Origin of the sequence: Xanthomonas cucurbitae, from assembly GCF_002939885.1 — a bacterium.
Lineage (GTDB): Bacteria > Pseudomonadota > Gammaproteobacteria > Xanthomonadales > Xanthomonadaceae > Xanthomonas > Xanthomonas cucurbitae.
Window position 1 is genome coordinate 1 of record NZ_MDED01000007.1, and the last position, 111,255, is coordinate 111,255.

Genomic DNA, 111,255 nt, shown 5'->3' on the forward strand with positions numbered 1-111,255 from the left:
CGGCGGTCAACGTGGTCTTGCCATGGTCAACGTGACCGATGGTGCCGACGTTCACATGTGGCTTGGTACGCGCAAATTTTACTTTTGCCATGGGTGCAAGTTCTCGGTAATCGTTTGGAGTTAAGACGATTGAGCAATGGTGCTCACGAAAGGAATCGAACCTTCGACCTCCTCCTTACCAAGGAGGTGCTCTACCGACTGAGCTACGTGAGCGAGTTTTGCATTATGCCATGCATTTGCGTTCAATGGAGCGGGAGACGGGAATCGAACCCGCACCATCAGCTTGGAAGGCTGAGGTTCTACCGTTGAACTACTCCCGCGCCGGGAACTGCATACCACAACGTGAAACTGGTGGAGGGAGGTGGATTCGAACCACCGAAGGCGTAAGCCAGCAGATTTACAGTCTGCCCCCGTTGGCCGCTTGGGTATCCCTCCAGCTTTCCCACCGGGCCGGACCGCCGCGTGGCGATTCGGTTCGGTGTGAAGCAGCCCGTTATTTTGTTGTGGACCGCCTGCGATGTCAACAACAATTTTGAACTTCGTGCAGACACTGAATACGCGCAGCGACTGCCGCCGCGCGCACCCTCTCAGACGTTGAAACGGAAGTGCAGCACGTCGCCTTCCTGCACGCGGTATTCCTTGCCTTCCAGGCGCAGACGGCCGGCGTCGCGCGCACCGGCTTCGCCGCGGTACTTGATGAAGTCATCGAAGCCGATGGTTTCGGCGCGGATGAAGCCCTTCTCGAAATCGGTATGGATCACCGCGGCGGCCTGCGGTGCGGTGGAGCCCGCCCTGACGGTCCACGCGCGCACTTCCTTGACGCCCGCCGTGAAGTAGGTCTGCAGACCCAGCAGCGTATAGGCCGCACGAATGACGCGATTCAGGCCCGGCTCGTCCAGACCCAGGTCGGCCAGGAAGGTGTCGCGGTCTTCGTCGTCCAACTGGGACAGCTCTTCTTCGATGGCCGCCGAGACCGGCACCACCTCGGCGCCTTCGGCGGCCGCGTGCGCGCGCACCGCATCCAGGTGCGGATTGTTCTCGAAACCATCTTCCAGCACGTTGGCGATGTACAGCACCGGCTTGAGCGTCAGCAGGAACAGGTCACGCACCAGCGCTTTTTCTTCCTCGTCCAGGCCGGCGGCGCGGCCGGATTTGCCCTCGGCCAGCGCCGCCTGCAACTTGGCCAGCACCGGCTTGCGCGCCGCCGCATCCTTGTCGCCGCCCTTGGCGCTGCGCTCGGCACGGTTGAGCGCCTTTTCCACGCTGTCCAGGTCGGCCAGCGCCAGCTCGGTATCGATGGTCTCGATATCGGCGATCGGGTCGACCTTGTTGTTGACGTGGATGACGTCGTCGTTCTCGAAGCAACGCACGACGTGGGTGATCGCATCCACTTCACGGATGTGCGCCAGGAACTTGTTGCCCAGACCCTCGCCACTGGCGGCACCGGCCACCAGGCCGGCGATATCGACGAACTCCACCGCGGTGGGGATCAGCTTCTGTGGCTTGACGATCTCGGCCAGCTGGTTGAGGCGCGGATCCGGCACCGGCACGATGCCGACATTCGGCTCGATGGTGCAGAACGGAAAGTTGGCCGCCGCGATGCCCGCCTTGGTCAGCGCATTGAACAGGGTCGACTTGCCGACATTAGGCAGGCCGACGATGCCGCATTTGATACCCATGGGTTTTCCAGTGAATGGAGAATCGGGAATCGAGAATGGACAAGCGCAACCGCTCCTCCCATTCCCGATTCCCCATTCTCTATTTTTCCGTATGCAGGCGCTTCATCGCCTCGCTGAAATTGCCGGCCATTGCCAGCGGCAGCACGTCGATGGCGGCATCCACTGCCGTGCCGATCGCTGCATCGTCCTCGCGCCCTGCCCGCCCCAGCACCCATGGCACCACGCGGTCCTTGTGACCGGGATGGCCGATGCCGATGCGCAAACGGTGGAACTTGCCGTGTCCGAGCAGGTGAATGGTGTCGCGCAAGCCGTTCTGGCCGCCGTGACCGCCATCGAATTTGAGCCGTGCGGTGCCTGGCGCCAGATCCAGTTCGTCGTGCGCAACGAGCAGTTGCTCCGGTTCGATCTTCCAGAACCGCAATGCGGCGGTGATCGACTTGCCGCTGAGATTCATGAAGGTGGCCGGCTTGAGCAGCCAGACCGCCTGCCCCGCCAGCTCGACCTTGGCCGTCTCGCCGAACAGCTTGCTGTCCAGGCTCCAGCGGGCGCCGCTGCGCTCGATGAGCGCATCGACGAAACGAAACCCGGCGTTATGCCGGGTTTGCGCGTGTTCCGGACCCGGATTCCCGAGCCCGACGATCAGCCGAAGTGCAGACATGCCGGTCACCGCCGCCGATTCCCCGCATGTGCGAGGAATCGGCCAACGGATTACTTGGTCTCGGCGCCTTCGCTGCCTTCTTCACCGGCCGCATCGTCTTCCTCGATGCGCACGTGCTTGGCGGCAACCACGGCGACGTCGTGTTCCTTGCCCAGCTTCAGCTCGGGAATTTCGACGCCGGCCGGCAGCTTGATCTCGGACAAGTGGATCACATTGCCCACTTCCAGGGCACCGAGGTCGATCTCGATGAACTCCGGCAGGTCCTTCGGCAGGCAGACCACCTGGACTTCGTTGAGCTCGTGGGTGACGACCACTTCGCTGGACTTGCCGGCCGGCGAGGTCGCTTCGTTGATGAAGTGCAGCGGCACGGCGGCGCTGAGCTTCTCGTTGGCGCTGACGCGCTGGAAGTCGATGTGCATGATGAGCTGCTTGAACGGATGGCGCTGCATGTCACGCAGCAGCACCTGCTGCACGTCGCCATTGAGGCTCAGGTCCAGGATCGACGAGTAGAACCACTCGTTCTGCTGGGCGAGCCAGATCTGCTCGTGGTCGAGCTGGATGCTGACCGGCTGCAGATCGCCACCGTAGACGATGGCCGGAATGACGCCAGCGTGACGCAGGCGGCGGCTCGCACCCTTCCCCTCGTCTGCGCGGCGCTCGACCTTGATTTCGTGAGTCTTTGCCATGTTGTTTCACTACCTAGATTGGAATACCGCCTCGCGGCGATGAAGCGTCTCACCCGCGACCAGGAGAGACGTGGTACCGGCACCCGCGTGATGCGGGCACCGAATGGGGTGTTAGTCGACGTAGAGCGAGCTGACCGACTCGCCGAAGGCGATGCGGCGGATGGTCTCGGCCAGCAGTTCGGCCACGCTCAGCTGACGGATCTTGGGGCACATGCGCGCCGCTTCGTTCAACGGGATCGTGTCGGTCACCACCAGCTCGTCGAGCTGCGAATTATTGATGTTGTCCACCGCCGGGCCGGACAGCACCGGGTGGGTGATGTAGGCCACTACTTTAAGCGCGCCGCGCTGCTTGAGTGCGGCGGCAGCGGCACACAGGGTGCCGGCGGTATCGACCAGGTCGTCCACCAGCACGCAGGTCTTGCCCTGTACGTCGCCGATGATGTTCATCACGGTGGCGACGTTGGCACGCGGACGGCGCTTGTCGATGATGGCCAGGTCGGCATCGTCCAGGCGCTTGGCGACGGCGCGCGCGCGCACCACGCCGCCCACGTCCGGCGACACCACGATCAGGTTGTCGGTGCCGTAGGCGCGCCAGATGTCGGCCAGCAGCAGCGGCGAGGCGTAGACGTTGTCCACCGGCACATCGAAGAAACCCTGGATCTGGTCGGCGTGCAGGTCGACCGTCAGCACACGGTCGGCCTCCATCGCGCAGATCATCTTGGCGGCGACCTTGGCGGTGATCGGCACGCGTGAAGAGCGCATGCGGCGATCCTGGCGCGAGTAGCCGAAATACGGAATCACCGCAGTGACCGAGGCGGCGCTGGCGCGCTTGAGCGCGTCGATCAGCACCAGCAGCTCCATCAGGTTCTCGGCGCTGGGCGCGCAGGTCGGCTGGATGACGAACACTTCCTGCCGGCGCACGCTCTCTTCGATTTCGACCTGCACTTCGCCATCGGAGAAGCGCGTCACCAGCGCCTTGCCCATGCGCAGCCCCAGTTCCTTGCAGATGCTCTGGGCAAGCGGCTTGTTGGCGTTGCCGGAGAACACCAGCAGGTTACGTTGATCTTGCATGGGATCTCTCGGGCGGCGGCGAAGAGCGTGCGGGCGATGGCTGAGCTGGACAAAGCCGACCTGACGCCGGGCTTTTCTTTAAAAACTGGCAGGGGCGGTAGGATTCGAACCTACGAATGCCAGGATCAAAACCTGGTGCCTTGGGCCTCTTGGCGACGCCCCTGCATCAAACCTGTCACGCGTCCAGTGCGTCGAGCAATGGCGAGTGCGCTGCACCCTCCACCACCCACGCCCGCAGGCTGCCCGGCAACCGCGCCAGCGCCTGCTCTGCAGCAGCGCGCGTGGCGAATTCGACGAAACAGCCGCTTCCCGACCCGGTCAAGCGTGGCGTTCCGATCCTGGACAGTGCCTGGAACACCGCCTCGACGGCGGGTTCGCGGCGCCGCAGGACCGGCTCGAACGCATTGTCGAGCAGAGAACCGGAAGCGAAGTCCGCTATTTTCGCGGGCGCGGCATCCCGCGTCAATTCCTGTGATTGAAATAAGGCGGGCGTGGGCACGTGAACGCCCGGATCCACCAGCACGTAGGCCGCGTCCGCCAGCGTGATCGGGGTCAGTTGCTCCCCCACGCCCTCGGCCCAGGCATTGTGCCCGCGCACGAACACCGGCACGTCCGCACCCAGCTGCAGGCCCAGCCCGGCCAGCACATCCACCGGCAAACCCAGCCCCCACAAGGCGTTGAGCGCCACCAATATGGTGGCCGCATCCGATGAGCCGCCGCCAAACCCGCCGCCGGCGGGGATGCGTTTGTCGATGCGGATCTCGGCACCAGCCTGCGTGGCGGTGGCCGACTGCAGCAGACGCGCCGCGCGGATCACCAGATCGTCGTCTTCGGCGACGCCGGGCAAACCGTCGCCGATGCGCCGGATCAGGCCATCGTTGCGCAAACGAAGATGAATGGTATCCCCCCAGGCCAGCAGCCGAAACACGGTCTGCAGCAGGTGGTAGCCATCGGCGCGGCGCCCGGTGATTTGCAGAAACAGGTTCAGCTTGGCCGGCGCAGGCCAGGCCGACCACGCTCCCTGCGCCGACATCAGGGCGAGACCGTCCATTGATCCACCAGCAGGCGGACCTTGGCACTGCCGTTGTAGGCTTCGATGCGCTGCGGCAGCTCGGGCTGGCCGTCGCCGGCCGGTGCCCAGGCCAGGAAATCGATGGTCCAGCCGTCCTGCTGCACGGTGCGCGGGCGTCCGGCGGCGTCCAGGTCCACGCGCTGGGCGCTGGCGTCGGCGATCCGCAGCGCACGCACCCAGTCCGGCATCTGGTTGACCGGAATGGTCCAGCCCGTGGCCTCCAGCAAGACCTGCTCGGCATCCGGCCCGCTGCGCGGACCGCCATCCAGCCCTTCGATGCGACCGGCACCGGTGGCGCTGTCGCCGGTGAGCACCCAGCTCTGTCGGGTCACCGGCGCGCTGAGCTGCACGCGATAGCGTGGGCCATCCTGTTGCCAGTCGATGCGGCCACTGCCGCCGTCGCGGCCCTTGCTGATCGCCACCCGCCCCTGGAAGGACCACTGCGGATGCGCCTGCAACCAGGCCTGGCGCGCCGCTTCCGCGGTGCGCGCGGTATCGGAGACGCGTTCGACCACGGCCGCGCCGCCGCCCTGCCCGCGCGGCACGCTGACGCAGCCGGACAGACCCGCCAGCACCAGCCCGCTCAGGGCCAGCGTGCGCAGCACAACACTCACAGGCCGAATTTCTCGGTTGCGCGCTGCAGAGCGCGGTTGTCCGGATCCAGCCGGCGGGCCTCGTCGAAGTAGCGTCGCGCCTCGTCCTGCTTGCCGCTGACCCACAGCACTTCGCCCACATGGGAGGCGATCTCCGGATCCCTGGCCAGCGCCCAGGCGCGGCGCAGCTGCACCAGCGCTTCCTTGATACGGCCCATGCGGTACAGCACCCAGCCATAGCTGTCGACGATGGCCGGGTTGTCCGGATCGGCGGTCCGGGCGCGGTCGATCAGCGCCAGCGCTTCCTTGTAGCGGGTGGTGCGGTCGGCCAGGGTGTAGCCCAGCGCGTTGAGCGCGGCGACGTTCTCGGGTTCGGCCACCAGGATCTTGCGCAGGTCGGCCTCGGCACGCGGCACCTCGTCGCGCCGCTCCCAGGCCAGCCCGCGGGCGTACAGCAGCTCGCCGTCGTCCGGGTAGGCGGCCAGGCCACGCTCGAAGGCATCCAATTCGCCAGCGGCATCGTTGGCACGCTGGTGCAACTCGGCTTCCAGCACATAGGCATCGCGGCGGGCGTCGTCGTCGGCGCTGGCATCGCCCTGCAGCGCGCGCACCTCGGCCAGCGCCTCGGGTTTGCGGCCGAGTTCGTACAGTGCGCTGGCGGCGCGCAGGCGCGCTTCGCTCAATTGCGGGCCGCCGGGCACGCCGCGGTACCATTCCACCGCTTCGTCGTAGCGCTTGAGGAATTCGGCGATCTTGCCCAGCAGCAGGCGGCGGTCCGGATCCGGCTTGGTCGCATTGCTCTTGAGTTCCCCGTACAGCGCATCCAGCGCGCTGCGGTCTTTTTCCTTGGCCAGCATGGAGGCGCGCAGGCCGTAGGTCTGGGTATCCTGCGGCCCGGTGGACAGCACCCGTGCAGCGGCTTCGGTCTGGCCCATGGCGTCATAGGCGAAGGCCAGTGCGCCGCGCAGTTCGGAATCCTTCACCGCCTGCGGCTCGACATTTTTCAGCAGCGCCAGGGCCTGGTCGTTCTTGCCCTCCTGCTGCAGCTGGGTGGCGTGCAGCAAGGCCACGCGCGGCTCTTCGGGGAAGCGGCGCACCACTTCATCGACGATGCGCTTGGCCAGCGCCGGGCGCTCCATGCGCAGCGCCAGCCGGCCGAATTCCTGCCAGGCTTCGATCTGGTTGGGGATGGCGCCGGCCTTGACCAGATCTTCGAGCACGTCGGCCGAGGCCTCCGGCTCGCGACCACCATTGGCCAGTGCGATCAGCGCAAAACGCCAGCCGCGGGGGTCGGGTTCCTTGAGCAGGCCGAGCAAGTCACGGCGTGCGGTGCGCAGATCGTTGCGGCGCAGGGCCAGCGAGGCCTCGGTGCTGCGCATGGACATCGAAGAAGGTGCGCGGTCGCGCCACAGCGCCAGCGCTTCGATGGCGCGCGGGTCGTCATTGGCCAGCATGGCGATGCGGGCAGCGCGTTCGGCCAGCCCGGCATCGCCGGCTTCGGCCCTGGCGGCGTCCAGATAGGCGCGGGCGGCCTCGTCCAGCTGACCGGACTGCAAGGCGAATTCACCGGCCAGCACCGGCTCCAGCGAAGCGCTGGCGGCGTTGCCGGCCGGGGGCTTGGGCGGTGCTTTCTTCGGCGCTGCGGCGGCACTGGCGGAGATTGCGGCCAGCAAAAGAACACACAGGATGCGAATCGGTACAGGCATCGGGGGCAACCGGGCCGTAAAATGGGGCCCTGAATGGCCGCCAGCTTATCGCAAGCAACTGAACAATGACGTTGTGGGTGCTCGGACTGAATCACCAGACCGCACCTGTGGACCTGCGCGAACGCGCAGCGTTCGCAGGTGACGCGTTGCCGCGCGCGCTCGAATCCCTGCGCGCGTTGCCGCAGGTGCGCGAGGCCGCGTTGCTGTCCACCTGCAACCGCACCGAGCTGTATGCGATGTCCGACGACCCGCACAGCCTGGTGAGCTGGCTGGAGACCCATGCGCCGGGCTTGAGCGGCTACCTGTATCAGCACCAGGAGGAAGCGGCGGTGCGCCACCTGTTCCGCGTTGCCACCGGGCTGGACTCGATGGTGCTGGGCGAGCCGCAGATCCTGGGCCAGGTGAAGGACGCCTGGGCAGTGGCGCGTGCACACGGCGCACTGGGCAGCGGGCTGGACCGCCTGTTCCAGCAGACCTTCTCGGTCGCCAAGCGGGCGCGCACCGATACCCGCGTCGGTGCCAATCCGGTGTCGGTGGCCTCCACCGCCGTGCGCCTGGCGCAGGAGTCGTTCGCCCGGCTCAACGAATCGACCGTGCTGCTGGTCGGCGCCGGCGAGACCATCGAACTGGCCGCCAGGCATCTGAGCGAAGGCCGCGTGCAGCGCCTGCTGATCGCCAATCGCACCCTCGCCCATGCGCAGACCCTGGCCAGCCAGCATGGCGGCTACGCCTTGCCGCTCACCGATCTGGAACGCCACCTGGCCGAAGCCGACGTGGTGTTTTCGGCCACTGCCGCGCGCGAGCCGCTGGTGACCCGGGTGCAGGTGGAACAGGCGCTGCGCGCGCGCAAACGCAAGCCGATGCTGCTGTTCGACCTGGCAGTCCCGCGCGATATCGAAGCCTCGGTGGCAGAACTGAGCGACGCCTACCTGTACACGGTGGACGACCTGGAGCGCGCGGTGGAAGACAACCGCCGCAGCCGCCGCGAGGCCGCCGACCAGGCCGAGGCCATCATCGACCTGCAGGTGGCGCGCTACGTCGAGACCGTGCAAGCCAATGCGCGCCAGGCCCCGCTGAAGCGCTTGCGCGCCTTCGGCGACAGCACCCGCGACGAACTGCTGGCCAAGGCGCGCCAGCAATTGCACAACGGCAAGCCGGCCGACGAGGTGCTGGAACAATTGGCGCATGCGCTGACCAACCGTCTGCTGCATCCACCCACCGCCGCGTTGCGCGACGCCGCGCTCAACAACGACCTGGAACTGACCAGCGCAGCCGACCGGCTGTTTCCGGAAAAGCCCGGTTACCCACATCCCCCTGTAGCTACCCCGATCGTGAGGACTGATGACGCCGACCCTGCGCCGTAAGCTCGAAGCGCTGGCCGAGCGCCGCGAAGAACTGCAGCACCTGTTGTCCGATCCGGACGTGGTGGGCAACAACGACAGGTTCCGCAGCCTGTCACGCGAGCTGTCGCAGCTGGAGCCGGTGGCAATCGCGCTGGAAGACGAAGCGCGCGCCAAGGCCGACCTGAGCGCGGCCGAGGCCATGCGCAACGATCCGGAAATGCGCGAACTGGCCGAAGAAGAAATCGCCGCCGCACAGGCGCGCCTGGAAGCACTGGACGCGCAACTGGCGCTGCTGCTGGTGCCGCGCGACCCGCGCGACGACGGCAACCTGTTCCTGGAAGTCCGCGCCGGCACCGGCGGCGACGAAGCGGCGATCTTCGCCGGCGACCTGTTTCGCATGTACGCCCGCTATGCCGAGCGTCAGGGCTGGAAGGTGGAGATCGAATCGGACAGCCCCGGCGAACACGGCGGCTACAAGGAAGTGGTGGCGCGCGTGGTCGGGCGCGGCGCGTATTCGCGGCTGAAGTTCGAGTCCGGCACCCATCGCGTGCAACGCGTCCCCGCGACCGAGTCGCAGGGCCGCATCCATACCTCGGCGGCGACGGTGGCGATCATTCCCGAGGCCGACGACGTGGAAGAGATCGTGATCAATCCGGCCGATCTTAAAGTGGACACCTTTCGCTCCTCCGGCGCCGGCGGCCAGCACGTCAACAAGACCGAATCGGCGATCCGCATCACCCACGTCCCAAGTGGCGTGGTGGTGGAATGCCAGACCGAGCGCAGCCAGCACGCCAACCGCGACAAGGCGATGAAACGACTCAAGGCGCAGCTGCTGGAAGCCGAACGCAGCAAGGCCGCCGCCGCCGAAGCGCAGACACGCAAATTGCAGGTGGGCAGCGGTGATCGCAGCCAGCGCATCCGCACCTACAGCTTTCCACAGGGACGCATCACCGACCACCGCGTGGAAGGGCTGACCCTGTACGACCTGCCCAACATCATCGAAGGCGATCTGGAAGCATTGATCGGCCGGCTGATCCACGAGCATCAGGCTGACGAACTGGCGCGGTTGAGCGACAGCCCGTGACTGCGCAGGTCCCGCGCGCGCTGCTGCAGCTGCGCGAGGCGGTGCGACGCCAGCCCGGCGATTTCGTCGCCTGGCTGATGCTGGCCGATGCCGAGCTGGGCATGGGCGCCACCGCGGCCGGTGAGCAGGCGGTGCAACGCGCGCTGGCACTGCAGCCAGGCCACCCGGAAGCGATCGCACGGCTGGGGCGGGTGCGCTGGGCGCAGGCGCGGCATGCCGAGGCCGCCAACCTGCTCCAGCAGGCGTCCGAGCTGGTGCCGCAACATCCGGGAATTGCATTGTGGCTTGGCCATGCGCTGGAAGACGCCGGCCAGCCGGAGCAAGCCGCAGCGGCCTACACGCGTGCGTATCAGCTGCTTCCTGACCAGCCCTATATCGCCGCGCAGTTGCTCAACTGGCGGCGGCGCCTATGCGATTGGCGCGAGGTGGAAGCGCTGTCCACGCAGGTGCGCGCAGCGGTGGCACAAGGCGCCGCGGCGGTGGAGCCGTTCGCGTTCCTGAGCGAAGACGCCAGCGCGGCCGAACAGCTGGCCTGCGCACGGACGCGCGCGCAGGCCATCGCGGCGATGTTGCAGCCGCTGCCGCCGGTGGCACTACGCCGCCAGGGCGCGTTGCGGATCGGTTTCGTCTCCAACGGCTTCGGGGCGCATCCCACCGGGTTGCTGACCGTGGCGCTGTTCGAAGCCTTGCAGCAGCGTCAGACGGGGCTGCAGGTGCATCTGTTCGCCACCAGCCACGACGACGGAAGCCAGATCCGTGCGCGTCTTGCGCGTGCCACCACGCTGCACGACGTGACCACGCTGGGCCACGTGGAGACAGCCCGGCACATCCGCGCGCAGGGGATCGATGTGGTGTTCGACCTGCGCGGCTGGGGCGGTGGCGGACGGCCGGAAGTATTCGCCCTGCGCCCGGCGCCGGTGCAGATCAACTGGCTGGCCTACCCCGGCACCTCCGGTGCGCCGTGGATGGACTACGTGCTGGGCGATGCGTTTGCGTTGCCGCCAGCACTGGCGCCGTTCTACAGCGAGCAGGTACTGCGCCTGCCGCGCGCGTTTCAACCCTCGGACACCTCGCGCACGGTGGCCGCCCCGCCCTCGCGTACGGACTGCGGATTGCCCGAGCATGGCGTGGTGCTGTGCTGCTTCAACAACAGCTACAAGCTCAACCCGCGCAGCATGGCGCGCATGCTGGCAGTGCTGGGTGCGGCACCCGGCAGCGTGCTGTGGCTGCTCTCCGGGCCAGGCCAGGCCGATGCGCGGTTGCGCGCGGCAGCGAAGGCGCAAGGCGTGGACCCGCAGCGCCTGGTGTTCATGCCGAAACTGCCGCACCCGCAGTATCTGGCACGCTACCGGCATGCAGATCTATTCCTGGACACGCACCCGTACAACGCCCATACCACCGCATCGGACGCGCTCTGGGCGGGTTGCCCGGTGCTGACCACCCCAGGCGAGACCTTTGCCGCGCGCGTGGCCGGCAGCCTCAATCATCACCTGGGGCTGGAGGAGATGAACGTGGCCGATGACGCGGCGTTCGTGGCCAAGGCGGTGGCGCTGGCGAACGATACCGATGCACTGGCCGCGCTGCGTGCGCGCCTGGCACTGCAGCGGCAGCAAAGTGGCGTCTTCGATATGGACGGGTTGGCCGATGCGCTGGCCGCCGTGCTGCACGCGCTTGCGCAGGAGCGCGGCTGGCTGGGTGTCTAGCGCGCCAGTGCCAGCACCCCATTGGCGCTGTACCCGGCCGTCCAGGCTCGCTAGGCTTGGCGCATGCCATCCACTCCCGACTTCATTCCCCTGCGCCTGTGCGTGCTGACCGTGTCCGACAGCCGCCGCCTGGCCGACGACCGTTCCGGCGACTATCTGGCCGATGCCCTCACCCAGGAAGGCCACGTGCTACACGAACGTGCGCTATGCCCGGACGACCGTTACCGCATGCGGGCGATCGTGTCGGCCTGGATCGCCGATACGCAGATCAACGGCATCCTGATCACCGGCGGCACCGGCTTCACCGGCCGTGACAGCACGCCCGAGGCGATCACCCCGCTGCTGGACAAGCTGATGCCCGGCTTCGGCGAACTGTTCCGCGCGGTCAGCGTGGATGAAATCGGCACTTCCTCGCTGCAATCGCGCGCGTTCGCAGGGTTGGCCAATCACAGCTTCATCTTCTGCCTGCCCGGCTCCACCTCGGCCTGCCGCACCGCCTGGGAAAAGATCGTGCGCGCGCAGCTGGATGCCCGCACCAAGCCCTGCAATCTGGCGACACTGCGTCCACGCCTGGGGGCATAGCCTGCGCGCTCTGCACTCTTGCCGGAACGCGCATGTCGCACCTCAAACGCAAGGCCTACAAGCAACTGCTGGCACCGCTGCAAATGGAACTGGTCGGCATGGCGCGCTGGCTGCGCCACACCAATCAGCGTGCGCTGGTGTTGGTGGAAGGCCGCGACACCGCCGGCAAGGGCGGCGTGATCCAGACCATCGCCAGCCACCTCAATCCACGCCAATGCCGGGTGGTGGCGCTGCCCAAACCCAGCGACCGCGAAAGCACGCAGTGGTACTTCCAGCGCTATCTGACGCATCTGCCGGCTGCTGGCGAATTGGTGTTGATGGATCGCAGCTGGTACAACCGCGCCGGCGTGGAACGGGTGATGGGCTATTGCACCGATGCGCAGTACGAAACGTTCCTGCAGCAGGCGCCGTGCTTCGAACAACTGCTGGTCGATGACGGCATCCTGCTATTCAAGTACTGGCTGTGCGTGGACCAGGCCGAGCAGGAAGAACGCTTTGCCGAGCGGCACGAAGACCCGCTCAAGGGCTGGAAACTGTCGCCGGTGGACCTGCAGTCGCGCGATAAATACGACGCCTACACCGAGGCGCGCGAGCGCATGCTGGAAGCAACCCACACCCCGGCGGCGCCGTGGACGCTGGTGGACTTCAACGACCAGAAACGCGGCCGGCTGAGCCTGATCCGCAACCTGCTGGACCGGCTCCCGGACACCGCGGTGCCCGAGGAACCGCTACCGCTGCCGCCCTTGCACGGCAAGCCGCACAAGGAACGCTACGGCATGCTGGAACCGATCGACGATTACGCCGGCCAGTCCTGAGAGACCTCGTCGCTGGCCGCAGTGGCGCGCGGCAGCGGATGCAGCCCGGCCTGACGTTCGGCCTGCTCGGCCTGCAGCACCAGCTGGCTCAGGCGCTGATTGAACAACTGCATGAAGCCGCGATGCAGCGGACGCATCGCTTCCATGTAGTCCACATCGTCGGCCTGCGCGCCGAGCGGGCTGCACGAAGCCAGCAACATTTCGTCCAGGCGCAGCGCGCTGTCGGGCAGGCGCACCAGCGCGGCGCGGCGCAGCCAGTCACGCAGGCCGCTGCGGTATTCGGCCGCCAGGATGTAGGCCACCTCCACCTGGTCCAGATCCACGTCCGGGTTCCAGGCCAGTACCTGGATCACCTGGGAACGCTCGTCCAGCATGCGGCTTTCGGTCACCAGCGCATGCAATTGCTGCAGCAGACGCCACTGCGCGTGCGCGCTTTCGCACTGTGCGAGGGGCATGGCATCGATGGCCAGCGCCAGGCGGCGCGCGAACAGGGCCGGCACTTCGGCCAGCACGGCCGGGCCGGCGTCGGCGCCGAGCAGGAAACGTTCGGTGCGCAGCGCGGCGGTGTCGGGCAGATAGCCGTCCTGCAACGGGCGCATCACGCCGTGATCGAGCAGCGACAGCACGATGTCCAGCCAGTAGCGACGCTCCTGGTGCAGCGCGCGGTTGGCGCTGGCGTTCTGCCAGGCGCTGCGCACTTCATCCAGCCGCGCAATGCAGGCCTGGGCATCCAGGTTGTCCCATGGGGCGCGGGTGGCGTCATTGGGGTCGAAGCTTTCCGCACTGAGCATGCCGCCGCCGAAACGGTGCCAGGCCGCGCCGCGCTGGCTGGCGGCCGGATCGAGCCTGGAGGAACTCACCGGGGTCACAGCCGCCGGACGCAGCAGTGCCGCATAGGCATCAGCCCAGGACTCGGGCAGGCGCGCCGAGAGCGGATAGCTGGCGCTGGGCGCACCCAGGCCACGCCGCGCAAGCCGCAGACTCCACATCACCGCACCGATCACGATGCCGGCAAAAGTCCAGGCCAGCAGCCAACCCGCAGCCGTCTGACCGGGCTGCAACACCCGCGTCTGCGGCTGCTGGAACAACAGCCAGCCGCTGCCCACCAACGCGCCGAGATAGAGCCACGGCCCGCCCTGTGCCAACGCGCGCGTGCGGCCATGGGTAGGCAGGTGGTGCCCGTGAGTGTGATCCTGAGATGGAGCGGCCATTACATTCCCCTGAACGCCTGATCGCGTTGACAGGGTTATCGGCGAGGCGATCCAACTCTGTTGCCCGCGTGCGCTGGCGTGCGCTCAGCCAGTCACGAAGTCTTCAGTGGAAGGAATCGGACAGGGTGTGCGCACCACCGTCACCACGCTGGCCGTCGGTGGACCTTGCCACAGCCAGCGTTCCAACGTGTCCAGCGCCGCCGGGTTGCCGGCGGCGATCACCTCCACGCTGCCGTCGGCCCGGTTGCGTGCATGTCCACGCAGGCCGAGCGCCAGCGCCTGTTCGCGGGTGGAGGCGCGATACCACACGCCCTGCACCACGCCGCTGACCACGAAACGCGCGGACTGCATCAACCGGTCTTGCCGGTGATGCCCACCGCCGTTTCGATATCGCGCGCCGTGACCGGGCCCAGGAACTGCTTGGCCACCTTGCCGTCCGGTCCGATCAGGTAGGTCATCGGCAGGCCGCGTGGCGTGGCGAAATCCTGAGGCGGCTGGTACGGGTCGAGGATGGCCACCGGGTAGGACACCGGATGGTCTTTCAGGAACGCCTGCATGTCGGCGGTGGTGATGTCTTCGTAGGCCAGGCCCACCACTTCGACGGTGTCGCGCATGGTGTGCAGGGCCGACAGCTCCGGCATCTCTTTCAGGCAGGGCGCGCACCAGGTCGCCCAGAAGTTCACCACCACCCACTTGCCGCGATGCGCGGCCAGGTCGTAGGTCTCGCCCGAGACGGTGGGCAGCGACAGCTTGGGCATCACGGCGGTCTGCTGCACCACCGAGGTGTTGGCCGCAGCGGCAGGCGCCGTGGGGGCCGCTGTCCCGGCTGGCGAAGCAGGCGCAGTGGGTGCAGGGTTGGCCGCAGGTGTGCCCTCGCCGGTGGGCTTGCAGGCGGTCAGCAACAACAGCGGCAACAGCAGCGCGCAGGCGCCGCGCACAAGGCGCACGGTCATGGAGGATCTCCGGGGAGGTGGGTGTAGAGGTCGCCAACCGGTTGCGCGAGTACGCTGCGCAGCGGTTGGCGCAGGTGTTCCAGCGCGGCGGCGGCGGCCTGGCCGTAGGCATCGTCGCGACAGGGCAGCGGGCGGTCTTCGATGGGGACGCGCAACTGGCAGCTTTCGTAGAGTTCGGCCAGCGGCACCGCGTCCATGTCGCGTGCCAGCAGCCACTGGCCGCGCTCGTCGCGGCGCAGCAGGCGAATGCGTTTGAGCTCGCACAGCAGCTGCTGCATCAAGCTGTCGGTAAGCATCGGCTCCAGCGCCAGGATGCGGTCTTCGTCCAGGCCGTTGCCATGCAGGCGTGCCTGGCGAAACCGCCCGAGCAGGCGCAGCAGGCCGTAGATCTCGAAGCCCGGCGGCAGGCGCATGGCCTCGGGCTGGTAGCGGAAGGCGGACATCGACGAGGCCAGCGATGCACCCAGCAACACCGACACCCAGCTCAGGTAAATCCACAACAGCAGGATCGGCAGCGCCGACAGCGCGCCGTAGATACGCTGGTAGGTCTGGAAATTGCCCAGGTAGAAGCCGAAGCCCCACTTCACGATCTCCATCAGGATCACCGCCAGCAACGCGCCCGGCAGCGCATGCCGCAGCCGCACCGCATGCTGCGGCACCACCCGGTAGATCAGCACGATGCAGACGAACTCCACCGCCATTGGCGCCAGCCGCCAGGCAAATTCGGCCAGCCATTGGCCTTCGGTGGTGCGGAACAGCGGCAGCGCGAACACGTAGGCGGCCATCGCCATCGCCGCGGCGGCCAGCATCGTGCCCAGCGTCAGCACCGTCCAATAGATCAGGAACCGGGTCACCTTCGGCCGCGCGGCGGCCACCCGCCAGATGCTGTTGAAGGTCTGCTCGATGCTGTGCAGGGTAATCAGCAGCGAGGCCACCAACGCCACCATGCCGGCCACGGTGAACTTGCCCAGGTCTTCCAGCGAACGGTTGAGATAGTTCTGCACCGAACGCGCTGCACCGGGCACGAAATTGTTGAAGATGAAGTCGGTCAGTGCGTCCTTCCACTCGTTGAACGCGGGGAAGGCAGACAGCACGCCGAACACCACGATCGCCAGCGGCACCAGCGCAAACACCGTGGTATAGGCCAGCGACGCGGCGGCCTGGAACAGACGGTCATCCAGGAAGCGGCGCCACAGGAAGCGCCCGAAACTCATCGTCCGCGCGCGGTCGTGCAAACGTTCTTTCCAGTGGTGGAGTTTGTTCACGCGCGCCATCGCGCAAGGGTACCCGATGCGCCGTCATCGCGGCCTTGTCGCAGCGGCAGCGTGCAGTGGGGCAGCGGCTTGGCCGATACTGCGGCAACTCAGACAGGCGGCAGGAACACGATGGCGGAGATTCTGGTGCTGTATTACAGCCGTGGCGGTTCGGTGGCGCGGCTGGCGCGGCAGATCGCGCGCGGCATCGGCGAAGTGCCCGGCATGCGCGCGCGCTTGCGCACCGTGCCGCCAGTGGCCGCAGTGACCCAGACCAGCGCCCCGCCGGTGCCGGACGAAGGCGCACCCTACGTGGACCGCGCCGACCTGGCCGACTGCAGCGGCCTGTTGCTGGGCAGCCCGACCCGCTTCGGCAACATGGCCGCGCCGATGAAGCACTTCCTCGACAGCCTGGGCGCCGAATGGGCCAATGGCACGTTGGCGGGCAAGCCGGCAGCGGTGTTCACCTCCACCGCCTCGCTGCATGGCGGGCAGGAATCCACCCTGTTGTCGATGCATCTGCCGCTGCTGCACCACGGCTGCCTGATCGTGGGCATCCCGTTCACCGAAGCCGCGCTCAGCCATACCACCAGCGGCGGCACGCCGTACGGCGCCAGCCATGTGTCAGGCGCCGGCGGCGACCCGCAACCCAGCGAGGATGAAGCCCTGCTGGCGCGCGCGCTGGGCCGCCGGGTGGCCGATATCGCGCAGCGGCTGGCCGCCGCATGAGCCTGCGCGCGGTGCACTGGTTGCTGACGGCCGCCCTGCTGGCGCTGGCGGTGCTGTTCGTGATCTGGTTTCACGACGATGCGCGGCGCACCGCATCGCTGCTGGTCTTCGCGCTGCCGCCGGCATGGATGGGCGTGCTGGCGGTGCGCAGCGCGCGTGCGCGGTTCTGGGCGGGCGTGTTCGCGCTGGGCTGGTTCAGCCATGGCGTGATGGCTGCCTGGAGCCAGCCCGAGGCACGCGGCCTGGCCTGGCTGGAATTGCTGCTGGCGCTGCTGGTGATCGGGCTGGTCAGTGGGCCTGGCGTAGCCGCGCGCATGGGTGGCAAGCGCAAGGCGCGCTGAGCCGCGCACCGTACGGGCGGCCGCCTTTGCCCGCGACCGGTGCCCGCCAGCACACCGCCAACCGCCGCGCATAAGCGCAAGTCGGGGATCTCCCTGCCCTGCTTGCCGCAGGGTGCGCTGGCAGCATCTCGGACGGGCGGTATCATGACGGCCCTCGCGCGGCCTGCACCGCGTCGGCCCTACAGGATTGGCAGCATGCAAGACCTTCTGATCGTCACCACCGGCGGCACGATCGACAAGATCTACTTCGACGACAAATCGGACTACCAGATCGGCGACCCGCAGATCGGCCAGATCCTCAAGGAACTGGGCGTGACCTTTCGCTTCACGGTGATTCCGATCATCCGCAAGGATTCGCTGCACATCACCGACGCCGACCGCGAATTGATCCGCGCCACCATCGCCGCCCAGCCCACCCGCCACGTACTGATTACCCACGGTACCGATTCGATGGTGGCCACCGGCAAGGTGCTGCAGTCGATTCCCGACAAGACCATCGTGATGACCGGCGCGCTCAACCCGGCACGCTTCCGCGGCTCGGATGCGGAATTCAACATCGGCTGCGCGGTGGGTGCGGTGCAATCCTTGCCCGCCGGCGTCTATATCGCCATGAACGGGCGCGTCTGGAACCCGGACCAGGTGCGCAAGAACGTCGCCGCCAACCGCTTCGAGTCGATCTGACGCCGTGAGCAAGGCCACCCGCGCCACCCGCGCCCTGGACGCGGCGGGCGTAGCGTACGTGCTGCATCCGTACCACTATCAGGCCGATGCCGATGCCAAGGGCCTGCAGGCGGCCACGACGCTCGGCCTGGCACCGCAGACGGTGTTGAAGACTTTGATGACCTGGGTCGACGACCAGGCGGTGTGCGTGGTGATTCCCTGCGACCGGCGCCTGTCGCTGAAAAAACTCGCCAGCGCGCAAGGTGGCAAGTCTGCCCGCATGATGGACGTGGCCGATGCCGAGCGCCGTACCGGCTACAAGGTGGGCGGCATCAGCCCGCTTGGCCAGCAGCGGCAGGCGCCGGTGCTGGTGGAAGCCACCGCGCTGGATGCGCCCGCGCTATGGATCAACGCGGGCCAGCGCGGCTTGCTGCTGGAATTGCCGGCTGCCCGGTTATTGCAGGCGCTGGAAGCGCGGGGCTGCGTGCTCTGCGAATGCGCTTGATCGACAACTCCCGTCCACGCAGGCAGTGGCGCTGTGCCTGCGTGCATTTGCAACATTCAGTACGCCGCAGTGACAGCAACTCCCGAGAACGCCAGCGTCGCCTTCAGCCGCACATAGTAGGTCCCTGCTGCCGGCATGTTCAGCGTGCAGCTGTCGGCATTGCCGGGCAGCGTGCTGCGACAGCTGTACGCACTGTCGCTGGGCAACGCGCCTGCGCGCAGCGACAGATCGGCATTGCCGCTGCCGCCGCCCAGCGTCACTTTCAGCGCGCGCGTGCCGGCCGGTACGTTGACCTGGTAATACACCACGTCCGACTGCGCCGCGCTCACCCCCGTGCGCGCCACATTGCGGGCCAGCGTAGTCGATTCGATCACCGCTGCCAGTGCTGCGTCGGCGTTCACCAGCCCTGCGCCGCAGCCCTGGGTGCAGGCCACCGGTAATGGACGTGCGCTGCTCTTGAGCAAGGCCTTGACCGTTGCCGGCGTGAGCGGGTTCAAGGCCACCGACTGCATCAACGCCACCACCCCGGCCACATGCGGTGCGGCCATCGAGGTTCCGCTGTACGTCGCATACGCCGCATTGCCCGGTACCGTGGTGCCGCTGTTGAGCGTGGAAACGATGGCCTGGCCCGGCGCCGCGATATCCACGCCCTTGCCGAAGTTGGAAAAACTGGCCTTTGCACCGGCCGAGGTGGTGGCCGCCACCGCGATCACGTTCGGGCAGTTGGCCGGCACGCTGGTGGAGACATCCATGTTGCTGTTGCCCGCGGCCACCACCACCGAACTGCCACGGCTCACCGCGGCGGCAATGGCGTTACTCATCGTCGCCGAGCAACTGCCGTAGCCGCCCAGCGACAGATTGATCACCGTGGCAGGATTCGGATTGGCAGGCAGCCCGGTCACCTTGCCGCCCGCTGCCCAGACGATGGCATCGGCGATATCGGACAGGTAGCCGCCACACCGGCCCAGCACCCGCAGCGGCAGCAGCCTGGCGTTGAACGCGGTACCGACCACGCCGGCGCTGTTGTTGCCGACGGCGGCGACGATGCCGGCCACATGGGTGCCGTGCCAGCTGGAGCTGGACGCGGACGCACCGGACCCGCATTCGTTCGCGGCTGTCCAGTCGCCCTGGTCGGCGGCGTTCGCATCGCGCGCATTGCCGTCGCGGGCAATGCCCGGATCGGTGATGAAGTCGTAGCCAGGCAGGATGTTCGCGGCCAGGTCAGGATGTGCGGTGATGCCGGTATCGATCACCGCCACCACGATGCCCTTGCCGGTGGAACGGTCCCAGGCCGGGCGGATGTTGAGGCCGGCGTTGCTGGTGCCCATCGCCCATTGCTGCGGAAGGCCGGGGTCGTTGGGCACCAGCAACGGGCGCATCAGGACATCCACTTCCACCCGTTTGACCGCCGGGTCGGCAGCAAGCCGCCGCATCAGGCTTTCGGCATCCACCCGATCAAGCGTGCGGTCGGCCACCAACAGCATCGGCCCGGTACTCAGGCGGCGCGTGGCCGACAGACCCAGTGCGCGCCCCTGCCGTGCAGGTACGGCACGGGCAATCTCGCTCCACGGCGCAGACAGCCCGGTGTCACGGCTGCTGCCGACGCGATTGGTATAGCTGACGATGAAGCGCTGGTGCGTGGTATTGGACCCCAGCCCTTGCAGACTGACCTCGCCCGCAGCGGCGTGAAACGTACAAGACAGTGCACAGAAGACGACGGCGCGGCGCAGCACGCCAACCGATGGATGCGACATGGATCAATCCCTCCCCAAGGACCTGGAATCCGCAAGGCAAGGCGCCCTGCCCGATCGTGTGGCGGCTGGATACGGCCACGCCTCACATGCGATGGCTATCGGCGTGTGGCACCCGGCGCTGAAGCGCGCCCAGGCAATCCACCGACGTTTTGTTCAGCCATCACCAAGACCGGCAGCCTGTTGCCCAACAATCACCGATACCCGAAACGCACACTGCCCCGCCGAAGCGGGGCAGTGTGGACTTCAAGACACCGACAGACCGGTCGGGACCGGCCCGACGACGATGCCGGCAACCGTGCCGGCATCGCGCCGTCCGTGTGGCGTTACGGGGTCTGGCTGACCGCGCCGGCCGCGTTGACGATGCCGGCACCGCAGCCGCCCGAGCAGGCGCCCGGCAGCGGACGGGCGGTGTTCTTCAGCAGGGTCTCCACCGCCGCCGGAGTCAGCGGACGGCTGGCCGCCGACTGCACCAGCGCCACCACGCCGGCCACATGAGGCGCCGCCATCGAGGTGCCGTTGTAGCTGGCGTAGCTGGCCGAGCCTGGGGTGGTGGTGCCAGTGTTCAAGGTCGACAGGATGGCCGAACCCGGAGCGGCGATATCGATGCCCGCGCCGAAGTTGGAGAAGTTCGAACGCGCGCCGCTGGAGGTGATCGATGCTACCGCGATCACGTTGGCGCAGTTGGCCGGGTTGGCGGTGGACACGTTGGCATTGCTATTGCCGGCAGCCACCACCAACGTGGTGCCACGCGACACGGCTGAATTGATGGCGCTCTGGGTGGTGCCGGAACAGGCGCCGCTGCCGCCCAGCGACATATTGATGACCTCGGCCGGGTTGGCATTGGCGGGCACGCCGGAAACCGAACCACCAGACGCCCACACGATCGCATCGGCGATATCGGAGGTGGAGCCACCACACCGGCCCAGCACACGGATCGGCAGGATCCGCGCATTGAACGCGGTACCGGCAACACCGGTGCTGTTGTTGGTCAGCGCGGCAACCGTGCCGGCGACATGAGTGCCGTGCCAGCTCGAGTTGGAGGCCGGTGAGCCGGAGAAGCACTCATTGGCCACGGTCCAGTCGCCCTGGTCGGCCGGGTTGTTGTCGCGGCCATTGTTGTCACGGGCACGCGTGGCATCACTGATGAAGTCATAGCCCGGCAGGACGTTGGAGTTGAGGTCCGGGTGGCTGGTGATGCCGGTGTCGATGACGGCAACGACCACACCGGTGCCGGTGGCGGTGTCCCAGGCCGGGCGCACGTTGATGCCCGCCGCGGTGGTGCCAAAGCCCCATTGCTCGGACAGGCGCGGGTCGTTCGGGGTCAGCGTGGGGTACAGGATCTGGTCGACTTCGACGTAGTCGACACTCGGGTCGGCGGCGATGCGGCGCATCAGCGTCTCGGCCTCGGCACGGTCCAGCCCACGGGTGGTCTTGAGCACTTCCGAACCCAGCGCGGTACGGCGCACATGGTTCAGGCCCTGCGCGCGACCGGCCCGTGCAGGAACTGCGCTGGCCACCGAGGTCAACGACGCACGCATCGAAGCAGGACTCACCGCCGGGCTGCTGCCGTCCTTGTACTTGACGATGAAGCGATCCAGCGTGGGCTGCGAATCAAGCCCCGACAGATTGTGACCTGGCCGGCGAACGCCGGCACGGCCAGCAGGGACGTCAGCGCGGAAACACCCAGCACGACCAGGCCGCGCGCAGATGCGCGACGTTGCGACACATTGGACATTGAAACGTTCCTCTCTCTAGCAAGTGGTGCCGCAGCTGCGGCAAGTAGCCGATCCCGTGCCGCAGCGGCGGATCGGGCCGGAAAAACGGGTTGGGCGGCGACGCCCCTTCGACCACTGGCCAATGGCATCCGGCCAGCGGGCAATGCCCTGCCTGCACCTGTCGAGGTGACAGGCGTGGGCAGCACATCGCGAAGTCATCAGTGACGGCGCGCTGCACCTGCCGGCCAGGCCGGTGGGCAGCGCCCGTGTGCGGCGGCGAGCCTTAGTAGCTGGCCCTGAGGGTTACACCGGAGAACGTGCTGAAGGCCTTGACGCGCACGAAATAGGTTCCCGAGGGTGCACTGATGTTGCAGGTTTCAGTATTGCCGTCGAGAAACGGCCGGCAGGCGTAGGCGGTGTCGGTCGGCGCACTGCCGGCACGGACATACAGATCCGCATCGCCGCTACCGCCACTGATGGCTACCGTCAGCGTGCCGCTGCCGGCGGGCACGGTGATGGTGTAGTTCAGCTCTGCGCCCGTCGCTGCGGTCAGCCCCGTGACCGGGGTGCCATTGCTGAGGGTGTTGCCACCACCACCGCCACCACCATTCTCGCCGTCGCGCGCCGCTGTCACCGCGGCATCGGCATTGACGATGCCAGCACCGCAACCGCCCGAACACGCACCCGGCAGTGCCCGCGCCGTGTTCTTCAGCAGGGTTTCCACCGCCGCGGGCGTCAATGGCGCCGGAGCGACCGACTGCACCAGAGCAACCACGCCGGCCACATGCGGCGCCGCCATCGAGGTGCCATCGTAGGACGCATAGCTGGCGTTGCCTGGCGTGGTGGTGCCGCTATTGAGCGTGGACAGGATCCCCGAGCCTGGTGCGGACACATCGATCCCGGCACCGAAGTTGGAATAACTGGCCCGGGCGCCGGCCGTGGTGGTGGCCGCCACCGCGATCACGTTGTTGCAATTGGCCGGCAACGCGGTGGAGACATTGACCGAACTGTTGCCGGCTGCCGCTACCACGGTGGTACCACGCGAAACCGCGCCATTGCCAGCACGCGCACCGGTACCACCTTGGCATTGAAGGCAGTACCCGCTACGCCGGTGGTGTTGTTGGTCACTGCCGCCACCGTGCCGGCGACATGGGTGCCGTGCCAGCTGGAATTGGAAATGGCACAGCCCGACGTCGAGTTCCAGTCGCCTTCGTCGGCAGCGTTGCTGTCACGCCCGTCACCGTCGCGCGCGGTGCTGGCATCGGTGATGAAGTCATAGCCCGGCAGCATGTTCGCGTTCAGGTCCGGATGGTTGGTAATGCCGGTATCGATCACCGCCACCACCACATTGGCACCGGAGGACTTGTCCCAGGCCGAGCGGATGTTGAGGCCGGCATTGGTGGTGCCAAATGCCCACTGCTCGGACAGGCGGGCGTCGTTGGGGGTCAGCGTGGCGTGCAGCAGCTGGTCCACTTCCACGGCCTGCACGCTCGGATCTGCGGCCAGCTGGCGCATCAGCGCCTCGGCTTCGACACGATCCAGCGCGCGATCGGTCTTGACCAGCTCCGGTCCCAGCGCCAGGCGGCGGACCGGGTTCAGGCCCAGCGCCTTGCCGGCCCTGGCCGGCATCGCCCGCGCGGCGGCACGCAGCGAGGTGCCCAGGGCGGTGGGGTTGGCCAGCGCGGTGGCGCCGTCCTTGTAGGTCACGATGAATTTCTGGTGGGTCGGGGCACTGGCCAGGCCATCCAGGTAGACCTCGCCGGCAAAGGCCGGGGTGGCCAGCACCAGGGAGGTCAGCGCGGTGGCGCTGGCGATGGTGAGCACGCGACGGCGCGTGTGCAGAGCTGCGTTCGACATCGAATTCCCTTCCAGATCAAAAAGATAGCCGCCGTGGCGGTGTAATCGGCAACATCTGTACTGTTTGGTGCCGAGCCCCGGATCGCCCCTTTTGTTATCGATCCGTTCAGCGAACCTAACCCACTTGAAGCGAACCGAACAATACATAATTGGCATTTCCAGAAACTAATTTGCCAATCTGTGACACACGGCAGTCATGTTCAGCCCGCTTCGCCCATTCAGGCGACTTGGTTAGGCTGTCTTTGCTGCATAGCGATCGAATTGAGCACAAAAAAGCCCCCGCGCTGACACGCGGAGGCCTGTTTTGTGCCGTCGAGCGCTGGTTTAGGACAAACGTACCAACCAGCCGTGGCGGTCCGGGAGGCGCCCGTACTGGATGTCGGTCAGCTCCTGGCGTAACGACATGGTGACTTCGCCCGCCGGCGCGGCGAGATTGCCGACCGCAAATCCCTCGCCCTTGAGCTCGCCGATCGGGGTGACCACCGCCGCCGTGCCACAGGCGAACACCTCGGCGATCTCGCCGGAGGCCACGCCCTGCTTCCACTCGTCGATGGCGACCTTGCGCTCGACCACGCGCATACCACGGTCGCGGGCCAGCTGCAGGATGCTGTCGCGGGTGATGCCTTCCAGGATGCTGCCGGACAATTCCGGCGTCACCAGCGTGCCGTCCTTGTAGACCAGGAACACGTTCATGCCGCCCAGCTCTTCGATGTACTTGCCTTCCACCGGGTCCAGGAACAGCACCTGCGAGCAGCCCTGGGCCTGGGCCTTTTGCTGCGGCAGCAGGGAAGCGGCGTAGTTGCCACCACACTTGGCCGCGCCGGTGCCGCCCTTGGCAGCACGCGCGTACTCGGTGGACAACCAGATCGATACCGGCGCCACGCCCTTGGCGAAATACGGGCCGGCCGGGCTGGCGATCACGTAGTACGAGGCCTTGTGCGCGGCGCGCACGCCCAGGAAGGCCTCATCGGCAATCATGAAGGGGCGGAAATACAGGCTGGTTTCCGGTGCCGACGGCACCCAGCCGCCATCCACGGCCACCAGCTGGCGCAGCGATTCGACAAACAGGTCCACCGGCAGTTCCGGCAGCGCCAGACGCCGCGCGGAGCGCTGCAGGCGCGCGCCATTGGCGTCAGGGCGGAAGGTCCAGATCGACCCATCGGCATGCCGGTAGGCCTTGATGCCTTCGAAGATCTCCTGGCCGTAATGCAGCACCGAGGCAGCCGGATCCAGCTGCAGCGGGCCGTAGGCGCGCACCTGCGCGTCATGCCAGCCCTGCTCGCTGCTCCAGGAGATGGCGACCATGTGGTCGGTGAAATGCAGCCCGAAGCCGGGCGCGGCGAGGATCACGGACAGTTCGTCGGCCGTGCGCGGCGATGGGGAACGGGTGGAAGCGAAGGACACGGACACCGGAAGATTCCTGTATGGCGGGCGAGAGGACGCGGCGCCACATCGGTGGACATGGCGCCTGGCGATCAGAGCATGCCGGTCTCGAGACGGGCCGCTTCGGACATCATATGCCGGCCCCATGGCGGGTCGAACACCAGCTCGACATCGGCCTCGGCAATGGTCGGAATCATTTCCAGCTTGCTGCGCACGTCGTCGACCAGAATCTCGCCCATGCCGCAGCCGGGCGCGGTGAGCGTCATCTTGACGTCCACCCGCCGCTGGCGATCTTCCTCGCGATGGCCCAGCACCGCTTCGTACACCAGGCCCAGATCGACGATATTGAACGGAATCTCCGGGTCGAAGCAGGTGCGCAGCTGCTGCCACACCAGCGCTTCGACCTCCTCGTCACTGGCGTTGTCGGGCAGCTCCAGCCCCGGCGGGGCTTGCTTGCCGATCGCATCGCCGTCCTTGCCGGCAATGCGGAACAGATTGCCTTCGACAAATACGGTATAGCTGCCACCAAGCGCCTGGGTGATATAGCCGTAACTGCCGGCGGGCAGGGTCACCGAATCGCCCTGCGGCACCATGACGGCATCGCAATCGCGTTCGAACTGGACGGGTTCGCTGCTACGGGAATACATGGGCTGGATATGGGGCCGCGCCGGACGCGCGCAAGTCGGCCATTCTAGCCGAGCGCGGCGACGCCGGCCCTGGCGACCGCAGCAACTGGCAGCGACGCTGCATTCCATCCGGGCATGCAGGGCGGCGCAACGTATGCGATGCGCTCTATCATGTCGGCACTGCCAGGAGCTCCAATGCCGCCCACTTCCGCGTCCGCCAGAACCGTCCACTGGCTCTGGCCCCCGCTCCTGCTGCTGGGATGCGCCACCGCGCTCATCGCCTGGCTGCTCATCGCCCTGACGCTCGGCAACCAGGCCGGCTGGATGGCGGTGCTGGTCGCGCTGGAGGCGGCCTGGATGCTGCGCCTGGGCACCCTGCGTCGCGGCCCGTTGCGGATCGGCATGGCGGTGGCGGCAACCGCGCTGGTCATCGTCGGTGCCAATTGGGGCATCGCCTCGGCGCAGTTCGGCGGGCCGCTGGGCCTGGACCCATGGGATTCGGCGCAGAAAATGGGCCCCCACCTGGCCTGGACCCTGCTGCAACTGGCCACCAACGGCTTCGACCTGCTGTGCTACGCCGCCGCGCTGGTGCTGGCATGGTGGGCCGCGCGCTGACTCGGGTGCGGCCGTTGCAGTCGCCAACCCAGGAGTTGATTGACGCTGATGCGTCACCCGTGCCGTTTCGCGTGACGTGGCTCCTCAAACGCCATCGTTGCTGGTTTGCGACCACTCAGCGATATCTGGGAAAGCGCTGCGTGCTTGCTGCGGGGCCCTTGCCCGCCCACCATCGCAGGACACGCCGCAAGTACGTCCCTGTAGGCTCTTACGCGGCATCCATGCCGCGTAAGGTCCCGCGACGGTGGGCGGGCAAGGACCAAGTCACGTTGGTCGGTGTGCAGCGTTTCAACCGAGCGACCGTCCACGTGCGGTCTCCTCGCCGCTTGCGGGACCGTTGGCGGCAGGGATGCCGCCATCGAGCCTGCATGGATGGATTCACGGCGTGTCCCGCAGGCGGTGAGGGCACCGCGCACTCGACGCACAGGACGTGTGATCCGGGCATCTGAGCGCACCTGGCAACACCACGGCGCACACCCGACCGACCGTTGGCTTGTCACCTGCGCAGTCGAGCGCGACCGCAATACACCAAACGCTCAATGCCCGCCCCCATCCAGCGCCTTCAACTCGCTGACCAGCGCGCCTGCCGCCTCGGCCCCGTCGCCATAGAGCATGCGGGTATTGTCGGCGTAGAACAGCGCGTTCTCGATGCCGGCAAATCCGGTCCCCTTGCCGCGCTTGATGACCACGGTGTTGCGTGAATTGACCACGTCCAGGATCGGCATGCCGTAGATCGGGCTGGCCGGGTCGGTCCTGGCCACCGGGTTGACCACGTCGTTGGCGCCGATCACCAGCGAGACGTCGGTGCTGGCGAATTCCGGATTGATGTCGTCCATGTCGGCGATCAGGTCGTAGGGCACGCCGGCTTCGGCCAGCAGCACGTTCATATGCCCGGGCATGCGCCCGGCCACCGGATGGATCGCGAACGTCACCTTGACCCCGCGTGCGATCAGCCGCTGCGCCAGCTCCCAGATCTTGTGCTGCGCCTGCGCCACCGCCATGCCGTAGCCGGGCACGATCACCACCCGCTCGGCGAAGGCCATCATCGCGGCCACGTCGCCGGCCTCGATGGGTTTTTGCGCGCCGCTGATGTCCTGCGCCTGCCCGCCCCCGCCGAAGTTGGAAAACAGCACGCCGCTGATCGGCCGGTTCATCGCCTTGGCCATCAGCCGCGTCAGCAGGATGCCGGCCGCGCCCACCATCATGCCGGCGATGATGAGCGCTTCGTTGCCCAGCACATAACCTTCGAACGCCACTGCCAGCCCGGTGAAGGCGTTGTACAGCGAGATCACCACCGGCATGTCGGCGCCACCGATCGGCAGCGTCATCAGCACGCCCAGCGCCAGCGCCACTACGAAGAAGCCGATGATCGCCGCCGGCTGCAGGCTGCTCGCCGCCCAGATGCCGAGCACCACTCCCGCCAGTGCCACCACCAGATTGAAGACCTGCTGGCCGGGGAAGGTCACCCGCCGGTCGAGCCGTCCGTCGAGCTTGGCCCAGGCGATGATCGAACCGGACAAGGACACCGCACCGATTGCCGAGCCGATCACCGCCAGCACCACGGTGGTGGTGTCCGGCCGCCGTGCGGCCAGTTCGGCGATGGCCTGCGCGCTCCAGTGCGCGGTGTCGCGGTTGGCAAGGAACGAAAACCGCAGCAGTTCCACCGCCCCGATCGCCGCCGCCGAGCCGCCGCCCATGCCGTTGTACAGCGCCACCATCTGCGGCATGTCGGTGATGGCCACCTTCCTGGCCGACCACCACGCCACCCCGGTACCGATCGCCAGCGCCGCCAGGATCAGCGGCACGTTGTGCAATTCGGGCAGGAAGAACGTGGCGACCGTGGCGATCAGCATGCCCAGCCCGGCCCAGCGGATGCCGCTGCGCGCGGTCAGTGGCGAGGCCATGCGTTGCAGGCCCAGCAGGAACAAGGTGGCGGCCACCAGGTAGCTGGATTTGACCAGCCACGACAACAACTCGGGAGTGGACACGTTCACGACGCCTCCCCGCCCGGCGGCTTGCGACGGCTGGGCTTGAACATGTCCAGCATGCGCTCGGTCACCACGTAGCCGCCGGCGGCATTGCCCGCGCCCAGCGCCACGGCCACGAAGCCCAGCGCCTTCTCCAGCGTGGTATCGGCATGTCCCAGCACCACCATCGCCCCGATCAGCACGATGCCATGGATGAAGTTGGACCCGGACATCAGCGGCGTATGCAGGATCACCGGCACCCGCGAGATGATGACGTGGCCAGCGATGGCCGCCAGCATGAAGATGTACAGCGCTACGAAACCGTCACTCATGGTCGATCGCTCCACTGGCCGGTGCGGCCCTGCCGATCATACCCATCCAGCGGGCGTGTCAACCGAACCGTCACTCAGCCGTTGACGTCGTATCGTCCTCGCGGAAGCTACGCTGTGCTGGTGGGAACCCCTTTCGATCCGCAGCCTGCGGCCCCGGCCGCCGCCCCCGTGTCGCTGGATGCCTTCCTGGCCGGCATCGGCCCGCGTGCGTTCCGCTTTGCCGAGGCCGGCCTGCGTCATCGCGAAGACGCGCTGGATGCCGTGCAGGACGCCATGGTGAAGCTGCTCGGTTACCGCGAGCGCCCGGCCGAAGAATGGACGCCGCTGTTCTGGAGCATCCTGCGCAGCCGCATCATCGACCTGCAGCGCCGGCGCAGCTTTCGTTTGAAGTTCTGGGCGCCAGCCGAGCGCAGCGATGACGAAGGTCACATCGACTGGGCCGACCCCGGCGTCGGCCCGGCCGGGCAACAGCAACACCAGCAGGCTTATCAGCGGCTGGTCCACGCGCTGCGCGGCCTGCCGGCACGCCAGCGCGAAGCCTTCACCCTGCGCGTGCTGGAGGATCTGGACGTGGCCACCACCGCCAAGGCGATGGGCTGCTCCGAAGGCTCGGTCAAGACGCACCTGTCGCGCGCCCGCGATGCGCTGCAAAAACAGTTTGAGGATTTCCTGTGAACCGCTCCCACGATCCGGCCCAGTTCGATGCGCAGCTGCGCCAGCTGCACGCCAACGCCCTCGACAGCCTGCCGCCGCAGACACTGGCGCGCCTGCGCCAGGCCCGCCAGGCGCCCGCCGCGCGCTTGCGCCGCGGCCATTGGCTGCTGGCCACCGCCTGCTCGGCGTTGCTGGCGGTCGGGATCGGCCTGCAACTGCGGCCCGGCGACCACACCACGCCGCAGCCGCCGCCCACCCAGGCGCTCGCCGACACTACCGCGAGCACCGAAACCGACGACCTTCTCACCCAGGACCCGGACCTGTACGTCTGGCTCGGGTCCAACACCGCCCTGGCCATGGAATGAGCACGATGACCCGCATCACCCGCCTGCTGTTGACCCTGTTGCTCTGCGCCGGGCCATGTGCGCCGTTGCTGGCACAGGACCAGCCACCGGGTCCGAAGCCGCTGGATGGTCCCGGACCGCACGGCCCCGGCGCGCGCAACCAGACCTCGATGCCCGATTGGGACCAGCTCAGCCCGCCACAGCGTCAGGTGCTGATCGACGCCTTGCGCGAGCGCTGGAACGACGTGCCCGAAGAGCGCCCGCGGATGTATCGCCACGCCCGCCGCTGGCTGGACATGACGCCCGAGCAGCGCAAGCAGGCCAAGGCCGGCATGGACCGCTTCCGCAACATGAGCCCGGAGCAACGCCGCGAAGCCAGGACCTTGTTCGACCGCATGCGCACGCTCACTCCCCAACAGCGCAATGCACTACAGCAACGCTGGCAGACGATGAGCCCGGCCGAACGCAGCACCTGGCTGCGCGCGCATCCGCCCACGGAGGATTGACCCGCCCCCCCGTCGTAGGAGCGCGCCCGAGCGCGGCGGGCATTCCCGGTAACGCGCCGTCGCGCGCAGGCACGCTCCTACAAACAGACGGCAGGTTCGACGTTGCGGGCAACCGATTGGCCGGACTACCCCGTCGGCGCCGACCACCGCGTCTTGGCGAGCAACTCATCGCCCCAATCAAATGCCAGGGCGCCGTCCTTGAGCAACAAGGCCACGAACGCATGGACGTTGCGCGCGAACATCTCACTGGCGTGCACCGCGCCCTGGCTGGCCAGATTCAGCGGGCCGGCAATCGTCACGCCGTCCAGCTCATAGGTTTCGCCCGCGCGCGTGGCGGCGCAATTGCCGCCGGTTTCCGCGGCCAGATCCACGATCACGCTGCCAGCGCGCATGCCACGCACCATGTCGATGGTCACGATCTTCGGCGCGGGCCGCCCGGGCACCGCCGCAGTGCACACCACCACGTCCACGCCCTTGAGGTGGTCGGCCAGGCGGCGCTGCTGTTCGGCGCGTTCATCGTCGGTCAGCTGGCGCGCATAGCCGCCTTCGCCGGCGGCGCTGACGCCCAGATCCAGAAAGCGTGCGCCCAACGAGGCGATCTGTTCGCGCGTTTCCGGCCGCACGTCAAAGCCTTCCACCTGCGCGCCCAGCCGCTTGGCGGTGGCAATCGCCTGCAGGCCCGCCACACCGGCACCGATCACCAGCACCTTGCACGGGCGCAGGGTGCCTGCCGCGGTGGTCAGCATTGGAAAGAAGCGCGGCGCCAGTTGCGCGGCGATCAGCACCGCCTTGTAGCCGGCCATGCCCGCCTGCGAACTCAGCACGTCCATCGCCTGCGCGCGGGTGGTACGCGGCAGCCGCTCCAATGCAAACGCGATCAGCTCGCGCCCGGCAATCGCCTGCGCGCGGGCAGGGTCGGCATCGGGTGCAAGCATGCCGATCACCACCGCCTGCACCTTGCATTGCAACAGCAACTCGGTGGGCGGTGCCTGCACGCAAAGCAGGACGTCGGCCTGCGCCAGCGTCTGCGCGTCGGCAGGCTGCGCACCGGCGGCCACATACGCGGCATCGTCCATGGCGCTGGCGCGACCGGCGTCCGGCTCGATCCAGACGTGGGCGCCGAGCGCGACCATCTTCTTGACCGTTTCCGGCGTCGCGGCCACCCGGCGTTCGCCTGCCGCCCGTTCTTTCAGCACCAGCACCTGCACAGCCATGGTTGCTCCGGTCTCGCGCTCCAGTAGCGGCGATGCTAGCAGAGCGCGCGGTGCGCGCTGGCGTCGCTGCGCCCCCGGCCCATCCACGCAACAGCCATAGCGGTCAACGCCACAGCGACAGACGGTAGCGCGCTCAGTGCACCGTGCTGTTGGTGTGCAGCGGATCCAGCCGGTCGATCACGCCCTGCATCGCGCTGTCGAACGCGCCGTCGTTGATGTGCTCGCGCAGGCGCCCCAGCCGCACCATCACCGCCAGTTCTTCCGGCGAGGCCACACAGAAGCGCACGCCGCGCCGGTTGACGAACAACAATCGCTGCGAGATCGGGCTCACCCACGACAGCTTGCCCGCCTGCACCTTGCCGTCCTTGTCGACGAAATCCAGCCAGGTACCGATATCCATCGCGCGGAAGCGCTCGGCGTCGGCGCTGTCGATGCCCTGTGCCGCCGCGTCGGCCCCCAGCACCACGCTGACGCTTTCGGTCGCCGGCGGCGGCAGGTTGACCTGCGGCAGTTCCGGCAGCGCCTTTTCCAGATCCGGGCGGGCCTCGGCGATCGCCTGCAAGGTGTCGTGCAGCGCGGTGATGGCCACCACCGTCGCATCGCCATGCAGGCCCACGCTGGCAAACACACGGTGCAGGGCCGGCTGCCAGACCTGCAACCACGGCTTGCCGATGATATAGCGGCGTGCCTGGCCCAGTTCTTCCAGCATCCCGTCGGCCAGCGCCAGCGCTTCCAGCGTGCCCGGGCCATCCTCGCCGTCGCGCAGGATCGCCATGGTCAGATGATGCAGCCACGGCTGGCGCAGGAACTCCTCCACCGCCCGCGGCAGGTCCGCGCCCTCGGGCACCCGTTGCACCAATTCCGCCAGTGCGCGGCCACGCGCCAGTTCAAGCTTTTCCTGGCCACGCTGGGTTTCAGTGGCACGACGTTCGGCGATCTCCACCCGCCGGCGGTGCTGCGACAGAAAATCGCGGAATTCCTCTTCCAGGGTCAGGAAGATCGCCAGGTTCTCGTTGAATTCGGCCACCAACCGGTCGACGATTTCCTCCACCTTGCCCATCAACACGCGCTCTGCAGCGCTGTCGCCGGTATTGCCCTCGCACGCCTCGGCCAGCGAATTGAGCAGGCGCCGTGCCGGGTGGGTCTTCTGCACGAACATCTTGCGATCCAGCAGCGCGACCTTGATGAAGGGCACCACCAACCGGCCGATCATCTCGCGCGAGCGGTTCTCCAGGTCACGTTCGTCCAGCATCACGTCGAACAGCATGCCGACCAGATCGATGGCATCTTCGTCCATCGGATCGAGTTTGGCGGTGGCCGGGTCCACGCCCAGCCGCGTGGCGCTGTTGAGGACTTCGTTCTTCAACCGCTGCGCGAGCGATTCGTTGTCGTCGCCGATCGCTGCCTGCAGGGTCGTGCTGGGTGTGGCCTGCAGCAGCGACAGCACCGACATCATCTCGCGCTGGCTCAACGGGCGCTGCTGCCCCACTGCCACCGAGGCAGCGGAAGCGGCGCTGTCGCGCGCGGTGCGGGTCTGCCGCAACAGTTCGTGCAATGCATCCAGCAACATGCCCTGGCTACCGCCGGGATGATCGGCGTCACCGCCGTCCATGCCGCCGCCAACGCCCTCTGCATGGCCGCGCTGCGCGGCCGCCTGCATGCGTCCACGGCTGTGCGCCCAGCGATCCAGAAAGCGATTGGCCCAAGCCGGCGCGTACTGATCGTTCGGATCCTCGCCCTCGCCTGCGCCGGCGTGCGTGGTTTCCGACTGCGGCTCCGCCATGGCGTCAGGTGCCGGCATGCGTGGCGAAGGGACGCGCCTGGGCTGGGAAATTTCTGGCATCACCCCCGCCTTGACCAAGGTTTCGTCCAGGCGCGCGTAGAGCTTGCCGATCGGCTCGGCCAGATCGCGCTCGCACAGCTTGATGAGTACCAGGCGCACTTCCGGCGCCAGGTCGCAGGTGGCGAAGGCTTCGTGGATCGCCACGCCCAGATGCTCCGGCCCGAACGGATTGGTATCGGCCACCAACTCCAGGCCACCGGCGATCCAGCCCAGACGGCGATTCACGCGCGCCAGCACCTGCTTGAAATCGCGCAGCAGCACGGTCGCCAGGTTGCGCACCGCCAGCCGCGATTCGAGTACGTGTTCGGGCACCAGGCTCAACGGACCGGCACCCAGCTCACCCGCCAGCACCACCTCGGCCGACAACGGCGTTCCCAGCAGCAGCGCCTGCCAGCCGTCCTCCAGTTGTTGCCGGAATTGCCGCGCCACGTCCTCGCGCTTGCGCCGCAATTCGCGCATGCCATCCAGAAACAGCAATTGCGAGCTGCCGGCCGATTCGGCACGATCGAACAGCACATCGTCGAAATGTGCAACGGCAGCTGCAAATACCTGCACGAGCGGCGGCACGAACACGTCGTGCGCCTGCACGAGCAAGCGTTGGTCACGGCCCGGGTGTCCCGACGGACTGGGCTGGAAGGTCATGCGCAAAGGCTCCCCGCCTCTGCAGGCGTGAAAATTTCAGAACGAAAAGAAACAGACGCGGCCCCAACTTCCGCTACAGCATGGTAGGCGTTTCGCTCGCTCGCTAAGTGTGACGAATATCTCACTTTACTCGTGACCGTCCAGGGATAGCGTTTTCTCTTTCCATCCTAGCTCGCAACGCCATGGTGGAGCCTGCCACGCACGGTTATACCCGGGTCGGGGTTAAGCGTTCGACACGCCCTGTCCAGCTCGTTTCCTGCAGTGTGCATAAGCTCTTGGAAAGCAGCGTCCCGCGGTTGTCGATGCGATCGAAGCGCTGCGTTGGAACACAACGCCATCGCCTCGCGTGGCGGCCGCCATCAACACGCAGATGCCGCTGTCACCTCGGCGTGCGGTGTCCCCGTCTGCCGGGCGGCGGCAGGCCTCGGGTAGCGCCCGTCTATAATTGCCGCACTCCCCCAGAACACTGATCCATGCACGCACCGTATTCGCTTCAGGCGCTGGATGCGCGTCGCTCGGTCCCCTCCAAGCAGTTGGGCGAACCCGGCCCGGATGAAGACACCCTGCTGCGCATGCTGACCTCGGCCGTGCGCGTGCCCGACCACGGCAAGCTGGTGCCGTTCCGGTTCCTGCGTATCCAAGGCGATGCACGCCACGCATTGGGCGATTTCCTCGCCGAGCGCACCCAGGCCGCCGATCCGTTGACACCGCCGGCGGCGGTGGAAAAAGACCGCAACCGCTTCAACGATGCGCCGCTGGTGATCGTGGTGATCGCCACGCTGCGGCCGGACCACAAGGTGCCCGAGCAGGAGCAACTGCTCACTGCCGGCTGCGTGTGTTTTGCGCTGCTGCAGGCCGCGCAGGCGCATGGCTTCGGCGCGCAATGGCTGACCGCGTGGATGGCCTACGACCCGGCCGTGGGCGGCTACCTGGGCCTGCAGGAACACGAACGCATCGCCGGCTTCATCCATATCGGGACGCCGCGCCTGCAGGTGCCCGAACGCGAGCGCCCGGACCCGCGTACCCTGCTGCGCGACTGGACCCCATGAGCACGCTGCCCGGCGCCATTGCAGCGGCGCTGCCGGGCGGCCCGCGACCGGAGCCGCTGTACCTGGTGGATGCCAGCCTGTACGTGTTTCGCGCCTGGCATTCGATTCCGGATGAATTCCAGGACGCGCAGGGCTGGCCGACCAACGCCGTGCACGGGTTTGCGCGCTTTTTGCTGGACCTGCTCGAACGCGAGCAACCGCAATACATCACCATCGCCTTCGACGAGGCGCTGGACAGCTGCTTCCGGCATGCGATCTACCCCGCCTACAAGGCCAACCGCGAACTGGCGCCGGACGCGTTGCGGCGCCAGTTCGCCCATTGCAAGGCGCTGTGTGCGGCGCTGGGGCTGAGCGTGCTGGCCCACCGCGAGTACGAGGCCGACGATCTGATCGGCAGCGCCCTGCACAGCGCGCGCGGGCACGGCCTGCGCGGGGTCATCGTCTCGGCCGACAAGGACCTGTCGCAGCTGTTGTTCGAACACGACGAGCAATGGGACTACGCGCGCAATCTGCGCTGGGGCATGGACGGAGTGAAGGCACGCCATGGCGTGCATGCCCACCAGATCGCCGACTACCTGGCGCTGTGCGGCGATGCGATCGACAACATTCCTGGCATCACCGGTATTGGCGCCAAATCGGCGGCGGTGCTGCTGGCGCATTTTGGCAGCCTGGATGCACTGCTGGAGCGCATCGACGAGATCCCGTTCCTGCGCCTGCGCGGCGCCGCGCAGATGGCGGCGCGGCTGCGCGAACAACGCGAACATGCGCTGCTGTGGCGCCAGCTCACCACCATTGCGCTGGATGCACCACTGGACCTGGCCGCGACTGGTTTCACGCGTGCGCCGGCCGATCCCGACATGGTGACCGGGCTCTGCGAGAGCCTGCGCTTTGGCCCGCTCACGCGCCGGCGGCTGCTGGCCGCCTGCACCGCCCCCACGCCACCACTTCCTCCCACCTCCCTGTCCGAAGGCCCGACTGCATGAACCGACACGACACGCCGCCCACCGTGGTCTACGAAGGCAAGTACCAGCGCATGGTGGTGCGCGGCACCTGGGAGTACTCCGAGCGCGTGCATGCCGGCGGCCTGGCCGCGATCATCGTGGCGGTGACCCCGGACGATGCGATGCTGTTCGTCGAGCAGTTCCGCGTGCCGCTGCAGGCCCGCACCATCGAAATGCCGGCCGGGCTGGTGGGCGACGTGCATGCCGGCGAATCGATCGAACTGTCGGCCATCCGCGAGCTGGAAGAAGAAACCGGCTGGACCGCGGACCACGCGGAAGTGCTGATGATCGGCCCCAGCTCGGCCGGCGCCAGCAGCGAGAGGATCGCCTTCGTGCGCGCCACCGGGCTGCGCAAGGTCGGCGCCGGCGGCGGCGATGCCAGCGAAGACATCACCGTGCATGAAATCCCGCGCACGCAGGTCGGCGTCTGGCTGGTGCAGAAGATGGCCGAGGGCTACCAGATGGACCCCAAGCTATGGGCCGGCCTGTACCTGGCCGACCACGCGCTGGACGGCACCCCGCATGGCTGATGCCGTGGTCGATCCCTTGCTGGGTGCCGAGGATCCGGCGCCGTTCACCGTCTACAACGCGCAGGCCGCATCGCCCTGGCTATTGATCGCCGACCATGCCGGCCAACGCGTGCCGGCACGGCTGGCCAACCTGGGCCTGCCGCAGTTTGAGCTGAACCGCCATATCGGCTGGGATATCGGCATTGCGCAGGTCACCCGCCTGCTGGCCGAGGCGCTGGATGCGGTTGCCATCACCCAGACCTATTCGCGGCTGGTAATCGACTGCAACCGGCCCGATGGCGCCGCCAGCCGGATACCGGACATCAGCGACGGCACCACGGTGCCCGGCAATCTGCAGCTGACGCTGGCTGAGCGCCAGCAGCGCATCGATGCCATCTTCGCGCCGTACCACGACCGCATTGCCGCCGAGCTGGACGCGCGCACTGCACGCCGGCAACCGACGCTGCTGGTCTCCATGCACAGCTTCACCCCCGTGATGGCCGGCCAGGCGCGTCCTTGGCATGCCGGCGTGCTGTACCACCGCGACACCCGGCTGGCGCATCGCCTGCTGGACGCCTTGCGCGCGGAACCGGACTTGGTGGTTGGCGACAACCAGCCGTATGCGGTGAGCGATGCCACCGACTACGCCATTCCGGTCTACGGCGAAGGCCGCGGCCTGCCGCATGTGGAACTGGAGATCCGCCAGGACCTGATTGCCGATGCCGCCGGGCAAATGGCATGGGCGCAGCGATTGGCGCGCATCCTGCCGCCGCTGGCCGAGGCTCTGCTGCCACGGTGACCGTCTTGCAGCACACGGGGACAAACAACAGGTCCCCACGTAGGAGCGCACCTGGGCGCGAATGCCTTACCGATAAAGCCCCTCGCGCCCAGGTGCGCTCCTACAGAGGACCTGCCCTTCGCGCGCGCGCCAGCGCATCGACACTTTCCGGCTCGACCTGCAGCCGGGCTGAGCCGCCGCTGGCCGAGGGCCTGCTGCCACGGTGACCGTCTTGCTACACACAGGGACAAACAACAGGTACACACGTAGGAGCGCACCTGGGCGCGAATGCCTTACCGATAAAGCCCCTCGCGCCCAGGTGCGCTCCTACAGAGGACGTGCCCTTCGCGCGGGGGACGGGCGACCCACGCCGTTATGACGGGTTCCCCGCGTCGCGGCACACGTCACGGCACTCAGGCAAACCGATCCGTCGCACGCACCAGCGCATCGACATTTTCCGGCTCGAACGCCGAATGCCCTGCAGCCGGGCTGATCTCCAGCTGCGCCTTCGGCCACACCTTGTGCAGATCCCAGGCGCTTTGCAGCGGGCAGACCACGTCGTAACGGCCGTGCACGATCACGCCGGGAATGTCGGCGATGCGGTGCGCGTCGCGCAGCAACTGGCCTTCCACCTCGAAGAAGCCCTGGTTGACGAAGTAGTGGTTCTCGATGCGGGCGAAGGCCAACGCAAAGTGCGCGTCCTCGTGCCCGGTAACGAAGTCCTCGTCCACATGCAGGAAGCTGGTGGCGCCTTCCCACACGCTCCAGGCCTTGGCGGCGGCCAGCCGCGTGGCCTCGTCGTCGCTGGTCAGGCGGCGATGGAAGGCAGCGATCAGGTCGCCACGTTCCTCGGTCGGAATCGCGTTGATGTAGTGCTCCCAGGCATCCGGGAACAGCCGGCTGGCACCTTCCTGGTAGAACCATTCCAGCTCGAAGCGGCGCAGCAGGAAGATGCCGCGCAGCACCAGCTCGGTGACCTGCTGCGGGTGGGTCTGTGCATAGGCCAGCGCCAGCGTCGAGCCCCAGCTGCCACCGAACACCTGCCAACGCTCGATGCCCAGGTGCGTGCGCAGGCGTTCGATGTCGGCCACCAGATCCCAGGTGGTGTTGTCGGTGAGATCGGCATGCGGGGTGGAACGGCCCGAACCGCGCTGGTCGAACAGCACGATGCGGTACTTGGCCGGGTCGTGGAAGCGCCGCATCTTGGCGTTGCAACCGCCACCCGGGCCGCCGTGCAGCAGGACCACCGGTTTGCCTTGCGGGTTGCCGCACTGTTCGAAATACAGCGTGTGGCGGTCGTCGACCTGCAGGCTGCCCTGCTCGTAGGGGGCGATCTCGGGATAGAGCGTGCGCATGCGTCGGTCCTGGGCGAAAGCGCTGATTGTATCGGCCCGCCGTGAGGGGCACCGCCCCTGGATCTGGCACGGTGCGCGATCGTGCACGCCACTGCGCGTGACGCTGCCTGGCCCAACGCACGGCAGCGGCCGGGCGCCTCACACTGCCACGCCCGGCTCCCAGCAGCCCAGGCTCACCCGATCGCGCTGTTCCAGATCCCGATGCGTGGCCACCCGAGCGAATCCATGCGTGCGCAGCAAGGCCGCCACCGCCTCACCCTGGTCCCAGCCATGCTCGAGCAGCAACCACCCGCCGCTGCGCAGGTGCGCCGGTGCATCGGCCACGATCTGGCGGATATCGTCCAGCCCATCGCTGCCGGAAGCCAGTGCGCTGGCCGGTTCGTGGCGCAGATCGCCCTGCGCCAGATGCGGGTCGCCGGCGGCGATATACGGAGGGTTGCTCGCGATCAGGTCGAAGCGCTCGCCCGCCAGCGGCACGAACCAGCTGCCGTGGCGGAACTGCACGTTCGATAGGCGATGACGATCGGCGTTGCGTCGGGCGACGGCCAGCGCGGCCGCACTGGCGTCGGTGGCGACCACCTGGGCCTGCGGGCGTTCGCTGGCAAGGGCCAGGGCGATCGCGCCACTGCCGGTGCCCAGGTCGGCCACCCGGCGGCCTGGGGCGTGGTCCAGCCGCTCCAGGGCCAGCTCCACCAGCGTTTCGGTATCGGCGCGCGGGATCAGCGTGGCCGGGGACACCTCCAGATCCAGCGTCCAGAAGCCACGCGAGCCGGTCAGGTAGGCCACCGGCTCGCCGGCCACACGCCGCTGCACCAGGGCTTCGAACGCGGTGGCGAGGGGCGCCGGCACCGGATCGCGGCCGTGCGCGAACAACCAGGCGCGGTCGCGGCCCAGGGCATGCAGCAGCAGCGGCTCGGCATCGCGGCGATCGATGCGTTGCGCTGCCCGGTGCAGCAATTGATCGGCAGCAAGACCGCCGGACACATCGCTCATACGATTCAGCCACTCGTGGGAAACCTCGGCGGACCATTATCCGGGACCGCTGCCCGCAGCGTTTCGGCAGATGCCGCCTACAAGGTCGATAGCCGAAGACTATCTATGCAATCCCATTAATCGATTTGAGGAATCTATCGATCCTGCCTACCATGGCGCCTGTTCCATCCCCCTCCCCCTTCATCGCACGAGGAAACTGAATGTCTCTCATCAACACCCAGGTCCAGCCGTTCAAGGCCAATGCGTACCACAATGGCAACTTCATCGAAGTCACCGAGGCCAGCCTGAAGGGCAAGTGGTCGGTGCTGATCTTCATGCCTGCCGCATTCACCTTCAACTGCCCGACCGAAGTGGAAGACGCCGCCGACAACTATGCCGCGTTCCAGAAGGCAGGCGCCGAGGTCTACATCGTCACCACCGATACGCATTTCTCGCACAAGGTATGGCACGAAACCTCCCCGGCCGTGGGCAAGGCACAGTTCCCGCTGATCGGCGACCCGACCCACAAGCTGACCCGCGCCTTCGGCGTGCACATTGAAGAAGAAGGCCTGGCGCTGCGCGGCACCTTCATCATCAATCCGGAAGGCGTCATCAAGACCCTGGAAATCCACGACAACTCCATCGCTCGCGACGTCACCGAGACGCTGCGCAAGCTGACCGCGGCGCAGTTCGTGGCCAACAATCCTGGCCAGGTCTGCCCGGCCAAGTGGAAGGAAGGCGCCAAGACCCTGGCTCCGTCGCTGGACCTGGTCGGCAAGATCTAAGCCGCCGCGCATCCCTGGCCCGGTATTCCGGGCCGGGGGTGAACCGGAGCCGGTGCCGGGCTGCCCGCCAGCCATCGCCAGCACGCCTCCCCACCGCGCGCCTGCTGCGGTTCACCCCTTCCTCCCCAGGCGAGCTGCGCAGGCGCAGCGGCGCCACGCCCTCCCCTTGCCCATTTCCAGGAGTTTTCCATGTTGGATGCCAATCTCAAGACCCAGCTGACCGCCTACCTGGAACGGGTGACCCGCCCGATCCAGATCCACGCCTCCATCGACGACAGCCCCGGCTCGCGCGACATGCTCGACCTGCTGGAAGACCTGGTGCTGCTGTCGGACAAGATCAGCCTGGAAGCGCACCGCGACGACAATCAACGCAAGCCGTCCTTCGCGCTGACCACGCCGGGCCAGGACATTTCGCTGCGCTTTGCCGGCCTGCCGATGGGCCACGAGTTCACCTCGCTGGTACTGGCGCTGCTGCAGGTGGGCGGCCACCCGTCCAAGGCCACCGCCGAGCTGATCGAACAGGTGCAGCAACTGGATGGCGACTACCGGTTCGAAACCTATTTTTCGCTGTCGTGCCAGAACTGCCCGGACGTGGTGCAGGCGCTGAACCTGGCCGCCGTGCTCAACCCGCGCATCCAGCACGTCGCCATCGATGGCGCGCTGTTCCAGGATGAAGTGGAAACTCGCCAGATCATGTCGGTGCCAACCGTGTACTTGAACGGCGAACTGTTCGACCAGGGCCGCATGACGCTGGAGCAGATCGTCGCCAAGCTCGATACCAACGCCGCCAAGCGCGATGCCACCAGAATCGCCGCCAAGCAGGCCTTCGACGTGCTGGTGATTGGCGGTGGCCCGGCCGGTGCTGCCGCAGCGGTGTATGCCGCACGCAAGGGCATCCGCACCGGCGTGGCGGCCGAACGTTTCGGTGGCCAGGTGCTGGACACCATGTCGATCGAGAACTTCATCTCGGTGCCGGAAACCGAAGGCCCGAAGATGGCCGCCGCGCTGGAACAGCATGTGCGCCAGTACGAGGTGGACATCATGAACCTGCAGCGTGCCGAGCAACTGGTGCCGGCCGGTGCCGATGGCCTGGTCGAGATCAAGCTGGCCAATGGCGCCTTGCTCAAGAGCAAGACGGTGATCCTGTCCACCGGTGCGCGCTGGAGGCAGATGAACGTGCCGGGCGAAGACCAGTACAGGAACAAGGGCGTGGCCTATTGCCCGCACTGCGATGGTCCGTTGTTCAAGGGCAAGCGCGTGGCGGTGATCGGCGGTGGCAATTCGGGCGTGGAAGCGGCGATCGACCTGGCCGGCATCGTGGCGCATGTCACGCTGGTGGAGTTCGACGACACGCTGCGCGCCGACGAAGTGCTGCAACGCAAGCTGCGCAGCCTGCACAACGTGCACATCATCACCAGCGCGCAGACCACCGAAGTGTTGGGCGACGGGCAGAAGGTCACCGGCCTGGTCTACACCGACCGGCTCGCTGGCAGTATCCAGCGCATCGCGTTGGAGGGCGTATTCGTGCAAATCGGCCTGCTGCCCAACACCGAGTTCCTGCGCGGCACGGTGGCCCTGTCGCCGCGTGGGGAGATCATCGTCGATGAGCGTGGTCAGACCAATGTACCGGGCGTGTTCGCCGCCGGCGATGCCACCACCGTGCCGTACAAGCAAATCGTGATCGCCATGGGCGAAGGCTCCAAGGCCGCCCTGAGTGCGTTCGATTACCTGATCCGCTCCAGCGTGCCGGTCAGCGCCCAAAACGTCGCGCAAGCCGCGTAAACGCAGCCACATCTGCCGCCCGGACACGAGCGGCGCTAAGCTGTCACCCGAGGTCAGTCCCCCCATCAACGCTACGAGGACGGCTGCATATGAATCTGCGCGACCTGAAGTATCTGGTTGCCCTGGCCGACCACAAACATTTCGGTCGTGCGGCCACGGCATGTTTCGTCAGCCAGCCCACCCTCTCCACCCAGATCAAGAAGCTCGAAGAGGAGCTCGGCATACCGTTGGTGGAGCGCGCCCCACGCAAGGTGATGCTCACCCCGGCCGGCCGCGAGGCCGCCATGCGCGCGCGCAGCATCGTCGCGGAAGTGGAACAGCTGAAGGAAGCGGCCCGGCGCAGCCAGGATCCGGAGGCGGGCACTGTGCGGCTGGGCATTTTCCCCACCCTGGCGCCGTATCTGTTGCCGCATGTGGTGCCACGCATCCGCGAGCGCTTCCCGCGCCTGGAGCTGTTGCTGATCGAAGAAAAGAGCGACCAGCTGGCGTATCAGCTACGCGAAGGCCGCCTGGATGCCGCACTGCTGGCACTGCCGCTGCAGGACGACCAACTGCATGCCGAATTCCTGTTCGAAGAGCCCTTCGTCCTGGCCGTGCCCGAAGGCCATCCGCTGGCGCGCCACGACAGCATGACGCTGGACGATCTGTCCGAACAACGCCTGTTGCTGCTGGAAGACGGCCACTGCCTGCGCGAGCAGGCACTGGATGTCTGCCACCTGGCCGGCGCGTTGGAAAAATCCGAATTCCAGGCCACCAGCCTGGAAACCCTGCGCCAGATGGTGGCCGCCAATGTCGGTGTGACCCTGCTGCCGCTGCTGGCGGTCAAGCCGCCGGTGGCACGCTCGGACAGCATCCGGCTGATCCGTTTCCGCGAGGACAAACAGCCCAGTCGCCGTATTGCCATGGCCTGGCGCCGCAGTTCGGCGATGACGACCTTCCTCGAGCAGCTGTCGCAACTGTTCAAGGAATTGCCGCAGACGCTGTTCACGCTGGACCAAGCCGCCACCGGACCCAAGGCGGTTGCGGCCTGAGGATTCGGGATTCGGGATTCGGGATAGCGCAGCACGGGTGCGGTTGTCTTGCGCCGTATTGATTGATGTCACAAACAAGGCGACGCGCACGCGTCGCCTTGCTGCATCTGTAGCGGACGCCGACGCTGCAGCAGCCTCACCGGCACGGTTCCTGCTGCGGGCAAAATGCCCTGCATTGCGATCGATGCAGCGCGCCCTCATCTTGCCGATGCCGCCTGCCATTCCGGCAAGCAGCATTCAACCCACCACTGCGGGCGACTTCCAGCGCGCGGCGCGTTAACGTAGCGCGCTGCGCCATCCCCGACCCGTTCCACGATTCGAGAGAACCCGCATGACTGCATCCCCCTCCAAGCTGGCCCAACTGCGCGACCTGTCCGTGGTGGTCGCCGACACCGGCGATTACGACGCCATCAAACGCCTGAAGCCGGTTGATTGCACCACCAATCCCACTCTGGTCAAGAAGGCGCTGGACCTGCCGGTCTACGCCGACCTGATCGAACGCGAACTGGCCTGGGGCCGCGAGCACGGCGGCGGCGACCGCGCCACCACCGTCCACGAGGTCGCCGACCGCTTGACCATCGGCGTGGGCGTCAAACTGGCCGAACTGGTCCCGGGGCGCGTGTCCACCGAGGTGGATGCCGATCTTGCCCACGACACCCAGGCCACCATCGCCAAGGCCCGCAGGTTCATTGCGATGTACGCCGAGCGTGGCGTGCCCAAGGACAAGATCCTCATCAAGATCGCCGCCACCTGGGAAGGCATCGAAGCCGCGCGCCAGCTGCAGATCGAAGGCATCGACTGCAATCTCACGCTGATCTTCAATCACTCGCAGGCGCTGGCCTGCGCCGAAGCCGGCGTCTTCCTGATCTCCCCGTTCGTGGGCCGCATCCTGGATTACTCCCTCGCCCAGGGCCAGACCCCGGCCAGCATCGACGAAGATCCGGGCGTGGTATTCGTGCGCACCGTGTACGACGCATTCAAGCGCCGTGGTTCGCCCACCGTGGTGATGGGCGCCTCGTTCCGCTCCACCGCGCAGATCGAAGCGCTGGCCGGTTGCGACCGCCTGACCATTTCTCCCGACCTACTGGAAAAGCTCGACGCCGAACACGGCGAGCTGCCGCGCAAGCTCTCGCCCGCACAAGCCGACAACGCGCAGATCACCCCGATCAACGCCGACAGCTTCGCCACCGACCTGGCCGCCGATGCGATGGCCACCGAAAAGTTGGCCGGCGGCATCGAGACCTTCGCCAAGGACCTGCAGGCCTTGCGCAAGACCATTGCCGACAAACTGGCCGGCTGACCGCCGCACGCAAGGCACAAGACCGACGCCCGCTGCCACTGGCCGCGGGCGTTTTTGTTGGTGAGCATGGCCTTGCTCAGCACGCGTGCGCGCAACAACCGCAGGCCGGTTCTGACCGGCTAGTTCTGACCGGCCAGGCACGCACACCGCGCGTTTATGCAATGCCGGGCTGCATCCTTGAACGCGCGCACACAGCGCCAGTTCTCCGTTGATCGACCGATCGGTCAAGCGCTCGGCCCACCGCCCAACGCAGACAAGACGGTCCACGCCATCCTGCCGTCGCACCCGGCGCTGCGTCTGCACACCGCGCTTACACCGCTGCCAAGCGCACTGCCTAGAATCCGGTTTCCTCAACTGGCTGGCAGACGATGGCAAACATTGCAGTGGTGATGGTCGATGGCGTGGCCGATTGGGAGATCGGCGTGGTACTGCCAGCGGCGCGCGAATGGTTCGGGGACCAGGTGGCCATCGCCAGTATCGACGGCCAACCGGTGCAGTCCATCGGCGGCCTGCGCATCGTCCCGGAATTCGCCCTCTCGGACCTGGCGCCGCTGGCAGCGGACCTGTGGATCCTGCCTGGCAGCGAGCGTTGGCAGGCCGGCGAGATCCCGGGTCTGAGCGGCTTGTTGGTCGAACGCGTGCAGCAGCAGCGACCGGTTGCTGCGATCTGCGGGGCGACCCTTGCGCTGGCCTACGCCGGCCTGCTCGACGACCGTGCGCATACCAGCAACTCGCTGGCGTTCCTGCAGGATCATGTGGTGCCGTACGCTGGCGCCAAGCAATTTCGTCATGAAAAAGTCGTCACTGCCGACGGTATCATCACCGCGCCGGGTACCAGCCCGGTCGGTTTTGCAGTGGCCTGCATGCGCCTGCTGCATCCCGAGCGCAGCGACACACTTGCACAGCTCCGTGGCATGTTTTGCGGCGAATTTGTCTGATCGCTTCCGCACCGGGCCGGCATCCGCGGCGCCTGGTGCACTGCGGATGCCAAAAAAATGGCCACGCCGTCTCCGGCGCAGCCATCCAAGTTGCCTGGCATGCACTCCCATGCGCTGCCTGTCGTGATGACGCTGCCGGTCGCTGACGGCCATCCGCACGCCGCCACGCGAACGTGGACAGCGTCTGGATCCGGCCTCGCCTTTCCGTCAGGCATCCAGCCCGATCGGGCAGCTCACTCCCGTTCCGCCAAGCCCGCAATAACCATTGGGGTGCTTGGCGAGGTATTGCTGGTGACCGTCTTCGGCGTAGTAGAACGTTGGCGCCGGGAAACGGATCTCCGTGGTGATCGCGCCATGGCCCGCCGCGTCCAGCTGCTGCTGGTACGCGTCGCGGCTGGCAAGCGCGGCGTCGTACTGGTCCTGCGTGGTGCAATAGATCGACGAGCGGTACTGCGTTCCGACATCGTTCCCCTGACGCATGCCCTGGGTGGGGTCATGGCTTTCCCAAAACGTGCGCAACAGCTGTGCGAACGACACCGACTGCGCGTCGTAGACTACCAGCACCGCCTCGGTGTGCCCCGTCTGTCCGGAACAGACTTCGTCATAGGTGGCATTCGGCGTTTCGCCGCCGGCATAACCCACTGCCGTGGTGTACACCCCTGGCACGTTCCAGAACTTGCGTTCTGCACCCCAGAAGCAACCCAGCCCGAATTGCACCTGTGCCAGCCCGGCGAATTCGCCGCGCAACGGATGTCCGTTGACCAGATGCGTGTTGTACAGCGGTAGCGCCTGATCGCGTCCTGGCAGTGCCTCGCCCGGACGGGGCATGCGTTGTTTGAAAGCGCCGATTCCCAGCATGGTGCAACTCCGCAATCGTGAGGATTGCCTGCTGGATGGCGCCGACCGGAGCGGCTTTCAAGCCTGCCCGGCCGGCGCGTACGGCCGCACCGCGTTACTTGGCCTTGACCGCTGCAGAGCGCGTATCGACTTCCGGCATCGCCGAGCTGTGGTGATTGATAATCAGCCACTTGCCGTCGCGCTTTTCGTAGACGAAGGTGTAGCGCGCCTGCACGTCGCTCTTCTTGCCGTCCTTGTCGGTCAGCGTGAAGGTGTATACGCCGGCGTCCACTGCACTGTCGTCATCGAGCAGGCGCACGGTGCGGTAGTTGACCACGCCCTTCGGCTTCTTGGTCAGAAACAGCTCGAAGTACTTCTCGATCTGCTCGCGCGAGGCGCGCACTTCGTTGGACACGGTCGGCAACAGCACGCCATCGGGCGCATACAGGTCGGCCACCTTGTGCGGGTTGCCGGTCGCCAGGGCGGCGTTCCAGGTATCGAACAGCGCGGCCACTTCGCGCTCCTCGCCGGCGGCCGGCAACTTGGCCTTGTCGCTGTAGTGCATCACACCGCCAGCCAGCGCCGGGGTGGCGGCCAGAGCCAGGACCAGGGAAGACAGAATGCGACGCATGGGGAAATCTCCAGGTGGTTGTTGTGAGGTGCCTCAGCAGGCGAGCCCAGTATCGAAATCAAGCGACCCCAACAATTCTGCCGATAGGCATATACTCAAATATGCTGATCGGCGTAGAGCGAACACATGGAAACCATGACCAATGCAGGCGATTGGCGCCTGGCCTTGCGCCGCGAGGCCTCCGACAGCGCGCGCTGGCAGGCGCTGTGGGAGGTGGCTGTGGCGCTGCGTCAGGCGCACACACCCGAACAGGCCTGCGACACGGTGCTTGCCCGTGTGCTGCTGCTGCTGGGCCTGGAGCACGGCGCGGTCCTGGCGCAGCGCGGGCCGCGCACGCTGCTCATGGCCAGCCGCGGACGCGCGCTGCCGCCCGGTGCCAGCGCGGCCGGCGACAGCCATGAAGCGGCCTGGCTGATGCCGCCGCGCCCGGCCGATATGCGCGAGGCCAGGGTACCGATTCAGGCGCTGGGCAGCAGCCACGGCATGCTGTGCGTGGCCTGGAACGACGGCCGCCCGGCGCCCGGCAACGACGACGTGCAGGCCTTGCAGGCGTTTGCGCTGTTGCTGCCGGCGATGGTGGGCGAGCCTGCCAAGCCTGTGGTCACGCGTCGGCGCAGGCCGCTGCAGGACGATCGCCTCAATGGGCTGAGCAAGCGCGAAAAACAGGTGCTGTCGCTGCTTCCGCGCGGACTCACCAATGCCAGCCTTGCAGCTGAACTGGGGATTTCTCCCGGCACGGTGAAGGTGCATGTGGAGCGCATCCTGCAGAAACTTGAGGTAAAAGATCGCACCCAGGCCGCGGTGTACGCGGTCCAGTCCGGACTTGCGCTATGAATGCATTGGCGGTGCGTTGGAACGATTGGCCGATCACCCGCAAGAGCCTGGCGGTGGTCACCTTGCCGCTGCTGTTGCTGGCGGTGGCGCTCATGGCGATCTACAGCGTGGAACGGCAGAACATCGCCGCCGAAAACGACGTTCGCCAGACCCTGGAGGTGCTGAGCGACCTGTACGAGGCGCACGCGCTGCTGGCCGAAACGGCAGCCGGCGTGCGCGGGTACCGGCTGGTGCGCCGCGATGAGTTCCTGACCCCGTACCGCGATGCCGAACCGCGCCTGCAAGGCGTGGCCGACCGGCTCTCCCAACGCATCACCGACCCGGCACAGGCGCAGCGTTTTGCCCGCATCAAACCGCTGTTCGCGGAGAAGATGCAGGGCTGGCGCCGCCTGCTGGCACCGGACCTGAGTCGCGAAGAGGAAATCCGCCAGCTGTGGGACGGCAAGTACAAGCTCGACATCCTGCGTGCGGAACTGCGCGAACTACGCAACTACGAAACCGCACAACTGCAGGTGCGCAGCGCCAAGGCGCAAGGCTTGCGGCAACGCAACCTCATCATCACCCTGAGCGCAGCGATGCTGGGCGGCCTGGGCGCGGTCTTCGCCGTGGCCTGGTTTGCCTCGGCGCTGTCCGGGCGCCTGCGCACCCTGGCCGCCAATGCCGACCGCCTGGGCGAAGGCCTGCCGCTGGCGGCGCAGCCGCGTGCCGGCGATGAGCTGGGGCAGGTCGGGCAGCGCCTGGCGCAGGCCAGCGAGCTGCTGGCCGCGCGCGCGGCCGAAGCGCAGCTGGCGCGACGCGAAGCCGAGACCGCCAACCACGCCAAGACCGAATTCCTTTCGCGCAGCAGCCATGAACTACGCACCCCGCTCAACGCCATTCTGGGCTATGCGCAGGTGCTGGAAATGGATCTGCCCGAACCCGGCCCACGACGCCATCTGCAGCACATCCTGGCCGCGGGCCGACACCTGCTGGGGCTGATTACCGAACTGCTGGACATCGCGCGCATCGAAGCCGACAAGCTGGATCTGAGCCCCGAGCCGATCGCGGTACGCGACGCCCTGCACGAGGCCCAGGGCCTGATCGCACCGGACGCCGATCGGTACGGCGTCAGCCTGCAGCCACCGCTCATCGATGGTCCGTGGACCGTCCGCGCCGATGTCCAGCGACTGCGCCAGGTGTTGCTCAACCTGTTGTCGAACGCGGTCAAGTTCAATCGCACCGGCGGCCGGGTACAGGTCACTGCCACGCTGGATGGCGACCAGGTTCGCATCACCGTGGCCGACCAGGGCGCGGGGCTGACGCCGGCGCAGATCGAGCGCCTGTTCACGCCATTCGAGCGGCTTGGCGCGGAGCGCTCGGCGGTGGAAGGCACCGGCCTGGGGCTGGCGCTGAGCAAGCGCCTGATCGAGGCGATGGGTGGGCTGATCGGCGTGGACAGCAGCCGCGACGGCGCACGCTTCTGGATCGCGCTGCCGCAGGGCGAACCGCAGCGCGACGAAGCGCCACGTACCCTGTTGCCGCCCAGCACCAGCGGCAGCGGCGTGTGCCGCTTGCTGAGCATCGAGGACAACCCCTCCAACCAGGCGCTGATCCGCACGCTCACCGAGCGCCGACCGCAGTGGCAACTGCTGGAAGCGGCCAGCCTGGCGCAGGCGCGCGACCTGTTGCAGCACGGCGTGCCGGACCTGATCCTGCTGGACCTGCACCTGAGCGACGGCAATGGCGAAGAACTGTTGCGCGAACTGCAGGCGCAGCCGGCCACAGCACAGGTGCCGGTGGTGGTCATCAGCGCCGATGCCACCAGTGCCACGCTGGCACGGGTGGGCAACCAGGGCGTGCATGCGTATCTGACCAAACCGCTGGACGTGGCGGAATTCTTCACTGTACTCGACAGGCTGCTCGCATGACGCGCGACGATATCCTCGGCTCCCGCATCCTCATCGTCGATGACGAACCGGCCAATGTGCGGCTGCTGGAAGACCTGCTGCAACGCGAAGGCTTCCAGCAGGTCATCGCCACCACCGACCCGCTGCGGGTGATGGGACTGGTGTCGGCCTTCGCGCCGGATCTGATCCTGCTGGATTTGAAGATGCCGGAGCTGGATGGCTATGCGCTGCTGGAACAGCTGGCGCGGCTGTCCGATCCGGGCCATTTCCTGCCGGTGATCGTGCTCACCGCCGACCCCAGCCGCAGCGCGCGGCATCGCGCCCTGGGCCTGGGTGCCAAGGACTTCCTGACCAAGCCGCTGGACACCTTCGAGGTCGCGCTGCGGGTGTGGAACGTGGCCGAAACCACCGTGCTGTTCAAGCGCCTGCGCGCACTGGCCGCGCCGGATGCCGTGCCACCGGGCTGGCGGCAATCCGGCTGATGCATGCACCCCACCAACGTAGGAGCGCACCTGGGCGCGACTGGCCTTCCCGATAACACCCCATCGCGCCCGGGTGCGCTCCTACGCTGGCGCGACAGCCGCCTACCCCTAACCGGTGCCACCGCCTAAACTTGCGGTCTACTTATTGCCGATGCCCCGCATGTCCGAGATTCCCGTCACCGACGCCACCGCCCCGGCGGAGAAGAAAGACTTCATCCGCCAGATCGTTCGCGAGGACCTGGCCAGCGGCAAGCACACGGTCATCCGCACGCGCTTCCCGCCCGAGCCCAATGGCTACCTGCACATCGGCCATGCCAAGGCGATCTGCCTGGACTTCGGCCTGGCGGCCGAATTCGGCGGGCTGTGCAATCTGCGCCTGGACGACACCAATCCGGCCAAGGAAGACCCCGAATTCGTAGTCGCCATCCAGGACGACGTGCGCTGGCTGGGCTTTGCGTGGGCGCAGCTGCGCCATGCCTCGGACTACTTCGAGGTGTATTACCTGGCCGCCGAAAAACTGATCCGCGACGGCCATGCCTTCGTCTGCGACCTCTCTGCCGAACAGGTACGCGAGTACCGTGGCACGCTCACCGAGCCGGGCCGCAACTCGCCGTACCGCGAGCGCAGCGTAAACGAAAACCTGGACCTGTTCCGGCGCATGCGCGCAGGCGAATTTCCCGATGGCGCACGCACCCTGCGCGCCAGGATCGACATGGCCAGCGGCAACATCAACCTGCGCGACCCGGCGCTGTACCGCATCAAGCATGTGGAGCACCAGAACACCGGCAACACCTGGCCGATCTACCCAATGTACGACTTCGCGCATTCGCTGGGCGATGCGGTAGAAGGCATCACCCACTCGTTGTGCACGCTGGAATTCGAAGACCATCGCCCGTTGTACGACTGGTGCGTGGACAAGGTGGACCTGGCCGGTCATCCGGAACTGCTGCAGCCGCTGCTGGACACGGGCTTGCCGCGCGAAGCGGCCAAGCCGCGTCAGATCGAGTTTTCGCGCCTCAACATCAACTACACGGTGATGAGCAAGCGCAAGCTCACCGCGCTGGTGGAAGAACAACTGGTGGACGGTTGGGACGACCCGCGCATGTACACGCTGCAGGGCCTGCGTCGGCGTGGCTACACACCGGCGGCAATGCGCCTGTTCGTGGACCGCGTGGGCATCAGCAAGCAGAATTCGATGATCGATTTCTCGGTGCTGGAAGGCTGCCTGCGCGAGGATCTGGACGCCGCCGCGCCACGCCGCATGGCCGTGATCGAGCCGCTCAAGCTGGTGCTGACCAACCTGCCCGACGGCCACACCGAGACGCTGCAGTTTTCCAATCATCCCAAGGACGAAAGCTTCGGCACGCGCGAGGTGCCGTTCGCGCGCGAGTTGTGGATCGAGCGCGAGGATTTTGCCGAAGTTCCGCCCAAGGGCTGGAAGCGGCTGGTGCCGGGTGGCGAGATCCGTCTGCGCGGGGCAGGCATTGCCCGCGTGGACGAGGTCATCAAGGACGCCGCTGGCGACATCGTCGAGCTGCGCGGCTGGATGGACCCGGAATCGCGCCCGGGCATGGAAGGTGCTAACCGCAAGGTCAAGGGCACCATCCACTGGGTTAGCGCCACGCATGCGGTAGAAGCGGAAATCCGCCTGTACGACCGCCTGTTTTCGGTGGAAAAGCCCGACGACGAATCCGAGGGCAAGACCTACCGCGACCATCTCAACCCCGAGTCCAAGCGCAGCGTGCGCGGCTATGTGGAGCCCTCTGCCGCGCAGGCAACGCCGGAGCAGGCGTTCCAGTTCGAGCGCACCGGTTATTTCGTCGCCGATCGCCGCGACCACGGCGCGGCAACGCCGGTCTTCAACCGCAGCGTGACCTTGCGCGACACCTGGACCACCCCGCGCCAGCCGTAAGAGTGCACCCGGGCGCGATGGGGCATTCCCGGGAAAGCCTGTCGCGCCCAGGTGCGCTCCTACAACGGTGATGCTGCGGGTCTGCGTGCGCGGCATCGGCTTGTGCAGTCACTGTCAGGCTCAAGCGAGCGCCGCGTCACCCGTAGGAGCGAACCCGGGCGCGACGGGGCATTCCCGGGAAAGCCTGTCGCGCGCGGGGTGCGCTCCTACGGCGCTGGCGCACGGCGATACCTTGCTCATCCAGCTGCCGCACTGCACGCTGCGGGGCATGACATGCACGGAGACGCACGATGCGTGAACGTTTGACGATGGGCGTCGCCTGCGGTATTGGCGCAGGTGCGCTGTGGGGACTGGTGTTCCTGGCCCCACAACTCTTGTCAGCGTTCACGCCGATGCAGCTGGCAGTGGCGCGCTATTTGTCCTATGGCGTGGTGGCCGCGCTGGTGCTGGCACCACGGGCACGCCTCACCGCCGCCCGCCTGGGTCGCGCCGAGTGGTGGGCGCTGGTGCGCCTGAGCCTGATGGGCAATCTGATCTACTACGTACTGCTGGGCAGCGCCGTGCAGTGGGCCGGCAGTGCAGCCACCGCACTGATTATCGGCCTGTTGCCGGTGGTGGTGACCGTCATCGGTACCCGCGCGGCGGGCGCGGTACAGCTGCAGCGGCTCGCCGCGCCGTGCGCACTGTGCGTCATCGGCGTGGCATTGGTCGCGCTGGACACCGTGCAGGACGACTCCGGGCAGCAGGCAGGCGATCGTCTCACCCGCGTCGCGGGCTTGCTGTGCGCGGCGGGTGCGTTGGCGTCGTGGTCGGCCTATTCCATCGTCAATGCGCGCTGGCTACGACGCTGCCCCGATCTGTCCGGCGGTGACTGGTCGCTGTTGACCGGCGTGGTGACCGGCGCACTGGCCGCATTGCTGGCACCTGCAGCGTTGATCGGCAGTACCTGGCACGCGCCGATCGACTGGGCCGGCTTCTGGGGTGTTTCGCTGCTGCTGGGCATCCTGGCCTCGGTCATCGGCAATGCACTGTGGAACCGCGCGAGCCGCGTGCTGCCGCTGACCTTGGTGGGGCAGATGATCGTCTTTGAGACGGTATTCGCACTGATCTACGGATTCGCCTGGGAAATGCGCCTGCCCACGCCATTGGAGCTGGCGGCCATGGCCTGCCTGCTCATCGGCGTGCTGTGGTGCACTGCGCTGCATACAAAGGCGAACTGACGGCAGCGGTTGGCCGCAGCCTGGCCATCAAGGCTTACCATGCCCCCTCACCTGCCGTGATCGGAGCAACCACATGACCCGCGCCTTGTCCTGGTATCTGAGCATTCTGCTGTTGCTGTCTTCGTCCCTCCTGGTCGGCTGTGTCGCCGCAACGCCGGGCGCGCCGACGCCACCGCCTGCATCCGCCCCGACCCCGCTGACCGTGGTCACCGCCTGCAAGGTCGATGCGGATTGCACGGTGAAGAACGTGGGCAACTGTTGCGGTGCCTATCCGGCCTGCGTCAACGTCAACAGCCCAACCGACCCGAAAGCCGTGATGGCACAGTGCCAGTCCAGCGGCATGATGAGCGTGTGCGGCTCTCGCGAGATCAGCGCCTGCCAGTGCGTGTCCGGCCAATGCGCTGCGCAGTAGACCCCGTATCGTCGGGCGACCCTGCGCGGTAGTCGCGCAGGCGCTGCGCCGGCACGCCGAAGACCATCGGTGCCAGCGGCACCCGGATCCGGCGGCGACAGCGTTTTGCGCGCCGCGTCCGGGTCGATACACTGCGCCGCTTGGTTTCTTCTCCGCTACCGGTCGTCCAGTGATGCTCTACGCGCAAGTCCACCTCACCCTGCCCGCCTGGATCCATGACTTCGTGGATGCCAGCCGCGCCTATCCCGGCGACGACGACAAGGTGGCGCTGGCCATCGCGCTGTCGCGGATGAATGTGGAAGCCCGCACCGGCGGCCCGTTCGGCGCGGTGGTGTTCGGGCCGGATCATCACATCATTGCTGCGGCGGTGAACCGGGTGGTGCCGCAGACCACCTCGCTGGCGCATGCCGAGAACATGGCCTACATGCTGGCGCAGCAGCGCCTGCAGACGCCGCGCCTGAACGACGTGCTGGCGCCGATCACCCTGGCCACCTCCGCGCAACCGTGCTGCCAATGCTATGGCGCCACGGTGTGGGCCGGCATCGACCGGCTGCTGATCGGTGCCCGCGCCGAAGACGTAATGGCGCTGACCGAATTCGACGAAGGTCCACTGCCCGCCGACTGGGTGGGCGAACTGACCCGCCGTGGCATCGAGGTGGTGCGCGATGTACAGCGCGAACAGGCCTGTGCGGTCCTGCGCAGCTACGGCGAGGGCGGCGGTGACCATTACTGACCGCGCTGTTCGGGCGCCGCGATGAGCGGGTTGCTCTGCTATTGCCGCCAGGGCTTCGAGCCTGAATTGGCGGCGGAACTGAGCGCGCGCGCGGCCTTCGTCGGCATTGCCGGCTATGCACGTACGCAACGTAACGATGGCTACGTGCTGTTCGTCTGCGACGAGGCCGCAGCACTGGCCGCCAGGCTGCAGTGGCGCGAGCTGATCTTTGCGCGCCAGAAGCTGGTCGTGCTTGCCGAACTCAAGGGCATCGATCCGAAGGACCGCATCACGCCGATCCTGGCCGCGCTGGACGGGCAACCGCGCTTTGGCGACCTGTGGGTGGAACACCCGGATTCGGATGCCGGCAAACCGCTGGCGGGGCTGGCGCGCAGCTTCGGCAACGCGCTGCGCCCAGCACTGCGCAAGGCCGGCCTGTTGACCGACAAGCCGCACGCGCGCCTGCCGCGCCTGCATGTGTGTTTTCTCGATGGCGACCACGCGCTGCTGGCAGTGGCCGATGCCGACGACAGTGCGCCGTGGCCACTGGGGATTCCCCGCCTGAAACTGCTGCCCGAAGCGCCGTCGCGCTCGGCGCTCAAGCTCGACGAAGCGCTGCTGACCCTGCTCACTCACGAAGAACGCGAGCGCCTGGTCAAACCCGGCATGCGTGCCGCCGATCTGGGCGCTGCCCCCGGCGGCTGGACCTGGGTGCTGACGCGCCAGCATGTGCACGTCACCAGCGTGGACAACGGCCCGTTGCGCGAGCATGTGCTGGCCACCGGGCTGGTCGAACACCTGCGCGCGGACGGCTTTCACTGGAAACCGGCGCAATCGCTGGACTGGATGGTCTGCGACATGGTGGAGCAACCGCGCCGCGTTGCCGAGCGCATGGCCACCTGGGTGCGCGAAGGCTGGTGCCGCCACACCATCTTCAACCTCAAGCTGCCGATGAAAAAACGCTGGGAAGAAACGCGTCTGTGCCTGGACCTGTTCGAGCAGCAGGCGGAGAAAGCGCTGACCGTGCGAGCCAAGCAGCTGTATCACGACCGGGAAGAGATCACGGTGCTGGCGATGCGGGAGTGAGGCTGGAATCGGGAATCGGGAATCGGGAATCGTAAAAGCGGTTGGTCGGCTCCCCGCTTTCCATTGAGAGCCGACCGATGCGTTCAAGGCGGTTCCAACGGCCCGATGAGGGCCGGAACCGGCTCGTTTACGTTTACAGCACGATGCGTTTGCTGCCCTCGCGTGCGGAGCGGTAGATCGCATCGACAATGCGGATGTCGCGCAGGCCTTCTTCGCCGGGCGCGCGCAAGGGCGTGCCGTTGATGATGGCCAACGCGTCCTCGTCCATCTGCAGCGCTTGCTGGTGCGGCACCTTGGCATCGAGCACGCGGCCATCGCTGGCCTTGCCGGTCACGCCCTGGTAGCTCTGGAACGGCGACAGTTCGTACCAACCGCGCTCGCACTCGGCGCGCAGCACATTCATGCTGGCACCGAAGCTGGTCTTGCACTGCGCCCGCACGGCGTTGGGGAACTCCAGCGTGAAGTCCATATGCTCGTCCACCTCGTCAAACAGCTCGGGGCGGTCGGTCCAACGCTTGGCGGTTACCGCCAGCGGTTCGGCACCCACGGTGTAGCGCGCGGCGTTGAGCGGATACACGCCCATGTCGTACATCGCGCCGCCACCGAACTGCGAGCGCAGGCGCCAAGGGCGGTCGGCCTTGGCCGTGCCGCGGTAGCCGTTGTAGCCGGCCTCGGCACGCACGCGCTGCATTGCACCGAAGGGCTTTTCGCCGGCCATTGCGATCAACCGGCGCGTATTGGGTTCGTGCTGCATGCGGTAGCCGATCGTCAGCGCGACCTTGTTGCGCTTGCAGGCCGCGATCATCGCCTCGCATTCGCCCGCGTGCATGGCCATCGGCTTTTCGCACCACACATGCTTGCCGGCCGCCGCCGCACGCAACGTCAGTGGCGCATGCAGATGGGTCGGGGTGACGATATACACCACATCGATGTCGTCGTTATCGGCGATGCGGTCGAAGTTCTCGTAGGTGTAGACGTTGCGATCGGCAATGCCGTACCTGGATTGCCACTGCGGAATCTTCGATGGCGTGCCGGTCACGATGCCCGCCAGCTTGCAATGCTTGGTCAAGGCCAGGCCCGGGGCGAGTTGTTCGCTGGCATAACCGCCCAGGCCGGCCAGTGCGACATTGAGCGGTTTTCCAGGCTTCTTCTTCGGCAGCGCCCACGCTGGCGCGCCGAGCAGGATGCCGGCACCGCCGAAGGCGGCAAGCAGGCGGCGACGCGTCAAGGATTCCACGGACATGCAAACCTCCTTCAAGAAAAGTGAAAGCAAGCCCTACCCGGCCGCGGATGATCCATGCTGCCTCTGGTAGCGATGCATCCATGGCCTGCAGACCGCGGGCATGGACACCTCGCCACCCGGCATCCGCGCCATCGCGCGCGTTGCCAAACCAGGACTGCCTGCGCACCTTACTGGATCGTGCGTGATTGCGGCCATGCATGCATCTGCCCGCGTATCGCCCTGCAACCGGACCGAACCGCATCTGCGAAGGCGTGTGTGACACGGCAAGGTTCCGGCACAGTGAAACGCCGCAGTTGAAACGTCCAGTCGGCAGCGCGCCGGACACGACACCGGATGCTGAAACTGCTGTACACATCGCATCGTGTCTCAGCTCGCGCAACCGCCTGCTGGCATCCTGCAGGTCACTCGTGGAGAAGGTCCCATGCAACCGATCGAACTCAAGGACGCAGCCGCCTTCGGCAGCGAATTCCTGCGCCTGACCCTATTGCAGGGGTTTCAGTCGCTGACCAAACGCGACCTGGAATTGCTGATTTTCGTGCTGCTGGAGCGCGATGGCGCCGTTTCGCGCAACAGCTCCAATGCAGCAGTGGCGCTGCAGTTGCGGGTCACTCCGGCCAAGGTGAGGGCCTTGCGCCGCGACGGCTACGCACGCTGGCGTGCATTGGTTCCCGAGGAAGGCGATGCGGCGATGCAGCGCATCGTGGCCAATGTCTTGACCGAGGACAACCTGCGTTCCGGCGCCAAGCACGTCAGCGAACGCAGCCGCAAGGAAGGCTTTCTGGCCGTGCGCATCGAACACCCCGATGACGCACAGCAGTTCGAGCAGGCCATCGTCGAGGTCGGCGCGCTGCCGGTGTACGAGCGCAACCGGGAGGTGGTCGCGGTGCGCTTCGACACCCTGCTCAGGATCGCCGAGCGCTGGGGCTATCTGCAGCCCGATCCGCAGGCCACCATGCGCGCGTTGCACAAGCTCACGCCCACTGCCGAGGAAGTGTCGGACCTGCTGAAGAAGGACATTGCACAACTGCGCTGGGAGGACGTGCGGCGAGCCCTCAACAGCCTGGGCGCCAAGGCCGTGGCCAGTACCGCCGAAGGCGGCTTAAAAGGCCTGCTGAAGATCGCGTTCCCCTTCATTCCCGGATAGCCGCCATGGAGACAGGCCGCCACTGGCCGTGCACTGCACCGTCGCAACCGCTGCGCACCGGCAACGGTCATGCCCTCAAGCGTGCGGCCCGTTCTATGCTTGCCGGCTATTCACCATCAGGGGGATCTGATGACCACCATCCGCACTACCACCTTCGCCGCCCTGCTGCTTGTGTGCGGGCCCGCCGCCGCACAGCAGTCGTCTGCGCCCACGCCGGCCAGCAGCATGCCGCTGATCGAGGTCCCCAGCGCCATCCGGACCCAACCGTTGGCCAGTGGCCAGATCACCCACCAGACCCAGCTGGAACGCCCACGGGGGGAGTCCAGCGTGATCGTGCGATCGATCCAACCCGATAGCGTGGTCGGCAGCCGCTATCGGATCGACTTCCAGGCACTGGACATCGACGCAGACGGCCGTATCAGCCGTGCCGAAGCCCAGGCCAACCCGGCCCTGGCCGACGAATTCGACGCGCTCGACCTGCACCACAGCGGGTTTCTCACCCGCGAACAGTTGGCCGGGTGGCTGGTGCAGTAAACGCCATCCTGCGCGGCAGACACCCTGCGCAAACGTGAACCGGGCCGTGGCGTGCGCCGGAAAACACCGCTTGCAGTGTCCCAGGCGGTCGGCTAGATTGTATTTTACGGATACAATCTGGATGGACAATGACCACACGCCCGACACTCGCTGCAGACCTTGGTTATCAGCTGCAACTGGCCGCCCTGGCGTCCACGCATGCGGCCCGCCAGGAGCTGGCCGACCTGCAGCTCACCCCGGCGCGCGTCACCGCCTTGATCCATATTCGCGACCAACCCGGGTGCGATCAGACTGAACTCGGCAACCGCCTGCTGGTCAACCGCGCCGCCGGCATGAAGATCGCCAATGCACTGGCCGAGCAAGGCCTGATCGAGCGCCTGGCCGGCCGTGACCGGCGCAGCAAGGGGCTGTATCTCACTGTAACCGGCCAGCGCACGCTGGTGGTGGCCCAAGGCTGCCTGGCGCGCGCTGTGGAGCGCACCTGCAGCAGCCTGCAGCCAGGCGAGCAACGCACCCTGCTGCAGTTGCTCTGCAAATTGAACGCCAGCGCCACGCTGGAACGCACCGCCCCGCCGGAAGCCATGCTGGCCGACGGGGCTTGATTCCCTGTACCCCGATCTGAAGGAGACACCGCTTGAACGAGCATGACGTGGTATCTGTCCGCATCGAGAACCGCATTGCCTGGGTGAAGTTCGCACGCCCGGAAAAGCGCAATGCGATGAGTCCGGCGTTGAACCGCCGCATGATGGACGTGCTGGACGAACTGGAATTCGACGAGAACGTCGGCGTGCTGGTGCTCAGCGGCGAGGGCACCGCCTGGTCGGCCGGCATGGACCTGAAGGAATATTTCCGCGAGACCGAGGCGCAGGGCCTACGCGGCGTGCGCCGCTCGCAGCGCGAGTCCTACGGCTGGTTCCGCCGCCTGCGCTGGTACCAGAAGCCGACCATCGCCATGGTCAACGGCTGGTGTTTCGGCGGCGGCTTTGGCCCCTTGTTCGCCTGCGACCTGGCGATCGCTGCCGACGAAGCGCAGTTTGGTCTGTCGGAGATCAACTGGGGCATCCTGCCCGGTGGCGGCGTCACCAAGGTGGCCGTGGAACTGCTGTCGATGCGCGACGCCATGTGGATGACGCTGACCGGCGAGATGGTGGACGGCAAGCAGGCCGCGCAATGGCGCCTGGTCAACGAAAGCGTACCGTTGGAGCGGCTTGAGGCGCGTACGCGCGAGGTGGCCGAGCTGTTGCTGCGCAAGAATCCGATCGCACTCAAGTACGCCAAGGATGCGGTGCGTCGCGTGGGCACCATGACCTACGACGAAGCCGAAGACTATCTGGTCCGCATGCAGGAAGCGGCCAATTCCTTCGACAACAACGCGCGCAAGGAAGGGATCCGGCAGTTCATCGACGAGAAGAGCTACAAGCCCGGGCTGGGCGAGTACGACCTCAGCAAAAGCAGAACCTGAGCCTGACCGACCCAACCCGACCCGCCGTCCCCAACTGGATGTGGACGGCGCACAGGAATCGGCATGTCCGCCAGGGACATGCCGATTCCCGGCGCAGGCCGCGACCGCCTGAGGATTGCTCGCTAGGTAGCGTTGGCCGCCAGACCGGATCGCCGATGCCGCCATGCCGTTGCACTGCACAGCCGGATACGGCACGCGACCAACGCAACTGGCCGGCCCGCAGCGTGGCCGGCGTGCACTGCCGCTGCGCCTGCATACCACTTCGCGTCGCGCGCAGGCGTTTCCTCCCCTCCCCCGTGTGCCTGTCGTCGCCTTCCTTTCAGCCCTGCCTTCGGAACACAGCGCCATGACTTCGCCGATCGACTCGATTGCCCTGCACGCCCGCCTCACCCCGCACCGGCTCGCGGCCCGCGACCTGGTACTGGATCGGCACTGGAGCTACGCCGAACTGGACGATCTGGTCGGCCGGCTCGCCGCCTTGTTGCTGGCACGCGGCTGTGTCGAAGGCGAACGGCTGGCGGTGCTGGCGCGCAATTCGGTCTGGCAGGTGGCGCTGCACTTTGCCTGTGGTCGGGTCGGTGCCATCTACGTTCCGCTCAACTGGCGGCTCAGTGCCGCCGAGCTGGATATCCTGCTGCAGCGTGCCGAGCCATGCCTGGTACTGGGCGACGAGGTCGCGGCCGGGCGCGCGGACGTGGAGGCGTTGGCGGCCTTCGTCGAGGACGCCAGTGCGCTCGCCGCAGCACAGATGCCCGCCATTGCTCCCGAGCGTGTCAGCCTGATCCTGTTCACCTCCGGCACGTCCGGCCAGCCCAAGGGCGTGATGCTGAGCGAAGGCAACCTGCAGCAGACAGCGCAGAACTTCGGCGTGCTCACGCAGGTGGACGCGCGCAGCAGTTTCCTGTGCGAGGCACCGATGTTCCATGTCATCGGCCTGGTCACCAACGTCCGTCCTGCGCTGGCGGTGGGTGGCTCGATCCAGGTGTCCAACGGCTTCGAACCGGAGCGTACGTTGAACTGGCTGTGCGATCGCACCCTGGCAATCACCCACTACGTCGGTGTGCCGCAGATGATGCAGGCCTTCCGGCACCAACCTGGCTTCGATCCTGTTGCCCTTCGCCACCTCACTGCGCTGGTGAGCGGCGGTGCGCCGCACGCTGGCGAGGATCTGCTTGGCTGGCTGGAAGATGGCATCCCCATGGTCTGCGGGTACGGCATGAGCGAGGCCGGCACGGTGTTCGGCATGTCGGTCGACCAGGCCGTGATCCGCCGCAAGCTGGGCGCCGTCGGCATCTCCACGCCGGCCGTGCAGACACGGGTGCTGGACGCCGACGGCAACGACTGCCAACCCGAGGTGGCTGGCGAATTGCTGCTACGTGGGCCCAATCTCAGCCCTGGCTATTGGCGCGATCCGCACGCCAGCGCCGAGGCGCTGGACGCGCAAGGCTGGTTTCATACCGGCGATATCGTCAGGCGCGACGCCGATGGATTCTTCTGGGTGGTCGATCGCAAGAAGGACATGTTCATTTCCGGCGGCGAGAACGTCTATCCCGCCGAGATCGAGGCCACGCTGGCCGATCATCCGCAGATTCGCGAATGCGCGGTGGTCGGCATCGCCGACCCGCAGTGGGGCGAGGTCGGGTATCTGGCCATCGTCCCGGCCGGCCCGACGCTGGATCTGGAACAGATCCGCGAGTACCTGATCGCACGGCTTGCCAAGTACAAGGTGCCCAAGCATCTGCGCGTGGTCCAGGCCCTGCCACGTACGGCTACCGGCAAATTGCAGAAGGCGCAGTTGAAGCGGTCCTTGACCGACCAGCCCTGATCGGTACGCCGGCCGCTGGCGCGAGGCGCCGCTCCGGCCCGGCGTGTGCCACGACGCCGAACAGCTTGTCGGGTTGCCGGCTGTCCGCACGTGCGAGGCCCTGGCTGTGCCATCGGCATCGACGCGTCCTGCTCCCGGGGCTGCGGCGTTTGCCGGCATTGCCTCATCGGCGCGGCAGCGGCTCCCGGCATGCGCGTGCGGCCAATACCGAGGCCGCCGCCGCGTTCACGCAGACGCCTCCAGCAGCAGTTCCTCTTCGCCCTCGTGGCGATCCACCCAGATCGCGCCCTGCTCGGCCATCAGCGCCAGCTGGTGTTCGAGTTCGCGCAGCAGCAGCCGCACGCCGGGTTTGTGGATGGCGCTGCCATCGCGGTAGATCAAGCCACCCGCGCGCGCCTGCGCCGGCTGCTGCAACTGGAACGCACGCAGCTCGCCGCGTGCGATGTCGCCGGACACCATCATGCTCGGCATCACCGCAATGCTATCGGTGCCAAGCAGGATCTCGCGGGTGAAACTGGCCGAGCTGGAACGCAGATGGTCGCGCGTGGCCAGCCCGTGTTCGCGCATCACCTGCGCCACGTCGCGTTCCACATGCTGGCTCAAGGTCGGCAATACCTGTCGATAAGCCGCCGCTTCGGCAACCCGCACCGGGCCGTTCACGAATAGCGGGTGGTCGCTGCGCGCTACCAAGGCAATCGGATCCCTGTAGAGCACCTTGCGGATCAGTGCGTCGTAGCGCACCAGGGGATACAGCCTGCCGACCACCAGATCGACCTCGTTACCGGCCAGCTTGGGCAGCAGCTCGTCGGTGCGGCCGTGCAGCAGGCGCACGCGCAGCGTCGGCTCGGTACGGTACAGGGCCGCCAGCACCGCCGGCAGCAGACCACTGGCCGCCACCGGCAAAGCGCCGACGGTGATGGTCAGCGCGTCGTCCTGCAACAGCCCCTCGAAGGTGTCCTGCGCCCGGCGCAGTTGTCCCAGCACCACGTGCGCAGTCTGCACCAGCACCTCGCCCATGGCATTGGGACGCACGCCACGCGAGTGGCGCTCGAACAACGGCGCACCGACGATCTCTTCGATTTCCTGCAGCGCACGCGTGAGCGCAGGCTGGGTCACGTTCAACACCCGCGAGGCGCGCAGCAGGCTCTTTTGTCGGTCCAACGCCTCGATGACTCGCAGGTGTCGCACCTTGATGCGGTGTTCGAAGAACACGGAGGACATGGTCATGGGAAGTGGGCCTTGCGTTGGGAAGTCGGGTGAGGCGGTGACTCGGCACGCCGCCGCAATGCACCGCGCCTGCGTGAAGCCGTCGAAGGACGCGCCACGCATGATCGCGTCGCGTTGCCCGGGGTCGTCCGTACGTGCCGTGCGCATGTGTCGGTGACCGCGAAAGTGGCGCCATCTTGCACGAATCCGAGCCCGCCGCGTGCACGAATCGGCGCCGTTGCGATACCGACAATGTGGCTTGCCATGCTGCACTCCCGCAACGCGGCCCAATGCGATCGGACCAGTTGCACTGATTGTGTCGGGACCGCGCGCATCAGGCCCCAAGGGGACGACCAATCCCTGCGGAGTTCCAAGAAGGTATCCTTGAGATCCAAAGTGCCATCAAGCGCCCTCATCCGCAAGGTTTTTTATACCAGTCATTGCCAGTTTTGCCGTTCAGGTGAACGTGCGCTGCAGTACGGCGCGAGGGAATGGCGCCAGGGACGAACCATTCCTGGTTGCGTGCGGCCCGAGGGCTGGGAGGCAGGCCGCCGTGCTGCACCTGTATCGGCCTGCATGGGCCGATTGAGCGGGTCGATTGCCCGGGGATTACCCGCACCCGCTGTGGCGGGCATGCGAGGCGGCCGCAGGCCGCAGGCCGCTTGCCGGCATGGTTGCCGGGCGGACCCGTGGCAGCACAGGCTGCCACGGGCAGACGCGCACTACAACGAATGCACGAACATCAGGTTGACGTTGTTGCCGGCCACGGAATTTTTCACATCGACCGGCAAATACACGTTGAAGTTGAGCAGGTTTTCCTTGTCCAGACGCCAGGACAGCCCCGGGCCCACATAGAACTGCATCCGCTTGCTGTCGGGCACGCGTTGACCATTGGTACGGTTGTCCTGCAGCTGCTGCAGGTAATACCCGTTGATGCCCAGTCGCAGTTGTTCGCTCACCTTCACCGAGCTGGCGAAGTTGGCCCAGACCACGTCGCCGGCCTGCCCGTTGCGGAACTGGAAGCCGGGTATCGGCGGAACGCCGCCGGCGCGGCTGGTGCGGAAGTTGTAGAGATAATGCAGCCGCATGCTGATTTCCCAATCATCGCTGGGCTGTACGGTGAAAGCCCAGTGCGGTGCCACCGCCCAGTATCCATTGCCCTGGTTGATCGACACATCGTGGTCGAATTTGCCGACCGGCGCAAAGGCGTCGATCGCAAAGCGCTGGAAGAACAGGACACGCCCGTCGCGCATGACCGGCGGCATCTGCAAGGCCGGGCCGAAAGAGACATCGGCCACACCGAAGCCGTTGTCGCGCAGCCGCACCGGGCTATCGGCCGCGAACGAGGTGTCGTAGTTCACCAACGGCAGGATGGCATTGAACGCCAGCGAGCCGCCCATCCAGGTGTAGGGCGTGACGTAGATCAGCTGCGACAGCAGGACCGAGGCGCCGATGCTGGGATCGCGAAAGGCCGGCGAGTCGTTGCCGCGCGCATCCTTGATCGCGTTGAAATTGAAATGCCGCGCATAACCGATGAACGTCCAGCCGGGCGTGGTGGAGCCGAACCCGTCGAGGAAGCTGGTACCGCCCACGTTGATGCCTTGCGGCGGCGAGACCGTTTCCGGCACGGACTGCGCCAGTGCCGCGATCGGCGTCGCTGCAGCGAAAAGGGCAACGGCGAGCAGGCGCAGACGCCGAGGCGACGACAGACAGGTCGACACGGCGCGACGACGGGAAGGTAGGCGAACGCGTTCCACTGGGCGGGTCTCCGATGCGAATGAATGGATGAAGGCGACGCGACGGGGGGGAGGAAAAAGTGGAGGGTCTGCAGCGCAACGGCTGCGCCGGCACAGCGATCAAGAGGGTGGCCGTGCGCCGAGATCGCCCGGCGATTGCCGCTGCTGCGTAACGAGCCGTTGCCTGTACAGCCAGCGCTGTTCGCGCAACAGGCCGTCATCGACACTGCCGAGCAGTGCCAGCGTCTGTCTCGGACACGCCGAGCCACGATGCCCGCGCAGGCCCCTGGTGCACATCGTCAGGCGCTACCGGCCTGTCCATCCAATGGCCGGCAACGGCGCACTGCGCCAGCGTGCTGGGCGCTACGTGCGCCGCCATGCGCGCACCGTCGTCGAAGCCGGCGAAATCCAGCATCTGCACGCTGGCCAGGCCGCCCGGGGTGGCGGGTCGCGCTCCCCGGACCACGGCATCGCGGGGCAGGCTGCAGGGCAGCCACAAGAAAGACGCGAAAGACAAGGCGGGTGGACTCATGGCCCGACTGTAGCCACGCCGCTCACATCCGTCGTATGGAAGATGCGTCGTCCGCTATAAGCAAATAGACATATGCAAAGCCCTCCCGTCCGCCGCATCGCGGCCGGCGGCCTGCAGGCCCGTCAGCCAGCGCCGGAAGCGCGCCTCCACAGCACATCGACCAGCGGCGGCAGGCGGCCGGCCAAGCCGAGTACCGATCCACGCAACAGGGTCAGGTGCAGGTCGTCGTTGGAGAACACGCGGTTGATCGTGTCGAAGCCGTAGGCAGCCAGCGTGTTCTCGCTGCGCCGGACCCGTGCCCAGCGCTGCAGGCGATGGGGAGCGGCCCATTCGGCACGTTTGGCCAGCGCCTGTCGCACCGTGTCGCGCAACGCGGCGACATCGCGCAGGCCCAGGTTGACGCCCTGGCCGGCCAGCGGATGCACCACGTGCGCCGCATCGCCCACTGCCAGCACCCGTCCACTGACATACTGCTGCACCAGCTGCCGCTGCAACGGAAATGCCGCGCGTGCGGACACCACGCGCATGTGGCCCAGCCGCGCGGCGAACGCCAGGGTCAGCTCGCGCGAGAACGCCGCATCGTCCAATGCCAGCACGCGCTCGGCGTCGGCGTCGGGCAGGGTCCATACAATCGAACTGCGGCCATCGGCGAACGGCAACAGCGCCAACGGCCCGGTGGTCAGAAAGCGCTGCCAGGCGGTGGCCTGGTGCGGGTGTTCGGTGTCCACGAAGGCGACCACACCGCGTTGCGCATAGGCATGCCGCGCCACCGGCACGCCGCTCAGCTCGCGCAAGGTGGAGGCTGCACCGTCGGCGGCGATCGCAATGGCCGCCTCCAGCCGGCTGCCATCGTCCAGGCGCAGGCGCACGCCGGCGGCGTCCTGTTCCAGCTCGACCACGCGGGCCGGGCAATGCAGGGCGATGCCGGCGGCATGCACGGCCGCCCAGAGGCGATCGACCAGCAGGTCGTGCTCGACAATCCAGCCCAGCTGGTCGCGCCCCAGCGTATCGGCATCGAAACCCAGTTCGCCGCCACCGCCGGCATCCCACACCCGCATGCGCCGGTACGGCTGCGCGCGCGTAGCCCGCACTGCCGCCCACACCCCCAGGCCGTCCAGCAACGCGGCGTTGTCGGCAGCGAATGCATACACGCGCAGGTCTGGCCGGTCGGCCTGCCAGCGCGCGGGCTCGCGCCCTTCCACCAGCGCCACGTTCAAGCCGGCATCGGCCAGCGCCAGCGCACAGGCCGCGCCCACCACGCCGCCACCGACGATCACCGCATCGCGTGCAGGACGCCGGCTCATGCGATCCCCCGGCACAGCTGCGGCACCTCGCCACGGAAGCCCATTGCACCGCCGACCAGCATCGATTGCAGCGGCGCGGCCTGCGAGGTCGCCAGCAATCCCAGGCTGCGCAATGGCCGCAGCAAGGGCGCCGGGTTGCCGGTCAGGCGTGCCAGGCCACTGGAGAATGCGATGGTCTGTTCGCGATCCACGCGACGGCGCGCCAGATACGCGGTCAACAAGGCACTGGCGCCGGCATCGCTGCGATCGTGTTCGATCAGTTCGGCCAGCGTCAGCGCATCGCGCAGGCCCAGGTTGAAGCCCTGCGCGCCGATCGGGTGCAGCGTCTGTGCGGCATTGCCCAGCAGCACCACGCGTTCGGCGATCAGGGCATTCGCCAGCACCTGCACCAAGGGATAGGCGCTGCGTTGCCCGCTGGCGACGAAACGCCCGGCGCGCCAGCCGGCCGCGCGCTGCAATCGGGCCAGCCAGCCGGCGTCATCCAGGGCGGCCACCGCCTCGGCCTCGCCACGCGCCACGCAATGGATGGCGCCGTAATGGCGGTCGCCCCGCGGCAACAGCGCGGTTGGCCCGTGGTCGGTGAACCGTTCCCAGGCCGTGCCGTCCGGCGGCCGGGACGCGCGCACGCGCGCCACGAACAGGGTCTGCAGGAAATCGTGTTGATCCGAGCCCAGATGCAGCAATTCACGCACCGCACTGTGGCTGCCATCGGCGCCGACGACCAAACGGGCGTGGACGCTCTGTTCCCCCTCATCGTCGGCAAGCCGCAGTCCGCGCAGGCCGTCGCGCACCGGCTCCACGCCGATGCAGCGCGCCGGGCGGTAGCGGCGCACACCGGTCGTTTCATCCAGACGTGCCTGCAAGGCGTCGCCGAAATCGCTTGCCACCACCACCTGGCCGAAGCTGTCGCGCCCGTAGTCGGCCGCTTCCAGCTGCACGCGCCCGAAGTCGCCGGCACGGCTGACGTGGATGCGCCGGATCGGGCCGGGCGGGCGGCGCAGCTTGGCCATCACCCCGAGCGTGCCAAGCGCATTGACGGTGGCCGCAGCGAAGCTCAGGTTGCGTTGGTCGAACACGGCCGGCGGAGTGCCGGCGGGGGTGAGTTCCACCAGCCCGACATCCAGGCCGAGGCGGTCCAGGGCGATCGCCAGGCTGGAGCCGACCAGGCCGCCACCAACGATCAGAACGTCATGTGCATGTGTCATCGCCATATGATAAGCCCTCGCTCCGGGCGCGTTGCCGCGGCGGCCTGCGGCAGGTCGCCGCGTCCATGGACCGCCCCCGGGCCCGTGCCGGCCGCACCGCGATGGCGCGGGTGCGCCGGGTTCCACGCTACACTCCACGGCCTGTGAACCGGCCCCCTCGCGCATGACCTCTCGCTCGCACGACACCCTGATCCTGAGCCTGCTGGCGGTGCTGATGGCCGGCACCCGGATCAATCACTTCGCGCCGGTGCCGGATGCCTCCTGGGCGGTCTTTTTCATCGGCGGCTTCCATCTGGCCGCGCGCAGCCGGCTGGCATTCCCGCTCTTGATGGGGCTGGCGGTCGCAGTGGACTGGCTGGTCATCACCGGCCAGGGCATGAGCTTTTGGCAGCATTACTGCGTGTCGCCGGCGTACTGGTGCCTGATCCCGGCGTATTTTGCGCTGTGGGCCGGCGGCGTCTGGCTGCGTCGGCACTATCGCGGCGCGCGGTGGAGCGCGCTGGCCACCCTGGTTCCCGCCTTGCTGATCGCGGTGGCGCTATGCCAGCTGATCGCCCAGGGCAGCTTCTACTGGATCAGCGCCAGCGTGAACCAGCCCACCATGGCCGGCTGGTTCAAGAACTACACCGACTGGCTGGGGCCTTACCTGCGCAGCGCTGCGCTGTACGTGGCGGCGGCGGCGCTCGTCCAGGTCGTCGCCGAGCGTCTGGCGCCCCCCCCCGCGCCAGGCCCAGGCCGGCTGACGCCATGGGCAACCGTCTTTCCCGCCTCTATACGCGCACCGGCGACGATGGCAGCACCGGCCTGGGCGATGGCAGCCGTACCGGCAAGGACGCCTTGCGCGTCAACGCCTACGGCACCGTGGACGAAGCCAATTCGGCCCTTGGCGTGCTGCTGGCGGCCCCCGGTGTGCCGACCCCGATCGCCGCGCTGCTGACCACCGTGCAACATCAATTGTTCGATCTGGGCGGCGAACTGTGCATCCCCGGGCATGCGGCCATCACGGCGGCCGACATCCAGGCCCTGGAGCAGCAGCTGGACCATTTCAACGACAGCTTGCCGCCGCTGCAGGAATTCATCCTGCCGGCCGGTGGCGAGGCGGCCGCGCGCTGCCATCTGGCCCGCACCATCGTGCGCCGAGCCGAGCGCGAAACCGTCGCGCTGTCGCGCCAGGAAGCGGTGCGCAGCGAGGCGATCGGTTATCTCAACCGCCTGTCCGACCTGCTGTTCGTGCTGGCACGTGTGCTGGCCCGTGTCGATGGCCAGCAGGAAGTGCTGTGGCGGCACGACCGCCGTCGCGCGTGAGCATGTGCCCGGCGCCACGGAGAGGCTAGAGTTGCCCCATGCTGGTCTTTACCCACCCCGCCTGCCTCGGCCACGACGCCGGCCCTGAGCACCCCGAGAGTCCCGCCCGCCTGGAAGCGGTGGTCGAGGCCTTGCGCGCCGCCTTTCCCGACCTGGCCTGGCGCGAGGCGCCGCTGGCCAAGCTGGGCGACCTGTGCCGCGTGCACGAGCGCGAACAGGTCGATGCGGTGCTGGAAACCCCTTTCACCGGCTACCGCCAGCTGGACGTGGACACCCGCATGGTGCCGGCCTCGCGCGCGGCCGCCCTGCGCGCGGCCGGTGCCGGCATCGCGGCGGTGGACGCGGTGATGCAGGACCTCACCCGCACCGCCTTCTGCGCGGTGCGCCCGCCGGGCCACCACGCCACCGCGCAGGTGTCGATGGGCTTTTGCCTGTTCAACAACATCGCCGTGGCCGCCGCCCACGCCCGCGACCGGCATGGGCTGGAGCGCATCACCATCGTCGATTTCGACGTGCACCACGGCAACGGCACCCAGGCCATCTTCGAACGCGACCCGGCCGTGCAATACCTCAGCACCCACCAGTCCGGGCTGTACCCGCATTCGGGCAGCGTCCACGAGCGCGGCGTCGGCAATGTCCACAACCTGCTGCTGCCGCCGGGCAGCGACGGCTTGCGCTTCCGCAATGTGTGGGAAGACGACATGCTGCCGCTGATCGATGCATTTCGCCCGCAACTGATCCTGATCTCGGCCGGCTTCGACGCCCATCTGCGCGATCCGCTGGCCGACCTGATGCTGGACGACGACGATTTCGGCTGGCTGACCGCCGCCCTGCGCACCCTGGCCGAGCGGCATGCGCACGGCCGCGTGGTGTCCATGCTGGAAGGCGGCTACGACCTGCAGGCCTTGCGTGAGAGCAGCGTCGCCCACGTTGCCGCATTGCGCTGAGCCTTGGCCGCACGTCGGCCGCGCCGGGCCGGCGCTGAACCTGTCCGGGTTCCAGGCCGGGTTCTTCATTGCCCCTATGCCGGGTATACGTCAAGCTAGCGACCATTTTATTGGTTGAACCCGCGTGCGCCGAGCTCTTCGCCTGTTGCCCCTGCCCTTGAGCATTGCCATCTGCCTCCCGGCCATGGCCGTTGACAAGCCGTTGAACTGGGGACTGTGCCCGGCCGTGGATCCGCTCCCAGGTTTCGACGGCGCGCCCGCGCCCGATCCCAAGGCCGCCGAGATACGTCAACAGCTGCCCACCGACATCGAAGGCGACCAGCTGTCCGGCACCAGCACTACGCCGCAGTACCAGGGCAACGTGGCGCTCAGGCGTGGCGACCAGTTCCTGGGCGCCGACAGCCTGCGCATGGACACCGAGACCGGCAACTACATCGCCGAAGGCAACGTGCGCTACCAGGACAGCTCCTTCCGCATGGTGGCCGACCGCGCCGAAGGCAACCAGGACACCGATAGCCACAAGGTCACCAACATCCAGTACCAACTGGTGGACCGGCGCGGCAACGGCGGCGCCGAATCCGTGGACCTGCAAGGCCAGGTCGGCCAGATGCACCGTTCGACATACACCACCTGCGACCCGTCGCAGCCGATCTGGCGCGTGCGTGCGCCGGAGATCGACGTGGACAACGAAGAAGGCTTCGGTACTGCGCGCAGCGCCGTGCTGCAGATCGGCAAGGTGCCGGTGCTGTACTTCCCGTGGTTCAAGTTCCCCATCGACGACCGCCGCCAGACCGGCTTGTTGTTCCCGCAGTTCGGCCTGTCCGGGCGTAACGGCTTCGACTACCTGCAGCCGATCTACCTCAACCTGGCACCGAACTACGACGCCACCCTGCTGCCGCGCTACATGAGCAAGCGCGGTTTGATGTTCGGCACCGAATTCCGCTATCTGTACGAAGGCGGCCGCGGCGAGATCACCGGCAACTACCTGCCCAACGACAACCTGCGCAAGAAGGACCGCGGCAGCGTCTTCTACACCGGTTATCACAACATCGACAGCCACTGGCAGGCGCGCAGCAGCATCGCCTGGGTCAGCGACACCCGCTACGTGGAAGATTTCACAAGCCGCATCAACGGCATGGGCTCGGCCTCCAGCCTGCAGAGTACCGCAGGCATCTATGGCACCGGCGAGACCTGGACCGCCGGCCTGATGGCTGACCGCTGGCAGCTCACCGACTACACCCTGGACGAGCAGGCCCTGCCCTACAACCGCCAACCACGCGCCTATTTCACCTGGGAAAAGCCGCTGGGGATCTTCGAGGCCGGTGTGTACGCCGAGGCGGTGCGCTTTACGCATGACGATTCGTTCCTCGTGGTCCGCACGCCGAATCCGGATGCCGGCAACAACGACAACAATCGCGACGAATTCGTCCGCACCAATATCCGCAACAAGGAATACGGCAGCGGTTCGCGCCTGGACATCAAGCCGTACATCTCGATGCCGTTGTCGGGCGCGGCCTGGTTCATGACCCCGACCGTGGCCTGGCGTTACACCGCCTACCAGCTGGACTCGACCCTGGCCAACACCGCGCCGCTGACCGGCAACCGCACGCCTACGCGCAGCCTGCCGATCGCCTCGCTGGATGCCGGCCTGTATTTCGACCGCGAAACCTCGCTGTTCGGCAGCAATTATCTCAATACCCTGGAACCGCGCATGTACTACCTGTACGTGCCGTATCGCGACCAGGACGACCTGCCGGTGTTCGACACCCGCCCGTTCACCTTCAGCTACGGGCAGCTGTTCCGCGACAGCCGCTATACCGGCGCCGACCGCCAGAACGATGCCAACCAGCTGACCCTGGCGGTGACCTCGCGCTGGCTGCGCCAGGACGACGGCCGCGAGAAGCTGTCGCTGAGCGCAGGCCAGATCCTGTACTTCAACGACTCGCTGGTCACCATCAACAACAGCACCAACGCCGCCGCCGGCAGCGAACAGCCCATCGAGCAGGGCAAGTCCGCCTGGGTGGCCGACGCCAACTACATGATCAACGACCGCTGGTCGATGGGCGCTACCTACCAGTGGAACCCGAACTCGCGCAAGGAGGATCTGGCCAGCCTGCGCACGCGTTACCTGCTGGGCAACGACGGCATCATCAACCTGGCCTACCGCTACCGGCGCAACCTGATCGACGAAACCGACCAGCTCAAGCAGGCCGATTTCTCGTTCCTGTATCCGATCAACCCGAGCTGGAGCGCGGTCGGCCGTTACTACTATTCGCTGCTGGACCGCAAACCGCTGGAAATCATCGGTGGCGTGCAGTGGGACAGCTGCTGCCTGGCCGTGCGCGCGCTGGTGCGCCGGTTCGTGCGCAACCGCGATGGCGAGATGGACAACTCCATCCAGTTCGAGTTCGTGCTCAAGGGCTTGAGCTCGTTTGGCCAGAACACGGACCGCACCTTGCGCCGTGCTATTCTCGGCTATTACCGCGACGACCTGTACCTGGTCCCGCCCAGCAACACCACGACCAATCCGGACGATTACGATCCGAACCTGATTCCATGACCAAGCCTTTCTCCGTTGTTCTTGCCTCGTTGCTGGCCCTCGCCAGCGCGGTCCCGCCGCTGGCATCGGCGCAGCAGTCCCAACCACTGGACCGTATCGCCGCCATCGTGGACGAGGACGTGGTGCTGCAGAGCGAGCTTGATCGCGCCGTGCGCAACGTCAAGTCGCAATATGCCGGCCGCGAGAACCAGTTGCCGCCCGACGATGTGCTGCAGCGCCAGGTGCTCGAGCGCCTGGTCCTGGTCAAGCTGCAGGTCGGTCGTGCCGACGGCAGCGGCATCCGCGTCAGCGACGAAGAGCTCAACCGCGCCATTGCCAGCATTGCCCAGCAGAACGGTACCAGCGTCGATGGGCTACGCCAGAAGCTGGCGGCCGACGGCATGGGCTACAGCGATTTCCGCAACTCGGTGCGCGATGAAATCATCGTGCAGCGCCTGCGCCAGAGCTTCGCGCAGAGCCGCATCAGCGTCAGCGAAGGCGAAGTGGATAGCGCGCTGGCCCAGCAGGCCACCACCGGCAGCCAGTATCACCTGGCGCACATCCTGGTTGGCCTGCCGGAAGGCGCGACCGCCGAACAGATCGCCACCGGCCAGAAGAAGGTCGATGGCGTCAAGGCCTTGATCGACAAGGGCGAGCTTGACTTTTCGGCTGCAGCGGTGCGCTATTCGGACAGCCCCAATGCACTGGAAGGCGGCGATCTGGGCTGGCGCAGCCTGGACGAAATTCCCAATGCCTTCGCACAGTTGATCCGCGACATGCAGCCAGGCCAGGTGGCCGGCCCGCTGCGTGGCCCCAGCGGCTTCCAGCTGCTCAAGCTGGTGGAAATGCGCGACGCCAATGCCGGCGGCGAAAAGAAGATGGTGACCGAGTACAACGCGCGGCACATCCTGGTCCGCATCGGCGACAACCAGACCGAAGCCCAGGCCAAGGCCAAGATCGACACGCTGCGTGCGCGCATCACCGGCGGCGCCGATTTCCAGGCAACGGCCAAGGAATCCTCCGAAGACACCAACAGCCGCAGCCAGGGCGGCGACCTGGGCTGGTTCCCGGCCGATGCCTTCGGCCCGGATTTCGGCAAGCAGGTCGAAGGCCTGGCCGACGGTGCGGTGTCCGAACCCTTCCGTACCCAGGCTGGTTGGCATATCGTTCAGCGCGTCGGCAGCCGCCAGACCGACGTCAGTGCCGATAACCAGCGCGGCCAGATCCGCGAGACGATCGGCCGTCGCAAGCTGGAAGAAGAGTACAACCGCTACCTGCAGGAACTGCGCGGCGAAGCCTATGTGAGCTACCGCAGCGGCGACCGTGCCGACGGCAATGCCACTGCCGAGCCGGACAAGGCGAGCAAGCCGGCAGAACCGGCTGCCCCGACCCCGCCGTCGGCACAGCCGGCGCGCTAAGCCGATGCCGGTCCCGTCGCTCGCGCTGGTGCCAGGCGAGCCGGCCGGGATCGGGCCGGAGCTGTGCATCCGGCTTGCCCAACGGCCGCGTTCGGATGCGCACCTGATCGCCTATGCCGATCCAGATACCTTGCACAGCGCCGCCCAGGCGCTGTCTTTGTCTGTGCGGCTGCTCGATCCCGACCAGCCTGCACGGGCACCCGGCGACCTGCCGCTGTTCCCGATTCGCCAGGCCATCCCGACCCGCTTCGGCACACCTGATCCGGCCAATGCCGCGGCGGTGATCGCCGGCCTGCGCACCGCTGCCGGGAACTGCCTGGCCGGGCGCCTGCAGGGTATCGTGACCGGGCCGGTGCACAAGGCGGTCATCAACGCCGGCGGCATCGCCTATACCGGCACCACCGAGTTGCTGGCCGAGCAGGCCGGCTGCCCGGTGGTGATGATGCTGGCCAACCACATCGTGCGCGTCGCCCTGGTCACCACCCACCTGCCGCTGCGCGCGGTGGCCGATGCGATTACCGCCCAAGCGCTGGCGCAGTGCCTGCGCATCACCCACACCTCGCTGCAGCGCGACTTCGGCCTGCCTGCGCCACGTATCGCCGTGCTCGGGCTCAACCCGCATGCGGGCGAGGATGGCCACCTGGGCCGTGAAGAACTGGACGTCATCATTCCGCTGCTGGCGCAACTGCGCGGCGAAGGCTTGCAGCTGATCGGTCCATTGCCGGCAGACACCGCCTTCCTGCCGCAGAAACTGAGCGGCTTCGATGCGGTGGTGGCGATGTATCACGACCAGGGCCTGCCGGTGCTCAAGTACAGCGGCTTCGAGCAAGCAGTCAATATCACCCTTGGCCTACCCTACCCGCGCGTGGCGGTCGATCACGGCACCGCGCTGGAACTGGCCGGGCGCGGCATCGCCGACCCGTCCAGCCTGATGGCGGCAACCGCGCTGTGCGCCCGGCTGGCGGCGCGCGGCTGAGCAGACGCCACAGCACCGGCGCGTAGCCTGGCGCGCCCTTGCCCGCACACTGCAGCGCTGGCACCGACACCGCGTGCGGCCGCCGGCTCCGTTAAACTGCGTGGATGAATTCTTCCTTCAGCGCACCGGCCAAGAAGTCGCTCGGCCAGCACTTTCTTGCCGACCGGTATTACATCGACCGGATCGTCCAGGCGGTGGACCCGCGCGCCGGCCAGCACCTGGTCGAAATCGGCCCCGGTCAGGGCGCCATCACCTTCCCGCTGCTGCGCAAGCACGGCGCGTTGACCGTGATCGAGTTCGATCGCGACCTGATCGCCCCGCTGACCGAGACCGCCGCGCCGATCGGTGCGCTGAACATCATCCACCGCGACGTGCTCAGCGTGGACTTCACCGCGCTGGCCAATGGCAGCCCGATCCGCCTGGTCGGCAACCTGCCCTACAACATCTCCTCGCCGATCCTGTTCCATGCGCTGGACCACGCTGGCGCCGTGGCCGACATGCACTTCATGCTGCAGAAGGAAGTGGTCGACCGCATGGCCGCCGGCCCCGGCAGCAAGGTGTATGGCCGGCTGAGCGTGATGTTGCAGGCGTACTGCGAGGTCACTGCGCTGTTCGTGGTGCCGCCGGGCGCGTTCCGGCCGCCACCGAAGGTGGACTCGGCGGTGGTGCGGCTGGTGCCGCGCGACCCGGCCACGGTAGAGATCACCGACCGGCGCCGTTTTGCCGATGTGGTCCGCGCCGGCTTTGGACAGCGCCGCAAGACCTTGCGCAACGCCTTGTCCGGGGTCTGCGATGCGGCGCAGTTCGAGGCCGCCGGCGTGCGCCCGGATGCCCGCGCCGAACAACTCGAGGTCACCGATTTCATCCGGCTGGCCAATGTCGAGCCGACGTGAGCGCGGCTCCCACACTCTATTTAGACTTTTCGTATGCACGATGATCCACGCTACCGGATCGAGGTGGAGGTGTTGCCACGCTTCCTCGCCCAGCAATCGGTCCCCGACGAAGGCCGCTACACCTTCGCCTACAACGTCCGCATCCACAACGCGGGCACCCTGCCTGCACGCCTGATCGCCCGCCACTGGCAGATCACCGACGCCGACGGCCGCACCGAGCAGGTCGATGGGCAAGGCGTGGTCGGCGACCAGCCCTGGCTGCGGCCGGGCGAAACCTATGACTACACGTCCAGCATGGTGTTGGGCACCGAGCATGGACAGATGCAAGGCCACTACGACATGGTGGCCGACGATGGCACCGAATTCATCGCCCCGATCGCCGCCTTCGTGCTGAGCGTACCCAGGACGCTGCACTGATGACGGCTGGACTGATGGAGCGAACGCGATGAGCGTCTGGGCAATTGGCGACCTGCAAGGGTGCTACGACGTTACCCAGCGATTGCTGGAGAAGATCAATTTCGACCCGGCACAGGACACGCTGTGGTTCTGCGGCGATCTGGTCAACCGCGGTGGGCAATCGCTGGAAACGCTGCGCCTGGTGCATTCGCTGCGCGCGCACAGCGTGGTGGTGCTGGGCAATCATGACCTGTCGCTGCTGGCGATCGGCGCGCGCTCGGAAGAAGAGCAACGCAAGGTCAATCCGGACCTGCAGCGCGTTGTGCTGGCCGAAGACCGCGACGTGCTGCTGGACTGGCTGCGCATGCAAAAACTGGCGCATGTGGACCGCACGCTGGGCTGGATGATGATCCATGCCGGGCTGGCGCCGAAGTGGACCACGCAACTGGCCGAAAAGCATGCGCGCGAGGTCGAGCAACAGTTGCAGGGCAGCGGCTACCGCAAGCTGCTGCGCAATATGTACGGCGACCAGCCCGGCTGGTCGCCGGGCCTGAGCGGCTACGAGCGCAGCCGCGCCATCATCAACCTGTTCACGCGCATGCGCTATTGCACCCCGCGCGGGCGCATCGCCACCGAAGACAAGGGCACGCCGGGCACGCAGGCCCAGGGGCTGTACCCCTGGTTCGAGGTACCGGGCCGGGTCGAGCGCGATCTGAAGATCGTCTGCGGGCACTGGTCGGCGCTGGGGCTGACGATTACCCAGGGTGTGCATGCCATCGACACCGGCGCGGTCTGGGGCGGCAAGCTCACTGCGCTGCAGCTGGACACCGAAGAACTGTGCGTGGTGCAGGTCCCGGGACGTGAAGTCACCGCCCCGGCGACACCGGCCGCGCACGCCCCTCGACGTCCGCGCGAAGGCCAGGGCCGCCAACGCGGGCGTGGACGTGGACGTGGCGGAAACGGCGGTGGTGCTGGTGCCAATGGCAAGGGCGCCCCCCCCGCTGCCGGCGCCCCAGGCGCTGGTGGCGCACGCCCGGCCACCGAATAAGTCTGCCTGGCGGCCGGCGAATTGGCGAATTGGCGAATTGGCGAATTGGCGAACTGGCGAACTGGCGGCGCAAGATCAGGCCAGCGCCGACTCCGCGCGCTGCGCCTCCAGCGCGCGCACGCGCGGCAGCACTTCGCGGCCGAAATAGTCCACCTCTTCGATGAAATGCAGGAAGCCGCACAGCACCAGATCCACGCCTACTTCCTGCAAGGCGAGGATGCGCTCGGCGATCTGCTGCGGCGTGCCGATCAGGTTGGTGCGGAAACCATCGTTGTACTGCACCAGGTCCTCGAAGGTGGAGGTGGCCCAGTTGCCCTCGCCCTCCGGCGATGCCTGGCCGGCCTGCCGCGTGGCATCGGCGAACGCCTTGACCGCCTCCACATGCGCATGCGCGATGATTTCCTGCAGCACCGCCTGGGCTTCCTGCTCGGTCTCGCGCGCGATCACGAAGGCGTTGACGCCCACGCGAACCGTATGACCATTGGCGGCGGCCTTGGTCTGCAGGTCCTGGATCTGCACGCGCAACTGCTCGGGCGTGTTGCCATTGGTGAAATACCAGTCCGACACGCTTGCCGCATTGTCGCGCGCCGCACGCGAACTGCCGCCCTGAAAGATCTCCGGATGCGGCTTCTGCAGCGGTTTGGGACTGAGGGTGTAGTTGTCGAAGCGGTAGAAGTCGCCATGGAAACTGAAAGCATCCTGGGTCCAGATCCCCTTCAACACCTGGATGAATTCCCTGGAACGCCGATAGCGCTCGTCGTGCTCCAGCCACGGCTCGCCGATGGCATCGAACTCGCCCTTGAACCAGCCGCTGACCACATTGATGGCGATGCGCCCGTTGCTGATGTGGTCGATGGTGGCGATCTGCTTGGCCACCACGGCCGGTGTCCAGGGGCCGGGCAGGATGGCCGCCAGTACCTTCAGGCGCGAGGTGGAGTGCAGCAAGGCCTGACTGAAGGACACCGACTCATGCTGATGCTCGGCGCCATAGCCGGCAGTAAACCGGATCTGGGTCAGCGCGTAATCGAAGCCGGCGTGCTCGGCGGCCTGCGCCAGCCGCACGTTGTAGTCCAGGCTCCAGTCGGTGCGCTGTTCGATCGTGCTGACAACCAGCCCGCCGCTGACGTTGGGAACCCAGTAGGCGAAGGTCAGCGGCGCAGCGTTGGATGAGTGGCTCATTGAAAACTCCTGCGGGAATCGGAGGATTGAAGGGAGAGGACGACGTTGCGCGGCCAGTGACGCATCACCGGGCCCATGGGTGCGGCCAGCGTGCTGCAGTGCGCGTCACTGCACGTGCAGGCAACGCACATCGCGTGCCACGCTTATCCCCGTGCGACATATCCAGATAATCGCCATGCAATCCGCATCGCACGGGCGACGATTGCACGCTGCGTCAAGGCAGCCACCCCGCCCCCCACCAAACCGATACGGCGACACGACGCAGCCAGCGCCGCGACACGAATGCCACCCAATCTGCACGATGGCTTACGGGTATCGGCGATGCGCGCACCACCACCGGCGCTCATTCGACAAACCCGATGGTCGTGACAATTCCCGCCTCCAACCCCGTGTCCGCGACCCTCCCGCAAACACCGGGCCGTATCGAACTAAACAAATCCACTCGCACGATTCACAGCGCATCCCCGGTGGCGCCCATGTGTCGCGCGACGAAAATACACAAACTGCTGATTCGCTGTTTCCCTGCAAACATGTTTGCGGCGCTTATCGCTGCGCGCTCTATGCTCATACCGACGACAGCATAAGGATTGCAGAAAAAGCCACTTGAAACAGCCTGTTTTCTGCAATTTCATTAGCTCATTCTCAAATCTGCTAAGCGCACGCCAATCCCGATGGTGCTTTGCCATTGCACTGCATCGCGCCATGCAGTCAGATGCCATTACCCGCTGCCGGCACATCGACGCAGGTTTCTCCCGCGTTTGTTGTCTGTGCAGCAACAGCGCGACTGTCGCCATGGCACGGAGTTTGCGTGACGGCTCGACACCGCCCCCACAGGAATCTCGCATGCGCACACCATTGAATGTCGTTGCCGTGTCCGGCAGTACCGCGCGCCCATCGCGCAGCCTGGCCCTGGCCGATGCCACCCTGGACGAGCTGGCGCAGCATCTGGCGCTCAAACCCAGCCGCATCCACCTGGGCGATATCGCACGCGCATTGGGAGCGGCGCAGTGGCGCGGCGATGTCGATGCAAGCACCGAACAGGTGCTGCGCCAGATCGAAACGGCAGACCTGCTGCTGGTGGTCGCACCGGTGTATCGCGGTTCGTATCCGGGCTTGCTCAAGCACCTGTTCGACCTGATCGACATGCACGCACTGATCGACACACCGGTATTGCTGGCCGCCACCGGTGGCAGCGAGCGACACGCGCTGGTGATCGATCACCAGCTGCGGCCATTGTTCGCGTTCTTCCAGGCACTGACGTTGCCGATCGGCATCTATGCCAGCGAAAGCGATTTTCGCGATTACCAGGTGGTCGATCCGGCGCTACGCCAACGCATCGCCCTGGCCGCCGAACGCGCTGCCGGCGTATTGGGCGTACGCCCCGACGCGCGACTGCGCATTGCCTGATCCGGTTCGCCGGCGCGAGCCCGGCAGCCCACATTAAGGAGATTGCGATGGAGATGTTCTGGTTCATTCCCACCCACGGCGACAGCCGCTATCTGGGCACCAGCGAGGGCGCGCGCCAGGTCAGCGCCGACTACGTGACCCAGGTGGCCGTGGCGGCCGACACGCTGGGCTATGAAGGGGTCTTGATTCCCACCGGGCGCTCCTGCGAAGACCCGTGGGTGATCGCGTCCAGCCTGATCAATGCCACGCGCCAACTGAAGTTTCTGGTGGCGCTGCGCCCCGGGCTGATGGCGCCCGCACTGGCCGCGCGCATGGCGGCCAGCTTCGACCGCCTCTCCGGCGGGCGCTTGTTGGTCAATCTGGTCACCGGCGGCGACCGCGGCGAGCTGGAAGGCGATGGCGTGTTTCTCGATCATGCCGACCGTTACGACGCCTCGGCCGAATTCATCCGGATCTGGCGCGAGATCATCCGCCACAGCCATGACAGCCAGAGCTACGACTTCGATGGCAAGCATTTGCAGGTCAAGGCGGCGCAACTGCTGTATCCCACCGTGCAGCGGCCGTATCCACCGGTGTGGTTCGGTGGTTCGTCCGATGCGGCGCACGATCTGGCCGCCGAACAGGTGGACACCTACCTCACCTGGGGCGAGCCGCCGGCCGCAGTGGCGCAGAAGATCGCCACCGTTCGCAACAAGGCCGCCGCGCTCGGGCGCACGCTGCGCTTCGGCATCCGCCTGCATGTGATCGTGCGCGAAACCGATGCGCAGGCCTGGGCCGCCGCCGATGCGCTGATCCGTCATCTGGACGATGACACCGTGGAGCGCGCGCAGCGCGCCTTCGCCCGCATGGACTCGGTCGGCCAGCGGCGCATGGCCGCCCTGCATGGGCGTGGCCAGGGCCGCACGCGCGCCGATCTGGAAGTCAGCCCGAACCTGTGGGCCGGGGTTGGCTTGGTTCGCGGCGGAGCCGGCACTGCCCTGGTCGGCAGCCCGCAAACGGTGGTGCAGCGGATCGAGGAATACGCCGCGCTCGGCATCGACACCTTCATCTTTTCCGGCTATCCGCATCTGGAAGAGGCGTATCGCTTCGCCGAACTGGTCTTCCCGCTGCTGCCACGCGCGCGCCGGCAAGCACTGCCCGGGCAACCACTGAGCGGCCCCTTCGGCGAAGTCATCGCCAACACCATCGTGCCACGCGCTGCGGCGCGCTGACCGGAGCACCCATGAAACGACGCAATTTGCTCAAACTCGGAACGCTGGCCGGTGTCGCGCTGGCTGCCCCGCCGCTGTTGTCCAGCGCGGCGGATGCACCACGCAAGATCGCCGTTCCCGAACGACTGCGCATGGATTACGCCTATTACTCGCCCACCTCGCTGGTGCTCAAGCACTTCGGCTGGCTGGAAGCGGCGCTCAAGCCGCAAGGCACCGAGGTCACCTGGGTGCTGTCGGCCGGCAGCAATCGCGCACTGGAGTATCTGGCAGGCAACAGCATCGACTTCGCCAGTACCGCCGGCCTGGCCGCGCTGCTGGGTCGCGCCAACGGCAATCCGGTCAAGTCGATCTATGTGTACTCGCGCCCGGAGTGGGTCGCCCTGGTCGTCGGCAAGCAATCGCCCATCCAGCGCGTGGCCGAATTAAAGGGCAAACGGGTGGCCGCCACCAAGGGCACCGATGCGTATCTGTTCCTGCTGCGCGCGCTACACGAAGTCGGCTTGCACCGAAACGATGTCGAGATCGTCCATCTGCAGCATCCGGATGGGCGCATCGCCCTGGAACGCGGCAACGTCGATGCCTGAGCCGGACTGGACCCGCATATGGCCGCCAGCCAGCTCGAAGCCGGCTCACGGCTGCTCTATCGCAACGTCGCCTTCAATTCGTATGGTTTCTTGAACACCAGCGAAAAATTTGCCGCCGCCTACCCCGAGCAGATTCCGCTGGTACTGCAGGCTTATGAAAAGGCGCGCCGTTGGGCGATCGCGCATCCGCAGGCATTGGCCAAGCTGATCGCCGAACAGGCACGGCTCTCGGTGCCGGTGGCGCAACTGCAGTTGCAGCGCACCGATCTCAGCCAGCCAGTGATCGGCGCCGAACAGCTGGCGGCCTTGCGCAGCGCCGCGCCGATCCTGCTCGAAGAAGGCCTGGTGCGACCGGGAACCGACCTGACCCAGGTATTGAGCACACTGATCGATCCACGCTACGCCACACGCGCACGCGTGGCGCAGGGATGACGACCACGATGAATCAGACCTCGCTGCGCCTGTCGCGCACCCTGCCACCCTCTCTGCAGCGGCGCTGGCGCCTGCCTGCCGGCAGTCTGGGCCTGGTGTTGCCGGTGAGCTTCTTCGCCGCACTGGAACTGTGCTCGGCGTTGGGCTGGACACCACGTTATCTGCTGCCGCCTCCCAGCCAGATCCTGACCACGCTTGTAGACGAAGCCGGCCGCGGACTGGCCGGCCATCTGGGCGCCAGCGTGCTGCGGGTGCTGGTGGGCTTTGCTTTGGGTGCCGGGCTGGGGCTGCTGATCGGCATCGGCGTCGGCTTGAACCGCTGGCTGGAACGCTTGCTGGATCCCAGCTTCCAGGCGCTGCGTGCGGTTCCCAGCCTGGCCTGGGTGCCCTTGTTGTTGCTGTGGATGGGCATCGATGAAGCACCGAAGATCACCTTGATTGCTATCGGTGCGTTCTTCCCGATGTATCTGGGTGTGGCCAATGGCCTGCGCCAGGTCGACCGCACGCTGATCGAGCTGGGCGAGACCTATGGCCTGTCCTGGGGCCGCATGGTGCAGCGGATCCTGCTGCCGGCCGCCCTGCCCTCCATCTTCACCGGGCTGCGTACCAGCCTGAGCCTGGCCTGGATGTTTCTGGTGGCCGCCGAATTGATCGCCGCCACGCGCGGGCTGGGTTATCTGCTGAGCGACGGGCGCGAAACCTCACGGCCGGACATCGTCATCGCCGCCATCGTATTGCTGGCCCTGCTCGGCAAACTCAGCGACAGCGTGCTCAAGGCGCTGGAAACCCGCACACTGCACTGGCGCGACAACCTGCAGAACCGCCACACCCATCCGCACGCGGCGCACCGGGCATGAGTGCCGGCCTGCAGATCCGGGTGGCGGCAAAACGCTTCGGCGCGCGCCGCGTGCTGCAGGACATCGACCTGCGCGTGGCACCGGGAGAAGTGCTGAGCCTGATCGGCGCCAGCGGCTGCGGCAAGAGCACCTTGTTGCGTATCGTGGCCGGCCTGGAGCGCGACTACAGCGGCGAGGTGCTGCTGGACAGCAGGCGCGTACAGGGCATCGACCGCCGGATCGGCTTCATCTTCCAGGAGCCGCGCCTGCTGCCCTGGCTGGACGTGGCGGGCAATGTCGCCTTCGCCGACGACGCCGGCCTCTCGCCGGCGGCAGCACGGCAGTCGCCGCGCGTGCAGCAGTTGCTGGCCGAAGTCGGCCTGCTCGACCACGCGCAGACCCTGCCCAAGCAACTCTCCGGCGGCCAGGCGCAGCGGGTGGCACTGGCGCGCGGGTTGTACCGGCAACCGCAGGTGCTGTTACTGGACGAACCCTTCAGCGCCGTGGATGCGTTCACCCGCATCCGGCTGCAGGAGCTGCTGCTGCGTCTGGCCGGCGAGCATGGCTTCACCGTGCTGCTGGTGACGCACGATATCGAGGAAGCGGCCTATCTGAGCGACCGTGCCGTCGTGATCGGCGGCCAGCCCGGATCCATCGTGCATACCCAGGTGCTGGACACGCCGCGGCCACGCGACCGCCAGGTGCACGAGGCCACGCTGCGTGCGGCGCGCCAGGAGCTGCTGGCTGCGCTGCACGACATCCATGCAGTGTAGGTCTGTGGTGATCGCCTGCCGACACCTGCCACTGCCCGCCGGCATGCACCCGCACCACCGTGCATCGATCATTTACCTGCGACCCGAACGAGGTTATCGCGCATGACCAGCCAGCAACTGCAACCCACCATGCTCAATCCGCTGCACACGGCCCGGCGCCTGGCCACCGAATTCGCTGCCACCGCGATCGAACGCGATGCGCGTGGCGGCACCCCCAAGGCAGAACGCGATGCATTGCGCGCCAGCGGCCTACTGGGCTTGAGCATCCCGGTGCAGTACGGCGGTCTTGGCGCCAGCTGGAGCGAGGTGCTGACCAGCGTGCGCGAATTCGCCAAGGTCGATAGCTCGATCGCGCACGTCTTCGGTTTTCACCACCTGATGCTGGCCACGGTGCGCTTGTTCGGCCAGCGGGCACAATGGCAGCCGTGGCTGGAGCAGACCGCGCGCAAGCAGTGGTTCTGGGGCAACGCGCTCAATCCCCTGGATACGCGCACCATCGCCGTGCAGCACGCGGGCTGGCGCGAATTTTCCGGCAAGAAGAGTTTTTGTTCCGGCGCGCTCGACTCGCAGATGCTGATCGCCTCCGCACTGGACGAACGCAGCGGCACGCTGTTGATCGGCGCGGTGCCCACCGCACGCAGCGGCATCACGCTGGGCCACGATTGGGACAACATCGGCCAGCGCCAGACCGACAGCGGCAGCACCACCTTCGAGCGCGTCCGGGTGGAAGAGAACGAGCTGCTGCTCGATCCCGGCCCGCTGAGCACGCCGTTCGCCTGCCTGCGCCCGCTGCTGGCGCAACTGCTGTTTGCGCATGTCTTCCTCGGCATCGCCGAAGGCGCCTTCGACGAAGCGCGCAGCTACACTCTGACCGAAACACGCCCCTGGCATCGCTCCGGAGTCGCGCAAGCCAGCGACGATCCCTACATCCTGGCCCATTACGGCGAGTTCTGGCTGGGCCTGGAAAGCGCGCGCCTGCTGGCCGGTCGCGCCGCCGATCTGCTCGATGCTGCCTGGCGCAAGGAACATGCGCTCACCGGCGAGGAACGCGCGCAGGTGGCCCTGGCAGTGGCCGCCGCCAAGGTCGCCACCACACGCGTGGGGTTGGAGGTCAGCAGCAAACTCTTCGAGGTCACCGGCGCGCGCGCCACCCATGCGGCGCTGCGGCTGGACCGCTACTGGCGCAATCTGCGCACCCATACCCTGCACGACCCGGTCGACTACAAGGTGCGCGAACTCGGCGAATGGGCGCTACGGCAACAGGCACCAACGCCCAGCTTCTACTCATGAATCCGTTGGCGGCGTTGTCGCCACAGCGAGTTCGCTTGCGCATCTGGTTGTTGCGCAGCGCCCCCTTCTCCCTCTTCGCGTCCGGCCCATGTCCGATTTTCGTCTACTGACCCTGCCTTCGGTGTCACAACGCGCCGCTGCCGGCAACGGCAGGACTGCAGCGGCGCACGTGTTCGAAGACCCGGCATCGCAGGCATTGCTGGCGCACCTGGAACGCGTGGCGCCCAGCGAAGCCAGCGTGCTGGTCATGGGCGAATCCGGAACCGGCAAGGAGCTGGTGGCACGCCATATCCATAGCCTCAGCGCGCGTGCGCAGCATCCGTTCGTGGCGGTCAATTGCGGAGCCTTCAGCGAATCGCTGGTGGATGCGGAATTGTTCGGGCACGAAAAAGGCGCCTTCACGGGCGCGCTCAGCGCCAAGGCCGGCTGGTTCGAGGAAGCCAATGGCGGCACGCTGTTTCTCGACGAGATCGGCGACCTGCCGATGCCGATCCAGGTCAAGTTGCTACGCGTGTTGCAGGAGCGCGAAGTGGTGCGCCTGGGCTCACGCCGCAGCATTCCGATCGACGTGCGGGTGCTGGCCGCCACCAACGTGCCGCTGGACCAGGCCATCGGCCAGGGGCAGTTCCGCCAGGACCTGTTCTACCGGCTCAACGTGGTGGGCGTGGAACTCAAGCCGCTGCGCGAACGGCCCGGCGACATTGCGCCGTTGATCCGTCATTTCGTGCAGATCTACAGCCAGCGCCTGGGCCATGGCCAGGTGACGATCAGCCCGGAGGCCGAGCAGCGCCTGGTGCAGCACCCGTGGCCGGGCAACATCCGTGAGCTGGAAAATGTCATCCACCACACCTTGCTGATCCACCGCGACGGCGTGGTGCGCGCCGACGATATCCGGCTGTCGCAGCTGCGCTTGCCCACCCAGTCCTCCAGCGAGACGCAGCCCGACGATGCTGCGGCCTTGCTCGCACGCGCCTTCGCTACCTTGTTCGAGAGCAATGACGGCGCGCTGCATGCCACCGTCGAAGCGCAGCTGCTGCGCGCCGCCTACCGGCATTGCCACCATAACCAGGTCCGAACCGCGGCCTTGCTGGGACTGAGCCGCAACATCGTGCGTGCGCGTTTGATCGAGCTGGGCGAGCTGGTGGTCCACAAGCGCGTCCAGTGATGTGCCGGGCGTCGATCCACGACTGCTGCGCGGCCCTGCACTGCGGCGTCGCGCGTTGCCCGGCCTTGCCCGCCGCCAAAGCCCCGCCGCTCAGCGGCGCCGATACTCCACATAGGAGAATGCGAACGCGTGCCGCGCATCGGCGGCATGTTCTTCGCGCTGCACCGGCATCCACACCGCCGGATCGATCGCCGGAAAATGCGTATCGGCCTGTTCGACCGCAGTGTCCACCTCGGTGACGGCCAACAGGTCGGCACGCTCCAGCGTCAGCCGATAAACCTCGCCACCACCGATCACGCACACCTCCGGCGCACCCGCCTGCTCGGCAAGTGCGATCGCCTGATCGACCGATGCCACCGCCTGCATGCCCTCGAACGGTACCTGTCCCGACCGCGTCAGCACCAGGTTCAAACGTCCCGGCAGCGCACGCCCCAGCGATTGCGCCGTCTTGCGACCCATCAGGATCGGCTTGCCCAGCGTCAGCGCCTTGAAACGCTTGAGATCGTCCGGCAGCTTCCACGGCAGGTCGTTGTCGCGGCCGATGGCGTTGTTGCGGTCGAAAGCAACGATCAGGGAGATGGCGAGCCGGCTGTTCTGCCCACTCATACCGCCACCGGCGCCTTGATCGCCGGATGCGGGTCATAGCCTTCGATGGCGATGTCATCGAAGCCGAACGCAAACAGGTCGGTCACTTCGGGATTCAGGCGCAGTGTCGGCAACGCACGCGGGGCGCGGGCCAGCTGTTCGCGGGCCTGGTCGAAGTGGTTCGCATACAGGTGCGCGTCGCCCAGCGTATGCACGAAGTCGCCCACGCCCAGGCCGGTAGCCTGCGCCACCATGTGCGTCAGCAGCGCATAGCTGGCGATGTTGAACGGCACGCCCAGGAAGATATCGCCGCTGCGCTGATACAGCTGGCAGCTGAGCTTGCCGTCCACCACATAGAACTGGAACAGGCTATGGCAGGGCATCAAGGCCATCTGCGGCAGTTCGCCCACGTTCCAGGCGCTGATGACCAGCCGCCGCGAATCCGGGTTGCGCTTGATCTCGTCCACCAGCCACTGCATCTGGTCGATCTCCACGCCGTCCGGGCCGGTCCAGCGCCGCCACTGCTTGCCGTACACCGGGCCGAGGTCGCCGTTGTCGTCGGCCCATTCGTCCCAGATACGGACCTGGTGGTCCTTGAGATAGCCAATATTGGTGTCGCCCTGCAGGAACCACAGCAGCTCGTGGATGATCGAGCGCAGGTGCAGTTTCTTGGTGGTGACCAGCGGAAACCCGGCAGTGAGGTCGAAGCGCATCTGCCAGCCGAACACGCTGCGCGTGCCGGTACCGGTGCGGTCGGACTTCTCGGCACCGTGTTCCAGCACATGCTGCAGCAGGTCCAGATACGGCTTCACTTGGCCGCCTCCACGCTGGCAGGCACCGGCAGCACCGGCTGCAACACCGGGGCGCGGCGCGACATCGCCAGCAACACCAGCCCCACTGCGATCAGCGGCAGGCTCAGGATCTGCCCCATCGTCAGCCAGTTGAACGCCAGGTAGCCGATCGGTGCGTCCGGTACCCGCACGAATTCCACGACGAAGCGGAACACGCCGTACAGCAACGCAAACACGCCCGACACTGCATAGCGGGCGCGCGGCTTCATCGAGAGCGCCCACAGCACCACGAACATCACCACGCCTTCCAACGCCGCTTCATACAGCTGCGACGGATGACGCGCGAACCGATCCAGTGCCCCGGCGGCGTATTGCGCCTGGATCTGTGCCGGCGCCATATTGGCCAGCTCCGGTGCATGCGGAAAGATCACGCCCCAACCGGCCTGGGTGAACTTGCCCCACAACTCGCCGCCGACAAAATTGCCCAGCCTCCCGAACCCAAGGCCCAGCGGCACCAGTGGCGCGACGAAATCCATCACGTCGAAGAAGTGCAGGCGATGGCGGCGCGCCCACAGCCAGCAGGCCAGCAGCACCCCGAGCAGGCCACCGTGGAAGCTCATGCCGCCCTCCCAGACCTTGAACAGGATCAGCGGGTTGGCCAGGAAGGTGTCGAACGCATAAAACAGCATGTAGCCGATGCGCCCGCCCAGCACCACACCCAGCATGCCGTAGAACAGCAGGTCGGAGAACCCGTCCATGTCCACGCCCGGCAAGCGGCCGCGCAGGACGCGCGAGCGCCCCAGTGCCCAGGCCGAGAAGAAGGCCGCCAGGTACATCAAGCCATACCAGTGCACCTGCACCGGGCCAAGCGAGAAGGCGATGGGGTCGATGGCGTGCAGATAGATCATGCGGACCGCGGATCATAAAAAAGCGAGGCCGCTATTCTGACACCTCAGGCACCCTCAGCCTAAAAGCTGTGGCCGGTTGGGCAGCTCGTCTTCATGCGGGGCATGAGCGTCGCGTGGGAAGTGGGCGGCCAGCAGCTCGGTCACCGCCTCGATGCCCGCCAGCACCGCCACCTCGTACTGGCCCTCGCGCAGGAACTGCTGCATACGCCGGCACACCTCGCCCCACTGGGCGTCCGGCACCCGGGCGCGCAGGCCACGATCGGCCACCACCTCGATGGCGTGGTCGGCCAGCAGCAGATAGATCAGCACCCCGTTGTTGGCCTCCGTCTCCCAGGTGCGCAGGTGCGCGAAGGCCTGTTCGGCGCTGTGCCGCGCGGTATGCCCGCGCCATAGCGCGGCCATCGGCAGGTCCGCCTCGACCGCCACCATGATCTGCCCGGTGTGGCTGCGTTCGCTGGCGGCCACCGCCGCGGCGATCGTCTCCATGCAGGACGCTGGAAATCTGCGTTGCGCCGAGGGCGCGAAGACATGCCTGAGCCACCGCATTACCAGCTCCCCGAGGCGCCACCGCCTCCCGATGAACCACCACCGCCACCCCAGCCGCCGCCGCCAAAACCACCGCGGCCACCGCCTCCGAACCCACCGAACCCACCCCCGCCCCAGCCACCGCCGCCCACGAAGCGCCCCGGCGATGCCGAGGCCAACCCGGCCAACAGCCCAATGACGGCCGCACCGGTGCTGGCCAGCAGCAGGGAGGTGAACAGCAGCGCCGCGCCACCGGCCGCAATGCCGGTCAACAAGGCCCGCACCGGACGCGGCAACGCCCCCAGGATGCCGCGCGCCACCATCGCGACCACAAAGCCGACAAACAACGCCATGATCCAGCCACCGCCGCCATTGCCGGCCCCGCCCTGGTGCCCGCTGACCGGCGCCGGCAGCGCCTCGCCCTCGATCAGGCCGGCCAGCGTTGCAGTGGCGTCGCCGATACCGCCGCCGTAGTTGCCCTCGCGGAAGCGCGGCGCCAGATACTCCTGGATCACGCGATTGGCCACGATGTCGGGAATGGCGCCTTCCAGGCCATAGCCGGGCTGGATGCGCACGCGGCGATCGTCCTTAGCCACCAACAGCAGTACCCCATCGTCGACGCCCTTGCGCCCGATCTTCCAGGTATCGAACACGCGCTGGGTGTACTGCTCGATCGTCTCCGGCTGCGTGGTCGGCACGACCAGGATCTGCAGCTGCGCGCCCTTGCGTTGCTGCAGCGCTCGCGCCTGCTGTTCCAGCTGCTGGACCTGCGCCGCATCCAACGTCCCGGTGACATCGACGACGGGCGAGTGCAGCGGCGGAATGGCCGCCAGCTCCTGCGCCAGCAGCGACGCCGGCAGCAGCAACACCATCATCCACACCACTTTCGAAGACGTTCGCCGCATTGCCAACTCCTACCTGATGCGTACTGACACTCAGTCTTTCCCCTCTCTCCCACCGGGACATTGTCCCCCTTCATGGGGGAGAAGGTGCCCCGAAGGGGCGGATGAAGGTGCGAGCGAAGCCACGTGCAGTTGGAAAACACAGAAGCTTCGCGAAGTACCCTCACCCCAACCCCTCTCCCGAGGGGGGGGAGGGGCTTGTGATTACTGCGCAGGCTGCTGATTACTGGGCAGGCTGTGGTGCAGGCTGCGGCTGCGGTGCCTGCTGGTTGCCGAAGTCCACCTGCGGCGCGCGCGAGATCTGCGCTTCGTTTTCCACGCTGAAATTCGGTTTGGGCTGATAACCGAAGAGCTTGGCAGTGACGACCTGCGGAAACGAACGAATGTAGGTGTTGTAATCCTGCACGGTCTGGATGTAGCGGCCGCGCGCCACGGTGATGCGGTTTTCGGTACCTTCCAACTGCACCTGCAGATCGCGGAACGACTGGTCGGACTTGAGCTGCGGATAGTTTTCGCTCACCACCAGCAGGCGCGATAACGCGCTGCCCAATTCGCCCTGGGCCTGCTGGAATTGCTTGAGCGATGCTTCATCGTCGGCATTGACCTGGATCTGCCCCACGCGTGCGCGGGCATTGGTCACTTCGGTCAGCACCTGGCGTTCCTGCTGCGCGTAGCCCTGCACGGTGCGCACCAGGTTGGGAATCAGATCGGCGCGACGCTGGTACTGGTTGAGCACTTCCGACCAACCCGCCTTCACGCTCTCCTCTTTTTGCTGGATCGCGTTATAGCCGCAGCCAGACAAAAAGACGGTCAGCATCAACACCACCAAAGTACGCATCAGCACGGACATGCAGCTGCCCCATCGAAAGATGGCCGCAGCATGGCATACCGCAGGTCAAGCCCGCATGCACGCGCGCAGCCTCGCGCGGGGCTACCGGCCGCGATAGAGGCCGGCAACCCTTGGCGGCCGAATATGCAGCAACGACCCGCGCAACCGATGCGTCCACCGACGCGCGCCCGGGGCGAAGGGCCAGGCGGGATCACAGCGGCGATGACACACCACGACAGCACCTGCGGATATGGTGCAGCGATCGCCTGACGCGTGACCGGTCGCCCAGGCCCGCCGCTATTGCAACGCCGACGCGGGGCCGAAGAACTCGAAGCGCACCTGCGCGTCAGGCACCCCGAGTTCGGACAGCTGCCTGCGCAGCATGCGCATGAAAGGCCTCGGCCCAAGGAAATACACATCCACGTCCCGGGCACCGGATGTATCTGCCGGCATCCACTGACTCAGGCGAGCCGCATCGAGCAGCCCCACGCCGTGCGGCATTTGCGATTCAGCGCCTGCCACCGTGTCGTAGCAGTAATAGTGCGTGAGCTGAGGATGTGCGGCAGCCGCCGCATCGATCCTGTCCTTGAACGCGTGCACATCGCGGTTTCGTGCGCAATGGATGAAGGTGATCGGCCGCCCCGTCTCCAGCCCCTGCGCCAGCATCGGCAGCATCGGCGTGATGCCCACGCCACCGCTGATCAACACGATCGGACGTGTGCCGGCCACCAGGGTGAACGCGCCACTGGGCGCGTTGAGTTCCAGGGTGTCGCCGATGTCGACGCTGTCGTGCAAATGGTTGGATACCACGCCGCCGGCCTCGCGCTTGATGCTGACGCGGTAGGTCTTGCCATTGGGCGGCGCGGAAAGCGAATAGTTCCGACGATGTTCCTGCCCCTGGATCCACAGGTGAAGGCCGATGTACTGGCCTGGCTGGAAGTCCATCACCGGCCCCTGATCGAGCGGGGCGAGATAAAACGAAGTGATCTCTGCACTCTCGATGGTCTTGCCGACCACGGTGAAATCGCGGCCGCCCCGCCAACCGCCATGGGCAGCCTCCTGCTCGGCGTAGCGCGCGCTTTCTGCATCGATCAGGATCTGCGCCAGCTGCGCATAGGCGGCGGCCCATGCGTCCAGCACGGCAACCGTGGCCGTGTTCGGGCCAAGCACTTCAGCGATGGCCGCGATCAGGCAGTTGCCAACGATCGGGTAGTGTTCCGGCTGGATCTGCAGCGCCACGTGCTTGTTGACGATCTGGGTGGCCAGGGGGCCAAGTGCCTCCAGGCGCTCGATGTGCCGCGCATACATCAACACGCCGTTTGCCAGCGCGCGCGGCTGATCGCCATTGGCTTGGTGCGCAGCGTTGAAGTAAGGCCGTACTTCGGGGTGATCGGCCAGCATCTTCTTGTAGAAATGGGTTATCAGCGCCTCTCCACCTTGTTCGAGCAGCGGGACGGTGGAGGCGACGGTGGCGCGGTGGATCTCGGACAACATGAGCGGTCTCTCGTTTGGTGTGCAGCGCATGGCAGCAAAGCCCGTACCAACCCGCTTATCCTTTGAGATCAATCACTTTGCGATCTTCCGTGTCATAATGACTCCAGCATGAAATGAGTCGAATCGACTCCATACAGGTCGAAATGACTCAATCCAGCCAGCTACTTGCACTGCTGCCATTGCTCTCGGACCTCACCCAGGATCTGCCCGACGCAGATCGCTACCGCCGTCTGCTGGAGGGTTTTCGGACCTTGTTGCCGTGCGATGCCGCTGCGCTGCTGCGCCTGGAGGGACAGGATCTGGTCCCGGTGGCGGTGGACGGGCTGACCCCGGACACGATGGGGCGGCGCTTTCGTGTCACCGAACACCCGCGGTTGGCGAGGATCCTCGACGCGGCGGGGCCGGTGCGCTTCGACCCTGACAGTCCGTTGCCCGATCCCTACGATGGGCTGGTGGAGAGCGTGCAGGGCCATCTCCCGGTGCATGACTGCCTGGGATGCGTGCTGCGTGTGGACGGGCGTCCCTGGGGGATCATCACGCTGGATGCGCTGGAGACCGAGCGCTTCACCCATGACGCACTGGACGTGTTATCGGCGTTTGCCGGCCTGGCGGGTGCCTCCGTGGCGGCGGCGCAGCGCATGGAGGCACTGACCGACCTGGCCGAGGCCGCACACGAACACGCCGCGCAGATCCTGCGGGATGCCCCGCATGCGCAGCGACAGCTGATCGGCCAGAGTCCTGCCTACAAAGCCTTGATCCGGGAGATCGCGCTGGCCGGTCCCAGCGACCTGTGCGTGCTGATCCAGGGCGAGACCGGGGTTGGCAAGGAACTGGTGGCGCGCGCCCTGCACACCGCATCCTCGCGCTGTGGCAAACCGCTGGTCAGCCTTAACTGTGCAGCGCTGCCTGACACGCTGGTGGAGAGCGAACTCTTCGGGCACGTCAGGGGCGCCTATACCGGTGCGCATGCAGACCGTCGGGGCAAGTTCGAACTGGCCGACGGTGGCACCTTGTTTCTCGACGAGGTCGGCGAGCTTCCCCTTGCCACGCAGGCCAAGTTGCTGCGCGTCCTGCAGGAGGGCCAAGTCCAACGCCTGGGATCGGACCGCGAGCATCACGTGAACGTACGGGTGATCGCGGCGACCAATGCGGATCTTTCCGAGCAGGTTCGCAAGGGTGCCATGCGTGCTGACTTCTATCACCGGCTCACGGTCTATCCAATCCGCGTTCCCGCCCTGCGGGCCCGGGGACGGGACGTGCTGCGCGTTGCCGGCTACTTCCTGGAAGACGCCCGTGCGCGCTATCGCCTGCGCGGGCTGCGCCTGGATGGGCCTGCCCAGGCAGCGCTGCTGGCTTACGCATGGCCAGGCAATGTGCGCGAACTCGAGCACGTCATTGGCCGCGCGGTCATCAAGGCCATGGGCACCGGCCCGGGCCCCCAAGGCATCGTGTCACTGGGGGTGGCACATCTGGCGCTTGCCCAGGTCGCTGCCGACGCACCTGTTCCGGAGGCCGAACATCCAGCGGAGGCAAGCCTGGGATATCGCCAGCGCGTGGCCGCATTCGAAGAACAGTTGATTCGGACGGCGCTGGAGCGTCATCGCTACCAGTGGTCGGCTGCCGCGCGCGCACTGAAGCTGGACCGCGCCAATCTTGCGCGCATGGCGAAGCGGCTGGGCATCACGGCAGTGCAATGAGCGCCCAGCGATGCAGGCGGCCCGCCACCGGCAACTCCAGACGCGCACCGGCGCATTGACTGCGTCGCTGCGCGCGGACGCAACGCACCGGGCTGTACCGTCACGCCCCGCTTGCCGGCAGACGCCACAGCGGTCGGCGCTCAAACGATCCGTGGCAACAGCACCAGGCCCCAGCACAACAGCACATTGAGCAGGAGCAGGAACACCGCCGCCGAGCCCATGTCCTTGGCGCGGCCAGCCAGCACATGGTGTTCCGGGCCGTAGCGCTCGATCACCGCTTCGATGGCCGAGTTCAACAGTTCGGCCGCCAGCACGATCAGCAACGGCGCGATCAACGCGATGCGTTCCAGCGGCGACTGCCCCAGCCATGCGCCCAATGGCGCCATCACCACCGCCAGGCAGACTTCCAGCCGGAACGAGGATTCGTGCAGCCACGCCGCGCGCAATCCCTGCCACGACCAGATTGCCGCCTTGAGCATGCGGCGCGGACCGCGCGGCACGTGTCCCAGCTGATCGGCCATGCGTCAGGACCTGCAGCCGCAAGGGCGCGCCTGGGGACAAAAAGAATGCATGACCTGTTCGCTGCTGGGGAAAGTGCGAATCTTGCACCGTGCTGCCGCACACCGCCAGCGACAGGCCGGTTTGCCCACGGCTTGCAGACTGCGGCACCATGCCCGTTGGCTCCATTGCTGCAGGGTTGCTCATGATCCAATACCGCTTACGCGCACTGCTGGCTGCGCTGCTGCTGGTCTCCAGCCAGGCCATCGCCCTGGAGACCGCGCCAGCCGTCCCCACCCAGGTCTCCAGCACCGCCTGGGAACAGGACATGCAGCGCTTCGCCGCCAGCGACGCGCGCCAGCCACCTCCCCGGCATGGCATCGTATTCGTGGGGAGTTCCTCGATCCGCTTCTGGGACACACTGGCACAGGATTTTCCCGGCAAGCCAGTCATCAACCGCGGCTTCGGCGGCTCGGAAGTACGCGACAGCACCTGGTATGCCGACCGCATCGTGATTGCGTACACCCCGCGCCAGGTGGTGCTGTATGCCGGCGACAACGATCTCAACAGCGGACGCACGCCCGAACAGGTGCGCGACGATGTCGTGGCATTCGTGCAGCGCATTCGGCGCGACCTGCCCGAAGCGCGGATCAGCTATCTATCGATCAAGCCCAGCCCCGCGCGCGCGGCGCTGCTGCCGTCGGTGGCAACCGCCAATCGGCTGATCCGCGACGCCTTGGCGCAGTTTCCGCAGACCGACTACGTGGACGTCCATACCCCCATGCTCGACGCCGACGGCACACCGCGCCCGCAGCTGTTCCGCGAAGACAGGCTGCATATGACTGCGGATGGTTACGCGCTGTGGCGCAAGGCCGTGGCCCCGGTGCTGGAGTGATCGCCCAGGGCGTCGCTCAGTGCGCTCCGGCCATGCGTCGCCGGAGTGCACTGAGCGACGCAGCGAGACTCTGCTTCCGCGTCGCTGGCTCCCCGGTGACACGCCAGCGCGCATTCCCTCCGCGTCACGCAGGTCCCCGCCTGATGCGGCGACGCGGCGCGCGCCACCCACGCGATCTCCCGATCCCCGTCGCGACCGGCATCCGGCCAGCCTCAGGCCACCACCACCGCCACCGAAGTGCCCACGCCGGCCTGGCTCTCCAGCTCGATGCGCCAGCCGAAGCGGTCGCACAGCCGGCGGACGATCGACAAGCCCAGGCCGGTGCCCTGCGGACGCGTGGGATCGGCGCGGAAGAACGGCTCGAATGCGCGTGCACGCGCTTCGTCGGTCATGCCGATACCGGTATCGCGCACCACGATCCGGTCCTGGGCCACCTCCACCTCGATGCTGCCGGTGTCGGTATAGGCGCAGGCATTGCGCAGCAGGTTGCTCAACACCACCCGCATCACCCGCGGTGGGGCGAACATCTGCAGGTGCCGGTCGCCGACCATGCGCAACGACACCGGTTTGTCGCCCAGCAGTTCACGCGCGCTATCGACCTCCTCACTGGCCAATTCGGACAAGTCGAAGGTCTCGCTCTGCGGATCGATCTCCGCCTCGCGGGCCAGGATCAGGAATGCATCGATCACCGCTTCCATGTCGCGGCCGGCGCGCTGGATCCGACGCAGGCTGCGTTGGCTACGCTGCGGCAGATCGTCGTCTGCCAGGGCCATGTCGCTGGCCACGCGGATGACCGTCAGCGGCGTGCGCAGCTCATGACTGGCATCGCGGGTGAAGTTGCGTTCGCGCGCCACATGCTCGCTGACCCGTTGCCCCAGCGCGTGCAGCGCAAGCGCCAATTGCCGGGTTTCGCCCTGCAATTCCGCTGGCAAACGCTCCGGCGCCAGTTCGTCCACATCCGGGTTGCGCGGGTCCCACTGCGACACGCGCCGTGCCAGCCAGCTGATCGGTGACACCAGGCGTTTGGACACCCGGTAGGTGAACCACGACACGCCGTAGATTCCCAGCAGCACGATGATGGCCGGCACCACGCCGAACCACCAGGTGAGATGGGCAGCGCGCGAGCGCGGGAACACCAGGTACAGGCGACCTTCCGGGCGTTGGTCCACATAGGCCAGCGCGTCGGCGGCGGCCACTTCGCTGAAGCCCGGCGACAGGCGCCGCAGCGCCGCTGGCGCCGCATCGGCAACAGCCCCGGCCGGCGAGAAATACCCCTGGATATTGCGCGTATTCGGCGGCCGGTAGTCCGGCGTGCTCTTGTGCATGCGCCAGAAATGCACCGCTTCGTCGGCAAGCACAGTGCGCACCAGGCTGTACTTGATGACGAAGGAGATCAGGTACCCGCCCAGCACGATGGCCAGGCTCGCCAGCGCAACCTGCAACAGGAACGCCAGACGTATTTTTCGCGGGAGCCCGTGTGGCATTGCTGCATCCAGGGACGCGTGCCGCAGGTCGGGCAACGCGTCCGTGAGTCCGTCGTGCAGCCTGTTGGCGGCACGGGAGGGCGAGTGGCGCGGGAGCGCCTGCAGGAGCGGCCAGCCACCTGACGGCGGCCGGCCGGAACATCAGGTCATCGGCTGGGCGATGTCGGCAATGCGGTAGCCGGCGCTTTGCACAGTGTGCAGCAGCGGACGGTCGAACGGCTTGTCGATGATCTTGCGCAGGTTGTACAGATGGCTGCGCAAGGTGTCCGAATCGGGCAGCCCGTTGCCCCAGATCTCGCGCTCGATTTCCTGGCGGGTCACCACGCGCGGCGATTCGCGCATCAGGATGGTCAGCAGGCGCAGGCCGATCGGCGAGAGCTGCAGCTCGGTGCCGGCGCGGGTGGCGCGCATGCTCACCGGATCCAACACCAGATCGGCGACCTTGAGCACTTCCGAGCCCACCTGGCGACGTTCGCGGCGGATCAGGGCACGCAAGCGCGCTTCCAGCTCCTGGATCGCGAACGGTTTGGTCAGGTAATCGTCGGCGCCGAAGCCCAGGCCGGTGAGCTTGTCGTCCAGCGTGTCGCGGGCGGTCAGCATCAGCACCGGGGTGGACTTGCGTGCGTCGTTGCGCAGGCGGCGACACACCTCGATGCCGTCCAGGCGCGGCAGCATGAGATCCAGCACGACCACGTCGTAGCTGTTCTCGGCGGCCAGACGGTAACCGTCCAGTCCATCTTGCGCGTAGTCGACCTCGAAGCCACGGCCTTCCAGGTATTCGCCGATCATTTCGGAGATATTGCGGTTGTCTTCGACGACCAGCACGAGGCCGGACGTTTCCTTGGTCTGACGCATGGACTTTCCTCGGTCTTCAGCTTTGTGAAACATGCCGGATGGCCGGTGCAAGCAACGTGAAGGCCGAATAACGTTTCATGCCATCCGATCAGCGTCCCAGCAACGGGCGCAGCGCCGGCCACACCGTCTCCAGTACCTTGGGCTGGGCAGCAGCGGTCGGGTGCAGACCATCGGCCTGCATCAGGCCCGGCTGCAAGGCAACCTTTTCCAGGAAGAATGGCACCAGCGCCGTGTTGTATTGCTTTGCCAAGTCCGCATAGGTCGCCTTCAGGCGCTCGCGGTAGGCCGGGCCGTAATTGGGCGGCACGTCGATGCCCAGCAGCAGCACCTTGGCCCCGGAGGCCTGGCTGAGCTGGATCATCTTTTCCAGATTGCTCTTGAGCTGGGCCGGGGTCAGCCCGCGCAGCGCATCGTTGCCGCCCAGCTCGATCACCACCACGCCGGGTGCGTGCTTCTGCAGCAGGCCCGGCAGCCGGGTCAGCGCGCCGGAGGTGGTCTCGCCGCTGATACTGGCATTGATGATCGCCGGGGGCGTCGCCATGTCACGCTTCAGGCGTTGGTCCAACAGGGTGACCCAGCCGGACTGCACCGGGATGTTGTGCGCAGCGCTCAGGCTGTCGCCCACCACCAGGATCGGTGCGGTCGTCGCCGGACGCTTGGCAGCGGCAATCCCCGGCGCAAGCAGGGAGAGTGTCAGCAGCCACAGGACCAGCGCGCCATATCGCAGTGTTCTTTCACGCATTCGGAGATTCCTCATCGACAGTCTGGCCCCCCGCTCCAGCACCCGCACCGCCATCGACGTCCGCGAGGTCGGCAAATCCGTCAGTGGCCCGGAGGGAACGCTGCACATCCTCGACAACGTGAGCTTGACGGTCAGTGAAGGCGACAGCATCGCCATCGTTGGCGCGTCCGGGTCGGGCAAGACCACCCTGCTCGGCCTGCTCGCCGGGCTGGACCTGCCCAGTCACGGCAGCATCGCGCTGTCCGGGCAGGATCTGGGCCAGCTCGACGAAGAAGCGCGCGCCGCCCTGCGTGCCCGTGAGGTCGGCTTCGTGTTCCAGAGCTTCCATCTGCTACCGGCACTGACGGCCGAAGAAAACATCGCACTGCCGCTGGAGCTGGCCGGGCGCGAAGACCCGGCGCGGGTGCGCGAGGTGCTGGAGGCGGTGGGCCTGAGTGCGCGTGCGCGGCACTACCCGCGCCAGCTCTCCGGCGGTGAGCAGCAGCGCGTGGCGCTGGCGCGCGCCTTCGTGGCGCGCCCGCGCATCCTGTTCGCCGACGAACCCACCGGCAGCCTGGACCAGGCCACCGGCGCGCAGGTCAGCGACCTGCTGTTCGCGCTCAATGCCACCAGCGACACCACCCTGGTGCTGGTCACCCACGACATGACCCTGGCGCAGCGCTGCCGCCACATCTACCGCATCGACGGCGGCCGCCTGCACGCGCAAGCCTCCGGCGCGTCGGCATGAACGTCGTCAAGCAGGCGGCGCGCGCGGTACGCCGCGAATTCCTGGCCGGCGATCTGCTGACCGTGTTCGCCGCACTGGTGTTGGGCGTGGCGGTGATGACTGCCGTCGGCACGTTGGTGGACCGGGTGACGCTGGCGCTGACCTCCAGTGCGGCCGAGGTGCTCGGTGGCGACCTGGGCGTAACCGGGCGCCAGGAGATTCCGGCCGACTTCGCCGCCGAAGCGCAGCGGCGCGGGCTGCAGAGCACGCGCATGGTCAGCTTCCCGAGCGTGCTGTTCCACAAAGAAGCCAGCCAGATGGCCAACATCCGTGGCGTGGGCGCCGGCTATCCGCTGCGCGGGCAGCTGCTGGTGTCCAGGGACGGCCGCGCTACCGAAGGCACGCCTGACACCGCGCCGCCGCCCGGACAGGCCTATGCCGACCCACGCCTGCTGGAGGCGCTGGGCCTGCGCGTGGGCGAACAGCTGGAGTTCGGCGCCGGCCACCTGACCATCACCGGCGTGCTGCGCGCCGAGCCGGATGCCTCCGGCGAGCTGATGCAGTTGTCGCCGCCGCTGCTGGTCAATCGCGCCGATATCGAAAGCGCCGGTCTGCTCGGACCCGGCAGCCGCGCCTCCTATCGGCTGATGTTCGCCGGTGCGCCGGATGCCATCGCCGACCTGCGCGCCTGGCTCAAGCCGCGCGCCAGCGAATATCGCCTGGTCGGCATCGAAGACACCCAGCGCGGCATGCGTGCGGCGTTCGACCGGGCCGGGCGCTTCCTGGCCTTGTCGGCCTTGCTCGCCGTGCTGCTGTCGGGCGTGGCGACCGCGCTGGCGGCCAACCGCTTTGCGATGCGGCGCATCGATGCCGTGGCGGTGCTGCGTTGCCTGGGCGCGAAGCAGCGCGACATTTTGGCGATGCTGTCGCTGCAGTTACTGTTCACCGCGATTCCGGCCTGCCTGGTCGGCATCGGGCTGGGCATGCTGGCGCAGGAAGGCTTGGTACAGGCGCTGGGCAGTTTGATTCCGAACCGGCTGCCGTTGCCGCAGGCCACCCCGGCCCTGGCGGGCGCAGGGATCGGCCTGGTGCTGTTGCTGGGCTTCGGCCTGCCGCCGCTGCTGCGGCTGCGCAACGTGCCACCGATGCGGGTGCTCAACCGCAGCTTTGCCGCGGTGCCGCCGAGTGCGTTGCTGGTCTACGGCGCGGCCCTGGCCGCAACGCTGGCGCTCACCGTCTACGCCACCGGCAACCTGGTGCTGGCGGGTTGGGTGCTGGGTGGCCTGGCCGCGCTGGCGCTGGTGGCGATGCTGCTGGGGCTGGGCCTGCTGGCCCTGCTGCGGCCGATCCAGCACCGCCTGCGCGGCGCCTGGAAACTGGGCCTGGCCTCGCTCACCCGCCGGCGCGGCCTGAGCGTGGTGCAGCTGGTCGGCCTGTCGCTGTCGCTGTGCGCGCTGTTGCTGCTGGCGGTGGTCGGCCCCGGCTTGCTCGGCCAATGGCGCGACCGCCTGCCGGCAGACACCCCGAACTATTTCCTGATGAACATCCAGCCCGAACAGACCGCGCCGGTGTTGCAAACGCTGCGTGGGCTGGGGGTGGACAATGCGGCAGTGGAGCCGTTCTCCACCGGCCGCCTGGTCGCCATCAACGACAAACCGCCGGTGCGCGGCGACCGCGATCCGGCCGACGATGGCGATGGCGACAACCGCCCGGTCAATTTCTCCTGGCGGCATGCGTTTCCGCCAGCCAATACGCTGCTGCAGGGCAAGTTCTGGAGCGCCGACAGCACCGCTGCCGAAGCCTCGGTGGAAGAAGGCTGGGCGCAGCGCTATCAGCTCAAGCTCGGCGACCGCATCACCCTGCTGCTGGGCGAGCAACAACGCAGCTTCACCGTCACCAGCATCCGCAAGGCGGACTGGGACTCGTTCCGGGTCAACTTCTTCCTGCTGCTCAATGAAGGTGCGGTGGGCGATGCGCCCTACAACCTGATTTCTGCCTTCCACCTGCCTCCTGGCAATGCGCCCAGGCTGGCGTCGCTGAGCCGCGATTACCCCAACATCTCGGTGCTGGATATCGATGCCATCCTGGGCCGGGTGCGCGAGGTGATCGACCAGGTGGCACAAGCCGTGCAGCTGGTGATGGGCTTCAGCCTGCTGGCTGGTGTGCTGGTGCTGCTGGCCGCCTTGCAGGCCACTGCCGGCGAGCGCCGTTACGACAGCGCCGTGCTGCGCACACTGGGTGCACGCCGCGGGCAGTTGCGCGGCGCAGTGCTGGTGGAATTCGGTGCGCTGGGGCTGCTGGCGGCCGGCCTGGCGGTGACCGCGGCGGCAGTGATCGGCGCGGTGGTGGGCCAGCAAGCCTTCGACATCGCACTGGCACCGGACTGGCCGCGCCTGCTGCTGGGCGGCGCCTTCGGACTGGCGCTGAGCCTGCTTGCCGGCTGGTCCGGCACCCGGCGTATCCTGTCCACGCCGCCTGCGTTGGCGTTGCGCGCGGATTGAGTACACAGATCGGTTGCCATTGCATGCAAGAGCAACCGATCCATCTGGCGCGGCCCCTGCAAAAGTTAATAAGTCACGGAGGCTCATCAACCTTGTTGAGCAGCTGAACCAAGCGCTGGCCTGCGGCGGTCACTCGCCCAAGCGGTCACGTGGCACCCCCGTGTGTGGTTGGCAGACCTGCACATGGTGCCAACCGATGCATATACCCGCAGCGCATAAGCACCTTGCCAATCGTACGTTCGCAGCAGGAATCCGACTGCCTACAGTGACCAGTCCGGTCGCCGTGTCAGGCGGCCTTTGCTGTTGTCGAGGTGCAAGTTCGTGGCCAACGTCAGTTCTGCAGTGCGCGTGCAGCCGCCGCGCGCCGATGCCAACACGGGACACACCGCCGGCGTGCGGATCGTGCCGTTCGATGCGCCGCTGGGCGCGGAAGTCATCGGGCTGGAATTGTCGCAGCCGCTGGATGCGGACACCTTCGCGCGCATCCATCGCGCGCACCTTCAGTACCACGTGCTGGTGTTTCGCGACCAGCGCATCACCCCGGCGCAGCAGGTCGAGTTCAGCCGCCGCTTCGGCCCGCTGCAGATCCACGTACTGCGTAATTTCCAGCTGCATGGACATCCGGAAGTGCTGGTGGTGTCCAACATCAAGGAAAACGGCCAGCCGATCGGCCTGGGCGATGCCGGGCACTACTGGCATTCGGACCTGTCATATAAGGACACCCCCAGCCTGGGTTCGCTGCTGCATGCACAGGAGCTGCCTGCCGAGGGCGGCGATACCTTGTTCGCCAACCAGCATCTGGCCTGGCAGACCTTGCCTGATGCACTCAAGCGCACCGTGCAGGACCTGCGCGCCGAGCACAGCTATCTGGCCAAATACGAGGAGTTGCGCGCGCGCAATCCGTGGCGCCCGGCGTTGACGCCGGAGCAGATTGCCGAGGTCACCCCGGTGCAGCATCCGGTGGTGCGCACGCACCCGGAAACCGGGCAGAAGGCCTTGTTCATCAGCGAACATTTCACCACCCGCATCGTCGGGCTGCCCGAGGACGAAAGCCACGCGCTGCTGCAGACCTTGTTCGCGCACAGCACGCGCGCGGCGCTGGTGTACCGGCACCGCTGGCAGCCGCACGACATGGTGTTCTGGGACAACCGCTCGGTGATGCATCTGGCCGCCGGTACGCCAGACCACCTGCGCCGCCGGCTCAACCGCACCACCATCGAAGGCGATGCGCCGTTCTGAGCGCGCCGCCATCCCCTCCCCCCCTTGCACCCGGAGCGCTGCATGCGTCTGACCGTCACTTCCCACGCACCGTTGCTGCGCCGCCGTTTCTCGCGGCGCGTGGCGGTCCTGCTGCTGGCGGCACTGCCACTGTTGAGCGGCGCGGCGCAGGCAGAGGGCAAGCTGCGCATCGCCAAGCAGTTCGGCATCGTCTACCTGCTGCTGGACGTGGCGCAGGAGCAGCGGCTGATCGAGCAACAAGGCAAGCAGGCCGGCGTGGACATCGACGTGCAGTTCCTGCAACTGTCCGGCGGCGCGGCGGTCAACGATGCCTTGCTCACCGGCTCGATCGATATCGCGGGGGCCGGTGTCGGGCCGCTGTTCACCATCTGGGACCGCACCCGTGGCCGGCAGAACGTGCGTGGTGTGGCGTCGCTGGGCAACTTTCCGTATTACCTCATCAGCAACAACCCGCGCATCAAGAGCATCGGCGATTTCACCCCGAAGGACCGCATCGCCGTGCCGGCCACCGGTGTATCGGTGCAATCGCGGTTTCTGCAGCATGCCTCGCAGCAACGCTGGGGCGACAAGGGCACCCATCAGCTGGACCCCTTGCAGGTAGCACTGCCGCACCCGGATGCGGCGGCGGCGATCATCCGCGGCCGCACCGAGATCACCGCGCATTTCGCCAGCCCGCCCTTCCAGGAGCAGGAATTGGCGCGCAACCCGGCCGCGCATATCGTCACCAGCTCCTACGACATCGAGGGCGGCCCGTCGTCGGCGACGGTGCTGTACGCCACCGAGAAATTCCGCAGCGACAACCCCAAGACCTACGGCGCCTTCGTCGCGGCACTGGATCAGGCGGCGAAGTTCGTGACCGCGCATCCGGAGCAGGCGGCAGATATCTTTCTGCGCCGTAACGGGTCGAGCATCGACCGTGCGCTGATATTGCAGATCCTCAAGGACCCCAAGGTGCAGTTCACCGTGGCGCCACAGAACACGCTGAAATTGGGTCAGTTCATGCACCGCAGCGGTGCGATGAAGCAGGCGCCGGTCAAGGTGGGCGACTACTTCTTCGACGACCCGCTGATTGCGGGCGGGAGCTGAGCGATGGCCACACCCTTGTTGCAGGTCGATCACGTCAGCCTGGAATACGTCAACGCACAGCGGGTAGTGCGGGCCACCCATCGGGTGCGCTTCGATGTGCATGCAGCCGACCGCTTCGTGCTGCTGGGGCCGTCCGGCTGCGGCAAGTCCACCCTGCTCAAGGCGGTGGCCGGCTTCGTGCCGCCGCGCGAGGGGCAGATCCGCCTGGATGGGCAGGTGGTGACCGGGCCGGGGCCGGACCGGGTGGTGGTGTTCCAGGAATTCGATCAACTCGCGCCCTGGAAGACCGTGCGCGAGAACGTGGTGTTCGGGCTACGCGCAGCGCGCAAGCTCGGCCGCGGCGAAGCCCGCGAGCGGGCAGACGAGAGCCTGGCCCAGGTTGGGCTGAGCGGGTTTGCCGAGGCCTATCCGCACACCTTGTCCGGTGGCATGAAGCAGCGCGTGGCGATCGCGCGCGCACTGGCGATGCGCCCGCGCGTGTTGTTGATGGACGAACCATTCGCCGCACTGGATGCGTTGACCCGCTCGCGCATGCAGGAGCAGATGCTGGAGCTGTGGGAGCAGGCGCGCTTCACCCTGTTGTTCGTCACCCATTCCATCGAGGAAGCATTGGTGGTCGGCAACCGCGTGCTGCTGCTGTCGCCACATCCGGGCCAGGTGCGTGCCGAACTCAATGCGCATGCCTTCGGCCCGCACAGCCCCGGCAGCGTGGCCTTCCAGCAGACGGCGCAGCGCATCCATCGCCTGTTGTTCGACCTGCCTGACGACACGCTGGCCGACGACAAGGTGGCGCCGCTGCGTCGCTCTGCCCCGCTGCAACGCGAGGCGCTGCCATGAGCCGCGCACCCGCCACTGCGCTGCCGCCCGTTCCGCCGGTGCGCCCGGAATACGAGCTGGCGCTGCAGCCGCTGGATCCGGCCCTGCTGACCGCCGCCGCGCCAATCCCCTGGCAGGCGCCGGCGTGGCTGCGCAAGGCCCTGGTGCTGGTGGTGCTGGCGGCGGCGTGGGAAATCGCCGCGCGCGTGGTCGGCGACGACCTGATGCTGCCCAGCGCGGCGCAGACCGCACGCGCGTTCTACGACGGCCTGCTATCGGGCGAGTTGCTGCGCCGGGTGGGCGCCTCGCTGCAGGTACTGGCGCAGGGCTATCTGCTGGGCGTGGTATCGGCGTTCGGGCTGACCGCGGTGGCCGCGTCTACCCGCTGGGGCCGCGATGTCCTGGGCACGCTGACCGCCATGTTCAATCCGCTGCCGGCCATCGCGCTGCTGCCGCTGGCCTTGCTGTGGTTCGGCCTGGGCACCGGCAGCCTGGTGTTCGTGCTGGTGCACTCGGTGCTGTGGCCGCTGGCGCTGACCACCTACGCCGGCTTCCAGGCGGTGCCGGAGACCCTGCGCATGGCCGGGCGCAATTACGGGCTGCGTGGGCCGCGCTACGTGGCACAGCTGCTGATCCCGGCCGCACTGCCGGCGATCCTGTCCGGGCTGAAGATCGGCTGGGCATTCGCTTGGCGCACCCTGATCGCCGCCGAGCTGGTGTTCGGCGCCACCTCCGGCCAGGGTGGGCTGGGCTGGTACATCTTCCAGAACCGCAACGAGCTGTACACCGACCGGGTGTTCGCCGGACTGGCCATGGTGATCGTGCTGGGCCTGCTGGTGGAAGGCGTGGTGTTCCAGGCCATCGAGCGGCTGACCGTGCGCCGCTGGGGCATGCAGCGCTGACAGCAAACGCGGCAGCACGGTCGCGTGCGCTTAACGGGACTGGCTTATGCTGCCGGCCCCTTCTCAGCCGCCGCCGTCATGCCCACTGCCCCCTTCACCGCCTACCTGTACCCGGTGCTGCTGCTGATCGCCAGCAATGTGTTCATGACCTTCGCCTGGTATGGCCACCTGAAGTACAAGAGCACGCCGCTGATGATCGCGATCCTGGTCAGCTGGGGCATTGCCTTCTTCGAATACTGCCTGCAGGTGCCGGGCAACCGCCTGGGTAGCGCGGTGTACTCCGCGCCGCAGCTCAAGGGCATGCAGGAAGTCATCACGTTGCTGGTGTTCGCCGGCTTCTCCACCTTCTACCTGGGCCAGTCGCTGAGGTGGAATCACTGGGCCGCGTTCGGGCTGATCCTGGTAGCGGCGTTCCTGATGTTCAAGGAATAACCGCGCCCTTGTCCGTAGGAGCGCACCAGGGCGCGACCGGCCTTCCCAGGAACGCTTCGTCGCGCCCGGGTGCGCTCCTACGACATCCCGGGGTCAATTCGCTGAGTCGACCCATTGCGCGAATACCGCAGCGATCTGCGCGTCCTTGACCCGCTTGCCTTGTTGTACGCGTTCGGCCTGTTCGAACATCGGCAGGATCATCGCCATGCCGTCGGACAGGCCATCACGGCCGGCTCCCCCGTAGGAGCGCACCAGGGCGCGACGGGCCTTCCCAGAAACGCTTCGTCGCGCCCGGGTGCGCTCCTACGACATCCCGGGGTCAATTCGCTGGGTCGACCCACTTCGCGAACACTGCATCGATCTGCGAGTCTTTGATCCGTTTGCCCTGTTGCACGCGTTCGGCCTGTTCGAACATCGGCAGGATCATCGCCATGCCGTCGGACAGGCCATCACGGCCGGTTCCCCAGTAGGAGCGCACCAGGGCGCGACGGGCCTTCCCAGGAACGCTTCGTCGCGCCCGGGTGCGCTCCTACGACATCCCGGGGTCAATTCGCTGAGTCGACCCATTGCGCGAATACCGCATCGATCTGCGCGTCCTTGACCCGCTTGCCCTGCTGCACGCGTTCGGCCTGTTCGAACATCGGCAGGATCATCGCCATGCCGTCGGACAGGCCATTACGGCCGACTCCCCCGTAGGAGCGCACCAGGGCGCGACGGGCCTTCCCAGGAACGCTTCGTCGCGCCCGGGTGCGCTCCTACGACATCCCGGGGTCAATTCGCTGGGTCGACCCACTTCGCGAACACTGCATCGATCTGCGCGTCTTTGATCCGTTTGCCCTGTTGCACGCGTTCGGCCTGTTCGAACATCGGCAGGATCATCGCCATGCCGTCGGACAGGCCATCACGGCTGGTTCCCCAGTAGGAGCGCACCAGGGCGCGACGGGCCTTCCCAGGAACGCTTCGTCGCGCCCGGGTGCGCTCCTACGACATCCCGGGGTCAATTCGCTGGGTCGACCCATTGCGCGAATACCGCAGCGATCTGCGCGTCCTTGACCCGCTTGCCTTGTTGTACGCGTTCGGCCTGTTCGAACATCGGCAGGATCATCGCCATGCCGTCCGGCTTGGTTTTCAGATGCAGGCCCGGCGGGGTGTCCAGGAACCTCGCCCAACGTGCACGCACCTTGGCCCAATAGCCCTGGGTGCCCTTCCAGTACGCATACGCCGGAGCGAAATCCACCTCGGTGGTCTTGCGGTAATCGTTGAAACCAAACTCGCGCGCGATCGCTTGCTGGGCGCCGTCAGGCTTGCGCAGTACCTTGGTGTTGAACTGTTCGTGGGTCCAGCCACCAGGCGTGAGCGTGTGCCGGTTGATGACCGACAGCGCGTTGTAGTCGCTGCGCTTGGTGTATTCGCGGCGCGGCAACGGACGCCAGCTCAGGTCGCTGGTCCAGGTGGGATGGCCGTCGGCGTAGTCCCAGCGGCCAGTGCCGCAATAGCGCGGCGCATCGCTGACCTCGAACACGCATTGCGTCCACGCACCCTGCGTGGCCGATGCGGGCAACGCACGCACCTGCCAGGTCTGCTCGGCAGTGAATTCGAAGCGCTGGGGCGCTTCGTACACCCAGTCCTGTCGCCAGTGCTTGGTCACATGCTTGGTCTTTTCGTCGACCAGCAAATGCTGCAATACCAGCTTGCGGGGCGAATCCTCCACCACGATGACCACTTCGTTGGCACCGCTGCGCATTGCCGAGGCGCGTTCGTAGCCGGGCTTGAGCAGCACGGTTTCGTCGAAGGCGAAGTCCACCGCGTACTCGCCCTGCATGGCCAGGATGCTCTGGCGATCGCGCTCAGGGTCGGCGGCAGCAACCGCCGACAGCGGCAACAGGGACAACGTGGCGGCAAGACAGCACGGCAACACTCGGTTCATCTCGATTCTCGGTGGTGGTATCAGGAGCATCAGCGGGGCAGCCGCAGCAAGGCAGAGGTCATGGCGGCCGGGTCGCTACCGGCGGTGGCAGGTGAGGCAGCCCGCAGCGCGGCGGCACGCGCGCAACAGCAATCATCCACTACCACGCGTGCGTCGATGCCCTCAGCGTGCGCCAGGCGCGCGGCGACGTCGGCGCCCAGCGCCGAGACCGTGGCCAGGCTGGCCGCCAGCGACGGCGTGCGATCGCTGGCGGCCCGCAGGCGTAGCGCGCTCAATCGCCAGCTTTCGCCGCGCATGCGTCCTGCCAGGCGACGCCACAGGCGCTCGCCGACCCCCAGCCCCTGGGGCTCGATCGACAGCGCCGGCAACCGCGACACCAGCCGATCCCAGTTCAGAAAATCGCTGTCCGGCAGCAGATACAGGCGCCAGCAACATTGTCCGTCGGCATCGAAGAAACAGATGCCCTCGCGGACGCCATCGCTGTCCAGCTGCCGACAGGTGGCCGCCTCGATCGCGTGCTGCCATCCGTCCAGTTCGTTGCCCAGCGCCGGGCGGTACAGGCACAGCACCGTCCCCAGCGCGGCCAGCTGCGCCGGGCGCGGCAGCGTGCTGCCGGTGGCACGCGCGCTCGGTGACAACGACGATGGGCGGGCGATGGACATGGCCGCTACCAGCTCACCGCCAGGCTGACCGAGGCGGTACGCCCGGTAGCGGTGAAGCGGTCCACCACCGTGCTGCCGGCGAGCGTGCCGTTGGGCAGCGCATTCCAGTCCACGTAGCGACGGTCGGCAAGATTGAAGATGCCGGCGGTGACCTTGGCACCAGGGGCGAACTCCCAATGCCCCATCAGATCCAGCGTGGCGTAGCCGGCTGGCGTGTAGTAACTGTCCAGCTGCGGACGGCGCTTGCGCGCGACGAAGGTGCCGATCAGTTCGGCGCCCCATTGCTCGCCGTCGAAGGCCACACCCAGCGTTCCGCGCAGCGGGTCCACCGAATTGAGCGGCGTGCTGTCGGTGAGGTTGTCGCCTTGCGCGTAGGCCACTGCGCTGTTCAACGACCAACCCTGCCAGCCGGCCAGCACGCCCAGGTCGAGCCCGCCGCGCGCTTCGGCCCCCTTGATGACCACATCGGCCACGTTGCGCGACTGGAACACCATGAAGCCATCGGCGTTGACGCCGGCCGGCGCATTGGACTCGATGAAATCGCGGTAGTCGGTGTAGTACAGCGCCAGACCGAGATAGCCCACCGCATCGTTGAAGCGCAGGCCCAACTCGCCGCCGCGGCTGGTCTCGGCCTTCAGATCAGGGTTGGCGATGGCGGTGTAGCGCGACTGCAGATTGGTGAAGCCGATATTGACGTCGTTGTAGGGCGGTGCGCGGAAGCCATGCGCATAATTGGCATATGCCGACCAGGCATCGGAAAAGCGCCACACCGCGCCGAACTTGGGCGAGACCTGGGTTTGATCGATGGTTGCCACCCCCACGCCCGGATTATCTTCGCGGAAGATGTCATCGGGCTGCGGCGACAGGCGGAAATAGTCCACACGCACGCCCGGCGTCAGCGACAGCCGCCCATCCAGCAGGCCGATCTCGTCCTGCGCATACAGGCCAAGCTTCGTGGTCTGGCTCTTGGGAAAATCGCGCACCGGAAACACATCCTGGCCAACCCGGTTGCTGATCGCGCCAGTGGCCAGGTTCAGCGAATAGCCGTCGCGCTTGGCGCGGGTGTCGGTCCAGGTCCCATCCAGCCCATAGGTGATGTCGTGGCGCATCGTATCGGTGGCCACCTGCTTGTGTGCATTGACCAGCAGCCCATACACGCGCTGGTCGAAACTGTGTTCGTTGTGGCGGCGGGTGTTGTTGCCGCGCAACTCGTTGGTGCGTTGCAGGCTTTCGCTGTCCTGGCGATACAGCAGCCATTGCAGGTCGTCGGCCAGTGCGGTATCCAACGCATCCAGCTCGTGCCGCAACGAGACCCGCGCACGGGTCTGGTGATCGCGCCCCTGCTGCGACAACACGCGCAGCGAGGCGGTGGGCGAGCGCGTATCGATACTGCTCAAGGCCTCGATGCTGCCGTAGTCTTCGTTGCCTTCCACGGTGAGCTTGAAGCGCTGCTGCGCGCTCGGCGCATAGACCAGTTTGGTCAACACGCTGCGACCGTCCACGGTTTGTGGATTGGCGGCGGTGCGGGTGAAGTCGCGGCTGCGGTTGTCGCCCTGGTTCTGGGTTTCCTGGCCTTGGCGATGCGCCACCGCCACCAGCCCGCTCCAGCGCTCGCCGCCGAACGCGCCAGTGGCCCCTGCGAACAGGCCATTCCAGTCGCCTTCATAACCGAACTTCAGGCCAACATAGCTGTGTTTGTCGTCGCGCAGATAATCGGCCGGGTCCTTGGTGACGAAAGCCACCACACCGCCCAGGGCGTCGGAGCCATACAACGAACTGGCCGGCCCGCGCACCACTTCCACGCGCTTGAGCGTTTCCAGGTCGACGAAGTTGCGATTGGCATTGAGGTAGCTGCCGAACGCGAAGGTGTCCGACACCGGCACGTTGTCCACCAAAATCGCCACCCGGTTGCCGTCCAGGCCGCGGATGCGGATGCCGTTGGCGCCGGTGAAGCGGCCGTTGGTGCTGGTCACCGCCACCCCGGGCGTATACCGGAACAGGTCCTTGAGTTCGCGCACCAGCTGGTTGTCCAGTTGTTCGCGGTCGATCACATCCACCGTGGCCGGCACATCCACCAGCGCGCGCTGGGTGCGCGTGGCGGTGACTTGCAGACGGTCGAAGTCGTGCACCTCCCGCGCAGCGTCGCCGCCGATATCGGGTTCTGCGGCGTGGACACACAACGGGGCGGCAGGCAGCGCAAGCGACAGCGCGACCACCAGCGGATGCAGGCGAATCATCAAGCAACCTTTGTGGAAGAACCCCCCGGCGGCGCGCACAGCGAACCGGCCGCGCACGGCAACCGAGGGTGGAGAGATGGATGGCGGACGGCGGCGGCAACGCCCGCGGCGAACAGCCGGCGCCCATTCAGAGCGGGCCGGTGGTGCGATTGCAGTGGCTGCGGAACCGTGCCGGCAGCGGCATCGCGCGCAGCGATGCTGGCAGCTTGCTGCGGCGGCCGATGGCAGCCGTGGCGGCGGCGCCCTCTCTACCAGGGCGCAGCGGTTCCCTTCGCTGGGATGACGTGGGGGACGGGAATTACTTGGTCAGGATGAGCTTGTCGTTGCTGGTGTGGCGCAGGCGA

104 protein-coding genes, 4 tRNA genes and 7 pseudogenes (1 of these 115 only partly in view) are annotated in these 111,255 nt (G+C 66.9%); 61 read left to right on the forward strand and 54 right to left on the reverse strand.

Translation table 11 applies throughout. The annotated features are described in order from the left end of the window. The 12 genes from XcuCFBP2542_RS19315 to XcuCFBP2542_RS05545 all read right to left on the reverse strand — a co-directional run. Nucleotides 1-91 (reverse strand): GTP-binding protein (locus XcuCFBP2542_RS19315; RefSeq protein WP_146090302.1); only part of this gene is annotated, 91 nt, incomplete at its 3' end. A gap of 46 nt (nt 92-137) precedes the next feature. Then, nucleotides 138-213: transfer RNA gene (locus XcuCFBP2542_RS05495), tRNA-Thr, on the reverse strand. A gap of 33 nt (nt 214-246) precedes the next feature. Beyond that, nucleotides 247-320 (reverse strand) — tRNA-Gly (locus XcuCFBP2542_RS05500). A 29-nt stretch (nt 321-349) separates the two neighbouring features. Further along, nucleotides 350-435: transfer RNA gene (locus tag XcuCFBP2542_RS05505), tRNA-Tyr, on the reverse strand. A 152-nt stretch (nt 436-587) separates the two neighbouring features. After that, nucleotides 588-1,679, reverse strand: a complete 1,092-nt coding sequence (gene ychF / locus XcuCFBP2542_RS05510) for a redox-regulated ATPase YchF (protein WP_104602616.1) — start codon at nt 1,677-1,679, stop codon at nt 588-590. Between the two features lie 79 nt (nt 1,680-1,758). Further along, nucleotides 1,759-2,337, reverse strand: coding sequence for an aminoacyl-tRNA hydrolase (gene pth / locus XcuCFBP2542_RS05515; protein WP_104602719.1), 579 nt, complete (start codon nt 2,335-2,337; stop codon nt 1,759-1,761). A gap of 50 nt (nt 2,338-2,387) precedes the next feature. Further along, the gene (locus XcuCFBP2542_RS05520) at nt 2,388-3,023 is read right to left on the reverse strand and encodes a 50S ribosomal protein L25/general stress protein Ctc (RefSeq protein WP_104602617.1); all 636 of its coding nucleotides are present in this window, start codon (nt 3,021-3,023) and stop codon (nt 2,388-2,390) included. Nucleotides 3,024-3,134: 111 nt separating this feature from the next. Then, nucleotides 3,135-4,094, reverse strand: coding sequence for a ribose-phosphate diphosphokinase (locus XcuCFBP2542_RS05525; RefSeq protein WP_104602618.1), 960 nt, complete (start codon nt 4,092-4,094; stop codon nt 3,135-3,137). Nucleotides 4,095-4,180: 86 nt separating this feature from the next. Further along, a tRNA-Gln gene (locus XcuCFBP2542_RS05530) sits at nt 4,181-4,257 on the reverse strand. A 12-nt stretch (nt 4,258-4,269) separates the two neighbouring features. Continuing rightward, nucleotides 4,270-5,145, reverse strand: coding sequence for a 4-(cytidine 5'-diphospho)-2-C-methyl-D-erythritol kinase (gene ispE / locus XcuCFBP2542_RS05535; RefSeq protein WP_104602619.1), 876 nt, complete (start codon nt 5,143-5,145; stop codon nt 4,270-4,272). Next, nucleotides 5,127-5,780 (reverse strand): lipoprotein insertase outer membrane protein LolB, encoded by a 654-nt coding sequence (gene lolB / locus XcuCFBP2542_RS05540; RefSeq protein WP_104602620.1) that lies wholly within the window; start codon nt 5,778-5,780, stop codon nt 5,127-5,129. Before lolB ends, ispE begins: the two co-directional genes overlap by 19 nt. Beyond that, the gene (locus XcuCFBP2542_RS05545; protein ID WP_104602621.1) at nt 5,777-7,465 is read right to left on the reverse strand and encodes a tetratricopeptide repeat protein; all 1,689 of its coding nucleotides are present in this window, start codon (nt 7,463-7,465) and stop codon (nt 5,777-5,779) included. The genes lolB and XcuCFBP2542_RS05545 overlap by 4 nt, the downstream gene beginning before the upstream one ends. Nucleotides 7,466-7,530: 65 nt before the next feature. On the opposite strand from XcuCFBP2542_RS05545, the gene hemA reads away from it, so the two are divergent. From hemA to ppk2, 5 genes are all read left to right on the forward strand, one after another. Further along, the gene (gene hemA, locus XcuCFBP2542_RS05550; protein WP_104602622.1) at nt 7,531-8,829 is read left to right on the forward strand and encodes a glutamyl-tRNA reductase; all 1,299 of its coding nucleotides are present in this window, start codon (nt 7,531-7,533) and stop codon (nt 8,827-8,829) included. Beyond that, on the forward strand, nt 8,807-9,892 hold the full coding sequence (prfA, locus tag XcuCFBP2542_RS05555; protein ID WP_104602623.1) for a peptide chain release factor 1: 1,086 nt from the start codon (nt 8,807-8,809) through the stop codon (nt 9,890-9,892). Before hemA ends, prfA begins: the two co-directional genes overlap by 23 nt. Beyond that, entirely contained in the window at nt 9,889-11,595 is a 1,707-nt protein-coding gene (locus tag XcuCFBP2542_RS05560; protein ID WP_104602624.1) for an O-linked N-acetylglucosamine transferase, SPINDLY family protein, read from the forward strand. The genes prfA and XcuCFBP2542_RS05560 overlap by 4 nt, the downstream gene beginning before the upstream one ends. A gap of 63 nt (nt 11,596-11,658) precedes the next feature. Next, nucleotides 11,659-12,177, forward strand: a complete 519-nt coding sequence (gene moaB, locus XcuCFBP2542_RS05565; protein WP_104602625.1) for a molybdenum cofactor biosynthesis protein B — start codon at nt 11,659-11,661, stop codon at nt 12,175-12,177. Nucleotides 12,178-12,209: 32 nt separating this feature from the next. Then, the gene (ppk2, locus tag XcuCFBP2542_RS05570; protein WP_104602626.1) at nt 12,210-12,992 is read left to right on the forward strand and encodes a polyphosphate kinase 2; all 783 of its coding nucleotides are present in this window, start codon (nt 12,210-12,212) and stop codon (nt 12,990-12,992) included. Here ppk2 and XcuCFBP2542_RS05575 read toward each other — a convergent pair. The 4 genes from XcuCFBP2542_RS05575 to XcuCFBP2542_RS05590 form a co-directional block, all read right to left on the reverse strand. Beyond that, nucleotides 12,974-14,203, reverse strand: coding sequence for a hypothetical protein (locus XcuCFBP2542_RS05575; protein ID WP_104602627.1), 1,230 nt, complete (start codon nt 14,201-14,203; stop codon nt 12,974-12,976). The two genes, ppk2 and XcuCFBP2542_RS05575, sit on opposite strands and share 19 nt — an antisense overlap. A gap of 84 nt (nt 14,204-14,287) precedes the next feature. Beyond that, complete coding sequence (locus XcuCFBP2542_RS05580; RefSeq protein WP_104602628.1) at nt 14,288-14,554, reverse strand: acylphosphatase; 267 nt, start codon at nt 14,552-14,554, stop codon at nt 14,288-14,290. Next, nucleotides 14,554-15,156, reverse strand: coding sequence for a TlpA family protein disulfide reductase (locus XcuCFBP2542_RS05585; protein ID WP_104602629.1), 603 nt, complete (start codon nt 15,154-15,156; stop codon nt 14,554-14,556). Before XcuCFBP2542_RS05585 ends, XcuCFBP2542_RS05580 begins: the two co-directional genes overlap by 1 nt. Further along, a complete protein-coding gene (locus XcuCFBP2542_RS05590; protein WP_104602630.1) occupies nt 15,153-16,430 on the reverse strand; it encodes a YihY family inner membrane protein in 1,278 nt (425 codons plus the stop codon). The genes XcuCFBP2542_RS05585 and XcuCFBP2542_RS05590 overlap by 4 nt, the downstream gene beginning before the upstream one ends. Nucleotides 16,431-16,481: 51 nt before the next feature. On the opposite strand from XcuCFBP2542_RS05590, the gene wrbA reads away from it, so the two are divergent. The 4 genes from wrbA to ybaK all read left to right on the forward strand — a co-directional run bounded on the left by wrbA (nt 16,482) and on the right by ybaK (nt 18,644). Beyond that, nucleotides 16,482-17,138 carry an NAD(P)H:quinone oxidoreductase gene (wrbA, locus tag XcuCFBP2542_RS05595; RefSeq protein WP_208800461.1) on the forward strand — a complete coding sequence of 219 codons (657 nt, stop codon included), beginning with the start codon at nt 16,482-16,484 and terminating at the stop codon, nt 17,136-17,138. Beyond that, the gene (locus XcuCFBP2542_RS05600) at nt 17,135-17,479 is read left to right on the forward strand and encodes a DUF2069 domain-containing protein (protein WP_104602632.1); all 345 of its coding nucleotides are present in this window, start codon (nt 17,135-17,137) and stop codon (nt 17,477-17,479) included. Before wrbA ends, XcuCFBP2542_RS05600 begins: the two co-directional genes overlap by 4 nt. Before the next feature lie 195 nt (nt 17,480-17,674). Beyond that, nucleotides 17,675-18,160 carry an asparaginase domain-containing protein gene (locus XcuCFBP2542_RS05605; RefSeq protein ID WP_104602633.1) on the forward strand — a complete coding sequence of 162 codons (486 nt, stop codon included), beginning with the start codon at nt 17,675-17,677 and terminating at the stop codon, nt 18,158-18,160. A 4-nt stretch (nt 18,161-18,164) separates the two neighbouring features. Continuing rightward, nucleotides 18,165-18,644, forward strand: a complete 480-nt coding sequence (gene ybaK, locus XcuCFBP2542_RS05610; protein ID WP_104602634.1) for a Cys-tRNA(Pro) deacylase — start codon at nt 18,165-18,167, stop codon at nt 18,642-18,644. A gap of 56 nt (nt 18,645-18,700) precedes the next feature. Here the strand turns inward: ybaK and XcuCFBP2542_RS05615 are convergent, their stop codons facing one another. From XcuCFBP2542_RS05615 to sufT, 5 genes and pseudogenes are all read right to left on the reverse strand, one after another. Beyond that, nucleotides 18,701-20,398 carry a S8 family peptidase gene (locus XcuCFBP2542_RS05615; protein ID WP_104602635.1) on the reverse strand — a complete coding sequence of 566 codons (1,698 nt, stop codon included), beginning with the start codon at nt 20,396-20,398 and terminating at the stop codon, nt 18,701-18,703. Between the two features lie 335 nt (nt 20,399-20,733). Continuing rightward, nucleotides 20,734-22,133 (reverse strand): annotated as a pseudogene (locus XcuCFBP2542_RS05620) (S8 family peptidase); the annotation flags it as partial. Nucleotides 22,134-22,396: 263 nt separating this feature from the next. After that, a pseudogene (locus tag XcuCFBP2542_RS05625) lies at nt 22,397-23,970 on the reverse strand (S8 family serine peptidase). 324 nt (nt 23,971-24,294) lie between these two features. Continuing rightward, nucleotides 24,295-25,380, reverse strand: coding sequence for a branched-chain amino acid aminotransferase (locus XcuCFBP2542_RS05630; RefSeq protein WP_104602636.1), 1,086 nt, complete (start codon nt 25,378-25,380; stop codon nt 24,295-24,297). Between the two features lie 65 nt (nt 25,381-25,445). Beyond that, complete coding sequence (gene sufT / locus XcuCFBP2542_RS05635) at nt 25,446-26,000, reverse strand: putative Fe-S cluster assembly protein SufT (protein WP_104602637.1); 555 nt, start codon at nt 25,998-26,000, stop codon at nt 25,446-25,448. A 174-nt stretch (nt 26,001-26,174) separates the two neighbouring features. Here sufT and XcuCFBP2542_RS05640 point away from each other — a divergent pair, with 174 nt between their 5' ends. After that, entirely contained in the window at nt 26,175-26,594 is a 420-nt protein-coding gene (locus XcuCFBP2542_RS05640) for a hypothetical protein (RefSeq protein ID WP_104602638.1), read from the forward strand. A 536-nt stretch (nt 26,595-27,130) separates the two neighbouring features. On the opposite strand, the gene XcuCFBP2542_RS05645 is transcribed toward XcuCFBP2542_RS05640, so the two are convergent. Both XcuCFBP2542_RS05645 and XcuCFBP2542_RS05650 read right to left on the reverse strand, forming a co-directional pair. Then, nucleotides 27,131-28,588, reverse strand: a complete 1,458-nt coding sequence (locus tag XcuCFBP2542_RS05645; protein ID WP_104602639.1) for an NAD(P)(+) transhydrogenase (Re/Si-specific) subunit beta — start codon at nt 28,586-28,588, stop codon at nt 27,131-27,133. Further along, the gene (locus tag XcuCFBP2542_RS05650) at nt 28,585-28,893 is read right to left on the reverse strand and encodes an NAD(P) transhydrogenase subunit alpha part 2 (protein WP_104602640.1); all 309 of its coding nucleotides are present in this window, start codon (nt 28,891-28,893) and stop codon (nt 28,585-28,587) included. Before XcuCFBP2542_RS05650 ends, XcuCFBP2542_RS05645 begins: the two co-directional genes overlap by 4 nt. 114 nt (nt 28,894-29,007) lie before the next feature. Here XcuCFBP2542_RS05650 and XcuCFBP2542_RS05655 point away from each other — a divergent pair, with 114 nt between their 5' ends. From XcuCFBP2542_RS05655 to XcuCFBP2542_RS05665, 3 genes are read left to right on the forward strand one after another with little or no spacing between them, the layout of a single operon-like run. After that, complete coding sequence (locus XcuCFBP2542_RS05655; RefSeq protein WP_104602641.1) at nt 29,008-29,568, forward strand: RNA polymerase sigma factor; 561 nt, start codon at nt 29,008-29,010, stop codon at nt 29,566-29,568. Continuing rightward, the gene (locus tag XcuCFBP2542_RS05660; RefSeq protein WP_104602642.1) at nt 29,565-29,912 is read left to right on the forward strand and encodes a hypothetical protein; all 348 of its coding nucleotides are present in this window, start codon (nt 29,565-29,567) and stop codon (nt 29,910-29,912) included. Before XcuCFBP2542_RS05655 ends, XcuCFBP2542_RS05660 begins: the two co-directional genes overlap by 4 nt. A gap of 5 nt (nt 29,913-29,917) precedes the next feature. Continuing rightward, complete coding sequence (locus XcuCFBP2542_RS05665; RefSeq protein WP_104602720.1) at nt 29,918-30,397, forward strand: DUF3106 domain-containing protein; 480 nt, start codon at nt 29,918-29,920, stop codon at nt 30,395-30,397. Between the two features lie 125 nt (nt 30,398-30,522). Here XcuCFBP2542_RS05665 and XcuCFBP2542_RS05670 read toward each other — a convergent pair whose 3' ends face one another. After that, complete coding sequence (locus XcuCFBP2542_RS05670; protein WP_104602643.1) at nt 30,523-31,611, reverse strand: NAD(P) transhydrogenase subunit alpha; 1,089 nt, start codon at nt 31,609-31,611, stop codon at nt 30,523-30,525. Between the two features lie 133 nt (nt 31,612-31,744). Next, nucleotides 31,745-34,096, reverse strand: a complete 2,352-nt coding sequence (locus tag XcuCFBP2542_RS05675; RefSeq protein WP_104602644.1) for a DUF1631 domain-containing protein — start codon at nt 34,094-34,096, stop codon at nt 31,745-31,747. Nucleotides 34,097-34,569: 473 nt separating this feature from the next. On the opposite strand from XcuCFBP2542_RS05675, the gene XcuCFBP2542_RS05680 reads away from it, so the two are divergent. Genes XcuCFBP2542_RS05680 through XcuCFBP2542_RS05695 form a run of 4 tightly spaced genes read left to right on the forward strand, consistent with a single transcriptional unit; the run spans nt 34,570 to nt 37,454 of the window. Beyond that, nucleotides 34,570-35,145, forward strand: coding sequence for a nitroreductase family protein (locus tag XcuCFBP2542_RS05680; RefSeq protein WP_104602645.1), 576 nt, complete (start codon nt 34,570-34,572; stop codon nt 35,143-35,145). Beyond that, a complete protein-coding gene (locus XcuCFBP2542_RS05685; RefSeq protein ID WP_104602646.1) occupies nt 35,142-36,128 on the forward strand; it encodes a 5'-3' exonuclease in 987 nt (328 codons plus the stop codon). Before XcuCFBP2542_RS05680 ends, XcuCFBP2542_RS05685 begins: the two co-directional genes overlap by 4 nt. Further along, the gene (locus tag XcuCFBP2542_RS05690) at nt 36,125-36,676 is read left to right on the forward strand and encodes an NUDIX hydrolase (RefSeq protein WP_167526822.1); all 552 of its coding nucleotides are present in this window, start codon (nt 36,125-36,127) and stop codon (nt 36,674-36,676) included. Before XcuCFBP2542_RS05685 ends, XcuCFBP2542_RS05690 begins: the two co-directional genes overlap by 4 nt. Further along, on the forward strand, nt 36,669-37,454 hold the full coding sequence (locus XcuCFBP2542_RS05695; RefSeq protein WP_104602647.1) for an N-formylglutamate amidohydrolase: 786 nt from the start codon (nt 36,669-36,671) through the stop codon (nt 37,452-37,454). The genes XcuCFBP2542_RS05690 and XcuCFBP2542_RS05695 overlap by 8 nt, the downstream gene beginning before the upstream one ends. A gap of 392 nt (nt 37,455-37,846) precedes the next feature. Here the strand turns inward: XcuCFBP2542_RS05695 and pip are convergent, their stop codons facing one another. Together pip and prmC are read right to left on the reverse strand one after the other, a co-directional pair. Then, nucleotides 37,847-38,788: a prolyl aminopeptidase gene (gene pip / locus XcuCFBP2542_RS05700; protein WP_104602648.1), complete on the reverse strand. Its 942-nt coding sequence runs from the start codon at nt 38,786-38,788 to the stop codon at nt 37,847-37,849. Between the two features lie 138 nt (nt 38,789-38,926). Continuing rightward, nucleotides 38,927-39,781 (reverse strand): peptide chain release factor N(5)-glutamine methyltransferase, encoded by an 855-nt coding sequence (gene prmC, locus XcuCFBP2542_RS05705; RefSeq protein ID WP_104602649.1) that lies wholly within the window; start codon nt 39,779-39,781, stop codon nt 38,927-38,929. 200 nt (nt 39,782-39,981) lie between these two features. Here prmC and ahpC point away from each other — a divergent pair, with 200 nt between their 5' ends. From ahpC to XcuCFBP2542_RS05730, 5 genes are all read left to right on the forward strand, one after another. Continuing rightward, nucleotides 39,982-40,545, forward strand: coding sequence for an alkyl hydroperoxide reductase subunit C (gene ahpC / locus XcuCFBP2542_RS05710; protein ID WP_003488826.1), 564 nt, complete (start codon nt 39,982-39,984; stop codon nt 40,543-40,545). Nucleotides 40,546-40,734: 189 nt separating this feature from the next. Beyond that, a complete protein-coding gene (ahpF, locus tag XcuCFBP2542_RS05715; RefSeq protein WP_104602650.1) occupies nt 40,735-42,327 on the forward strand; it encodes an alkyl hydroperoxide reductase subunit F in 1,593 nt (530 codons plus the stop codon). A gap of 89 nt (nt 42,328-42,416) precedes the next feature. After that, nucleotides 42,417-43,358, forward strand: a complete 942-nt coding sequence (locus tag XcuCFBP2542_RS05720) for a LysR substrate-binding domain-containing protein (RefSeq protein ID WP_104602651.1) — start codon at nt 42,417-42,419, stop codon at nt 43,356-43,358. 331 nt (nt 43,359-43,689) lie between these two features. Further along, a complete protein-coding gene (locus tag XcuCFBP2542_RS05725) occupies nt 43,690-44,658 on the forward strand; it encodes a transaldolase (protein WP_104602652.1) in 969 nt (322 codons plus the stop codon). A gap of 368 nt (nt 44,659-45,026) precedes the next feature. Next, nucleotides 45,027-45,596: a type 1 glutamine amidotransferase family protein gene (locus tag XcuCFBP2542_RS05730; RefSeq protein ID WP_104602653.1), complete on the forward strand. Its 570-nt coding sequence runs from the start codon at nt 45,027-45,029 to the stop codon at nt 45,594-45,596. Nucleotides 45,597-45,803: 207 nt separating this feature from the next. Here XcuCFBP2542_RS05730 and msrA read toward each other — a convergent pair whose 3' ends face one another. Further along, on the reverse strand, nt 45,804-46,454 hold the full coding sequence (msrA, locus tag XcuCFBP2542_RS05735; RefSeq protein ID WP_104602654.1) for a peptide-methionine (S)-S-oxide reductase MsrA: 651 nt from the start codon (nt 46,452-46,454) through the stop codon (nt 45,804-45,806). 94 nt (nt 46,455-46,548) lie between these two features. Further along, nucleotides 46,549-47,064: an SgcJ/EcaC family oxidoreductase gene (locus XcuCFBP2542_RS05740; RefSeq protein ID WP_104602655.1), complete on the reverse strand. Its 516-nt coding sequence runs from the start codon at nt 47,062-47,064 to the stop codon at nt 46,549-46,551. Between the two features lie 126 nt (nt 47,065-47,190). Between XcuCFBP2542_RS05740 and XcuCFBP2542_RS05745 the strand changes: the two genes are divergently transcribed. The 8 genes from XcuCFBP2542_RS05745 to rlmM all read left to right on the forward strand — a co-directional run bounded on the left by XcuCFBP2542_RS05745 (nt 47,191) and on the right by rlmM (nt 55,608). Then, nucleotides 47,191-47,898 (forward strand): helix-turn-helix transcriptional regulator, encoded by a 708-nt coding sequence (locus XcuCFBP2542_RS05745; protein ID WP_104602656.1) that lies wholly within the window; start codon nt 47,191-47,193, stop codon nt 47,896-47,898. Beyond that, nucleotides 47,895-49,805: a hybrid sensor histidine kinase/response regulator gene (locus XcuCFBP2542_RS05750; protein WP_104602657.1), complete on the forward strand. Its 1,911-nt coding sequence runs from the start codon at nt 47,895-47,897 to the stop codon at nt 49,803-49,805. The genes XcuCFBP2542_RS05745 and XcuCFBP2542_RS05750 overlap by 4 nt, the downstream gene beginning before the upstream one ends. Next, complete coding sequence (locus tag XcuCFBP2542_RS05755; protein ID WP_104602658.1) at nt 49,802-50,266, forward strand: response regulator; 465 nt, start codon at nt 49,802-49,804, stop codon at nt 50,264-50,266. Before XcuCFBP2542_RS05750 ends, XcuCFBP2542_RS05755 begins: the two co-directional genes overlap by 4 nt. A 160-nt stretch (nt 50,267-50,426) precedes the next feature. Beyond that, a complete protein-coding gene (locus tag XcuCFBP2542_RS05760; RefSeq protein WP_104602659.1) occupies nt 50,427-52,178 on the forward strand; it encodes a glutamine--tRNA ligase/YqeY domain fusion protein in 1,752 nt (583 codons plus the stop codon). Between the two features lie 290 nt (nt 52,179-52,468). Next, nucleotides 52,469-53,398, forward strand: a complete 930-nt coding sequence (locus tag XcuCFBP2542_RS05765; RefSeq protein ID WP_104602660.1) for a DMT family transporter — start codon at nt 52,469-52,471, stop codon at nt 53,396-53,398. Nucleotides 53,399-53,471: 73 nt separating this feature from the next. Continuing rightward, nucleotides 53,472-53,810 (forward strand): hypothetical protein, encoded by a 339-nt coding sequence (locus XcuCFBP2542_RS05770; protein ID WP_104602661.1) that lies wholly within the window; start codon nt 53,472-53,474, stop codon nt 53,808-53,810. A gap of 172 nt (nt 53,811-53,982) precedes the next feature. Continuing rightward, nucleotides 53,983-54,543, forward strand: a complete 561-nt coding sequence (locus XcuCFBP2542_RS05775) for a nucleoside deaminase (protein WP_104602662.1) — start codon at nt 53,983-53,985, stop codon at nt 54,541-54,543. 21 nt (nt 54,544-54,564) lie between these two features. Further along, nucleotides 54,565-55,608 (forward strand): 23S rRNA (cytidine(2498)-2'-O)-methyltransferase RlmM, encoded by a 1,044-nt coding sequence (gene rlmM / locus XcuCFBP2542_RS05780; RefSeq protein WP_104602663.1) that lies wholly within the window; start codon nt 54,565-54,567, stop codon nt 55,606-55,608. 133 nt (nt 55,609-55,741) lie between these two features. Here the strand turns inward: rlmM and XcuCFBP2542_RS05785 are convergent, their stop codons facing one another. After that, nucleotides 55,742-56,851: a Gfo/Idh/MocA family protein gene (locus tag XcuCFBP2542_RS05785; RefSeq protein ID WP_104602664.1), complete on the reverse strand. Its 1,110-nt coding sequence runs from the start codon at nt 56,849-56,851 to the stop codon at nt 55,742-55,744. Between the two features lie 421 nt (nt 56,852-57,272). On the opposite strand from XcuCFBP2542_RS05785, the gene XcuCFBP2542_RS05790 reads away from it, so the two are divergent. The 5 genes from XcuCFBP2542_RS05790 (at nt 57,273) to XcuCFBP2542_RS05810 (ending at nt 61,816) form a co-directional block, all read left to right on the forward strand. Further along, complete coding sequence (locus XcuCFBP2542_RS05790) at nt 57,273-57,995, forward strand: hypothetical protein (protein WP_104602665.1); 723 nt, start codon at nt 57,273-57,275, stop codon at nt 57,993-57,995. Between the two features lie 129 nt (nt 57,996-58,124). Next, complete coding sequence (locus XcuCFBP2542_RS05795) at nt 58,125-58,529, forward strand: EF-hand domain-containing protein (RefSeq protein ID WP_167526821.1); 405 nt, start codon at nt 58,125-58,127, stop codon at nt 58,527-58,529. A 128-nt stretch (nt 58,530-58,657) separates the two neighbouring features. Then, on the forward strand, nt 58,658-59,131 hold the full coding sequence (locus XcuCFBP2542_RS05800) for a MarR family winged helix-turn-helix transcriptional regulator (protein ID WP_104602667.1): 474 nt from the start codon (nt 58,658-58,660) through the stop codon (nt 59,129-59,131). Between the two features lie 32 nt (nt 59,132-59,163). Next, on the forward strand, nt 59,164-59,991 hold the full coding sequence (locus XcuCFBP2542_RS05805; protein ID WP_104602668.1) for a p-hydroxycinnamoyl CoA hydratase/lyase: 828 nt from the start codon (nt 59,164-59,166) through the stop codon (nt 59,989-59,991). A gap of 346 nt (nt 59,992-60,337) precedes the next feature. Beyond that, nucleotides 60,338-61,816, forward strand: a complete 1,479-nt coding sequence (locus XcuCFBP2542_RS05810) for an AMP-binding protein (protein WP_104602669.1) — start codon at nt 60,338-60,340, stop codon at nt 61,814-61,816. A 225-nt stretch (nt 61,817-62,041) separates the two neighbouring features. Here XcuCFBP2542_RS05810 and XcuCFBP2542_RS05815 read toward each other — a convergent pair whose 3' ends face one another. The 4 genes from XcuCFBP2542_RS05815 to ubiH all read right to left on the reverse strand — a co-directional run bounded on the left by XcuCFBP2542_RS05815 (nt 62,042) and on the right by ubiH (nt 67,799). After that, nucleotides 62,042-63,043 carry a LysR substrate-binding domain-containing protein gene (locus XcuCFBP2542_RS05815; protein WP_104602670.1) on the reverse strand — a complete coding sequence of 334 codons (1,002 nt, stop codon included), beginning with the start codon at nt 63,041-63,043 and terminating at the stop codon, nt 62,042-62,044. Between the two features lie 701 nt (nt 63,044-63,744). Continuing rightward, complete coding sequence (locus tag XcuCFBP2542_RS05820) at nt 63,745-64,779, reverse strand: SphA family protein (RefSeq protein WP_104602671.1); 1,035 nt, start codon at nt 64,777-64,779, stop codon at nt 63,745-63,747. Nucleotides 64,780-65,412: 633 nt separating this feature from the next. Continuing rightward, the gene (locus XcuCFBP2542_RS05830; protein ID WP_104602673.1) at nt 65,413-66,594 is read right to left on the reverse strand and encodes a UbiH/UbiF family hydroxylase; all 1,182 of its coding nucleotides are present in this window, start codon (nt 66,592-66,594) and stop codon (nt 65,413-65,415) included. Next, nucleotides 66,591-67,799, reverse strand: coding sequence for a 2-octaprenyl-6-methoxyphenyl hydroxylase (gene ubiH / locus XcuCFBP2542_RS05835; RefSeq protein ID WP_104602722.1), 1,209 nt, complete (start codon nt 67,797-67,799; stop codon nt 66,591-66,593). The genes XcuCFBP2542_RS05830 and ubiH overlap by 4 nt, the downstream gene beginning before the upstream one ends. Before the next feature lie 163 nt (nt 67,800-67,962). Between ubiH and XcuCFBP2542_RS05840 the strand changes: the two are divergent. From XcuCFBP2542_RS05840 to XcuCFBP2542_RS05880, 9 genes and pseudogenes are all read left to right on the forward strand, one after another. Continuing rightward, nucleotides 67,963-68,517, forward strand: a pseudogene (locus XcuCFBP2542_RS05840) (hypothetical protein); the annotation flags it as partial. Nucleotides 68,518-68,546: 29 nt separating this feature from the next. Beyond that, nucleotides 68,547-69,104: a cob(I)yrinic acid a,c-diamide adenosyltransferase gene (locus XcuCFBP2542_RS05845; protein WP_104602674.1), complete on the forward strand. Its 558-nt coding sequence runs from the start codon at nt 68,547-68,549 to the stop codon at nt 69,102-69,104. Between the two features lie 38 nt (nt 69,105-69,142). Continuing rightward, entirely contained in the window at nt 69,143-70,051 is a 909-nt protein-coding gene (locus XcuCFBP2542_RS05850) for a histone deacetylase family protein (RefSeq protein ID WP_104602675.1), read from the forward strand. Between the two features lie 124 nt (nt 70,052-70,175). Beyond that, nucleotides 70,176-72,611 carry an LPS-assembly protein LptD gene (lptD, locus tag XcuCFBP2542_RS05855; protein WP_104602676.1) on the forward strand — a complete coding sequence of 812 codons (2,436 nt, stop codon included), beginning with the start codon at nt 70,176-70,178 and terminating at the stop codon, nt 72,609-72,611. After that, nucleotides 72,608-74,008 carry a peptidylprolyl isomerase gene (locus tag XcuCFBP2542_RS05860; RefSeq protein WP_104602677.1) on the forward strand — a complete coding sequence of 467 codons (1,401 nt, stop codon included), beginning with the start codon at nt 72,608-72,610 and terminating at the stop codon, nt 74,006-74,008. Before lptD ends, XcuCFBP2542_RS05860 begins: the two co-directional genes overlap by 4 nt. 4 nt (nt 74,009-74,012) lie before the next feature. After that, the gene (gene pdxA, locus XcuCFBP2542_RS05865; RefSeq protein WP_104602678.1) at nt 74,013-74,984 is read left to right on the forward strand and encodes a 4-hydroxythreonine-4-phosphate dehydrogenase PdxA; all 972 of its coding nucleotides are present in this window, start codon (nt 74,013-74,015) and stop codon (nt 74,982-74,984) included. A 104-nt stretch (nt 74,985-75,088) separates the two neighbouring features. Further along, nucleotides 75,089-75,877 (forward strand): 16S rRNA (adenine(1518)-N(6)/adenine(1519)-N(6))-dimethyltransferase RsmA, encoded by a 789-nt coding sequence (rsmA, locus tag XcuCFBP2542_RS05870; RefSeq protein WP_104602679.1) that lies wholly within the window; start codon nt 75,089-75,091, stop codon nt 75,875-75,877. 33 nt (nt 75,878-75,910) lie between these two features. Next, nucleotides 75,911-76,294 carry a Co2+/Mg2+ efflux protein ApaG gene (gene apaG / locus XcuCFBP2542_RS05875; RefSeq protein WP_104602680.1) on the forward strand — a complete coding sequence of 128 codons (384 nt, stop codon included), beginning with the start codon at nt 75,911-75,913 and terminating at the stop codon, nt 76,292-76,294. 28 nt (nt 76,295-76,322) lie between these two features. Continuing rightward, on the forward strand, nt 76,323-77,321 hold the full coding sequence (locus tag XcuCFBP2542_RS05880) for a symmetrical bis(5'-nucleosyl)-tetraphosphatase (RefSeq protein WP_104602681.1): 999 nt from the start codon (nt 76,323-76,325) through the stop codon (nt 77,319-77,321). 75 nt (nt 77,322-77,396) lie between these two features. Here the strand turns inward: XcuCFBP2542_RS05880 and sfnG are convergent, their stop codons facing one another. Beyond that, nucleotides 77,397-78,500, reverse strand: coding sequence for a dimethylsulfone monooxygenase SfnG (sfnG, locus tag XcuCFBP2542_RS05885; RefSeq protein WP_104602682.1), 1,104 nt, complete (start codon nt 78,498-78,500; stop codon nt 77,397-77,399). An 843-nt stretch (nt 78,501-79,343) separates the two neighbouring features. On the opposite strand from sfnG, the gene msuE reads away from it, so the two are divergent. From msuE to XcuCFBP2542_RS05920, 8 genes are all read left to right on the forward strand, one after another. Next, nucleotides 79,344-79,907, forward strand: coding sequence for an FMN reductase (gene msuE, locus XcuCFBP2542_RS05890; protein ID WP_104602683.1), 564 nt, complete (start codon nt 79,344-79,346; stop codon nt 79,905-79,907). Nucleotides 79,908-79,954: 47 nt separating this feature from the next. After that, the gene (gene ssuD, locus XcuCFBP2542_RS05895) at nt 79,955-81,118 is read left to right on the forward strand and encodes an FMNH2-dependent alkanesulfonate monooxygenase (RefSeq protein WP_104602684.1); all 1,164 of its coding nucleotides are present in this window, start codon (nt 79,955-79,957) and stop codon (nt 81,116-81,118) included. Nucleotides 81,119-81,129: 11 nt separating this feature from the next. Beyond that, nucleotides 81,130-81,702 (forward strand): aliphatic sulfonate ABC transporter substrate-binding protein, encoded by a 573-nt coding sequence (locus tag XcuCFBP2542_RS19965; RefSeq protein ID WP_249027613.1) that lies wholly within the window; start codon nt 81,130-81,132, stop codon nt 81,700-81,702. Nucleotides 81,703-81,720: 18 nt separating this feature from the next. After that, on the forward strand, nt 81,721-82,134 hold the full coding sequence (locus XcuCFBP2542_RS19970) for a type 2 periplasmic-binding domain-containing protein (RefSeq protein WP_249027614.1): 414 nt from the start codon (nt 81,721-81,723) through the stop codon (nt 82,132-82,134). 8 nt (nt 82,135-82,142) lie between these two features. Then, nucleotides 82,143-82,991, forward strand: a complete 849-nt coding sequence (locus XcuCFBP2542_RS05905) for an ABC transporter permease (RefSeq protein WP_104602723.1) — start codon at nt 82,143-82,145, stop codon at nt 82,989-82,991. Beyond that, the gene (locus tag XcuCFBP2542_RS05910) at nt 82,988-83,743 is read left to right on the forward strand and encodes an ABC transporter ATP-binding protein (protein WP_104602685.1); all 756 of its coding nucleotides are present in this window, start codon (nt 82,988-82,990) and stop codon (nt 83,741-83,743) included. Before XcuCFBP2542_RS05905 ends, XcuCFBP2542_RS05910 begins: the two co-directional genes overlap by 4 nt. 102 nt (nt 83,744-83,845) lie before the next feature. Beyond that, on the forward strand, nt 83,846-85,033 hold the full coding sequence (locus tag XcuCFBP2542_RS05915) for an acyl-CoA dehydrogenase family protein (protein ID WP_104602686.1): 1,188 nt from the start codon (nt 83,846-83,848) through the stop codon (nt 85,031-85,033). An 88-nt stretch (nt 85,034-85,121) separates the two neighbouring features. Then, on the forward strand, nt 85,122-86,198 hold the full coding sequence (locus XcuCFBP2542_RS05920; RefSeq protein ID WP_104602687.1) for a sigma-54 interaction domain-containing protein: 1,077 nt from the start codon (nt 85,122-85,124) through the stop codon (nt 86,196-86,198). A 90-nt stretch (nt 86,199-86,288) separates the two neighbouring features. On the opposite strand, the gene XcuCFBP2542_RS05925 is transcribed toward XcuCFBP2542_RS05920, so the two are convergent. From XcuCFBP2542_RS05925 to hmpA, 7 genes are all read right to left on the reverse strand, one after another. Further along, complete coding sequence (locus XcuCFBP2542_RS05925; RefSeq protein ID WP_104602688.1) at nt 86,289-86,804, reverse strand: dihydrofolate reductase; 516 nt, start codon at nt 86,802-86,804, stop codon at nt 86,289-86,291. Then, nucleotides 86,801-87,595: a thymidylate synthase gene (locus XcuCFBP2542_RS05930; protein ID WP_104602689.1), complete on the reverse strand. Its 795-nt coding sequence runs from the start codon at nt 87,593-87,595 to the stop codon at nt 86,801-86,803. Before XcuCFBP2542_RS05930 ends, XcuCFBP2542_RS05925 begins: the two co-directional genes overlap by 4 nt. Continuing rightward, nucleotides 87,592-88,482, reverse strand: coding sequence for a prolipoprotein diacylglyceryl transferase (lgt, locus tag XcuCFBP2542_RS05935; RefSeq protein WP_104602690.1), 891 nt, complete (start codon nt 88,480-88,482; stop codon nt 87,592-87,594). Before lgt ends, XcuCFBP2542_RS05930 begins: the two co-directional genes overlap by 4 nt. A gap of 54 nt (nt 88,483-88,536) precedes the next feature. Then, entirely contained in the window at nt 88,537-89,028 is a 492-nt protein-coding gene (locus XcuCFBP2542_RS05940; protein WP_104602691.1) for a TPM domain-containing protein, read from the reverse strand. Further along, the gene (locus XcuCFBP2542_RS05945; protein WP_104602692.1) at nt 89,028-89,912 is read right to left on the reverse strand and encodes a TPM domain-containing protein; all 885 of its coding nucleotides are present in this window, start codon (nt 89,910-89,912) and stop codon (nt 89,028-89,030) included. The genes XcuCFBP2542_RS05940 and XcuCFBP2542_RS05945 overlap by 1 nt, the downstream gene beginning before the upstream one ends. Nucleotides 89,913-90,132: 220 nt before the next feature. Continuing rightward, nucleotides 90,133-90,759 carry a LemA family protein gene (locus XcuCFBP2542_RS05955; protein ID WP_104602693.1) on the reverse strand — a complete coding sequence of 209 codons (627 nt, stop codon included), beginning with the start codon at nt 90,757-90,759 and terminating at the stop codon, nt 90,133-90,135. A gap of 276 nt (nt 90,760-91,035) precedes the next feature. After that, nucleotides 91,036-92,232 carry an NO-inducible flavohemoprotein gene (gene hmpA, locus XcuCFBP2542_RS05960; RefSeq protein ID WP_104602694.1) on the reverse strand — a complete coding sequence of 399 codons (1,197 nt, stop codon included), beginning with the start codon at nt 92,230-92,232 and terminating at the stop codon, nt 91,036-91,038. A gap of 143 nt (nt 92,233-92,375) precedes the next feature. On the opposite strand from hmpA, the gene norR reads away from it, so the two are divergent. After that, nucleotides 92,376-93,929, forward strand: a complete 1,554-nt coding sequence (gene norR / locus XcuCFBP2542_RS05965) for a nitric oxide reductase transcriptional regulator NorR (protein WP_104602695.1) — start codon at nt 92,376-92,378, stop codon at nt 93,927-93,929. A 140-nt stretch (nt 93,930-94,069) separates the two neighbouring features. Here norR and XcuCFBP2542_RS05970 read toward each other — a convergent pair whose 3' ends face one another. Continuing rightward, nucleotides 94,070-94,450, reverse strand: a complete 381-nt coding sequence (locus XcuCFBP2542_RS05970) for a diacylglycerol kinase (RefSeq protein WP_104602696.1) — start codon at nt 94,448-94,450, stop codon at nt 94,070-94,072. Between the two features lie 182 nt (nt 94,451-94,632). On the opposite strand from XcuCFBP2542_RS05970, the gene XcuCFBP2542_RS05975 reads away from it, so the two are divergent. Further along, nucleotides 94,633-95,322 carry an SGNH/GDSL hydrolase family protein gene (locus XcuCFBP2542_RS05975; protein WP_104602697.1) on the forward strand — a complete coding sequence of 230 codons (690 nt, stop codon included), beginning with the start codon at nt 94,633-94,635 and terminating at the stop codon, nt 95,320-95,322. Between the two features lie 212 nt (nt 95,323-95,534). On the opposite strand, the gene XcuCFBP2542_RS05980 is transcribed toward XcuCFBP2542_RS05975, so the two are convergent. The 3 genes from XcuCFBP2542_RS05980 to XcuCFBP2542_RS05990 all read right to left on the reverse strand — a co-directional run bounded on the left by XcuCFBP2542_RS05980 (nt 95,535) and on the right by XcuCFBP2542_RS05990 (nt 98,418). Beyond that, on the reverse strand, nt 95,535-96,806 hold the full coding sequence (locus XcuCFBP2542_RS05980) for a sensor histidine kinase (protein WP_104602698.1): 1,272 nt from the start codon (nt 96,804-96,806) through the stop codon (nt 95,535-95,537). A 141-nt stretch (nt 96,807-96,947) separates the two neighbouring features. After that, nucleotides 96,948-97,661 (reverse strand): response regulator transcription factor, encoded by a 714-nt coding sequence (locus XcuCFBP2542_RS05985; protein WP_005408123.1) that lies wholly within the window; start codon nt 97,659-97,661, stop codon nt 96,948-96,950. An 88-nt stretch (nt 97,662-97,749) separates the two neighbouring features. Further along, a complete protein-coding gene (locus XcuCFBP2542_RS05990; protein WP_208800458.1) occupies nt 97,750-98,418 on the reverse strand; it encodes an arylesterase in 669 nt (222 codons plus the stop codon). A gap of 103 nt (nt 98,419-98,521) precedes the next feature. Here XcuCFBP2542_RS05990 and XcuCFBP2542_RS05995 point away from each other — a divergent pair, with 103 nt between their 5' ends. The 7 genes from XcuCFBP2542_RS05995 to XcuCFBP2542_RS06025 all read left to right on the forward strand — a co-directional run bounded on the left by XcuCFBP2542_RS05995 (nt 98,522) and on the right by XcuCFBP2542_RS06025 (nt 106,085). Then, a complete protein-coding gene (locus tag XcuCFBP2542_RS05995; protein WP_276329807.1) occupies nt 98,522-99,130 on the forward strand; it encodes an ABC transporter ATP-binding protein in 609 nt (202 codons plus the stop codon). Further along, the gene (locus tag XcuCFBP2542_RS06000; protein WP_104602701.1) at nt 99,127-101,610 is read left to right on the forward strand and encodes an ABC transporter permease; all 2,484 of its coding nucleotides are present in this window, start codon (nt 99,127-99,129) and stop codon (nt 101,608-101,610) included. The genes XcuCFBP2542_RS05995 and XcuCFBP2542_RS06000 overlap by 4 nt, the downstream gene beginning before the upstream one ends. 321 nt (nt 101,611-101,931) lie before the next feature. Then, nucleotides 101,932-102,849 carry a TauD/TfdA dioxygenase family protein gene (locus XcuCFBP2542_RS06005; protein WP_104602702.1) on the forward strand — a complete coding sequence of 306 codons (918 nt, stop codon included), beginning with the start codon at nt 101,932-101,934 and terminating at the stop codon, nt 102,847-102,849. A 42-nt stretch (nt 102,850-102,891) separates the two neighbouring features. Continuing rightward, nucleotides 102,892-103,935 carry an ABC transporter substrate-binding protein gene (locus tag XcuCFBP2542_RS06010; protein WP_104602703.1) on the forward strand — a complete coding sequence of 348 codons (1,044 nt, stop codon included), beginning with the start codon at nt 102,892-102,894 and terminating at the stop codon, nt 103,933-103,935. A gap of 3 nt (nt 103,936-103,938) precedes the next feature. Further along, nucleotides 103,939-104,772 carry an ABC transporter ATP-binding protein gene (locus XcuCFBP2542_RS06015; RefSeq protein ID WP_104602704.1) on the forward strand — a complete coding sequence of 278 codons (834 nt, stop codon included), beginning with the start codon at nt 103,939-103,941 and terminating at the stop codon, nt 104,770-104,772. Continuing rightward, the gene (locus XcuCFBP2542_RS06020) at nt 104,769-105,653 is read left to right on the forward strand and encodes an ABC transporter permease (RefSeq protein ID WP_104602705.1); all 885 of its coding nucleotides are present in this window, start codon (nt 104,769-104,771) and stop codon (nt 105,651-105,653) included. The genes XcuCFBP2542_RS06015 and XcuCFBP2542_RS06020 overlap by 4 nt, the downstream gene beginning before the upstream one ends. A gap of 78 nt (nt 105,654-105,731) precedes the next feature. Continuing rightward, on the forward strand, nt 105,732-106,085 hold the full coding sequence (locus XcuCFBP2542_RS06025; protein ID WP_104602706.1) for a DMT family protein: 354 nt from the start codon (nt 105,732-105,734) through the stop codon (nt 106,083-106,085). Nucleotides 106,086-106,178: 93 nt separating this feature from the next. On the opposite strand, the pseudogene XcuCFBP2542_RS20270 reads toward XcuCFBP2542_RS06025, so the two are convergent. From XcuCFBP2542_RS20270 to hemP, 8 genes and pseudogenes are all read right to left on the reverse strand, one after another. Beyond that, nucleotides 106,179-106,298: pseudogene (locus XcuCFBP2542_RS20270) on the reverse strand (DUF6607 family protein); the annotation flags it as partial. A gap of 106 nt (nt 106,299-106,404) precedes the next feature. Then, nucleotides 106,405-106,524 (reverse strand): annotated as a pseudogene (locus XcuCFBP2542_RS20275) (DUF6607 family protein); the annotation flags it as partial. A 106-nt stretch (nt 106,525-106,630) separates the two neighbouring features. Further along, nucleotides 106,631-106,750: pseudogene (locus XcuCFBP2542_RS19555) on the reverse strand (DUF6607 family protein); the annotation flags it as partial. Between the two features lie 106 nt (nt 106,751-106,856). Next, nucleotides 106,857-107,021, reverse strand: a pseudogene (locus XcuCFBP2542_RS20280) (DUF6607 family protein); the annotation flags it as partial. A 61-nt stretch (nt 107,022-107,082) separates the two neighbouring features. Further along, a complete protein-coding gene (locus XcuCFBP2542_RS06030; RefSeq protein WP_104602707.1) occupies nt 107,083-108,012 on the reverse strand; it encodes a DUF6607 family protein in 930 nt (309 codons plus the stop codon). 29 nt (nt 108,013-108,041) lie between these two features. Then, on the reverse strand, nt 108,042-108,674 hold the full coding sequence (locus tag XcuCFBP2542_RS06035; protein WP_104602708.1) for a ChuX/HutX family heme-like substrate-binding protein: 633 nt from the start codon (nt 108,672-108,674) through the stop codon (nt 108,042-108,044). 5 nt (nt 108,675-108,679) lie between these two features. After that, nucleotides 108,680-110,911: a TonB-dependent hemoglobin/transferrin/lactoferrin family receptor gene (locus XcuCFBP2542_RS06040; RefSeq protein ID WP_104602709.1), complete on the reverse strand. Its 2,232-nt coding sequence runs from the start codon at nt 110,909-110,911 to the stop codon at nt 108,680-108,682. Between the two features lie 298 nt (nt 110,912-111,209). Then, nucleotides 111,210-111,255 carry the 3' end of a hemin uptake protein HemP gene (hemP, locus tag XcuCFBP2542_RS06045; protein WP_104602710.1) on the reverse strand. It continues 152 nt past the right edge of the window, so only the last 46 of its 198 coding nucleotides appear in the window; its start codon lies off the right edge, out of view; the stop codon is at nt 111,210-111,212.

Excerpts from the sequence above, each read along its gene's own strand:
- XcuCFBP2542_RS05815 (WP_104602670.1), bottom strand. The coding sequence starts at position 63,043 with ATGACCATGTCCTCCGTGTTCTTCGAACACCGCATCAAGGTGCGACAC.
- XcuCFBP2542_RS05725 (WP_104602652.1), top strand. The coding sequence starts at position 43,690 with ATGACTGCATCCCCCTCCAAGCTGGCCCAACTGCGCGACCTGTCCGTG.
- XcuCFBP2542_RS05760 (WP_104602659.1), top strand. The coding sequence starts at position 50,427 with ATGTCCGAGATTCCCGTCACCGACGCCACCGCCCCGGCGGAGAAGAAA.
- XcuCFBP2542_RS05980 (WP_104602698.1), bottom strand. The coding sequence starts at position 96,806 with ATGCCACACGGGCTCCCGCGAAAAATACGTCTGGCGTTCCTGTTGCAG.
- XcuCFBP2542_RS19970 (WP_249027614.1), top strand. The coding sequence starts at position 81,721 with ATGGCCGCCAGCCAGCTCGAAGCCGGCTCACGGCTGCTCTATCGCAAC.
- XcuCFBP2542_RS05580 (WP_104602628.1), bottom strand. The coding sequence starts at position 14,554 with ATGCAGTCCGCGCGTTTCGTGGTCAGCGGCGTGGTGCAGGGCGTGTGG.
- ychF (WP_104602616.1), bottom strand. The coding sequence starts at position 1,679 with ATGGGTATCAAATGCGGCATCGTCGGCCTGCCTAATGTCGGCAAGTCG.
- XcuCFBP2542_RS05970 (WP_104602696.1), bottom strand. The coding sequence starts at position 94,450 with ATGGCCGATCAGCTGGGACACGTGCCGCGCGGTCCGCGCCGCATGCTC.
- XcuCFBP2542_RS05680 (WP_104602645.1), top strand. The coding sequence starts at position 34,570 with ATGCACGCACCGTATTCGCTTCAGGCGCTGGATGCGCGTCGCTCGGTC.
- XcuCFBP2542_RS06020 (WP_104602705.1), top strand. The coding sequence starts at position 104,769 with ATGAGCCGCGCACCCGCCACTGCGCTGCCGCCCGTTCCGCCGGTGCGC.
- ahpF (WP_104602650.1), top strand. The coding sequence starts at position 40,735 with ATGTTGGATGCCAATCTCAAGACCCAGCTGACCGCCTACCTGGAACGG.
- pdxA (WP_104602678.1), top strand. The coding sequence starts at position 74,013 with ATGCCGGTCCCGTCGCTCGCGCTGGTGCCAGGCGAGCCGGCCGGGATC.
- hmpA (WP_104602694.1), bottom strand. The coding sequence starts at position 92,232 with ATGTTGTCCGAGATCCACCGCGCCACCGTCGCCTCCACCGTCCCGCTG.
- ispE (WP_104602619.1), bottom strand. The coding sequence starts at position 5,145 with ATGGACGGTCTCGCCCTGATGTCGGCGCAGGGAGCGTGGTCGGCCTGG.
- sufT (WP_104602637.1), bottom strand. The coding sequence starts at position 26,000 with ATGTATTCCCGTAGCAGCGAACCCGTCCAGTTCGAACGCGATTGCGAT.
- XcuCFBP2542_RS05905 (WP_104602723.1), top strand. The coding sequence starts at position 82,143 with ATGAATCAGACCTCGCTGCGCCTGTCGCGCACCCTGCCACCCTCTCTG.
- XcuCFBP2542_RS05945 (WP_104602692.1), bottom strand. The coding sequence starts at position 89,912 with ATGCGGCGAACGTCTTCGAAAGTGGTGTGGATGATGGTGTTGCTGCTG.
- XcuCFBP2542_RS05940 (WP_104602691.1), bottom strand. The coding sequence starts at position 89,028 with ATGCGGTGGCTCAGGCATGTCTTCGCGCCCTCGGCGCAACGCAGATTT.
- XcuCFBP2542_RS05585 (WP_104602629.1), bottom strand. The coding sequence starts at position 15,156 with ATGACCGTGCGCCTTGTGCGCGGCGCCTGCGCGCTGCTGTTGCCGCTG.
- XcuCFBP2542_RS06000 (WP_104602701.1), top strand. The coding sequence starts at position 99,127 with ATGAACGTCGTCAAGCAGGCGGCGCGCGCGGTACGCCGCGAATTCCTG.
- ppk2 (WP_104602626.1), top strand. The coding sequence starts at position 12,210 with ATGTCGCACCTCAAACGCAAGGCCTACAAGCAACTGCTGGCACCGCTG.
- XcuCFBP2542_RS05955 (WP_104602693.1), bottom strand. The coding sequence starts at position 90,759 with ATGTCCGTGCTGATGCGTACTTTGGTGGTGTTGATGCTGACCGTCTTT.
- XcuCFBP2542_RS05525 (WP_104602618.1), bottom strand. The coding sequence starts at position 4,094 with ATGCAAGATCAACGTAACCTGCTGGTGTTCTCCGGCAACGCCAACAAG.
- XcuCFBP2542_RS05740 (WP_104602655.1), bottom strand. The coding sequence starts at position 47,064 with ATGCGTCGCATTCTGTCTTCCCTGGTCCTGGCTCTGGCCGCCACCCCG.
- moaB (WP_104602625.1), top strand. The coding sequence starts at position 11,659 with ATGCCATCCACTCCCGACTTCATTCCCCTGCGCCTGTGCGTGCTGACC.
- XcuCFBP2542_RS05860 (WP_104602677.1), top strand. The coding sequence starts at position 72,608 with ATGACCAAGCCTTTCTCCGTTGTTCTTGCCTCGTTGCTGGCCCTCGCC.
- XcuCFBP2542_RS05845 (WP_104602674.1), top strand. The coding sequence starts at position 68,547 with ATGGGCAACCGTCTTTCCCGCCTCTATACGCGCACCGGCGACGATGGC.
- msrA (WP_104602654.1), bottom strand. The coding sequence starts at position 46,454 with ATGCTGGGAATCGGCGCTTTCAAACAACGCATGCCCCGTCCGGGCGAG.
- XcuCFBP2542_RS05730 (WP_104602653.1), top strand. The coding sequence starts at position 45,027 with ATGGCAAACATTGCAGTGGTGATGGTCGATGGCGTGGCCGATTGGGAG.
- msuE (WP_104602683.1), top strand. The coding sequence starts at position 79,344 with ATGCGCACACCATTGAATGTCGTTGCCGTGTCCGGCAGTACCGCGCGC.
- XcuCFBP2542_RS05615 (WP_104602635.1), bottom strand. The coding sequence starts at position 20,398 with ATGTCGCATCCATCGGTTGGCGTGCTGCGCCGCGCCGTCGTCTTCTGT.
- norR (WP_104602695.1), top strand. The coding sequence starts at position 92,376 with ATGACTCAATCCAGCCAGCTACTTGCACTGCTGCCATTGCTCTCGGAC.
- XcuCFBP2542_RS05765 (WP_104602660.1), top strand. The coding sequence starts at position 52,469 with ATGCGTGAACGTTTGACGATGGGCGTCGCCTGCGGTATTGGCGCAGGT.
- XcuCFBP2542_RS05650 (WP_104602640.1), bottom strand. The coding sequence starts at position 28,893 with ATGAGTGACGGTTTCGTAGCGCTGTACATCTTCATGCTGGCGGCCATC.
- XcuCFBP2542_RS05785 (WP_104602664.1), bottom strand. The coding sequence starts at position 56,851 with ATGTCCGTGGAATCCTTGACGCGTCGCCGCCTGCTTGCCGCCTTCGGC.
- XcuCFBP2542_RS05915 (WP_104602686.1), top strand. The coding sequence starts at position 83,846 with ATGACCAGCCAGCAACTGCAACCCACCATGCTCAATCCGCTGCACACG.
- XcuCFBP2542_RS05590 (WP_104602630.1), bottom strand. The coding sequence starts at position 16,430 with ATGGCGCGCGTGAACAAACTCCACCACTGGAAAGAACGTTTGCACGAC.
- XcuCFBP2542_RS05750 (WP_104602657.1), top strand. The coding sequence starts at position 47,895 with ATGAATGCATTGGCGGTGCGTTGGAACGATTGGCCGATCACCCGCAAG.
- lgt (WP_104602690.1), bottom strand. The coding sequence starts at position 88,482 with ATGATCTATCTGCACGCCATCGACCCCATCGCCTTCTCGCTTGGCCCG.
- ahpC (WP_003488826.1), top strand. The coding sequence starts at position 39,982 with ATGTCTCTCATCAACACCCAGGTCCAGCCGTTCAAGGCCAATGCGTAC.
- XcuCFBP2542_RS05745 (WP_104602656.1), top strand. The coding sequence starts at position 47,191 with ATGGAAACCATGACCAATGCAGGCGATTGGCGCCTGGCCTTGCGCCGC.
- XcuCFBP2542_RS05985 (WP_005408123.1), bottom strand. The coding sequence starts at position 97,661 with ATGCGTCAGACCAAGGAAACGTCCGGCCTCGTGCTGGTCGTCGAAGAC.
- XcuCFBP2542_RS19965 (WP_249027613.1), top strand. The coding sequence starts at position 81,130 with ATGAAACGACGCAATTTGCTCAAACTCGGAACGCTGGCCGGTGTCGCG.
- XcuCFBP2542_RS05600 (WP_104602632.1), top strand. The coding sequence starts at position 17,135 with ATGAGCCTGCGCGCGGTGCACTGGTTGCTGACGGCCGCCCTGCTGGCG.
- XcuCFBP2542_RS06040 (WP_104602709.1), bottom strand. The coding sequence starts at position 110,911 with ATGATTCGCCTGCATCCGCTGGTGGTCGCGCTGTCGCTTGCGCTGCCT.
- XcuCFBP2542_RS05640 (WP_104602638.1), top strand. The coding sequence starts at position 26,175 with ATGCCGCCCACTTCCGCGTCCGCCAGAACCGTCCACTGGCTCTGGCCC.
- rlmM (WP_104602663.1), top strand. The coding sequence starts at position 54,565 with ATGAGCGGGTTGCTCTGCTATTGCCGCCAGGGCTTCGAGCCTGAATTG.
- XcuCFBP2542_RS06015 (WP_104602704.1), top strand. The coding sequence starts at position 103,939 with ATGGCCACACCCTTGTTGCAGGTCGATCACGTCAGCCTGGAATACGTC.
- prmC (WP_104602649.1), bottom strand. The coding sequence starts at position 39,781 with ATGAGCGATGTGTCCGGCGGTCTTGCTGCCGATCAATTGCTGCACCGG.
- XcuCFBP2542_RS05605 (WP_104602633.1), top strand. The coding sequence starts at position 17,675 with ATGCAAGACCTTCTGATCGTCACCACCGGCGGCACGATCGACAAGATC.
- XcuCFBP2542_RS05810 (WP_104602669.1), top strand. The coding sequence starts at position 60,338 with ATGACTTCGCCGATCGACTCGATTGCCCTGCACGCCCGCCTCACCCCG.
- XcuCFBP2542_RS05690 (WP_167526822.1), top strand. The coding sequence starts at position 36,125 with ATGAACCGACACGACACGCCGCCCACCGTGGTCTACGAAGGCAAGTAC.
- XcuCFBP2542_RS05880 (WP_104602681.1), top strand. The coding sequence starts at position 76,323 with ATGAGCGTCTGGGCAATTGGCGACCTGCAAGGGTGCTACGACGTTACC.
- XcuCFBP2542_RS06035 (WP_104602708.1), bottom strand. The coding sequence starts at position 108,674 with ATGTCCATCGCCCGCCCATCGTCGTTGTCACCGAGCGCGCGTGCCACC.
- rsmA (WP_104602679.1), top strand. The coding sequence starts at position 75,089 with ATGAATTCTTCCTTCAGCGCACCGGCCAAGAAGTCGCTCGGCCAGCAC.
- apaG (WP_104602680.1), top strand. The coding sequence starts at position 75,911 with ATGCACGATGATCCACGCTACCGGATCGAGGTGGAGGTGTTGCCACGC.
- XcuCFBP2542_RS05790 (WP_104602665.1), top strand. The coding sequence starts at position 57,273 with ATGCAACCGATCGAACTCAAGGACGCAGCCGCCTTCGGCAGCGAATTC.
- XcuCFBP2542_RS06025 (WP_104602706.1), top strand. The coding sequence starts at position 105,732 with ATGCCCACTGCCCCCTTCACCGCCTACCTGTACCCGGTGCTGCTGCTG.
- XcuCFBP2542_RS05695 (WP_104602647.1), top strand. The coding sequence starts at position 36,669 with ATGGCTGATGCCGTGGTCGATCCCTTGCTGGGTGCCGAGGATCCGGCG.
- pip (WP_104602648.1), bottom strand. The coding sequence starts at position 38,788 with ATGCGCACGCTCTATCCCGAGATCGCCCCCTACGAGCAGGGCAGCCTG.
- XcuCFBP2542_RS05925 (WP_104602688.1), bottom strand. The coding sequence starts at position 86,804 with ATGAGTGGGCAGAACAGCCGGCTCGCCATCTCCCTGATCGTTGCTTTC.
- XcuCFBP2542_RS05670 (WP_104602643.1), bottom strand. The coding sequence starts at position 31,611 with ATGGCTGTGCAGGTGCTGGTGCTGAAAGAACGGGCGGCAGGCGAACGC.
- XcuCFBP2542_RS05545 (WP_104602621.1), bottom strand. The coding sequence starts at position 7,465 with ATGCCTGTACCGATTCGCATCCTGTGTGTTCTTTTGCTGGCCGCAATC.
- XcuCFBP2542_RS06030 (WP_104602707.1), bottom strand. The coding sequence starts at position 108,012 with ATGAACCGAGTGTTGCCGTGCTGTCTTGCCGCCACGTTGTCCCTGTTG.
- XcuCFBP2542_RS05575 (WP_104602627.1), bottom strand. The coding sequence starts at position 14,203 with ATGGCCGCTCCATCTCAGGATCACACTCACGGGCACCACCTGCCTACC.
- XcuCFBP2542_RS05850 (WP_104602675.1), top strand. The coding sequence starts at position 69,143 with ATGCTGGTCTTTACCCACCCCGCCTGCCTCGGCCACGACGCCGGCCCT.
- ubiH (WP_104602722.1), bottom strand. The coding sequence starts at position 67,799 with ATGACACATGCACATGACGTTCTGATCGTTGGTGGCGGCCTGGTCGGC.
- sfnG (WP_104602682.1), bottom strand. The coding sequence starts at position 78,500 with ATGAGCCACTCATCCAACGCTGCGCCGCTGACCTTCGCCTACTGGGTT.
- XcuCFBP2542_RS05665 (WP_104602720.1), top strand. The coding sequence starts at position 29,918 with ATGACCCGCATCACCCGCCTGCTGTTGACCCTGTTGCTCTGCGCCGGG.
- XcuCFBP2542_RS05520 (WP_104602617.1), bottom strand. The coding sequence starts at position 3,023 with ATGGCAAAGACTCACGAAATCAAGGTCGAGCGCCGCGCAGACGAGGGG.
- XcuCFBP2542_RS05685 (WP_104602646.1), top strand. The coding sequence starts at position 35,142 with ATGAGCACGCTGCCCGGCGCCATTGCAGCGGCGCTGCCGGGCGGCCCG.
- XcuCFBP2542_RS05990 (WP_208800458.1), bottom strand. The coding sequence starts at position 98,418 with ATGAGGAATCTCCGAATGCGTGAAAGAACACTGCGATATGGCGCGCTG.
- XcuCFBP2542_RS05800 (WP_104602667.1), top strand. The coding sequence starts at position 58,658 with ATGACCACACGCCCGACACTCGCTGCAGACCTTGGTTATCAGCTGCAA.
- pth (WP_104602719.1), bottom strand. The coding sequence starts at position 2,337 with ATGTCTGCACTTCGGCTGATCGTCGGGCTCGGGAATCCGGGTCCGGAA.
- hemA (WP_104602622.1), top strand. The coding sequence starts at position 7,531 with ATGACGTTGTGGGTGCTCGGACTGAATCACCAGACCGCACCTGTGGAC.
- XcuCFBP2542_RS05675 (WP_104602644.1), bottom strand. The coding sequence starts at position 34,096 with ATGACCTTCCAGCCCAGTCCGTCGGGACACCCGGGCCGTGACCAACGC.
- XcuCFBP2542_RS05975 (WP_104602697.1), top strand. The coding sequence starts at position 94,633 with ATGATCCAATACCGCTTACGCGCACTGCTGGCTGCGCTGCTGCTGGTC.
- XcuCFBP2542_RS05775 (WP_104602662.1), top strand. The coding sequence starts at position 53,983 with ATGCTCTACGCGCAAGTCCACCTCACCCTGCCCGCCTGGATCCATGAC.
- prfA (WP_104602623.1), top strand. The coding sequence starts at position 8,807 with ATGACGCCGACCCTGCGCCGTAAGCTCGAAGCGCTGGCCGAGCGCCGC.
- XcuCFBP2542_RS05910 (WP_104602685.1), top strand. The coding sequence starts at position 82,988 with ATGAGTGCCGGCCTGCAGATCCGGGTGGCGGCAAAACGCTTCGGCGCG.
- XcuCFBP2542_RS06010 (WP_104602703.1), top strand. The coding sequence starts at position 102,892 with ATGCGTCTGACCGTCACTTCCCACGCACCGTTGCTGCGCCGCCGTTTC.
- XcuCFBP2542_RS05755 (WP_104602658.1), top strand. The coding sequence starts at position 49,802 with ATGACGCGCGACGATATCCTCGGCTCCCGCATCCTCATCGTCGATGAC.
- XcuCFBP2542_RS05920 (WP_104602687.1), top strand. The coding sequence starts at position 85,122 with ATGTCCGATTTTCGTCTACTGACCCTGCCTTCGGTGTCACAACGCGCC.
- XcuCFBP2542_RS05720 (WP_104602651.1), top strand. The coding sequence starts at position 42,417 with ATGAATCTGCGCGACCTGAAGTATCTGGTTGCCCTGGCCGACCACAAA.
- XcuCFBP2542_RS05795 (WP_167526821.1), top strand. The coding sequence starts at position 58,125 with ATGACCACCATCCGCACTACCACCTTCGCCGCCCTGCTGCTTGTGTGC.
- XcuCFBP2542_RS05830 (WP_104602673.1), bottom strand. The coding sequence starts at position 66,594 with ATGAGCCGGCGTCCTGCACGCGATGCGGTGATCGTCGGTGGCGGCGTG.
- XcuCFBP2542_RS05770 (WP_104602661.1), top strand. The coding sequence starts at position 53,472 with ATGACCCGCGCCTTGTCCTGGTATCTGAGCATTCTGCTGTTGCTGTCT.
- ssuD (WP_104602684.1), top strand. The coding sequence starts at position 79,955 with ATGGAGATGTTCTGGTTCATTCCCACCCACGGCGACAGCCGCTATCTG.